Consider the following 115,343-nt stretch of genomic DNA (forward strand, 5'->3'; position numbering starts at 1 on the left):
TATGGGGGGCTTTAAAAATCGACCGAGTCCCTGCCTATTTGACCGTGACATTTTGTAACATGCTTGGATTTTATGGCATGTACTCATTTTTAGGGGCTTACCTGCAAAGTCTGTTTTCTGGGGGGCAATCAACAGCTGGACTTCTGATCATGGCTTATGGCGTTGGTTTTTCCATGAGTATATTTACCGGGAAATTAGCTGATTGGTTTGGCAAAACACGCTCACTTTTCTTTGTGCTGGGCGGCATTACGCTCGTTCTTGCCTTACTTCCTTATGCACCGTTCTCATGGACATTGCTCATTTTCACTTTATTGATTTGGGGTGCCATGCAAAGTTTATCCGTCACGCTTTTGAGCACCGTCCTGAGCGACTGCTCTCAAACCCACCGAGGCAAAGTGATGGCTTTTTACAGCCTTGCTTCCAATCTTGCCGTTATGCTTGGGTCCGCTCTGATGGGACCTGTTTATGTCCATTTCGGCTATCATACGGTAGGGCTTGTATGTGCACTCATTACGCTTTTTGGTTGTATCGTCAGTTTTGTCAGCTATAAACGTGAACGAGGTGCTTAGAGAAATGAAGGACTGTTGTTGTATAAAAGTAAAAAGACCTTTCTTTTCTGAAAGGCCCTCGTTCTCTATTTAAATGTCGTTTCCCAATTAAACCCGATCGTTTCGTCATTCCAGGCGATTCTCTTTTCATCTGGGTTTTTCGGGTCATACGATTCTGTTGTGAAATACACAATTTGCAGCGGCGTCTCACCTAGTACACGGTAGCCATGCGCGACACCCTTTGGGATGAGAAGCAGCATCGGATTGTCTTCCCCCATATAATACACATCGGTTTGCCCCTTTGTGGGAGAGTCCTCACGCAAATCGTATAACACGACCTGTGCATGACCTGCCGGGAAGAACCAAACGTCGTCTTGTTTTTCATGATAATGAAAGGCTTTGATCACGCCTGGAAAGCTTTTCGACCATGACGCCTGACCAAAGCGTTTCAGCATCGGCTCATCATCTCGAATGAGCTCTGCAAAAAAGCCGCGGTCATCACAATGTTTCATGAGTTTTTTTGTTTGAACACCATCAATCATGCTGTTGCCATCTCCCTTCTTTCTGCAAATATTCGTGAAGTGCATCCTTCCAATGCCTCGGCTGCCAGCCTGTGGCTTCAATGGCTTGAAGATCTAAGACAGAATAGGCTGGACGAGGCGTTTGGAAGCCATACTCTTCCGTGGAAATCGGCTCAATTGTGGCGGACAGGCCGCTTTTCATCACAATTTCTGACGCAAAATCAAACCAGGAACAGCTTTCTCGATTACTGACATGGTACACGCCTGCCTTCTGATTAAACAAATGAATCAAGGCCTCGGCTGCATCCTTTGTATAAGTAGGAGACCCTATTTGATCGTTCACAATGCGCAAATGATCCTTCGTTTCAGCGAGCCGAAGAATGGTATTCACAAAGTTATGCCCCTCATGTCCGTAGAGCCACGAGGTACGAATGATTTTCACTTCGTCTGACACAAGCTGAATCAATTCCTCACCAAGCTTCTTACTCTTTCCATAAATGGTTTGAGGATCTGCTTGTGCATCGACTTGGTAAGGGGTGTCCGCCTGCCCGTCAAACACATAATCTGTACTGACATGTAACACATCAGCGCCTGCGCGCTTTGCTTCCAGGGCTGTATAGTAGGCGCCAATGCCATTCACAAGATACGCCTTTTCGGTTTCTGTTTCACATTGATCAACAGATGTATAGGCTGCTGCACTGACAACAATATCAGGCTGATAGTGTCTCATCGCATGTCTAACTGCCTGCTGGTCTGTGATATTGAGCATGTTCCTCGTTAAGGCAATGACGGTCATGTCTTTTTTTTTGAGCTGTCTGCTCAATTCTTTCCCTAATTGGCCGCCTGCACCGGTGATTAAAACTTTCATCCGTCACCCTTCTTCGCTCTGATCGTATTTGGTTCGATACCAATTGATCGTTTTTTCGATACCTTCTTCAAATGACGTCTCCTGCGTCCAGCCGAGCTCGCCTTTTAGCTTACTGGCATCAATGGCATACCGTCTGTCATGTCCTTTTCGGTCTTGAATAAACGCAATTTGATCATGACTGATTCCGAGCTGCGATAGAATCGTTTTGGTTAAATCGAGATTTGTTTTCTCATTGCCGCCGCCAATATTGTATACCTGCCCGGCTGTGCCGTTTTCGAGCACCTTCTTCACAGCTCTCGCATGGTCCTCTACATACAGCCAATCGCGAATTTGCCGGCCGTCTCCATAAATCGGGATTTTCTCTCCATTGACTGCTTTTCTAATAATGGTCGGTATTAATTTTTCCTCATGCTGATACGGTCCGTAATTGTTACTGCATCGTGTAATCATTGCGGGTAATTGGTGAGTGTGGATATAGGATTTCACAAGCAGGTCTGAACTCGCCTTGCTTGCTGAATAAGGATTATTCGGTGAAAGTGGTGTTTGTTCTGTGAAAGCAGGGTCAGCTGGCTCCAAATCTCCATATACTTCATCTGTTGAAATATGAATGAGCTTTTTCGCCTTTCCTTTTAAGACCGCTTCAAGCATACGATACGTTCCGAGGACATTTGTTTGAATAAAAGGCTCTGCCGATTCAATGCTGCGATCAACATGCGATTCTGCCGCAAAATGAATGATTGCATCATAGACTTCGTCAAATGCTTGATCCAGCTCATGCTGAAGGGTAATATCCCCCTGAATAAACCGAAAATGAGACAACTTTAATAATTCATCCATCTCGTCTGGATGACTGGCATATGTTAATTTATCAAAAACGGTGAGCCTGATATTTGTATCCTGAAGCAGCAGCTTCACAAAATTCAGTCCGATAAAACCCGCTCCGCCTGTAATTAAATAAGACTTCGTCATTCGGATCCCTCTTTTTTCTTCATCGTTTCAAACATTTTCGCAGATGCTTCGTGGAGAGATTCATGTGTTCCTGCATCAATCCACCACCCTTTTAACATATCATAGGTCAGCTGGCTATTTGAGATATAGAGATTGTTCACGTCTGTAATCTCTAATTCGCCTCGATCTGACGGCGAGATTCTCTCAATATATTGAAAGACTTCTTGATCATAAAAATAGATGCCCGTGACGCAGTAAGATGAGCGCGGATACTCCGGCTTTTCTTCTATTGATAAAATCCGTTGGCGCGTGGCATCAATTTCTGCAATGCCAAACCGGTTTGGATCTGCCACTTCTTTCAACAAAACCTTGGCTCCTCTATCTTGCCGCTGAAAGGCTTCAACAAAAGGGTTTAGCGAATCCTCAAATACATTATCACCAAGCATAAGCACAAACTTCTCCCCTTTGACAAAGGGCTTTGCATAGGATAAGCCGTCTGATATCCCAGACGCTTCAGGCTGTACCTGATATACGATGTTCATCCCCAGTTCCTGATCGCTTTCAAGCAGCTTTTGAAACAGCGGGATTTGTTCTTCTTGTGATATGACCATCACATCTAAAATCCCTGCTTCCTTCATTTTGAACAATGACCAATAAATCATTGGATATGGACCAACCGGCAATAAATGTTTATTGAAGATCTTCGTTAAAGGCGCCAGTCGTGATCCCTTTCCTCCTGCTAAAATAACTCCCTTCACATCTACACATCCTTATGTTCTTTTTGGTGATGATTCATGAGGTGTATAAGAATGTTTTTCACTCGTTCAGTTCCTTTTCCATCGATGAGTGTCCGTCCATTGAGATGGATGCTCCTGCGGAGAAAATAGCTGCCGGACAGCCTTTCCACAGCACATCGTATATCTTTTTCATCCACAAGTTCACCTAATCCAAGATGACGGCAGGCTCCCTTTTGTGCAAAACGAGCGGCTGTCACTGCTTGGTGGTCGACTTGTGAAAGGACAATACTGGGCACTCCGATACAAACTGCCTCGTATAACGTCATCCCGCCAGCCACTATTGCCAGATCAGCTTCCGAAAGGCGCGCAGGTAATTGATCTGTATGACGAATGAATTGAATATGCTCAGCCTCTATTTGTTCTTCAATGCGGGAGGCTTTTCCTGTAACCGCTAAGATGTGTAAGTGATCAGCTTCGAGGAGTGCTGATACAGCCTTTGATAACAATCCGCGCGGGTCACTGCCCCCAAGGCTGATGACAACCTTTTTGCATTCTTTTCGAACCTCATATGTGTCTTTTAATCGGCTTATCTCTTGATCTAACAATAAATAAGGTGTTCCATAAAAATATTCTGTCCCATCTACTTGCATGTGCTTTTTGTCCAGACCGCCATAAATGCCGTTCACGACAGCATCGGCAAGCTGACAGGCTTCTGCTCTTATTTCTTCGAATAAAACCAGCCTTGCAGAGCCGGAGGACGCTTTGATCAATCGAAGAAATTGGAGGTCACAATCAAGTACATCAATCAGCAGAAGATCTGGATTCAGCTCTTTTATGTCCTGCTCCATCTGAAGGAATGCCTTCGACTCCTGCACCAAATGAACGTGCCAATCTGGACCTGAGAGCATTTCTACACAGATCTGTTCATTTGTATAGAAAGATATGTCGTTTCCTTCTTGAAGCAGTTGATTTGCCAGCCGTTTCATTCTGACGACATGCCCCATTCCTCTTAAAAACCCACCGTACACAACAATCATGATTTTCTTGTTCATTCAGCATCCTTCTGTTTCACAAATTGATTCAACCGAACAATATCAGGGTCTTGTTCGCAAATGGTGATGAGTTCAGCCGTAGGTACAGCAATGGAGCCGCCAGCTTTCTCTAGTAAACGGGTCGCAAACACATAATCTTCTTCTGTATCAATCGTGAATCGATAAGCAGGATATGCAAGTTCTTTGGGCGGTGTGAATAATTGCAGGTGAAATTGCTCAGGATGCTTTCTGATATAGAGCGTGACATGCTCACGCTCTGGCTGCGTAAGGGGAAAATTGTCGATTTCACTTAAAATCTGTGCGTCGATCATTTCCCCGGAAATACCGAGTGGCGTTCCAGCCGTATACGTGTAATCAGCCTTCTCTTGTCTATGTTTTTCAAGCATTTTCGACAAAAGGACTGGATCTATAAATGGGTTATCTCCTGTTAAACGCACAATGGTTTGCGGTTCAAAATGACGGACAATCTGCGCAAATCGCTGCAGTACATCCGTCTCACTGCCACGAAATACTTTATAGCCCTTGGAGAGACAATAATGAGCCAGCAGATCATCTTCTGCCTCAACTGTTGTGGCGATCATGAGATTCTGCGATTTGTGATTGTAATGATCTGATTGCTTTACTCGTTCAACAATCAGGTCGATCAGCGCCATACCGCCGATCGATTTCATTACCTTTTTTGGCAGCCTTGTTGAGCCCATTCTCGCCTGTATGACAAAAAGGACATCATTGATCATTTGGCGTCTCCTTCATGAGTACATCTTTCCACGAAACCCCTGTATGGGCCGGGATATCTCTGACAGCCTTTGCGCCAAGTAAAACCGCCATATACCTTGGATGCAGACCTTGGCTTTTTTGTCCTGGACGTAACACAGCTAGATTTTCTGCGGTCAATGTCTCGCCCTTCGCAATGCCTTTTGTCGTAAAAATGCCTCGATACGCAAATTCACGAATCTTGCCTTCAATAGCTGTTGTCGTTTTATAAGAACTGCCAAGGAGCTCTTCTGGCACTGAATGAATATCAGCTTCTTTTAAATTCCGCTGCTTTTCTGCCGCTCGAATATGCTGAACCATTTCCTTCAATTCTTCAGGATCAAGAGCAAAGGAATGATCAGCCCCAGGTAACGTTTTATCGACTGTAAAATGCTTTTCAATGATTGCTGCCCCAAGCTTCACAGCAGCTACAGGCGCTTCAGTTGGATGCTCACTATGATCAGAAAAGCCAATGACTGCGTCGGGAAATGCCGCAGCTAAAGTTTGAAGCACGCGCAGATTCGTGTAAGCTCTAGGTGCTGGATACTTTGCTACGCAATGCATGATAGCGACCTGCTGATTTTGCTCGCTTGTAATCGCCTCGTATGCTTCATGGACATCCGAAATGGTTGCCCCGGCTGTTGAGAATATGATGGGCTTTTGAAAAGATGCCGTGTGACGCATAAGAGGCAGATGATTGATTTCATAGGATGCCAGCTTGAAAGCCGGCGGATCGGTTTGATTCAATAGATCCGCAGATTCTTCGTCACACACTGTGCTTAAAAATACCAGCCCTTTTTCCGCGCAACGTGACAATAACACCGGGAGCCATTCTGGCGGCAGCTCCATTTGTTCCACTAAAGAAAAAATAGACACCTCTTCCCCCTTGGCTGTTTCGTACAAACCCGGTTCCTTTTGATACATCCGATCAGCTTGAAACATTTGAAACTTCACCGCATCTGCACCTGCTTCTTTTGCCACATCAATTAAAGCAAGCGCCTGATCCAGCTTTCCATCATGGTTAATGCCTGCCTCTGCAATGATAAAGACAGGCGCACCATCCCCTACTTTGCGATCTCCGATATAGAAATGCGCCATCTTACCTCTCTCCTTTTTTCGGCCACACATGATAATACAAGAAGGCATTTTTTGTTCTAAAGCCCAGCTTTTCGTACAGCTGAATCGCGGTTGTGTTATGCATCTGAGTTCCGGCAGACATAAACCGATGCCCTCTCTCATAAGAGGCTTTTATTATCGCCATCACGAGCTTTTTTCCGATCCCTTTCCCTTGTGCATCCGGTCTAATGGACAATAAATCAAGCACTAGTTCATCGCCCTTTGTCACCCCTTGAATCAAACCAATGACTTCATCGTTTACCTTTGCCGCGAGATTGATATCTGCACGTCCGAGTAAATTGTTTCTCATCCATTCCTGAAAGAAATGCTGGACGACATTCTGATCTAAAAAAGGATCAAGTGCGTACCGGCTTTTCCCAAACGCCTGATGAGCAAGTGAGACCGCCTCATCGTAATCTTTTTCATCCGGCAGACTAATAACCACATCTTCACCTGCTGATGGAAGCTCCATTTGAACAGGCGGGGCCTCAAGACGAGTGAGACCGCCCACATAGTACACATGTGACAGTCTTTGAACGATACGGTTTTTTACAAGATCAGACGCTTCAAGACGTAAAAAGAAAAAATCGCATTTTTCAGTTCTCATCCAATTGATGAAACGCTCCATCAATTCTTGAAAAGAAGACGCTGACTCCGCTTCCACAAACTTCACATGAAAAATATGCTGATCAAAAATGCCGCTTTCCCATTTTGACCATTCATATAACAGGACTGCTTTGAGCTGGGCGCCATTAACAAGAGCAAACTGCTTGAAGCCGTTCATTTGTTCCGCTTGTTGACCGTATTTCTCCAGCCAAGCAGCGAGCACCTGATCATCTACAGCATGAACGACCTTCATGATGATGCCCTCTGTTCTTTTAAAATAGACAACACCGCTGTGATAACATCCTGCACATCTTCATCTGTCATACTTGGATAGAGCGGCAGTGAGAGCGTCTGCTTGTAGTATGCGAGTGACTCAGGGAAATCCTCTGGTGAATAGTGATATGTTTCTTGATAGTATGGATGCAAGTGAACAGGGATAAAGTGAACACTCGTGCCGATTTTATATTCCTTTTGCAGCTGATCAATCAGTTCATCCCGCGTGATGAATGCTTCTTTTGGATTCACTTGCAGTACATACAAATGCCATGCATGTCTTCCTTCTTGATGCACAGGCGGCACGATCAAACCCGCTTCTTTTTGAAAAGCCTGATTGTATGCTTTTGCAATCTGTTCTCTCCGTGCCTGCATGTCATCTAGTCGGCTTAGCTGAACAAGCCCTAACGATGCCTGCACGTCAAACATGTTCATTTTATAGCCTGGTTCCTCGACCTCGTAATACCACGTTCCTTTTTCTCCATAACGATTCCACGCTCCCTTGCTCATCCCATGGAGCGCTAGTCTTCTAATCCGAGCAGCAAGCGCATCATCATTTGTTGTCAGCATGCCGCCTTCACCAGTCGCTAGGTTTTTCGTTGCATAAAAGCTAAAAGCGGTCGCATCACCAATGGAACCAACGGGCTGACCGTGGTACGTTGTGTAAAGAGCGTGGGCAGCATCTTCAAGTACAAATAGATCATACTTTTTGGCAATCGCTAAAATTCGGTCCATCTCGCACGATTGACCGGCAAAGTGAACAGGAACAATCGCTTTTGTATGTGGTGTAATGGCCGCTTCTATTTTCTCTGCATCCAGGTTGAGTGTCGCTGGATCAATATCGACAAATACAGGCGCTGCCCCCGTATGGATAATCGTATTGGCTGTTGCGCAGAATGTCAGAGGGGTTGTAATCACCTCATCCCCAGCCCCAATCCCTCTTGCCTTTAAGGCTAAAAATAAAGCAGCCGTACATGAATTGACAGCGATCGCATGTTTTGCACCGGTCAGCTGCTGAAATTCTTCTTCAAACTGTCTTACTTTTGGTCCAGTTGACAGCCAGCCGGACTTTAATGTTCCAATGACTTCATCAATTTCCTCCTGCTCAATGAAAGGCAGAGCATAAGGAAGAAATTGTGCTCTCTTTTTTTCCATATCGCTTGCACACCCCTATCTTCATCTCTGAAAATCCACACCAGTTTTTGTTTTGAGCAGAGAAAGCAGAACATCGATAGATCGCGCATGCGGATAATGTTGTTTAATGAACTGAGCTCCTTGCTGCTTTGCTAGTTTCATCTCTTGTTCATCCGACAAAATACGAATGGCTTTCTCAGCTAGTTCAACAGGGTTTTCCATATGATAGCTGCCAAGCGACTCGTAGTATGGGTATCTTCTGCCTTCTGTCATTTTCCCGATCAGCACACTCTTTTCAAAAAGCATTGCTTCAAGACCAACTGTGGATGTGAGCGTAATCACGATATCCACATATGGCAGCAGGTCATACAGGTCAATTTCTTTTTTAATCAATTTCACATGTTTTCCCACTCGTTCAATAGACACATACTCATTTAATCGATTTCGAGCAATTTCCCAAGGATGCGGCTTCATGATCAGCTGAATGTCTTTCCGTTTGGCAATCGTTTTAAGAACATCGCCATAGAAGGCTTCAGAAAATGGCTGCGTTGCCACAAGCACTGTCTTTTTAGCAGGACTGAAGTTCAATTTACGAAAAATGAGATCCTGTTGAAGCGGCGTTCGCTCCTTCACCAAATCAAACCTCGGATGACCTGTGATTTCCACTTGTTCCGGCTGACAGCCTTTGTCTACATACCAGTCGTTTTCATACTTTCCAAACACCCCATGGCAAGTCGTGAAAATCGGTAAAAAGGCTTCGTCTCCCATAAGCGCGCCGTGCTGAAGACAGATGCTCGTAAGCTGGCGTTTCACTGTTTGCAAAGCGAGTACGCGGCTGTAGACATCCTCTGTCGTTCCAACAATGACAGCTGCAATCGGCTGTATTTGAAATAGCATTTCTATCTGGTCAATGACATCAATAAATTGCACAATGTCCTTCCGCAGTTTTTCTCTAAAAAAGACATTGCCAAAGACAGGGTGGTGAGCGTAAGGTTTAAGGAGAGCATTTGCTTTTTCAATATATTCAGCGTGGGCTTCTTTATTAACCTCTCCGGCTAATTCCGGCTTACTGATCACAGGTAATCCGAAATAATCCGCCTTCTTCCAGCGAGCGAGCACCACCGTTTGGTTTGGATGGAACCGCGTGTAATTTTGTTCAGTAAAACGCAGGTGTTCAAAGTGCAGCAATACCTTTCCATTTGCCGGACGATAAGCGATACGCTTGATCTGCTGCTTATGCTGATCAAAAAATGGCTGAATCTCTTCCGGTAATGGACAAGCGGTTGTCAGTTCTTGACCGAATGCCTCATCTTCCATGCGTTCCCTCACTTCAGGACTGATATATTGATAAAAATTACTGATCAAGCCAAGAGGAATTTGCTTGTAGGACAAATCCTTCATCAGATTCACATACTCAAAGTACACCTGCCAATAATGATGAATATAGTGCGACACTTCAGGTCACCTCCCATGTCTTTGTTTTAATATACTGCGAAGCTCCCAGCAGGTGGACTGCTCGGGAAGTGCTTGAATAAAGGCACTTTTCTCTTCTTCTGCCAGCTGATAATGAATCGACTGTTCTGTGATGTAATTTGTATCTAATATTTCATCAAAGGGATAGAACGGATAAAAATGATTTAACCGGAAAAAGAAACGGGCATCCCCTATTCGATAAAAATGCGGACTCTCGTCCCAGCAGGACCCAAATTCAGCATGAATTTTTGATAAAATGGATGCACGATGCACGACCGAGCAATGATCTACGGCGCAGGGGGCATTCCATTGCACTGTTTGCGCCGGCCGAATCGTTTCCTTCACTGGCTCTTTTTTGCTATTTAAATAGATCACTTTAGAACTAGAATAGACAATATCTTTACCTGGATGGGCATCTAGATAATGAGTGAGCTTCTCTAAACGGTCCGGGGCGTAGACATTGTCATCTGTGGCATAGGAAATATACTCGCCCTTTGCCAGTTCTAATGCTTGATTAATCAGCACGGCGTAGCGGGTTTTCGCTGTTCTCTCTTCCAGCGTTTTCATACCGCTTTGGATGAAATGAACGCGGGGATCTTTGCGAAACGGTTCAATAGCAGCAAGGGTTTTTTCGTTTGATCCATCATCCATGATATAAAGTTCAAAGTCTGACAGCGTCTGCTGCAGGACCGCTTCAATCGATCTGCCGACGTAAGCCGCCTTGTTGTAGCTCGTCATAATGACAGTTACTTTTGTCAAAGTTTTCACCTCGGTCTCTTTCAAACTATGTTCATCATATGTGTCTCCTCTTAAAGAGACTGTAGAGTGACCTATTTTTGATAAAATTGTATTTTTTTATTGATCTATCTTTGAAAAACGCGAACATTTTGGTAATATAAGTAATCATTTGTGTGTATTAAAGGGGTAAAGAACATTGGAAGCTATGAAGAATGATCACTCCCAAGAAGAAGAAGTAAAAGGATTTTTTCGATTTTTTAAAATTTTCGTCGCGACAAAAACGATTATTCGCTCATATCGACATTCCAATATTCCCATTTGGCTGATGATGCTCCTTGCAAGTATCGCCGGTACGGGCTGGGTCTACGAAGGGTATTTTAGCGAGTATATGGGCAATCATATTCCATTCCCTTTTATTCTGTTACAAGGAGCGGGATATGGTATTTTGGCAGGCAATATGATTCTATTTTTCGGTGTCCTCATCATCAAGTGGTTAGGGCGACTCTTTTTCGGCTGTCAAACGGCGTATCGAGATATACTCAAAGCCTGCACACTGACGGTCATTTTCCCTTCTGCTTTATTTTCACTTACTTGGATTTCCACTGTTGGGATGCTTGGTCCGTATACGTTTGTTAAAATCTCACCATATTTAGATCAGCATTATGAAGTATGGTATTATCTCGATCTTTTGACTCTTACGGATGTATATGCAAAGACGTGGATATTGGGAATGGCTGTTTTAGGCATTGTCGCTGTGATGAAGCTCAGATTATGGCAAGCCTTCATCATTGTGATCACACCGCCCGCTGCGTTTTTTCTCATCATGACACTTTTATTTGGTATTCAGCACGCTATAAACTGGATCCTGTAAAAAAGACGAGTACCGATAGAATACGAGGGATTGTCTTCACGCTGAGGAATTGCATAGCAGTTCCTTTTTTTCGTTCAATGTACATATTCTCTCCTCCTGTCTCATAGTGTGAAAGAGAGAAAGAATGCTATGGAAACAACAGGTGCTTTAGCGCCTTCTGTTTAGAACACCATGAGGAAAGAGGAGGAACGTTATGAAATTGAAAAATCAATTTGGGCAAGGTTCGGGTTTCGAAGGTCAAGATTTCCGCCAGCAACAATATGGAGCAAATCCGTATCCTGCGCAGCAGATGGGTTATTCAGTCCCTCCCCAAACGCAGGGTCAAATGCAGCAGGGGTTTTCACCAATGCCGTCTACCGGCACTTCACAAGGAGGTCAAGGAACGCAGGGCGGCGGTCAGCCCTATCAAATTCCTTCTGGACCGGTTTATCAGCAGAATGTCACAGGGCAGCTGCCTATTGAGCAGTCCTATATTGAAAATATTTTACGATTGAACCGCGGCAAGGTAGCCACGATTTATATGACGTTTGAGGCGAGTAAGGAATGGAATTCGAAGATTTTTAGAGGCGTCATAGAAGCTGCAGGGCGTGACCATATTATCATTAGTGATAATAAAACAGGAACACGATACTTACTATTAACGATCTATCTTGATTACATTACGTTTGATGGAGAAATTCAATATGATTATCCTTATTCGATGTCAACATATTCTCCGAGATAACGTCAATTATGGCAAAAGCAAGGCTCAGGTGCCCTTGCTTTTTTCTTTTATCTAGGTTTTTGTCACACCTCTGGTGCGCTGCTCATAAGATGCCTAGTAGTTTTTATCAAAAGCCTAGAGGTGACATCAATGACTGTTGAGCTGGATTATACATCACCAAATGTCAAATTTTCATATGATCTGAATCAAAGCCCCCTTGTGAAATTCGATCAGCATAACCTGATTAATGTGTTAGGAAAAAAACAATTAAACTCGTTGGATCAAGTGTCCCTGCTGGATATATATTTAAGTAAAAGCAAAGTCGTAGAGCCTCATTATCATCAAAATGCCGCAGAGCTTGTTTATTGTATAGCCGGTTCTGCTGCCGTATCGATGCTGAATCCATTTACAAAAAAACTGCACACCTACACCATCACACCTGGACAGGTGGCAAACGTGCCTCAAGGCTGGTGGCACTATGAAGTCGCTCTCCAAGACAGAACTCATTTGTTGGCCATTTTTAACGCATCTACACCTGAAGTGATCCTAGGCTCAGACCTTCTCACCCTCACCCCTTCTCACATCATGGCCCATACTTATTGCATGAACGAAACACAGTGGAAGCAGGCGATAAAGCCTGTGAAACCAAGTGTGTTTATCGGACCATTTTGCCACCGGGAAGAAGAGTCTCAAACACATCCTATCCCCCCATCTCACTACGTCCCATATTATCAAACACCGCCCAACTATACCCCTTACTGGAGTTAAGAAAAAAACCGATGCCCCTATGAGAGCATTGGTTTATTGGCTTATAAATTTTTTGCTGCTGCAATGACAAGCATGATCCAAGAGGCGATAAATGCTACTCCGCCAATAGGGGTAATGGCACCTAGAATCTTCACCTGTGTCAATGCCAGCACATAAAGGCTTCCAGAGAAGAAAAGGATGCCTGCAAGCATCACCCAGCCAGCGGCAGGAACCAAGGAGACACCTGAGAGCTTATCTGCAAGAAAAGCGACAACAAATAAGCCAATGGCATGGAACATTTGATATTGAACACCTTTATTCCATATTTCTATATATTTTTCAGGGATTTTCCCTTCTAGACCGTGCGCACCGAAGGCTCCAAGTCCAACAGCAAGCATGGCATTAATGGCACCTAAAATGAAAAATAGTTTCATTCGTCATTCTCCTTATCTCGTCAATTATGTTTATCATAGCGCGGGTGAAGGGCGACATTCAACTTTCCCTTTACGTTGACACGAGATTGTCAGATTTCTTTTTCTTTCGTAACAAGACTTGGTCGACCACAATCGCAATAAGTGTGCCTAGAACAAGACCGTTGCTTAGTAATGAAATGAGCACAGGATGCATCCCTTTCAAGGCCCCCTGAGGCACAAACATCGTCCCTACGCCTGCTAAAACAGCAATCCCTAGGACAAAGCGAATGCGCGGAATTTCTTCTTTCTCATATTGATCAAACTCCGACATCGCAATTCCAATCATGGATGAGAAGACCACAAAGTTTACAGCAAGCCCCACAGGTGATGGCAATGCAGAGAAAAAGCTCATGAGCAGCGGAAACAAACTAATGAGAACAACAAGCAGACTTCCTATGAAAAAAGGCTTTCTCGAAGGAATTTTGGTTGTCTGGATAAATCCTGCTGCCCCCGAAATAGGTACAGGCGCAATCGCACCGATCAGCCCGCTTAGTAAATGACCAAATGCTGCAACAAAACCGGCAGGACGTGCTCTTTTCCGCTCACGCAGTTCACCAAATGCCTTCACTGAGCTTTCCACAATTCGAATACTTGCCAGCATGTTCACAATGAGTAAAATCGTTATAAAAAAGGACGTGACAAGCAATCCACTGTCAAAGACCGGCATACCGAATGGAAACAGCTTCGGAAACTCGATGATTTGTTCTGGAATTCGAACCGGCTTCGCCAATCCGAGTAGAGCGAATAACAGCCATCCGCCTGCAAGTGCGAATAACACAGAAAACTGCCTTAAATAATGCCATTTTGAGCGGCTGATCATGAATGTGAGGATAATAATCAAGATCGATAAGCAAAAGACAAGCCCGTCTACTTGATTTCCCCGATAGCCGATGCCCATCAGTCCTTTCATGATTGGCTGACTTAACTGCACAACAAGCAGCAGCAGGTAAATGCCTGTGACGACTGGCGTAAATAAAGACGCGAGCCAATTGATGATTTTAAATAGACTAAAAATAAAAAAGAAAACAGCACTAAAAATTAAAGCCCCTTGTAATGCTTGCAGGGTTTCAGAATACGTCGCAAAGATTGTTCCTGTCATGCCGGCATAAAGGGTATACACCCCCCACCAAAGCCCTGCTGGACTTTCATTGATCGGCAGCATATGGCCGCATAAACACTGCACCATCGCCACAAGACCAAGTGAAAAGAAAGTACTTTGAATCAGCTCCGCCGATTGCACTTGATTCAATTCAAATGCTTGTGCAATCGCAATTGGTACGGCAATAGAAGCTGCGATAAAAAATGCCATCCACTGAATGGCGCCCAAAAATAGTTTCAAATCAATCACCTTCCCTTTGTCGTGACAAGACCTTTAAAAATCAAAAATAGAGTCGCCGTTCCCGTCCTTCTCTTTTTGCCCCTCATCATTTTGCTGAAATTTCTTCACACCACTTGTGCCCATGAGTTTCTCCAGCATGGCTTGATCTGTAGACACAGATGGTGCTGATGGTGTATGTATCGAGGGAGGTGGTGAAATGACCGGCGACTGCGGCCTTTGCACCTGTGATGGTGCGTCAAGAATGACATCACATAATGAAGAGATGGCCGCCACTTGACGTTTCACCTCTTCATCATTTTCACTTTGTTTTGCTTTTTGAACCGCTTCCTCCATTTTTTGAAGCAGACTTGATATATGAATATTCAAGGGTAGACCCTCCAATCTAAAAAAATCTCTTTTCAACATTATTTTACCAAATGAACAAACCAAATGGGTTCATTTTTTCAAAGCAGTGCGCTCACGACTCTCTTATTTGACCCGTCATCTTCATTCACACATAATAAAAGAAACAACATCGTCTATGAAAGGATTGAATAATGGACAAGCTCACTGCTCTATTTCAGAAACAAAAAGTCTTTCAGAAGCCGGCGGTTCAAGAACGCATCCGCATTCTTCAAGACTTAAAAGCAGCAATCAAACAGCATGAAAAGGATATTTTACAGGCCTTAGCCCATGATTTACATAAATCCGAACAGGAAGCCTATACAACAGAGATTGGGATGGTGTATGAAGAAATCAATCATACCATCAAGCACCTTCACAAATGGGCGAAGCCAGCTCGCGTGAAAACACCGCTGACGCATATCGGATCAAAAAGCATGATCATCAAGGAACCTTATGGAAGTGTGCTCATCATGGCTCCTTGGAACTATCCTTTCCAATTGGCCCTTTCTCCATTAGTCGGCGCGATTTCTGCGGGAAATGCCGTGATTTTAAAGCCGTCTGAGCTGACGCCGGCAGTCTCACAAGTGATCAGCACTATCATCAAACGTGTATTTCAAGAAGACCATGCGGCTGTCGTAGAGGGCGGCGTTGATGTCAGTACAGAGCTGCTGAAACTGCCCTTTGATTATATCTTCTTTACTGGAAGTGTGGCAGTTGGCAAAGTCGTCATGGAAGCCGCCGCAAAGCATTTGACCCCTGTCACACTTGAGCTTGGCGGAAAAAGTCCCTGCATTGTCATGCCTGATGCCGACATCAAGCTGGCAGCGAAGCGGATCACCTTTGGAAAATTCACTAATGCAGGGCAAACCTGCATTGCACCAGACTATTTGCTCGTTCATGAATCCATCAAAGAGGAACTTTTGCGAGAAATGACAGCCTGTATCCGTGACTTTTATGGTGAACATCCCGAAACGCATCCGCACTTTGGAAAAAATGTCAGTCAGCGCCACTTTGACAGACTTACACAATTTCTCTCAAATGGAACGATCGTCACAGGTGGACAGCGCAATGAACAGGAGCTCAAAATCGCTCCGACCATTTTAGACCACATCACATGGGAAGATCCCGTCATGCAGGAGGAAATTTTCGGACCGATTCTGCCTGTCATGACCTTTGATTCTCTGCATGAGGCTGTTCATATGATCAAAGAAAGGCCAAAGCCGCTTGCGCTTTACTTATTTACAACAAATAAAGAAACAGAAACCTATATTCTAGACAACCTCTCATTTGGCGGAGGATGTATCAATGACACGCTTATGCATGTCGCTACACCTTACCTGCCATTCGGAGGCGTCGGCGAAAGCGGCATGGGGCGATATCACGGGAAGGACAGCTTCTTTACGTTTACGCATGAAAAAAGCGTCCTGCGGCAAACCAATCGCTTCGATTTTTCCTTCCGTTATCCAAATGCGAAAAACGGACTCGACTTGGTTCGTAAATTTTTAAAATAAACAGGACGAAGGGTCTCTCCCCTCGTCCTATTTTCATTCAATATCCTTGATACACCAATTGATTTCTTCAATCCCCATTTGCTTTAAATACGCGTTTACCTTTGAAAACGGCCGGCTGCCAAAAAAGCCGTTTCTTGCAGAAAAAGGACTTGGATGAGGTGACTCAATGATGAAATGCTTGTTTTGATCAATGCGTTCTTTCTTGTTTTGAGCATGTCTTCCCCATAACACAAAAACGACGGGCTGTTCACGCTGATTCAGCACATCAATCACGCGGTCTGTCACACGTTCCCAGCCCTTGCCTTTATGAGAATTTGCCTCGCCCTTTCTCACAGTCAGCACAGTGTTTAAAAGCAGCACACCCTGCTCTGCCCAGCTGACAAGTGAGCCGTGGTTTGGAACAGGACAGCCAAGATCATCCTGTAGCTCCTGAAAAATATTTCTCAAAGATGGCGGATGTTTGACGCCCGGCTGAACAGAAAAGCTTAATCCATGTGCCTGCCCTGGGCCATGATAAGGGTCTTGTCCTAAAATCACCACTTTGACCTTTTCATATGACGTCAAATGAAGAGCACGATACACGTCATCTGGTTTTGGAAAAACGATCTGCGTGCGATATTCTTCCTTCATCCATTCACGTAATTCCTGATAATACGGCTGTTCAAATTCACTTTTCATCACAGCCCACCAGCTATCATTTAAAAATGGCTTCATTGTGGTTTTCCTCCTTCTACTTGCTGCGCTAGTCTGGAGATCATTGGTTTTCCATCCCACACAATCTCACTCTCTGATTCTCTTTTTTTCATCGCTGGTTCTTCTAATAATATAGCAAAGTTCGCTGTCGGCAGATCGCCCAGTTCATGCTTTTCACTTAAATCATCTAAGTAGTTTTTCCTTGTTTCACCAAGATCACTGGACTGATTTCCACCGCCGTCAAAAAACGCATAGATCACGCTCGCAGCTGGCACCCGTTTCACTCGGGCATGCTGTGATACCCGCAAAAAGAAGTCCCAGTCCCAATAATGATGCATCGCTGGATCAAAATAGCCAATCTCATCGTGTATACAGCGTTTGTACATACTGCCGGAAGGAACATATGTAGAAAAGACGCGCATATCCTCAATATCCGCTGTATAAGCAAACAAACGTCTCGACAGCGGGAAACGGGTCGCACCTTTTTCTTCAAATGATACAATTTCTGCATCAGAAAAGACAAAATCGGCATCTTCCAGCGCCTTGCTCATGCGTTCGATATGACAAGGTGTGAAGTAATCATCGTCGTCACTCAGCATGATGACGTCGCCTGTCAGCTCCCGCACCCCCACATTTCTGGCATTCACATGCTGGACATTCTCATCTAAATGAATCAAGCGGATCGGAAGCTCAGGGTAAAGTTCCTGAATGATGTCAACTCGCTCTCCTGCATCATTGACGACAACAATTTCAAAAGGCTGTACGGTTTGTCTTGTAATGGATTCAAGCAGCTCACACAGTGCGCTGAGCCGGTTATGTGTCACAATTAATAAGGAAATCTTCATATGCAGCTTACTCCTTTAATAGATTCGTCTTTTTCCATTAAAACATAAATTGGCTTACTTCTCATGATATAAAAGGCGGTTTGATTTGATGGGAAAATGGGAATTTTTGATGAAAAGGAGTGATGATGATGGAATATATCACGGTGGAGAATAGTAAAGAAGCAAAACAGACCATTGACCACATTCATTCATCGGGATCATCAAAGGACGCTGTTTTTGTTTTTGCCTACGACCCAGAACGCTCTGATACCGTAACAGAGTATACAGACGCCAAAAGCATGACTGCGGTTGATCAAGGGATTTTGGATCAAGTCGCCAATGTCATTCGCACCCGGGATGATGAACTGATGGCCAAAATGATGTCAACTGGCGCCGATCAAGAGTTAGCCTTAACCCTTTTAGACGAACTGAAAAAAGGGAAATTGGTGATTTGTAAAAGGTAAGAAAGAGAGGCGTTCCAAAGAGAGGAACGCTTTTTTATGCCGTTTCATTGTGATAAACAGAAAAGCTGATTATAATAAAGGATAGAACAATAACTGCTACACATCACATTGGAGGTTCAGCAACTATGTCTATGAATAAAGCACTCACCATCGCAGGTTCGGATTCAAGCGGCGGTGCAGGTATCCAAGCAGATTTAAAAACGTTTCAAGAAAAAAACGTCTACGGGATGACAGCTTTAACCGTTGTCGTTGCAATGGACCCTCATAATCATTGGGATCATCAGGTGTTTCCAGTTGATACGGCGACGATTCGCGCGCAGCTCTCTACCATTGTAGAAGGCATTGGGGTAGATGCACTGAAAACGGGTATGCTCCCAACCGTCGACGTGATCGAACTTGCAGCTGACACCATCAAAACATACGGCCTAAAAAATGTCGTCATAGATCCTGTCATGGTTTGTAAGGGTGCGAATGAAGTCCTTTACCCAGAGCACGCGGAAGCATTGCGCGAAAAGCTCACGCCACTGGCAACCGTTATCACACCTAACCTTTTCGAAGCAGGTCAATTAAGCGGAATCGGTGAGATCAAAACGATCGAACAAATGGAAGAAGCAGCAAAACGCATTCACGAACTTGGTGCAAAGTATGTGGTTATCACTGGAGGCGGTAAGCTAAGTGAAGACAAAGCCATCGATTTGCTTTATGATGGACAAACCTTCGAACGCCTTGAAACAGACAAAATTGACACAGAATACACACACGGCGCAGGCTGCACATTCTCAGCAGCAGTCACAGCTGAACTAGCGAATGGATCAGACGTGAAAGAAGCCATTTATGCAGCAAAAGAATTCATCACGGCCGCCATTAAAGGCTCTTTCCAGCTAAACGAATACATCGGACCAACAAAGCATTCTGCTCATCGTTTTGACAAATAAAACAGAAAAAACCGATTCGCCTTGTTTGGAGGTGAATCGGTTTTTGTTTATCGAAAGCTTCGTCTCTGTGCAAACAGCCAATCTGTTAAGCCTGGCGTCTCATAAGCAGGCGTCCATGATGCATGGTCATATCCATACTTGCTGGCATACTCCGTATAAAGCGGCTGGCCGCCAGCTTTTTGAATAGCTTGAATTGTATTTCTTGCATAGCTGATAGGAATAATGGAATCATCTTCTGCATGAAATGCCCATATTGGCTTGTGTGCTAAAATTCCTGCCTTGCTTGGATCTGCACCACCCGCAATAGGAATCATCGCTGCAAACAAACGAGGATATGCGATGTTCAACTGGTACGTGCCAAATCCACCTTGTGATAAACCCGTCGCATAAATTCTTTTCTGATCAATCTGATAAGAAGTTAACACATGCTGAAGGACATCATAAGCTTTGTGTAAATCTGGTGAAAATTGAAACACGTTCGTCAGGTCGATTTCATTTTGCACATTTCTTGTTAAAGCAAAGCCTCCATCGACAGCATTTCGCGCCTGAGGTGCAAGTACGTACGAAGGATGTTTCTTTTGGACTTCAGGAGAAGCCCATAAAACTGCACCGTCATTCGCAAGTAACTGCTTTTGATTGTCTCTTCCCCTCTCCCCGCCTCCATGTAAGAATAGGACGAGAGGATAGGCTTTACCCTTCTTATGGTTTTTTGGAATATACAGCCGATAAGGCATTCCTTGGTATTCAAAAGATAAAAAAGATGATGCAATGTCCTCTCGTGTGACAAAGCGATAATTGTACGTAGAGGTGGAAAGGCGGCGGTTTTTCTTGTAAGCGCTTACTTTTAAAATCGTATCACTTTCGATATGAATGGGCTTTTTGTATAACTGACTTTGAGTTGTCGGCTGGCTGCCATCTGTTGTGTAATAAAGAGAAGCTTTTTGAACGTGAGAATGCAGAGCTACCTCTTGTGAACGATAATATTGACCAGACGGGACTGAAGCAGTTGATGCAGCATACGACGTATGATTTCGGGCAGAAGAAACGGAAGGAAAAAGAAAACTCATAGAAAATAGGGCAATGATAAAGGTGATCAAGCATTTCTTGGTTGTATGGTTCATATCGTTCCTCCTGTACATGCTCAGATGAATTTTTTATTTATTATTGATCATGACAATATAAATGTCAACGCTTTCATTTGAATTTCTGAATCATCTTATCGAAATAAAAAAGCGTACCCGTATCCGAGTACACTCTTTTATCACTGCATGAATGCCTATTTTTGCTGATCGGATTCTTTCGCCATTTTTCGAATAAAGGCTTCAATGGACTCAACAAATAAAGCATATTCTTTCATTTGTTTATACGTATCTGACAGCTTCTCTTTCACTTCTTCCTGCTCTAAAGAAGGTTCACCGAGAATAGATTGAACTTGAATGAGCAATTCTTTATATTCTTCACGTTTATCTTCAACATGATCTGCCATTGTCTCCAAGCGTTTTCTAGTCGTCGGCTGCTGTTTTGAATTCAAGTAAACAACCCCTTTTTTTGTCCTACCGCATTTGGATAAACGTCAGCCTCAGCTGTATATATTTTAAAATGATACCATAATTCCACCTGTTATCATATATGTAAAACGTCATCAAACCGCTTTAGGCCAACCTTGTATATACATGCTATAGGCTCTAAGATTTAGGCTGATCTCACTAGAAAAAAGCAGATCATTGATCTGCTTCAGATTGTAGAGAAAGCCATGTTTTTCTAAAATTTTTTGCGTAAGTATGATGAAGTGCTTTAATGAAAAAAAGCCTCCCTTACACCGAACATTTTTTCACAAGCAACATTTATTTTTTGCAAAAAAAGAACGACGGTTCCGATTGAGTTTATCCTCTTTCTATTCCTGAACCATCATTTTGTACCTGGCATCAATCAAGCTAAAGTATATTAAGACATTTTGGTCTTCTTCCATATTTTTGCGGGCTATTACAATCTCTTTTCTTTTACTTTCTGCATTTAGTATGTCCTGTTTTTTTATAAAGCCGTACCAATCACCGATCATCTTAGCAACAAGTGGGCTTGCTACTTTTTCTGCCAAACAAACCTCCCCCTATCATTTTCCCTTTATTTTCATTATTACAGGTTGTATAGTAAATTTTTAGAAAATATGTAAAGAATAATTAATATAAATGTTAAAATAAATAAAGCTCATGTTCGTGAACACAAGCTTTGACTGGTTACTATGCTCTTTTATAGCGATAATACACGTCTCGAATAATTTTTGTAATTACAGTGGTACACATGCATAAAAAAGTCACAACCCCTACCCAATACATATTTGACATGTCAAAACCAGTATAGGCAAATATGAAAATGGTTGATGTGATAAATGTGATAATCAGAACCACATGAACCTTCTTAAAGATTAAATAGCCAATAATCCCCCAAGCCAAGTATAGTAATGGCAATGTGAATAACACAAGCCTCATGGGTTCGAGAAGATAATATAAGTTAATTTACTCCACGCTCCTCGTCAGTTATTTTACAACTTCCAAGCTCGTCATTTCCCAGTCTCTATCAGATTTTAGAGATATCTCTTTAGAGTCTTTGCTTTCAATATTATATTCAATAATTCTGCCAATAACTCCATCCTTATCTCTATCAAACATTCTTACCAATGCATAAATCTTGCCGTCTAAAATCTTGACCTCTTCTAAACGTTCGTCATCTGATTTAAAATTAAGTGGAATTTTTTCAGAAGATATCTCTTTGAGGTCTTTGTTGAATGTCTTGACTTCTCCTTCATAGGAAACTATCGTGACTCCATCCTTGTCTACATTAGTCTTGTAGATGGTGAAGCCTTCATCCATGACAATCTTTCTTTTCGTATCGAGAGTTTTCTTGTCGAGTATAACCAACATAGAATTTTTCTTACTATCAACGTCATCGTTTACGGCAACCAACAACTCTTTATTGTTTAATGACTTCAAAGATTCATTGTTGTCAGGGAAGAAGACCGAATCCATGTCTATCTCTTTTCGTTTTTCTTTATGATTTTTTGGGTCTATGGAAGATACTATGACACTATCGTTATTATTATTAATAACGGCATATATTTTCCCATCTTCAAACACTGCCGAAGTCAACGACCCTTCAAGTTCAACCTGTTTCTTATCGTCGTCATCCTCTTTCCAGTAGACTAATTCTCCTACTAAGCCATCCTCTGTAAAGCCAACGTTAATGTCGTGTAAAACATAACCATTAGAGTAGTTAATAAAGAATGCACCCTCGTCATCTGTAGACTTTGAAAGTGATTTTGTATTCAAAGGCTCTACTTTCCCAGTCTTCTTATTTAGAGATACATGATAATTAGACCTATTAGATGAAAAGTACATATTATTATCGCTCTGAGTAGATGAGGTAAATCCCACACAGTCTTTCATTGTAATACTCGACAATTTCTTTCCTTCATTGTTATAGTTGACCACCTCGCATCCTCTATCCATTACCTGCGAATAAATGATAGCAAATTTACTGTCTTTCATATTGCTCAATTCTCTCTTAGGTGAGTCAACAGCAGCCTCCTCTTTCTTTGAGCATGCTGTACATATTAATGCAATGGCGCAAGCTGAAATAAGTAGTTTTAAGTATTTCATTCAATCATCTCCTTTCAATTTTAAACAAGTAAAGCAATCGAGGGAGTCCCCCGACTGCTTATTGACTTACTTTTTATGATAAAAGACCTTCGTGTTGTTAGAGTTGACTAATTCCATTGGCGACACAACCGAATCAATTTTTATATTGTCAATGTCGTGCCCTTGATTCTTCCAAGCTCTCCAAGCCAATTGAGAACAATAGAATTACTTTGTAGTTTTCTTGTCAAAGAAGTTCAAATTGTATGGCTTCTTTTGATTAGCTTGTTTTTCGGCATACTTAGCCGCATTTACATATTTGGTATTATTATACTTCTTCACCCACAGCCCATATACCTTCTTTCTATTTCCCCAAGAATTATTATAGAATCTAACTCCATGCTGTTTTTTTGGACTCCAATTCTTATGCCAAGACTCTATGGTATTTGTCTTCGTTCTCGAAACAATCGCCGCATGTCCGAAACCAATTGCAGAACTGCCTGAATTTAATTCATAACTAACCAACACATCTCCCTTAGTTCCTAATGCCTTGGACTTTGCATTAACATTCATTTTATCTTTCTCTTCATTGTACTTAGGTAGATACTCGTCGATCACTCCATCTTTAATGTATTGATCGATATCTTTCTGCGACTCTTCGAATATAGCTTCTGCTTTTGCTTCCGTAGATACAGAGTCATATTCCTTTTTGCTCATCTCGTAAAGCTCATTAATCTGTTCAGAGGTCATACCCTCTGCTTTCATTTCTTCTATTTCTTGCTTGGCTCTTTCAGTGTTCATAGAAGGGTATACATCTGTCGCTTGCGCATTTCCCTCCAATCCAAACCCAGTGAATAACACGGATGCTGACAACAAGGATGTGACAATAACATTACGTTTTTTCATATTATTACCTCCAGTTCCTTTTTTAATGTGGTCCACATTCACCATAGCAATAGTAAATATGGATCATGTAAACATTTATAGAATATTAAGGATATTTTAATATATGATGAATTGACATCTGAAATTTGAGTAAATTTTTAAATTAAAAAGAGACTACTCGTAATAGTCTCTCTTTCATATAGGTACATCTTCTTTATTTTTGTCTACTCGATCCAACATCTTGAGGACTCGCTTGTAATAGCAGCCTGTTTCTTCTAGTTCTTCTCTTAAACTTCAATGACTAGGAATGGTTTCTTTTTGTCTTTAGAATTAACCAAGGCGTAGAAGACGTAGATGTTTTCTCTATTTGTTTAGCAGATCAAAGACCTGCTTCTCTTTGTAAATGCCATGTCTTCAGTTTCAGCTTTGTTTCATTTCTGCCACTGATGGAGATCGATTTATTTCCCGGGGAAGGAAAGTAACGTGCAGTAAAAACTTCTCGGCCTCCGTTTACAAAAATCTCAATTGACGATGAGTCGATAAAGATATGAAGGTCGTGTAATTCCTCTATGACTGCTTCACGAACTTCCTTTGATCGATCTTCAAATCGATCCCGCTCTAATGTCAGCTTCCCTTCCTCTTTATCATAGATGATGCGTGCAGCTGCACGGATACAGCATTCAAACCCTTTTTGTGTGTCAATTTGATCAATGAATATCTCTGCGCTCGTAATATCCTCTACAGGGATGGAATGAACAGAACGTTTAATATGAAAAACATGCTCTTGTTCATTGGTCCGCATGGATTGAAGTTCACTTACTGGTTTTTGAATCAGATGTCCGTCCTTATCTAAACGGAGTTCTCTCGGGATCGTGAGGCAGTGTATCCATTGATAAGAAATCGTCGGATGATGCTCTTCTCCTTGATCAGGCACCCCCATCCACCCGATTAAAAGTCGTCTGCCTGATTCGTCTAGAAAGGTTTGCTGCGCATAGAAGTCAAAACCGCGGTCCAGCTCCTCAAACGCTCCGTGTGTATATTGATAGGAGTGATCATCCAATGTGCCAACAAAATAGCCTGATTGATGTGTGTTGTGATATTTTAAGCCATCCGGCTCTAGTCCTTGCGGTGACACAATTAATACATCCCGGCCGTCTAATTCGAACAGATCTGGACATTCCCACATATAGCCGAAATTGTCTAAACCATTCTGTCCGCTGCCTGCAATCGTGCCTTGAAATGTCCAATTTTCTAACGTATCAGAGGTAAATAAGACAAGTTGTCCCTTCAGGTCTAAGCTTTGTGCACCAAGTACCATGTACCACTGGCCATTTCGCTTCCATACCTTCGGATCTCGAAAATGGGCAGTGAACCCTTCAGGGAGCGTTGCCACGACACCTTTTTTCTGAAAGTGAATACCATCCTTTGAAACAGCTAAACATTGATACGTCTCACGGTTCCCTTGTTCATCCCGAACGTTTCCAGTGTACATCACATGCATCTGCCCATCGTCAATAAATGCACTGCCAGAATAACAGCCGTTTTGATCAAACCAATCACTTGGGGCAAGAGCGGCTTCTTCGTGCTGCCAATTGACTAGATCAGTCGATGTATAATGCCCCCAGAATTTTGCACCATGCCCCGTTTTGAATGGCTGCCACTGATAAAAGACGTGGTAAATTCCTTTCCACTGAATCAATCCATTCGGATCATTTAAAAGACCGACTGGCGGCATCAAATGAAAATGCTGCCGGTACACATCCTTTTTGACCAAATGCTCATAGTTTCGAATACGTTCTGCTATTTTTTGACGAAGGGCTGCGTCAGTTGTTGTCATGACTGTGACCACTCCTTGATTATTTTTCGACTTCTTTTACTTTAAAAATGATAGTGAGAATAAATGAAACAGCAACAGCGATTAACATACCAATCACATAATTGACCACATTCTGAACCCCGAATGGTGCTGCAACCGCAATCATCGGAATGCCTGTTAAGCCATAAGCATTGGCTGCTACCTTCGTAAAAACGACAAATGCTCCGCCCAATGCCCCTCCAATCATTGCCGCAATAAATGGTTGACGATAGCGGAGGTTTACACCGAATATAACAGGCTCAGTAATTCCTAAAAAAGCAGAGAAGGCGGCAGGAAGGGCAATTTCTTTTGTTTTTGCACGCTTGGCTAAGAAAAAGACTGCCAATCCTGCCCCGCCTTGCGCGACATTAGACATTGCCCAGATTGGAAGCAAATAGTTACGTCCAATATCATTCAGCAATCCTGCCTCAATCGCATGAAAGCTATGATGAACCCCTGTGAGTACAATCAAAGAGTAAGCACCGCCGAAAATGAGACCTGCTAAGAACCCTGCATGATCATAAATCAATGTCAGTGCATTCGAAATTCCTGTACCAAGCATTCTTCCAAGCGGTCCAACTGCAATAAACGTCACAAATCCAGTGACAATCACCGTCACAAATGGGGTCACAAGTAAATCAATACTGTTCGGAACGAGTTTTCTTAAATTCTTCTCAACAAGGCACATGATATATACGGTCAATAACACTGGAATGACCGTCCCTTGGTAACCAAGAAGAGCAATATCAACATTGAAAAAATGCATATACTCTGGTTTTGCTTCCGTCAATCCCCACGGATTAAGCAGATTCGGGTGAATCATAATTCCCCCAATGACAGCCCCTAAATACGGATTTCCACCAAACTCTTTCGCTGCACTAACCCCAATTAAAATCGGCAAAATGATAAAGGCTGCACTTGAGAACATATCAAGCATTTGGAAGACCGCAGAGCTTGGATCAGCCCATTTGAAGGCTTTCATCATGCCTAAGAGACCCATTAACAAACCGCTTGCCACAATTGCTGGAATGATCGGTACGAAGATATTCGATAACGTCTTTGCAAAACGTGCAAGTGGATTCATTTTTTGTTTCACTGCTTCATCATGGCTGACAGGCTTTTGTTTCTCGTCGCCAGTCTCAAGACCAATCTCACGAGCAAATGGTTCATATACTTTGTTGACAGATCCCGTTCCAAAAATGACTTGAAATTGCCCTGAACTTGAGAAAGCCCCTTTCACACCTTCAAGTTCTTCAATGGCCTCTTTGTCAATCAAATCTTCATTTTTCACCACCAATCTGAGTCTTGTTGCACAATGCGTAGCACTGATGACATTTTCCTTGCCGCCTAGCAGTCTTGTTAATTCTTTAGCTGTTTTTTGATAATCCATGATGTCTCCTCCTTTTTTAAAGCAAAAAAGACCTAAAATTCACCAACGAGTAAAGGACATACACGTCCCCTCGTTACGCAAATTTTAGGTCTTGCCTGCCTGACAGTCACAATCCCGCGATATCAATTTTTGATGACGCTTTCATCATAGTATAAGACTGTGACATGCGTCAACCTCTTTTTTCAAATCCAATGACCCATATACACTAATAAGAGTAGTGTGCATAAAAAAAATCCTCCATGCAGGCACGATCATTTTAAACCAATTCGGCTTCCTGCAGACGCTGGACATGCAGCGTGATGTAGCCGATCTCCGATTCAGGGAGATGAAGTCCATATTCATCTTTTAGCAAATCAGCGAGTCCAAGTGCACACCGGTACGCTGTATCATACTTTTTTTGGATAAAAATCAGCATGTCATCGTCCATGATTTGAAATGCCTCATTCGATTCCAACCTGCCTAATGCATACCTCAAATGTGTCACAAGCCGCTGATAGGAAATACTATCTTCATCAATTGAATGCTGAAAATAGCTTTCAATATGCTCGATCATTTCTTTAATCATCGTTGTATATTTCACGGTCTTTTTCATGGACTCCGTATTCATTTTGGCCGTATGAATATGAAGTGCCACATATCCTGCCTCATCGTCCGGCAGTTCAACCCCAAGCCGCTCCTTTACATAACGAATGGCATACTTTCCAATCTCATATTCCTGCTTATATAAGACTTTGATCTCACCAAGCAATTTATTATATAGCACAATGCCTTTTTGAAGGCGTTCAATGGCGAAGGACAAATGATCAGTCAGTGATATGTGGATGTGATCACTGAGCGGCATCATGAGTTTCCCCTCTGCATAACTGATAATATGCTCTGCCACCTCAATATGCGCTTCTGGCAATGTGGCAAGAATTTGTTTGAATTTCTCATTTTCTTCACGCACAACAAAGATTTTCTCTATTTTTTGAAGAGGAACGACGTCATTTTTCCCCTTCTGAAAAGCAATTCCGGGTCCCATCACAATTTTCTCCTGATCGCCCTCCTTCACAACCACTGCGTTGTTATTCAATATTTTATATATCTTCAAGGGGTATCCTCTCCCAGCAGATAACATTTCTTATGTGGGATTTTACCCTGTTTCACTTTTTCTGTAAAGGTAAGAGCGGACCAGCCCGCGCCTCTCGCATCGTCTTTTCTTCAAGCATCATCAGACTTTGAGTAAACCGCTTCTCTATCCTGCGTTTCTTCTTATGTTCTTCTGCCAGCTTTTCCAGCCCTCTCTCTTTCACTACTTCAAAGAATCCGGCATCCGCCGCGGCCGTCTGAAACCCTTGATTCTTCATCATCACACCTGGGTTCACAAACACATTCATCATGAAACCAAACCATACGCTCAACCAGCTTTTTAATTTCTTCACTGAACATCCCTCCGCTTTTCTTAGAATCTAGCAGCTCTAGCAAAACAACTGCTCCTATCATATCCCGAGAAAAAAGAGAGGTTTGTCACAATCTGGGTGAAAAAACAAACTAGTTTTCAGAAGTTTTGTTGAAAAGTGCAGAAGATCATCATGTGCCTGGATGGTTCATTGAAAATTTTATACACACGCTATCCCAAAGATAAGCACACCTTATCAACAGGATTTATCCACATATCAACACCCTCTTACTAGATTTTGTGTATGTAAATTTTTTATTTTCCATATATGTATCTGAATAATCGAGTTATCAACAGACATTTGTGAATAAGTGCGACTTTATAAACAAAATAGTTCTTTATAACTATGTAAAATAAGACCATTTTAGTAAAGGAATTGTTTTCAACGTATTGAATACTTAATAACGGGCAGTGAATCTTTCCTATTTATCCACAAAAAGAAAGGCTATCTCCCTAAAAACACAGCTAGAAAGGGGAAAATTAATGAAAAAGGTCATATCTCGTTCTTCTGTTCTATTGTTCTCCACTATTTTTATTTTATCCACATTCTTTACCGGTCAACAGGCGGCTGCTGCTCCCTCTAACAAAAAGATGGAACTAGAAAAAGCAGAAATCTTCGGTGAAATCAATGTCAACTCGAGAAAACAAACCACTGTCATTGTTGAATTAAAGGAAAAATCCTTAGTTGAAGCCAAGCAAGAAGGCGAATCACAAACAAAAGCCTCCCTCAAAAAATCTCGAACAAAAGTAAAGAACGCAGCACTCAAAGAGGTAGATAAAGCGAGTGTTCGTCAAGAATATGAAAAAGTCTTCTCTGGTTTCTCTATGAAACTTCCTGCAAACGAAATCCCGAAGCTGCTCGCAGTGGATGGAGTAAAAGCCGTTTATCCGGATGTTACATATAAAACCGATGAAGTAAAAAAGGAAAGCATCCAGCTACCAAACGAAGATGTCTCCCCGCTTATGGATAAGAGCGCTCCATTTATCGGTGCACCAAAAGCATGGGATGCCGGCTATTCTGGAAAAGGGGTCAAAGTCGCAGTCATTGATACTGGAGTAGACTATACCCACCCTGACTTAAAAGGAAACTTCGGTTTATACAAAGGCTATGATTTTGTTGATAATGATTATTCTCCGCAAGAGACACCTAAAGGAGATCCTAGAGGCGAATCCACAGATCACGGCACACACGTTGCAGGAACGATTGCGGCAAATGGACAAATTAAAGGGGTCGCAAAGGATGCCACGCTTCTTGCATACCGTGTACTTGGACCAGGTGGATCTGGAACAACTGAGAACGTTCTTGCAGGCATCGACCGGGCTGTTACTGACGGAGCAGATGTCATGAACCTCTCTCTTGGAAACAGTGTCAATAACCCTGATTATGCAACGAGCATTGCACTCGATTGGGCCATGTCTGAAGGCGTTGTGGCTGTTACTTCGAATGGAAACAGCGGTCCTAACAACTGGACTGTCGGTTCTCCCGGCACGTCAAGAGAGGCCATTTCTGTCGGAGCAACTCAGCTTCCGTACAGCCTTTACAATGTGAAATTCCCGAATTATTCTACTGCAAAAGTCATGGGATACTACCAAGAGAGTGATTTAAAAGCGCTTGACCAAAAACAAGTCACACTCGTCCAAGCAGGAATCGGTGACGAAAAGGCATTTGAAGACATCGATGTTAAAGGAAAAGTGGCCGTAATTGAACGTGGTGCCATTGCTTTTGTGGATAAAGTCGACAATGCAAAAGCCGCTGGTGCCATCGGCGTTGTGATGTATAACAATACCGATGGAGAGATTCCAGTCGATGTACCAGGTCTCGCACTTCCTACAATTAAACTGTCAAAAGCTGAAGGAACAGCGCTTATCAAAGCCATTGAGGCTGGAAACGATACAACGGCTTTCTCCATTCAATTTGTCAAAGAACTTAGTGAGCAAGTCGCTGACTTCTCATCCCGCGGACCGGTTGTGGATACGTGGATGATTAAGCCTGATTTATCAGCACCCGGTGTCAGCATAGTGAGTACGATCCCAACGCATGATCCTTCTCAGCCTTACGGATATGGTTCTAAGCAAGGAACAAGTATGGCATCTCCGCATGTGGCAGGAGTTGCAGCGATCATCAAACAAGCAAAACCATCGTACTCAACTGAACAAATCAAAGCATTGCTGATGAATACAGCAGAAAAACTGTTTGACGCAAATGGCAGCCCATTCCCTCATAACACACAAGGAACAGGCAGCGTTCGAATCATGGAATCACTTCAAGCGTCTTCTATCGTTTCTGATGCGAGCTATTCATACGGCACTTTCTTAAAGGAAAAAGGCGTTCAAATCAAAACGAAGAAATTTAAGGTAGAAAACCTTTCAAAAGCACCGAAAACGTATACCATTGATTACAAATTCAATGGCAGCGGCATTAGTACAAACGGAACGAAAAAAATCACCGTCAAAGGGAATTCCACTGGATCCTTTACTTCCGCAGTACAGGTGAATTACGGAAAAACCAAAAAAGGGACGTACCAAGGCAGCATCACCATTCGCGAAAATGGTAGAAAGATCACGGAAATCCCTACTTTATTGATTGTGAAAGAGCCTGATTATCCGCGCGTCACTTCTGTTTCCGTAGAACCGGACAATCGTGCTGGAAGCTATGTCATTAGCAGCTACCTGCCTGGCGGTGCTGAGAACCTTGCATTCCTTGTCTACTCCACCGATGGAGAGTATTTAGGTGAAGCTGGTGTTTATCAACATGTTGATAAAGGAGAGCACCGCGTAAAATGGGACGGCACAATCAATCAAGGCCAGAAGCTTGAAGCTGGTGAGTATACAATGCTTGCGTATGCAAGTTTGAAAGGAAAATCAGATACCGTACAAACGAAGGAACCTTTCGAAATTTACCCTGAATAAATGTGAATCACAAGAAAAGCCTTGTATGAGCGGATAAGCTCATCAAGGCTTTTCGATCATATATGGAGGAAAGAGAAACTCATGTTGATATGGCTATGGATCGTTTCTTTTTTTACTGCTTTTTTTCTGACGATCACATTGGTTTATTTTCTAACCTTTTTACATACGAAGCAGCCTCGTCCTTTTCATCAAGCATGCGAGCTGACTGTTTATGCTTCCTGTATCTATCCGCTCAGCCTGCTGGTGTCAGCCGCCTTCTTCCTCACCATGATGCTCCTTTTCCCCTTGTACTGGCTCCGCAGGCGATAAATATACATACGTTATGCATCAAAGGCTTCTTTTAATAAACGATACGATGTGAGCCTGTCTTGCATGTGATGTGTGATGGTCACAGCGATCAATTCATCTGTCCGATAAGCCTTCGCGAGTGTGGTCAGCTGCTTTTTCACAGATGCTGGTGTTCCAATGACCATCCTTTGACGATTGGCAGCCACTCGTTTTTGTTCATAAGGACTGTAGGAATACGACTGTGCCTCTTCATATGAAGGAAAGCCTTCCAGATTCAGCCCTTGTTCATTGGCAAGTAAAGATAAATCTAAGCTGACAGCCAGTTTTTCTGCCTGCTCCTCTGTTTCGGCACATAAAACAAAGACTGCCAGACTGACACGCGGCTGATCACCGAATACTGAAGGTTCAAATCGGTTGATATATTGCTCCACAGAGTCTTCTCCGCCTTCACCATTAATAAAAAGCGCAAACGTGTAGCCTGCACCTGCTTTCGCCGCAAGCCTTGCACTCCCTCCAGAAGAACCAAGCATCCATACTTCTGGCGCGGTCTCTACCTTCGGAGAAGCAGTCAAATGAGGCAGCGGGTAAAATTCATCCGCTAGATCATGTAAATACACCTTCAATTCTTCTACCTGCTCAGGATATTGGTCGCCTAGACGCTTTCGCTCACCATGATGAAGGGCAATGGAGGAAATAGGCATACCACCAGGGGCACGTCCAATCCCAAGATCGATTCTGCCAGGAGCCAGCGCTTCGAGAACCCTGAAGTTCTCTGCTACTTTATAGGCACTGTAGTGCGGGAGCATAACGCCGCCAGAGCCAATGCGGATGTGCGATGTAACGGCTGATAAATGGCCGAGAAGCACCTCTGGACTCGATCCTGCAAGGCGGTTTGAAAAATGATGCTCTGATACCCAAAAACGGTGATAACCCCACTTTTCCGCCTGCTTCGCCAGTTCAACTGTCTGCTTCAGTGCTTCAGCAGGCGTAGCGCCTCCTATCAAAGGAGATTGATCCAGTATACTTAATTTCATTATGCTGCACCTCTTACAGACATCCCCCTCTCTTAATGGAAAGGGGGATGTCTTATTTATTTTCGATTAAAGCCCTTCTCTTTCACAAATTCCCCAAGGAAGGCACGCTTTGGCTGACTAAAGCCCCGCAGCATCTGCTCAGACCAAGTATCTTTTCTCTCGCCGTAAGTTCGTGCTTCATAATAAGCGGAAATACGATCGTCGTATTCTTTTAAATAACGATCCACATGCGCTTCATCTTGCTGATATGAATTTTCATGATATATGAGTTCAACTGGCAGCCGTTCCTTTTGCGACGACTGATTAGCTGGATGGCCAACAGCCAGACCGAATAACGGCAGCACATAAGATGGCGTTTCAAGCACTTCAGAGACTTCTCTCAACTGATTACGCAGTCCGCCAATATAGCAGATCCCAAGTCCCATTGATTCTGCAGCAACACTCACATTTTGTGCAGCCAATGCCGCATCGATGACGCTAATGAGAAAGGCTTCCGTATTCTCAAGCGCCTCCTGATGATTCTTCCCTGCTTTTTTTGCAATATGATCATGGCGTTTCAAGTCTGCACAGAAGACAAAGAAATGCCCGTTCTTCTCAACGTATGGCTGATTCCCAGCCAGTTCAGCAAGCTTGGCCTTCTTCTCCTGATCTGTCACCCCAATAATACTATACGCCTGTACATAGCTTGATGTCGAAGCAGCCTGTGCACTTTTGATCAGTGTCAGCACCTCTTCTTCTGTCAAACGCTCGTCTGTAAACGAACGAATGGATCGATGATTTAATATGGTTTCTATCGTTTTGTTCAATTCGAAGACCTCCTTCACTTCTTCTATCATAAGGCAAAGACATAAGGCTTTTCAAAAATTAAAACTCGCATAAAAAAAGACAGCCTATACTTAGACTGCCCTTACCCGTTTTATTTAAATAAATAACTTTGATATTTCGTTAATTGAACGCTTGCGTTATAGGCGATCCCGAATCCAATGAGAACGGACAAGACAGAGCTCCCTCCAAAACTGATAAATAAGAGTGGAATCCCTGTGACAGGCATCACGCCTATGTTCATCCCAATGTTCTGGAACGTATGGATTACAATCAATGCTGTATATCCTACGCAGAAGAATGACGCAAATCGGCTATAAGGATGTATTCGGTCAATCAGTACGACAAGCCGGTAAATCAAGAAGAAGAACATGATCACAACAAACGCACAGCCGATAAAACCAAAGGCTTCACCTATAATGGAGAAAATCATATCCGTTTGTGCTTCTGGGACATAGACCTTTAAGTTTTTAATGCCATTCCCAAAAATCTGCCCTGCACCAATGGCCATAATGGCCTGCTCTACTTGATATTTATCAGATCCAGATGCATCCTGCGTCTGTGCTTGGTTGGCTGCCGAAGAACTATCAGGCAGCCAAGCGGTAATCCGGTTAATTTGGTACTGTTGAATGCCGATTGTTTTCGCAAAATCAGGGAATAAGATGATCACAGCTAAAACAGAAGCAACTAAAAGCACAACCACTGAGCCGATGAGAGAGATCAGTTTCCAATTGATCCCTGATAAAAACACCATCACCACAACAATAAACATACAAACAGCCGCAGTCCCTGCATCCTGCAAGAAGATCAGTCCAACTGGTACAGCTGACACGCCGGCAATTTTTAATAGAAGGAAAATATCATCCTCTAATGTCCGCTTTCCTCTAGGTGAAGACTTTCCAATAACAGATGCGAGCATCATAATCAAACCAATTTTCATGAACTCTGAGGGCTGAAGTGTTCCAACCCCTGGTATCACAAACCAGCTTTTTGCACCATTTTTAATTGGAGCAAAATCATGACTTCCAATTTTTGCAGGAGCAACTTTCAGAAAAAGTAACAACAGTATGCCACCTATAAAAATATAGAGACTTAGCTTCTCTAATTGCTCTAAGTCAAAATAATTAATAGCAACAATACATATAACTCCGACCATATAGTATATGATCTGTCTGGTCCATGCATTAGATCCGTACTGACCAAATTGACCCGCAGCATAAATTGCAATGACACTGATGGCAAAGAAGGCTAAAAATATAAAAATCAAATCTCCTTGATAGTAAGGAGATGTATTCTGCTTGTTCATGAACTAACCACCCTTATTACAAAACATAAAAGCCCTTATTTATATTAGATTGAAATTTTCACAAAATCAACTCATCTTAAATATGACGGAAGATACATCCGAAAGGTTCCATTCAATTTTCAAAAAATGAAATACTTTTCATCCTAACAATAGGAAAAAATCCCTCTATACACTTTTCATTCAATCGATCTCAAGTCCTTTAAAAAGTTTATTTTACAGATTTTAAGGGGAAAATTCAATGACCTATGTGGCAATATAACAAGTAAACATCAGACGAGCATGAGCTGCAATGAGGAATAAAACCATTTTGTATGGAATAAGGCCCATTTTCCAATTATTACGTTTACTTCAAAGTCAATTGTGGTATAATACTTGTAACAAAATGTTCACAATATCTCCTAAAAACAGACACAATTGCATCCTGACCTCTTATTTGATTTAAACATCAACTTACAAAGGAGTTGGATACGATGGATATGTTCTTTGCGTACCTATGTATTGCAACGGCTACACCCCTGTTTTTATGGCTGGAAAACAGAAAAATTGCATTAGCATCTATTCCACCCATTATGATTATGTGGATTTTCTTCGGTCTTTACATGACAAGCAGTTTATCTCCAGCAGGACATACCTTCATGATCGCATTCTTTGCCATTAACGTGATTTTGGCTCACATTGCAGCGTTCCTCATCTACGGACTTCCATTCATTCGCAAAAGATTCAGCAGCAGATAGATATCGCCCAGCTATTGGAAGCGTTATCACTATCATGATAAAAACCACTCACCTTCAAGAGATGAGTGGTTTTTTATTATTTCTCTGAATGCTCAGACTGCTTTGGCGCAGACGGTGAATAACCGTCTTTACTATTCTCTCCGTGGCTGTAGTGAGCCGCAAAGATCCAAACAGATCCGATGACGAAGATAATCGCACAGAACAGACCAAACAAAGTATTTCCGACTTGAACAGTTCCATTCTCGCTCTCTGTCATGTGCATAAACATGAACAGCTGCAAGAATGCTTGAATGAACGCAAAACCAAAGATAATCCATAGTTTTGCGGAACTGCCAATTTCAGCTCCAATCGCAATCCAAAATGCTAAGATTGTCAGCACAATGGATAGGATAAAGCCAACTACGTGTTTCCAAGGGAAGTGTTCGTGCTCTGCTGAGGAATGTGTTTTTCCAGCCATATCACAAAAGCCCCCCTAATCCGATCAAGTAAACAGCTGTGAAGATGAAAATCCATACAACATCAAGGAAATGCCAGTATAGACTTGAGATGAAAATCTTCGCTGCTGTTTGTGGAGTTAATCCACGCTTTTTAATTTGGAACAAGATCCCGGTAATCCAGAAAATACCGATCGATACGTGTAGTCCGTGAGTTCCTAAGAGTACAAAGAATGCAGACCAATACGCACTTGTATGGATGCTCGCACCTTCATGTACATAATGGAAGAACTCGAAAAGCTCAAATCCAACGAAACCTGCACCTAGAAGCAGTGTGAGAATCGTCCAAATGACAACCCCTTTTGTACTTCCCCGGCGCATTTCATGAACGGCAATCCCGCATGTAAATGAACTAACCAATAGCAGGAATGTCATGATCAATACAAGCTTCATATCAAACAGCTCAGCTGGTAAAACGCCGCCAGCTGTTCTGCCATGTAGAACAAAGTAGGTCGCAAAAAGTGTTGAGAACAACACGATTTCCGCGCCAAGGAATATCCAGAAACCAAGGATGTTTAAACGTCCGGTTTCAGACTGATATTCAAGCGGTGCATTTGCATAGCTGCTATCATTATGTCCCATTACTTCTGCGCCTCCTTATTCTTTTTCTCTGTTTCAATGACTTCTTCAACAGGAATATAGTAGCCGTCGTCATATTCAAATGAACGTAAAATCATCGTTGCGAATACACCGATTAAGCCAATAACGCCAATCCAGTACCATTCAAATACAAGACCGAATGCACCAAGTCCAAAGAATGCAGACATGATCAGCGGTCTGCCTGAATTATGCGGCATGTGAATTTTCTTGAATTCTTTTTCAGGATGAACGTCCACATTGTTTTGCTTCCAATGATGGAATGCATCTGGTGTTGTCACTTCTGGAAGTGCTGCAAAGTTATATTGCGGCGGAATTGCAGAAGATGTCGCCCAGTCAAGTGTACGTCCTTCTCCCCAGCTGTCTCCAGACACTTCACGTTTTGAGTGTCTCCAGCTGTAGTAAATGTTGTAGCAAAGGATGATGAATCCGATACCCATCATAAATGCACCAATTGTTGAAATAAAGTTTAGTGCAGTCCAGCCATCTTCTGCTCCATACGTATAAATACGTCTTGGCATTCCTTGCAGTCCTAGGAAGTACTGCGGGAAGAAACAGATGTTAAATCCAATCATGAATACCCAGAAGAACCATTTGCCGATTCTTTCGTTTAACTTGTAACCAAACATTTTTGGATACCAGAAAACAAGACCAGCAAAACAAGCAAATACAGTACCTGCGATTAATACATAGTGGAAGTGGGATACAAGGAAGTACGTGTTATGGTACTGGTAATCCGCAGCTGCCATCGCAAGCATAACCCCAGTTACACCACCGATTACGAAGTTCGGGATGAAACCAAGTGCCCAAAGCATTGGTGATGTAAAGCTGATACGGCCTCGATACATCGTAAAGAGCCAGTTGAAGATTTTTACACCTGTTGGTACAGAAATCGCCATTGTTGTAATCGAGAAGAATGAGTTAACCGCTGCACTGTTCCCCATTGTAAAGAAGTGGTGAACCCACACAAGGAAACTAAGAACAGAGATTGCCACAATCGATACAACCATCGCTTTGTAACCAAACAACTGCTTTCTTGAGAACGTCGCAAAGATTTCTGAGAAAATACCGAAAGCCGGCAGGATAACAATATATACCTCAGGATGTCCCCAAATCCAGAAAAGGTTCGCCCAAAGCATCGGCATACCGCCTGCTTCGAGTGTAAAGAATGCAGAACCGAATAAACGATCAAATGTCATAAGTGCTAAAGCAACTGTTAGTACAGGGAATGCAAACACGATGATGATAGACGTAATCAATGTTGTCCATGTAAACATTGGCATACGCATAAGTGTCATACCTTTTGTACGCATTTTTAAGATGGTCACCATGAAGTTAATACCTGTCATAAGTGTACCAATACCTGCAATTTGGAGCCCGAGCAAGTAGTAGTTTTGTCCAGGTCCAGGTGAGAAATCATTTCCTGCGAGCGGCATGTAACTCGTCCAGCCTGCACTTGGTGATCCTCCAATAACGAAGGAAATGTTGAACAGCATTGCTCCGACCATAAATGTCCAGAAGCTAAGGTTGTTCAAATAAGGGAATGCAACGTCACGTGCACCAATTTGAAGAGGAACAACGACGTTGATTAAACCAATTAAAAATGGCATCGCCATGAATAGAATCATGATCGTACCATGCGTTGTAAAGATTTCATTATAGTGGTTTGAATCTAGAAACGTATTATTAGGAAGCGCCAGCTGCGTGCGCATCATCAGTCCGTCTACTCCACCGCGGAAGAGCATAACCACAGCAGCAAGGATATACATGATTCCAAGCTTTTTATGATCAACTGATGTCAACCATTCTTTCCAGAGCCATTTCCATTTTTTAAAGTAGGTTAAAACAAACACAATGGCAATGACGGTAAGAGCGATAGAAATTTGCGCACCAAGAATTAATGGGTCTCCAGTTACAAAAAACTCATCCCATTTTAAATGCATAACGGCCTCCTCCTTTCCTTAGTCAGTTTATTCATTTTCTAGTTTTCTTTTATAGTTCTTCACATTCTCGAAAGGATCTGTCTTGGAATGCGGAGAAACTGCTTGATAACCTAAACGTTTGCGTGCTTGGAGTGCATATTCAGAATCCTCTCCATGCTTCGCAAAGGATAAATGTGTTGATGAGAATGTCTGCACATCTGCAGCATCAGGAAGCATCAAGTAATCATACGTTTTCTTCGTTAACTTTGGTGCTTCTTTCTTCGTTTTGTTTACCCATTTATCATAGTCAGACTTCGTCATCGCATTGACTTTGAATTTTTGCTGAGCAAAGCCCTCGCCTGTGAAGTTGGCGTTTCTTCCTTGGTATGTGCCTACTTCATCAGCTTGAAGATATTGTTCCATTTCCATTCCAGCCATCGCATACTTCTCCCCGCCTAGCTGAGGAATCCATAGTGATGCCATTGTATCAGCGGAAGTGATTTTGAATAAAACCGGCTGATCTTTTGGAATGTTTAAGTAGTTCACTGTCTCAATATTTTCCTCTGGATAACTAAAGATCCATTTCCAATCAACAGCTGTCGCATAAACGACAAGTGGATCTTTATGGCTTGTTGCTTGAGGTGCCTCTTCCAAAGAGTAAATTGTTTTTACAGTTGGAATCGAAAGAGCAGCAACGATTAATATTGGGATCACTGTCCAGACAACTTCTAGAAGCGTATTCCCGTGTATTTCTGGGTTATAAGAGGCGTTTCCAACGTCCTTACGCTCACGGTATTTAACCAAAATGATGGTAAACAGTACAAATACCGCACCAACGATAAAGAGCATGAATCCGATAGATAAAAGGATTAAGTCTTTTTGTTGTGCTGCGACTGGTCCTTTAGGATCTAAAACAGCGATATTGCTGCAACCTCCTAATACAAAAACACTCACGAGCATCGCTAATAAAAGCATAGGTTTAATGGCTCTGAACAAGAAGATCACCATCCTTCCTTAAATAATGTATAAATTGCTGAATAATTGTGAAAAGCCATCTGCCTTCGAAAACTTTTCTTCCCTTTGTAATGCTATCAAAATCTGTTAGAGTTAGCTTCCCTTTTTTCAAAAGTTCATTTATTTTTCAACAGATTTCTCTCAAAATGTCATAAATTCGACATAAATTTATATTATTGCATACACAATAAATTTCTAGGATTTTGAAAAGTTGAGAGTTGAAGGCAAAGGACAAACAATCAAGAACTTTGTCAAATTTAGGTTTACCACAATAAAAAAGTTTGGTCAAATTTCAATTTAACTTAATGAAATTTTATCTAGGTAAACAATTTCAAAATAGGTATCCCCACATTTAACAAAAACCTTACTTATTTTAACGCAAGTTGACAAGAAAAGAAAGTATCGATCCTCTGACTATGCGCTGTAAGAATTGGCAATCATGATGAATATGTGGAATCCCGCTAAATGACTTCCAGCAAAAAACCGGCTCAGCGCCGGCATTTTATTCTTCTCTCACTAAAATATCAGGGCGTCTATAGATGTCCCCTTCATGCTCAACTTCAATGTATGTCCACTTGCCTGTATAGGTTAAAAAGCGGTTCCCCTCTTTCTCTACGACCATCGTATCCTCTGACTTCAATCCAGGCAATGAAGGATTCCAAGTAAATACTTGATGCAGCTGAATTTCTTCCTTCGATGAGGGAACTGCAATGATTTCTCTAGATACAAAGCCCGTTTTCCCCCCTTGATGAAGCTTTTTCCAGCTATCAGGGAAGCCCTCTTTTTCATACTGAGCAATTCCTGCTTTCAATACATCTCCCAATGTCTTGTCTGGGCGCGTGGCGGTATTCATGACCGTGTCAATTCGTGCAAGCCGCTCTTTGTTCTCTTCAAGCTCTTTTGGAAGCTGACCGAAGTAAACCGACCTTGTGACATTCGCCACGAGTCCATGCCGTTCAGCGCAAAGAACAACAAGCGCATGCTTTTGAAGTTTTTTATCTGTCGGAATTGGATGACGGTATTGATGAATCCGGTCATCTGTTGCCACAAGCAGCACTTCTATCGTCATTCCCTGCGCGATTGCTTTTTGAGCCGCAAGCGAAGCAATTTCGTGCTCCGTCTGTCCTGGAACGATTTCTTTACAGACACTCTCTACAATGACCGCTGTTTCATGACAAAGCGTTTCATATTGGCGGAGCTGTGATGCGTTAAGAATGGATCGAACTTGCGACAAATCCGGCTCGATCCATTCGAATCCATCCATTTGAATGTCTGACCCGATCCGTTTGTCTTTTGTGAGTGTTTGAATGTGTGCCGTATCATCCTCAAACCAATCCATCGTTACCACTTGAAAGGGGTGATCAATGTACGCCATCTCTTCTTCAATGATCCGCTTTTCTTCCATTTGATTCACAATGAGGACGATATCGTCTTTTAACACAAGCAGCTTGCACACGCCCTCTGGTGTATTTAACACGATGTGATTTCTTCTTCCTCCTGTCAGCCAGGAGAAGTTATTACGCTTTTGAATCAAGACACCGTCGAGCTGTTTTTCTTCCATTAATGTTCTTACTTGTTCAATCATCTAATCACCTGCCTATATGAGTGTATGAATGAAACGTTTAAAAGCTGTTTTCCCTTGCTCGGTTCTTTTAAACACACCCGCCTGTGAGAGAATACGAGAAAAAATCATGCCGACTTCTTTTTGTAAAATGGCTTCTGTATTGTCCTCTGTAAAGGTGTTCTCTTCAAGCAGACGCTTTGCCCATGTTTCGTGTTTCGTGATAGCAGGGCGGGCTTTGATTTCTTCAAGGGGGTTTTTGGATAAGAGCGCTTCTTTTAATTGACTTAATTCCTCTGCTAATCTACCAGGAAGAACTGCAAGACCCATCACTTCAATTAATCCGATATTCTCTTTTTTAATATGATGGACTTCTTCGTGCGGGTGGAAAATTCCGTCCGGGTGCTGCTTGTTTGTACGATTATTGCGCAGTACTAGATCTAATTCATAGTCATTTCCATGGCGGCGTGCAATGGGTGTAATGGTATTATGCGGCGTCTCTCCTGTATGAGCTAGCAGCTCCACTTCTTCATCTGAGTACATTTTCCACTTGGTTAAGATAAAGTCTGCGGCGTCTGCAAGCGTCTGCCGGCCGCTGCTTCGAAGCCGGATCACAGACATCGGCCATTTCACAATGCCAGCCCTCACATTCGGAAAGGCACTCATGGAAAAGACATCTTCCACCTCCGCTTTCGCCATCGGAAATTCATGCGCACCGCCCTGAAAATGGTCATGACTTAATATACTGCCCCCGACAATCGGAAGGTCGGCGTTCGATCCGATGAAATAGTGCGGGTATAAATATATGAAAGAAAGCAATCGTTCAAAGGTCTTTTTGGTGATGCTCATCGGCTCATGTTCGCCTTTGAACACAATGCAGTGTTCGTTGTAATACACATAAGGTGAAAATTGTAGAAACCAAGATTCATCTGTGAGTGTCACAGGAATAATCCGGTGATTCTGTCTCGCTGGATGGTTGATCCGTCCCCCAAACCCAACGTTTTCTTTACAAAGGAGACAAAGAGGATATTGCTTTTGACTAAGCTTTTTGGCTTCAGCGATTGCTTTTGGGTCCTTTTCCGGCTTCGATAGATTAATTGTGATCTCCAGCACACCATCATCTGTTGGTGTAAACCACTGCACATTTTTGGCGATTCTGCCTGTATGAATATAGTGTGCGTGCTGCTGCATTTCATAGAACCATCTTGTAGCCGCCTCTGGTCCTTCATGCTGGCGTTTCTCTTCAAACTTCGCATAAATGACACTTGGAGGCGCCACCAAGCATCCCATAATTTTCGCATCTAGTAAATCGCGATACGTATCCGTCCCTTCAGGGATAAGGCCAGTCTCTACTGCCCAATCCAGCATCGGCATTAAGATGTCTTCAAGCTCCGCATCCCCTGAGACTGTTCTTGCCTCAGCTTCATCCAGCCCAAGCACCTCAAGCAGCCGATTTCTCGTATAATCGATATCTAGTGGTGTGATCAGCTCTTGACTGATTCCGTATTGAATCAGCTGTTCCAGTTTATCAAAAATATCAACCGCCATTCTCTCTGTCCCCTCTCTTGCCTGCCTGTTATGCGTTATTTACTTTGGTAGCCGTCTGGATGTTTCTGAAACCAATCCCACGCACTTTGAATGATGGTGTGAAGGTCAGCATATTGAGGTGTCCACCCTAATTCTTGCAGCGCTTTTTCAGAAGAAGCAATCAGCTTTGCTGGATCTCCTGCGCGTCTGTCAGCCACCTGTGCTGGGATCGCATGCCCTGTGACGTTTCTAACAGCATCTACTACCTGCTTCACGGAGAAACCTGTGCCATTCCCTAAGTTGTATGTTGCACTTCCTTTTCCAGCGCGCAGACGATCAACAGCTAAGATGTGCGCCTCTACTAAATCCATCACATGTATGTAATCCCTAATACACGTGCCGTCCTCTGTCTCATAATCATCACCGTAAATCATGATCTGATCTCGTTTTCCTAAAGCCACTTGCAGAATGATCGGAATGAGGTGTGTCTCAGGCTGATGATCCTCTCCGACAAGTCCTTCTGTATGAGCGCCAGCTACATTAAAGTAGCGAAGCACGACGTATTTCATTCCATATGCCTGCTCAGACCACTTCAGCATTTTTTCAATGGCTAGTTTCGTTTCTCCATAAGGATTGGTTGGATTCGTCTCATCCGTTTCAACGATCGGCACTCGCTTTGGTTCACCATATGTGGCAGCGGTTGAAGAGAAAACGATGTGTTTCACATCAAATTCATTCATCACCTGAAGTAAGGCTGTCGCTCCTCCAACGTTGTTGTCATAGTACTTTAGCGGGTCTGTTACACTCTCACCGACAAGTGAATCTGCGGCAAAGTGCATCACCGCTTCTATTTGATGTGTTTTGAAAACCTGTCTTAAAAAATCTTGATCTCGTAAATCTCCCTCTTCTAAAACAGCTCCCTTCAAAACAGCTTCTTTGTGGCCTGTCTGCAAATTATCCACTACCACCACTTGTTCACCTTTCGCTAAAAGAGCCGCTACGGCATGACTGCCGATGTACCCTGCTCCCCCGCACACTAAAATTGTCATTACACTTCCTCCTTCGTGAGTTCTCTTGCGCCGCCTCCAATTCCAGCTGTGTAAAAAGAGGCTTGAATGCCCGTCTTCTCTTGATAAATCGCACCCGTTTCTTCTATAAATGATGCCAGCTGATTTTCTTTCACAATACTGATCGTACAGCCGCCAAAACCCGCACCCGTCATACGAGAGCCAATCGTACCAGGATGGAGCCAAGCGGCTTCTGCCAGTGTATCTAGTTCAAATCCAGTCACTTCATAATCATTCTTTAAAGAGAGATGAGAAGCCTTCATGAGGGCGCCTAGCTTTTCAATTTTATCATCTTTCAAAAAATTTATCGCTCTCATCGTCCGCTCGTTTTCTGTCACCACGTGTCTTGCACGTTTGCGGCATGTTTCATCCTGAATCAAGTGGGCACGCTCGGCAAATTCATCTGCCGTGAGCTCACATAAGTGGGCAAGATCGATTTCTTTTCGTAAATCGTTTAAAGCTGATTGACACTCTGACCGGCGTTCATTGTATTTGGAGTCTGCCAGTGTCCGCTTTTTGTTTGTATTGGCAATGACAAGCGCCAGTCCCTCTTGCCGAAACGGACTGTATTGAAAATCAAGGGTATCGCAATTGAGCAAGATGACGTGATCTTCTTTTCCAAGAGCAATTGAAAACTGATCCATGATGCCGCAATTGACGCCAATAAATTCATTTTCTGCACGCTGCGAAAGGAGGGCAAGACGGGCATTTGAAACGCCGAATGAATGCCATTCATTGATGCAGACGGCGGTGACAAGCTCAATCGAAGCAGAGGAAGACAGACCTGCACCATTGGGAATATTGCCGCCGTATACAATGTCAAAGCCTTCTTCGATCTTCATCCCTGCTTCGATAAACTGATGGAACACACCTTTCGGATAATTCGCCCAGCCATCCGACTCTAAGTAAGCGATTTCAGAAAGGTCGAATTCTTTCACACCATCGCCATCAAAGTTCAAGGAATACATTCTCACGCGGCCATCTGACCGCTTTGCACATGCTGCATATGTACCAAGAGTGAGCGCACAAGGGAATACATGACCTCCATTGTAATCTGTATGTTCACCAATCAAGTTCACTCTTCCCGGGGCAAAAAAATAGCGAAGTTCTTCTCTATCCCCAAATTGCTGGTGAAATGCCGTGCGTAACATATCGATCATATCCATTCCCCTTTTCTCTTCTGATACTCTTATTTTAGTTGCCTGAACTGCGTAAGTTCAATGGTAAAAAAATCGTTAAAAAATACCCTTTTTTTGCTGTGAATGGTACGATGTGATATGAGGTGTACCATGATTCAAAATAGAAAAAGGTTGTTTTTTGCTGTGAAGGAGGTTTTCCAATTTGAAGAAGGAAGCATTTGCATTTCGTTTTCACCATTCTGATGTTACATTGCCGGCACAAATATGGTCTGTTGGCTGGGAGGTTCAATCATCTTCGTTATACAGCTGGAATGGCGTGGAGCGGAAGGATCAGGGCAAGTGCATCTTTCAGCTCACACTGTCTGGACATGGCATGATTGAAATCGGACAGAAGCGGTTTAAAGTCTTGCCGGGGCAGGCCTTTCTTGTGAAAAGTCCAAGTGCCTATCAATATTATTTTCCAGAAGACAGTGAGCATTGGGAATTTCTCTATTTGACGCTTTATGGGGAAGCCTGCGATCTTTGCTTTGACCAATTTATTGATCAAGGAAAGCAGGTCATGCGTTTTCATCCTCATTCCAAACCGATCCGCCTGCTGAAGAAAATTTATGATGAAGCCAGTGAAAGACGGATTACCAATCCATTTGAGGGGTCTAGCCTTGCTTATCAATTTGTCATGGAACTGTATTCATATTTGCCAAAGCTTGAGGGACAAATGGAGAAATGGCCTGAGCCCATCGTCCAAGCGGCCTTGTTTGCCAGCCATCATTTTCACGAGGAAATTGGCCCAGACGATATGGCAGCTGCGGCACGTTTATCCAAAAGTCATTTTACGAGGGAATTCAAAAAGGCCACTGGCTTCACACCTATTCACTATTTAACCAATATCCGGTTAGAAAAGGCGGAAACATTATTAAAAACAACGAAATACTCGATTGAAGAAATCGCCATACAGTGCGGCTACCGAAATGCGAATTACTTGAATAAAGTCTTTCGAAAGAAAATCGGCATGTCTCCAAAGCAACTGCGGGAAACAAGCGATGCATAATAAAAAGCAGCCGCTGCATCATTGGCTGCTTCTTTTACGCTTTTGACAGGTCAACATGAATTCTCCCTTGTCTTAAAACAATGGTCATTTGCGTATCAGGGGTCATTAAATTTTCTAAAATGTCCGTTGCTGTTTGAAGCGCAATGTCCATTCGGTTGATCTTTTCCTTTTCTTGTTCCGAAAACGCTTCTGGATGTGCGGTCATTTCCTTGACTAGCCTCAGCACTTGTTCATGCTGCTTTTCTGTTTGTTGATATATGGCATCATATAAGTCGTCTGGCCTGCTGCTCATTTCACATCACCTATCTTTTTTTATGTGTTAAATCGCATCTTCTTTTGTTTTCTTGAAGACGAACCACTTACTGGCGACATAATTGACCACCACAATCACAAAGTTGACGAGAATTTTTGCGACGGTTTCATTGAGCGCCATTTGGCTCACAAATAAAATCATCAGCCCCAGATCTACACCTAGAGACATGAGACGGACACTAAAAAATGAAGAAAGTTCACGCATGAGGCTTTTTCTGTCACGAGCCTTTTGCTTGAAGACATACTTCTTATTGGTGATATAAGCAAAGAGAACAGCAAATACCCATGAAACAACCGTAGCTGTTTTGTAATCCATGGAAAACATCTCAACGAATAAATAGAAGCTGACGATATTGACAATGGTTGTACACACACCCATCACAAGATACATGACAACTTCTTGGTACTTTTGAAAAAGGCTATACATGTCTTTCTTCATTCCTTCTTGGTGGTTTCTGTTTCTTTTAGAATACCATCTTGAGAAGAACTTCCCAAACGAACAATATGTACGTCCTGCAAAGATGAAATTTGTTCTACTCGATGGCAAATGTCATCACAAATGGTTTATATGAGTCAAATGTTTTAGGTCTTTATCATTATTTTAATTTATAATCTTTTAACTGACTTTACAATTGTTTATTATTAGAAGTAAGATTTCAATATTTATGGGTTTTTTAGTCATTTTTTTAGGGACGTGGTAGGTGATAGATTTTACAAAATAGGTTAAATGTCATCATTTTTCGACAAAAATTTATTTTGCGCTGTTTTCAACCACACGTACAGTTACTAGACGGTTTGTTCAAGTCATTGGTTGCAGTGAATATGTCTTATTGAACTGGAGGATATTATGGATACGCAAGTGAAAAGAAGAGTTGACGAAGAGTGGGTTTATTTGATTCAGGAAGCGAAAAAAATTGGACTAGGCATCGAAGAAATACAAGCTTTTTTAACATCCAACGGTGATCAGAAGATGATAAACAAACCGTAAATCAACGCCGTTATCCTTTGTCTTTCAGACTGCTTTGGCTATAAGTTCTGACCTGTCAATTGACCTTTTGAAAATCCTTTCATGACGATACGCTACAATAATTGAACACCTCTCCATACCAATCCCTTCACTCAATGGGGTTCTGTCTTTCTATATTAGGAGGACAGTCCATTTCCTGTTCTTTATATGATACCTTTTTAGCTGCCATTCATGAAAATTGTCCTTCTCTCGTTATAAAACCAAGCTGCCCACCCATATATTAAGCATGAAAACAACGAGAAAGCAGAAAGGTGGGTAGAGCGTGAGTTCAGATTCCCTTTCGTATTATCACCAAAAAAAGGATCAGTATTATCATGGGGTAAACCCGGTCATCGTCAGCCGTATTCGCGCCGAATGGACGTCTTTATTGGATATCGGATGCGGCACAGGCAAGCTTGGAAAAGTCCTGAAACAAAAGAGCAGAACCATTTATGGCATTGAGTCATTTGAAGATGCAGCAAAAGAGGCTGAGCAAGAGCTGGATCATGTTCTCTGCGGAAATATTGAACAAATGCCTCTCCCTTATCAACATGAACAATTTGACTGCATTATTTTCGGAGACGTCCTCGAGCATTTATTGGACCCTTGGGCCGTTTTAAAAAAGGTGAAACCCTTCCTTAAAAAAGAGGGTGTCATTCTGTCATCTATTCCAAATGTCGGCCATATTTCAACGGTTTTAGAATTACTAGCCGGCAGATTTACTTATACAGATGCAGGGTTAATGGATCAAACACATTTACGTTTCTTTACCCTTCACGAAATACATGCACTCTTTCATTCAGCAGGTTTTCGCATTCGCGAATTCGAGGCCATTCGCGTACAGCATCCTTCCTATGCAGGCGTGTTGAATGATCTACATGAATTACTCATGAAACACGGCATTCGTTCTGATTTTCACGAGACCGCTACAGCCTATCAATATGTGGTCGAGGCGGTGCCATTTCATGAGTAATCCGACGATCCTGTTTGTTTTATGTGTGAATGATGAATCGATGTTTCAAACTTGCTTCCGGCAGCTCGCTTCACTTCCGGCCCCTCATGGATACCATGTGGAGGTCTTACCAATCAGACAGGCATCAAGTATGACCTCTGCATACAATGAAGCCATCACTCATCCAGCTCAGTTTAAAATTTATCTTCATCAGGATACCTTGATTGTTAAACAGCAGATGCTGCTTGAACTCATCCCGCTTTTTTTACAACATCCATCACTTGGCATGGTTGGCGTGATTGGTGCTGAAAACGTGCCTGATAATGGAATTTGGTGGGAGAGTTCTGATTGCAGGGGAAAAGTCATTGAATATCGTCACGACACCTATCAGCTGCTTTCGTTTGAAAGAGACCGTCAGCAGCCCGAAGCGCAAGATTATATCCAAGCTGCAGCCATTGATGGTCTCTTCATGGCAACACAATACGATGTGAAGTGGCGTGAGGACCTCTTTGACGGCTTTCATTTTTATGATATCTCGCAGTCCTTTGAATTCACTCAGAAGGGCTATGAAGTCGGGATTGCAAAACAAGAAGAGCCTTGGTGTATTCATAAATGCGGAGATCATTTTGACGCAGAAGCATATGAAAAAGCGAGAGAACAATTTCTTGCAAATTATCGATAGAAAGCACCCTTTTCGGGTGCCTTTTTTATGATATACTGTCATAAACAGCCAGATCGTCTCATATGCATTGGAGTACCTTGTCCCTAATTCGTACAAAGGAGGAAACAATGGCAGACAAAAAAGTTCATTATAAGAAGGTTGCCGCTTCAGAGGATTTTCGAAAACTTCTTGAGGAAAAACGCAGATTTATCGTACCGATGACGATTTTCTTTTTTCTTTTTTACTTTTCACTTCCGGTTGCTACATCCTACTTCACCTTTTTGAACACGCCGGCAATTGGCGCAATCTCATGGGCTTGGTTATTCGCCCTCACTCAATTTGTCATGACCTGGGTTTTATGTGGACTTTATGCGAAAAAAGCAGCTAAGTTCGACAATTATGTAAGCGCTTTAAAAACTGAATTAAGAGGTGATGACGAATGAGCATGACCGCTTTTATTTTGTTCGTAGCGATCGTAGGTCTCACATTGGTCATCACATATTTTGCTGCGAAAAAAACAAGCAATGCGAGTGATTTTTACACAGCAGGCGGAGGTCTGACTGGGTTTCAAAACGGCCTTGCCATTGCTGGAGACTATATGTCTGCTGCATCATTTTTAGGGATTGCTGGAATGATCGCGTTAAACGGATTTGACGGCTTTTTCTATAGCATTGGTTTCCTAGTAGCGTATCTTGTCGTTCTTTACGTTGTGGCTGAACCGCTTCGAAATCTGGGGAAATATACGATGGCCGATATGATCGCTGCACGTTTTAAGCGTCCTGCTATTCGAGGAGTTGCTGCCTTTAATACCATTACAGTCTCTACTTTTTATATGATTGCACAGCTCGTTGGAGCAGGTGCATTAATCAAGCTGCTTCTTGGCATTGATTACTGGATCGCGGTGCTGATCGTGGGTATCCTGATGACCATTTATGTCGTGTTTGGCGGCATGATTGCGACCAGCTGGGTACAGATCACAAAGGCTGTGCTTCTCATGCTTGGGACGTTAATTATTTCTCTTCTTGTGTTTGCAAAATTTGATTTTAGTCTGCTGAAGATGTTTGAACAGATGAAAACTGCAACCCCGCTCGGCGAATCGTTTCTTCACCCGGGAAATAAATATGATGTGCCTTTAGAAACCCTGTCTCTTAACCTCGCCTTAGTGCTTGGGACAGCAGGCTTGCCACATATTTTGATCCGTTTTTATACAGTAAAAGATGCCATTTCTGCGCGAAAATCGGTTCTTTCTGCTACTTGGATCATCGGGATTTTTTATTTAATGACGGTTTTCCTTGGCTTCGGTGCAGCTGCCTTTGTTGGAACAGAAGCGATCACAGCAGCAGATGCAGCCGGAAATATGGCCGCACCTCTTCTGGCACAAGCCCTTGGAGGAGATTTATTATTTGCCTTTGTTTCCGCTATCGCCTTTGCGACCATATTGGCAGTGGTGACTGGTCTTGTTTTATCCGCCGCGTCTGCTTTTGCCCATGACTTTTATAGTCAGATTATCCGCAAAGGAAAAGCGAGTGAGCGGGAGCAGGTGAAGGCGGCACGCTTTGCTTCAATCGGCGTGGCGATTCTCTCTATCATTCTTGCATTATTTGCCCAGTCCTTAAACGTCGCTTTTCTTGTGTCTCTTGCCTTCGCAGTGGCGGCGAGCGCAAATTTACCTTTAATTATCTTCACTGTTTTTTGGAAACGATTTAACTCTACGGGTGCCATCGCAGGAAGCTTAACAGGCCTTCTGAGCGCACTGATCATCGTCTCGCTCAGCCCAAGCGTCTGGGACCCATCAGGAGCAGCCATCTTCACAGGAGAGCCGCTTATCCCGCTGTCGAACCCTGGGATTATCTCGATTCCACTTGGGTTCCTTGCCGCCTACTTAGGCACGATATTCTCTTCTGAAAAAGCAGATGAAGACACCTTTACGGAAATTCAAGTAAAGGCACATACAGGCATGCATATGGATACTGATTCATAAGGAAAAGCCGGCTGCTCAGCCGGCTTTATTTGTGTTCTTCTGTTCAAATCTCAGTAAGGTATAAATTGGCTTTTTAATTTATTTTTATACTTCTCTAATCTGGCAATTCTTCTAAACGTGATTAGAGAGCAGCATGTAATGAGGATTAACAGAATTTCATGAACTTCCCCTCTGTTATCAACCACACTCTTCATTCCTATCCCTCCCTGTAATGAATCTATTTATAGTTATGTATTCCCTGCAAGATGTCATTCTTATGTTATCATGTTATACACATACTGGAAATTATTTAAAACGACACGAAAGAAGTAGGATGACATATGCAAAGCATGTATTCTGCAAAATTATTATTCGAATCTATCTCATCACCAAGCAGTATACCTGATAAAATCTTTGAAGAACGAATTGTCTTGTTAAAAGCTAAAAACCAACGTCAAGTGAAGGAAATAATCAATCAAGGCTTCCCAGAAGAAACCTATGATAATGCAGAAGGTGGACAAACTAACATAAGATTAGCAGCCATCCTAGATATCTTTGAGCTTGTAGATCACTTAGAGCAAGAATCACTGCACTTGAGTGAAGTGTACAGCCGACACCTTATTTTTGATAAAGAAACATCTGTTCAAGAAGCCATTGAGGCATATCCTCTAGACAAATAAAAAACCGGCTGCTCAGCCGGCTTTTTAATAGCGCTGGATTAACCATGGGGTTTTCAGAACATTTTTTAAATAAACGACCTTCCCTTGGTCGTTCAGCTCTGCGATATTAATTCCTTCTGCTGTATAGACACGGTCATCCGAAAGCTTTCCGCAAACGGCCCAGTTTGTTTCATACTTTCATCTTCTCTTTTCATCCACCCGTCCCACATATGCTTAATGTCATCATGTACGTGGAAAAATGTGTTCAAAAATTGTGTGAACGCTTGGATACCAGGCTTTTGAGCGCCATTTAAGACAATCATGACATCGTCTGAAAACAATGCCAGCCATTTGCTCCTGCCCTCTCCCTGCTTCATCCCTTTTATTTACCTGTTATTTTGAAAATAATCGAACATATCATTGCACACACTTGTTTCTCTCCTGTCTATTTTCCCCGGCATAAGAAAAGACATGAATTGATTCAATCCATATCTTCTTCAGATTAAAGAGATGCTTTTTCTGCTTCAACAAGTGATTTCAGCTCATCTGCTGCTTTTTTTGGATCGGCGCTCTGGCTAATAGCACTAATGATGCTCACACCATCTGCGCCAGCTTGTATCACTGGTGCAGCGTTATCGTATGTGATCCCTCCAATTCCTACAATCGGAATTTGAAGGCCATGACGGCGGACTTCAGTGATCAAAGACACACCCTGAACACTGCGTGTATCCTTTTTCGTTTCCGTTGGATAGACTGGGCCCATCCCGACATAATCTGCTCCGTCCTTCATGGCTTGTTTTACTTCATCTAGGTTATGCGTCGACACGCCTAATATTTTATTCCCGATCCTTTGTCTGACGTCTTTTGCGTTTGTGTCTTCCTGTCCAACATGAACGCCATCTGCATCAAGATCAATCGCTAGCTGTACATCATCATTCACAATAAAAGGAACATTTGCTTCTTGGCAAAGCGCTTGAATTTGACGAGCCAATTGTTTCTTCTCATCACCCTGCAAAGCTTTTTCACCCTTTTCACGAAATTGAAACATGGTGATTCCACCTTGAATGGCCTCTTTCACAACATCAAGCGGATGCCTCGGTGTATTCGCTGTTCCCATAATAAAATAAACCGATAATTGCTGTTTGATTTGCTGTTGATCAGCCTTTGTCATGTGAAACTCCCCCTATGTTCCCTAACGTCAGCACATCATCTCCGGTTGTGTGTGATAGTGCGTTTAACAATTCAATTTGAAAAGTTCCCGGTCCTTTATCCTTTGCGCTCAGAGCTGCCCTTTCAGCGGCGACTCCATAAAACAGCAATGCAGCGGCCGACGCATGAAGCGGCTGTTCACCTGCTGCACAAAAAGCCCCGATGACAGACGTCAGCAAACAGCCGGTTCCCGTCACCTTGGTGAGCCATTCATGTCCATTATGAATGGACAGCACCTCATCTCCATCTGACACCACATCGACTTTTCCTGTGATTACCACTATTGTCTGAAGTGCAATGGACGCTTGTTTGGCTAATACCGATACATCTCCACCCGCCGCTTTCGCATCAACGCCTTTTGACTCCCAGCCATCCACTCCAAGTAAATGAGCCACTTCAGCAGCATTTCCTCTGACAACGGTCATTTTCACTTGCTCTAACAGCTGTTTAACGGCATTCGCTCGAAACGTTGTCGCACCAACGCCGACAGGATCTAACAAAACAGGTACACCTTTTTCATTGGCAGCTTGTCCAGCAAGTATCATAGCTTCCACCGTCTCTCTGGTCAGTGTGCCAATATTAAGCACAAGTGCATCCGCTAATCGCGCCATTTCAGCCACTTCTTCTTTGGCGTTTGCCATGACTGGCGAAGCACCTAAAGCAAGCAGTCCATTCGCTGTAAAATTCGTCACAACTTGATTGGTGATATTATGAACAAGTGGATTTTTTTCTCGAACCTTCTCCAATAAATGAGACGCGCAGCTTGTTTTCACCCGTATCGTCCTCCCTTTTACTCTGCATCCCACACGTAGGATTTCGTATGCTTTAACCATTCTCTTGCCGCAAACGACAAATAACGGTCTTTTCGCCAAATGACACCTAAATGCCACGGAATCAACGGGTTTAGGGAAATGACCTTTACCTTTTCAGGATCAAGATCACGGCAGATTCGTTCCGGCAGAAGGCCAATCCCTAAGTTTTCAGCTACCATTTCTCTAATGAAATCCCACTGAGACGTTTCATAAATGACATTTGGCCGAAATCCCGCATTCATACATTCATTCAAAATCCGGCTGTGCAGAACAAAATCTTCTCTAAAGAAAATAAAAGACTCTTTCCTTAAATCAGCTAAATGTACCTCCTCACGATCAGCCATCGGATGGGATGGATGCGTCACGAGCTTCATGTTCTCTTTAATAATGGTGTACGTATAAAAGATTTTATCATTTACAGGCAGAACAATGACACCAATATCAAGCGATCCATCCTCGACTCCTTCCTCTACTTTAATGGAGCCGTGCTCGACCAATTGAAATGTGACATCTGGGTATTGCTGGCGGAATTCTCCCATGACATTCGGGAAGAAACTTGACCCAATCATCGGCGGCAGTCCGATTCGAATATGCCCTTTTTTTACATTCATTAAATCATTTAATTCGCTCGTTAAATTCTGAAATGACTGTGTAATTTCACTCGCCTGTGTATACATGGTTTGGCCAGCATCTGTCATTTCAACTTGCCGGCCATTGCGGTAAAACAACTGCACCCCCAGCTCATCCTCCAGGTTTTTGACCATCTTGGAAATGGTCGGCTGCGATACGTAAAGGGACTGTGATGCTTTCGTGAAGCTCTTTAACCTTGCCACTTCTAAGAAATATGTTAAATGTCTGATGTCCACATGCTTCACCCTTCCTATAGACAAAAGGAATAATCACTATTCGATATATGTATTTTACCTATAACTGAACGTGCTGTACACTTTAAAGTAAGCTGATCACTTGGAACGTTGTCATGTTTTTGTGAAACACTGAACAATTTATATAGAAAAAGGAGTGAACAGAAAGTGAAAGTGCTCAAAACGCCGCTGATTGCTGCCCTTCAGATTATGGTCTTGTTTATTTTTGCGAAATTCATGAATGTGCTGGCGGCCTTTTTGCATTTAAGAATTCCGGGCACGATCTTAGGCATTCTTGTCATTTTCTTATTACTTCATTTTAAGATCATTCAATTAAAATGGATAGAACTTGGCGCCGTATGGCTGCTCGGAGAACTGCTGCTTTTCTTTATTCCATCAGCAGTTGGTGTCATTGATTATGGAAAACTGCTTTCTCAATCTGGCACAAGTATTGTCCTTGTCGTCTTAATTAGTACGTTTGTGGTCATGCTCTCAACTGGTATCATGACGCAAATGATTGCGAAACGAAAGGAGCGGAAAAAACTATGTTAGTTGGCGGACTATTTCTGATTTTAACAGTTCTTTTATATCTCGGATCAAAAGCGGTGTACAAACGACATCCGAAGGTCTATGTCTCCCCCTTACTTGTGACTCCGCTTGTCCTTGTCGCCTTGCTGTTAACCGTCGACATTCCTTACGATGCTTACAATGAGGGCGGGAAATGGCTCACAAATATGCTGCAGCCTGCGACTGTTGCTTTTGCCATTCCTTTATATAAGTATTTTCATATCCTGAAGAAGCATGCAGTAGAAATCATTTTGAATGTGGCTTGCGGCTCTGTCATTGCGATCTTGTCAACAGCATTTATTGCCAAGTTGTTTCATCTGGACACAGGCCTTATTGAGAGCCTTGTCCCAAGATCGGTCACAACACCTATAGCAATGAGTGTGTCAGAAATGATCGGCGGCATGCCGTCCGTTACGGCTGTGTTTGTCATTTTAACCGCACTGTTTGGATCGATTATCGGTCCAATGGTGATCCGTTACTTCCGCATCGATAATGACATTGCCATGGGCGTCCTGCTTGGAACGGGTGCACACGGTGCAGGAACATCGAAGGCCTTTGAAATGAGCTCCGTCTCAGGGACGATCTCAAGTGTATCGATGATTATTTCAGCCATTATTACATTATGTGCAGCGCCTATCCTTATGTCGTTTGCCTTATAAAAAAAGCCATTTTCCAATATGGGAAATGGCTTTTTCTTATGCTTGTATGAAGACAACCTTTAAATAGTTTCCTTCGGGATAATTCTTCGTTGTACGAAAATCCTCGGGAAGTGTATATTCTTCAAGTATCCGATAGCTTTGCCCTGATTCTTTAAAAGCCTGCGCAATAAACCCTTTAAATTTCTTCATGCCAAATGCACTGCTATTCGTTGATGCCACAATGACGCCGTTCTCAGCTGTGATTTGGATGGCTTCTTTTAATAGTTTCTTATAATCCTTCGCCGCACTGAATGTGTGCTTTTTCGTTCGTGCAAAGGAAGGCGGGTCTAAGATGACGAGATCATAGGTCCAGCCTTTTTTCGCTGCAAACGGAAAATATTTAAAGACATCCATGACTTTGATCTCCTGTCCGTCCACATCAATATCATTGACTTCAAACTGCTCAGATGTTTTTTTCAGGCTGCGGTTTGCAACATCCACACTTGTCGTATGGCTCGCTCCACCAAGCGCAGCTGCCACTGAGAAAGCGCCTGTGTAAGAAAACGTATTGAGCACAGTCTTTCCTTTTGCATAACGATCTCGGATCGCTTTTCTCACATGACGCTGATCAAGGAAAATACCCGTCATCGCGCCATCATTTAAGTAAACCGCCACGTTCATGCCGTTTTCTTTCACGATGAGAGGAAATTCACCTTTCTCTCCCTTCACAAAATCATCGTCTTCTATATACTGTCCAGACGTATCAAATCGTTTCTTTTCATAAATGCCTTTATAGTCTGGATATACGTGCTCAAGTGCAGCCAATACATCTTCCTTTAATGTATAGACTCCTTGACTATACCATTGGATGAGATAGAACCCGTCATAATGATCAATCGTGACGCCGCCAATTCCATCCCCTTCTCCGTTGAATACACGGAAAGCAGTCGTCTGTGCATCACGAAATAAATGCGTTCTGCTTTTCGCTGCCTGCTCAAGCCTAGAGACAAAGAAAGCTTGATCTATTTTTTCGTTCGCATCAAAGGTTAGTACCCAGCCGATTCCTTTATTTTGTACACCATAATACCCTTTTCCTAAAAAAGCGCCCCGCTCATCTACCCATTCAATGAGCTCGCCTTCCCGTACACCGTTCACATGCGATACTGCATCTTTGGAAATGAGCGGATATCCTTTTTTCACTTGTTCCGCAAATGTTTGTTTTAATGAGATTTTTTTCATTTGTGTCATCCTTATCCTAAATTGACTCTCTCTATCCTACCATATGAATGTATACGTTACTTCTATTATGATAAGATGAGGAGAAAAATATCAACTGACATAAGGAGGCACTTCGTTTGACGACATTACGCTTAGATCATACAGGTATTATGGTTTCGAATATCGATCAGTCGATTGATTTTTATGAAAAAGTGGTGGGCATGAAATTAAAGGACCGCATCACTCATACAAATGGAGTGATTGAGCTTGCATTTCTCGGGTTTAAAGATGAAACAGAAACGGAAATTGAGCTCATCCAAGGCTACAGCAGTGACCTGCCATCTGAAGGGAAGGTCCATCATCTCGCTTTCACAACAGACAATATTCATGCTGAATTCAATCGTATTCAAAAGCTGCAAATTGAATTAATTGATGAAGAAATCACGACATTACCAAATGGATATTGCTACTTCTTTTTCAGAGGCCCAGACCAAGAATGGATCGAATTCTTCCAGCGCTAATATTTCCTAGGAAATGGGGCCGCTAAATCCCTCCCGTTTATTCATAAAGAAAAAGAGTAAGAGCATATCCATGCCCTTACTCTTTTTTATAACACCTTACTAAGAAATGATTTTGTACGCTCATGCTGCGGGTTCCCAAAGAGAGCTTCCGGTTTGTCTTCCTCGACAATATATCCGCCATCCATAAAGATGACACGATCTCCTACTTCTCTTGCAAAGCCCATTTCATGTGTGACCACAATCATTGTCATGCCTTCGACAGCTAATTGTTTCATTACAGCTAATACATCCCCCACAACCTCAGGATCAAGAGCCGATGTTGGCTCATCGAATAATAGTACTTTCGGGTCCATTGCCAAGGCTCTTGCAATGGCGACACGCTGTTTTTGGCCACCAGATAATTGGTTAGGAAAGCTTTGAGCTTTGTCTTTTAAGCCGACTTTTTCAAGTAAGTCTAACGCTTTTTCGACTGCTGCCTTCTTCTCGATGCCTTTTACCTTGATCGGTGCAATCGTGATATTTTCTAAAACGGTTTTATGAGGGAATAAATTAAAGTGCTGAAACACCATGCCTACTTCTTGTCGTACTTTATTGATATTTACTTTTGGGTCTGTAATCGTGTGTCCGTGGACAACGACTTCTCCAGCCGTGATATCTTCTAATTTATTGAGGCATCTTAGAAACGTGCTTTTCCCTGATCCAGAAGGACCAATGACACACACTACTTCCTTTTCCTCGATGACTGCGTTAATATCCTTTAACACTTCGTGATCGCCAAAGGATTTCTTTAAGTTTTTCACCGTAATCATACTCATTTGATATCAAATCTCCTTTCTGCGTAGCTAGCCAGTAGAGAAAGTAAATAAATGATCACGAAATAAATGACACCGACAATCAGCCAGACATTCAAAGGATCAAATGTAGCCGATGCTTGAACTTGCCCTCGCTGCATAATATCGGCAATCCCGATAATAGATAAGAGAGATGTATCCTTCAAGCTGATGATGGCCTGGTTTGTAATCGCTGGGAGCATGCGGCGGAAGGCCTGCGGCAGGACGATAAAGCGCATGTTTTGCCCCCCTGTAAAGCCTAAAGAACGCGCAGCTTCTGTTTGTCCTTTATCAATAGACTGAATCCCTGCACGAATAATTTCTGAGAAATAAGCCCCTGCATTAATTGCTACTGTAATAATCCCTGCGGGCACTCGATTAAGCGAAATGAATTCAAGTGTATTCAAACCAAAATAAATGAAGAATAGCTGTACGATAAATGGTGTACCTCGAATGGCATTCACAAAAACGAGTGCGATGAAATTTAAAATTTTAAATGGTGACAGACGGAATAATGCCACAATTAACCCGATGATAAACCCTAAAATGATGGCAACAACAAAGATATATAAAGTGGTTTGCAAACCATCCATTAAATACGGAAATGCATTAATAATAGTATCCAAGTTTCTCCCTCCCTAATTCACATACGGCTCACACATAAAGAAAGCGCGCTCGGAGCGCGCCTCGCTTGTGTTATGACTTCAAATATTTATCAATAATTTTGTCATATTCACCGTTTTTCTTTAGGTTCTCAAGGCCTTTATTGATCTTCTTCAATAGGTCTTGGTTTTTCCCCTTCATAACAGAGATACCATACTGGTCTCCATTCAAGCGGTCTCCAACTGTTTTCAATTTTAAATCTTGTTGTGCGATCGCATATGTAATGACAGGATAATCCTCAATTAAGGCATCTGCATTTCCGTTTGATACTTCTTGGAACATAGATGGGCTGTCATTAAATTGAACGACTTCATACCCATATTTATCTGCGTTATCAGCTGCGAACTTGGCACCAGTCGTCCCGTTTTTAACAGCCAGCTTTTTCCCCTTTAAGTCATTAATCAATTTGATGCTGCTGTCCTTTTTCACAACAACTGTCAGCCCAGCGTCGAAGTAAGGATCTGAGAAATCTACTTTCTTCTTGCGCTCATCTGTAATGCTCATCCCGCCCATTCCAACATCAAGCTGTCCTGCCTGCATCGCTGGAATGATGCCTGAGAAGTCCATGGCTTCAAGCTCCACTTTGAAACCTTGGTCTTTCGCGATTGCATTAATTAAATCAACGTCTATTCCTTCATATTGACCACCCTTTTCAAATTCAAATGGCGGATAAGTTGTATCTATGCCAATTTTATATGTGCCTTTGCCTTCTCCCGAACCACTGCCTGATTTTGATCCACAGGCTGCCATGACAAGCACAACAATTAGTCCCATGATCAATAACATCGATTTCTTCATAAAACACGACCCCCATTGTCAGTTTTGTCTAAATATTCGCAATAACAATAATACTATACCACGCTAAATCTATAGTGTGTGATATTTTTTATCAATACCAAAGATCCATACAATTCTAGATCAATAGTCTCTTTAAATTTTACTTTTTTGCGAATAACTCATTTTATTCTAAAAGAAGAGTCATTCACAATTATGGTGTGAGATAATCTCACAAAAAACAAGGCAGTGCTTTGATAAATGATGTTTCTCTCTTGCATATGAAAGCAAACTCAACAACTTGCTTCCTCTCTATATTGATATTGTAATATATTTTTTTCAAAACCCTCTTTTTACCTAAAATTATGTAAGCGCATACAAAAAGAGCCGCGTCTCCCTATTTCTTTCACTACTGGTTGAATTTACATCAAAAAACATGTTTTACAAACTGCACGAGAGAGCTTAAAATATAAGAAGATACTGGAATATGGGAAGTTGATTCAGAAGAACGGATATTGATAGATGAAGAAAGGAGGATATGAATTGGCCGAAGCAGGTGTTTTGTCGTCCGTTGATGTAGCGAATATGCTCAATGATTGGTATGTCATGATGAAAAAAAGAGAGATCCAAGGTGCTATCCAGTTAAAAGAAGACATTCTTCAAGCGTTTGATCGAATGGAAGAAAATCAAGACGTCTTACTTTACTATCAACTGCTAGAGTACCGTTTTAAAGATCTAATAGAAGATACAGCTTCGTTAGATCATAGTCTTTTTGTTGATGAAAATGCCATCCGTACGGATGATATGCTAAGCTATTATTTCTATTTCTTTAAAGGGATGTATGAAATGCGCAGAGGCAATCAGGATACGGCATTTCACCATTTAAAATTGGCCGAGAATAAATTAGATCTCGTGCACGATGACATTGAAAAAGCCGAATTTCATTATAAAACAGGGTGTCTTTACTATAATATTAGGTCCACGCTTCTCTCCATCCGCCACTTAAAGATGGCTTCATCTATTTACGACGCAGATCCATGTTATGTCAAAAAATCAATCAGCTGTCAAATGATGCTTGCTTTGAATTATGCGGATCAGTCGAAATATGATGAGGCAGAATCGCTGTTCGAAGAAGTCATTCATTCACTAGAACAGTTGGAAGATCCAGATTTACTTGGACATGCCTATTGCAATGCAGCCTTTATTAAAAGTCTAAGAAATGAATACAGTGAAGCTGTGCCACTCCTAGAAAAGGCTTTAATGATAGAATCATTCGAAACTTCTTCTCCAGGCGGCTATTTACTTGCCATGTACGCCTACACAAAAGCACTATTTAAGCTGAAAAAGCCAGGTTTGTTCCACTATTATGTACAGCTTTCACTTCAAAAAGCAGAAAATTTAAAACAACGAAACATTTCACTTAAATTATCCATTTTAGAAACACTTATGATTCAGCCAGACAACATGATTGAGCAAATCAAGGCTTATTGCGATCAATTAGAATCAATGAATTTCCTTGTTGACCTTGAAGCTATTTGTCAGGATGCAGCAGCTTACTTGACGGATCTGGCGCTTCATGAAGAATCCTCTTATTTTAGAAACAAGGCGTTGTCCTTGAAAACTTGTTAAGAAAATGGAGTGATGTATGATGAAAAAATGGATCATCACAAGTGCGGTTTTAACCCTCTTGATAACAGGTGTTTCTGTTAGTACTTCCATTCAAAAAGACAGCCAATCTGCACAATCTCAAGATATTATTCAACAGAGAGACCGCGGAACCAACCCTTAATATGAAAAAAAGCAGCTGTGATCAAAACAGCTGCTTTTTGATGTGCTAATCAATTTCTCGTTTAATATTCTGCATTTTTTCATCTAAGTAATTGGCAATATCTGCGGCTTCCTTCAGTTCATCAGTCAGCTGATGAGGAACATCGTTTTGCAGTTTATAATAGATTTTATGCTCTAGACTCGCCCAAAAATCCATCGCAATGGTCCGTACCTGAATCTCAACTTTCACATGCTCCACACGATTTGTTAAGTAGACAGGTATCTCAACAATTAAATGAAGGCTTCTGTAGCCATTTGGTTTCGGATGTTGAATGTAGTCCTTCACTTCAAGGATCTTTAAATCCTCTCTTTGCCTCAATACATCCATAATATTATAGATATCTTGAATAAAAGAACAGATGATGCGGACACCTGCGATATCATGGATATGTTCCTTGGCACATTGTGTCGTGATGTCGCATCCTTTTCTTGCTAGTTTATTCACTATACTTTCAAAGGATTTAATTCGTGATTTTGTATGCTCTATTGGGTTGTGTCCATGGATTAAATTATACTCCTGGCTGATAATTGAAAACTTTGTATCCATTTCATCTAACGCAAATTTATATACTAGTAGTTCATTTTTCCAGTCTTCCATGACATTTTTCAAATCTTCTACATGAGTTGCTGACATATTCATTTTCTTTTTGTCATCTCCTTTTGGAAACGGCAGCTGCACCGCTTTCCGTTTACTAGACGGAGAGAGGACTCGAATGGTTTTAAAAAATACGCAGTTAGCCTCGTTGTTTGTAATATGTCAGCGCCAGCGCAAGAGCCAGCACAGAGCCTTTCACAATATCCATTGCATAATAAGGGACAGACATCATCACAAGCCCGTTTTGTAAAATACCGATGAGTACAGCCCCGATAAAAGTGCCAAATGCGTTTGGCTTACCTGCTCCCATGACGGAAAAGCCGATAAAAGCAGCCGCTACTCCATCCATTAAATATGGTGCACCCGCATTAATTTCTGCTGTCATGACCCTTGAAGCCAGTACGATACCGCCGATCGCTGCAAATAAAGCAGAAAGCAGATAGGCCGCAATTTTGTATTTGTTCACATGTATGCCAGACAATCGAGCGGCTTCCTTATTCCCACCGATGATGTACATGAATCGGCCGTGCTTTGTGTAGGTCATGAAAACATGCGCAAATAGTACAATGGCAGCCATAATCAGAATGATATATGGCACCTGTCCAATTTTGTTGAAAAAGGCAGGAATCGTCCCCGTTGAGAACGTGCCATCGGGAAGCACCATATTTTCAGAAATAGTCGCCCCTTTCGTATACGTTTGAGCCAGCCCTTGAATGATAAACATCATGGCTAATGTCATGAGCATATCTGGAATTTTCATTTTGACGATCATCCATGCATTTAGCAAACCAACAATGATTGAAGCCGCTAGTGCAGAGAGAATTGCAATCAGTGGGTTTTGCGAGAACCATACGAACATAGAAATGACAATCGCATTTGATAGCGTAGCGACTGATCCAACTGATAAATCAAAGCCGTTTACTGCCAATGAGATAGTTAAACCTACCGCAATGATGGTCACTATCGAGATAGACCGTAGAATATTGATGATATTTCCTGATTGCAAAAATGCTGGATTCGATGCCGCAAATACCACAATTAACACGACAATGGTTAAGATCGTGCCATATTGATAAAAGAAATCAAACAGATGAAAGGATGGCCGCTGTTTTTTGATTTGCTGCACAGGGGCTGGAATTTGTTGTTCGCTCATGATTGTCCTCCTGTTGAATGATATAAAAGCTCCTCTTCAGTCGTCGGTGCAGTCATTTCCCGGGCAATGCTGCCATCATATAACACGTATACTCGGTCAGCGATACCTGCAATCTCTGACAGCTCACTCGACGCATAAATGACAGATTTTCCGCGGGCGGCAAGCTCTGCAATCAAAGTGAAAATATCTTTTTTCGCTCCAACGTCTACACCTTTGGTTGGTTCGTCAAAGAGATACACATCTGCCTCAGCCAGCAGCCATTTTCCGATAGCAACCTTTTGCTGATTTCCACCAGATAGGTGCTTCACCTTTGCTTCAAGCGACGGCGTTTTGACACCAAGCCGTTTGACGATGTCACCTGCTTCCCGCTTTTCCTTCGAACGATATAAGAAGCTGAATATCTGTGAAAATGAATGAAGACTTGCAGCCGTTAAGTTCCACCCCACGCTCTCTTCGGTCAGAATCCCTTCTTTTCTCCGCTCTTCAGGCACAAGGGCCATTCCAGCTCTCACAGCTTGATGAGGCGATGTGATACGGATGGTTTGACCATGTAGCTGCACGGTCCCCGTCTTTTTTTCTGAGGCACCGAAAAGGGCTTTGCATAATTCTGTTTTTCCAGCACCGACAAGTCCTGCGATCCCGAGAATTTCTCCTTTTTTGACATAAAAATGAATGTTGTTTAATTTTTGTTGATCGTTTAGTTCTTTCACTTCAAGCACAATTGGTGCATCTTTCAGTGGGCTGCGAGACGGGAACTGCTCCTCTAATGGTGCACCTAACATTTCTTCAATGACCTGCTGCGGATTTGTGTCTTTGACAAGATGAGCTGCGACATCCGATCCATTTCGCATCACAGTCAGTTCATCACAGATGGTGAAAATTTCAGGCATGCGGTGAGAGATAAACACGATCCCCGTCCCATTCTGTTTCAATCGATCAATCATTGAGAATAATTTACTTGTTTCTGCATGACTAAGCGGAGCCGTTGGTTCATCTAAGATTAAAATGCTGCATTTAATGGAAACGGCCTTGGCAATGAGCAGCATCTGTTTTTCGGCAAGGGTCAGATCGCTGACAGGTCGTTTTGTGGAGATGTCGATGTCCATTTCTTTTAATAGCTGAGCCGCCTTGCGATGCAGTTCTTTCCAACTGACAAATGTTTTTTTCTCAATCTCATGCATCATCATATTCTCACCAACAGTTAAGTAGGGAACAAGCGCCGTATCCACTTCTTGGTGGACCGTCTGCACACCATATGAGGATGCATCCTTTGGAGTTTGAATGGTTGCCGCCTGGCCATTGATGTGGATGGTTCCGTCGAAGTGCGCATGAGCGCCAGAAAGAACTTTCATTAACGTTGACTTCCCAGCACCATTTGCTCCAATCAGTGCATGGACCGTCCCTTTTTTTAATGTGAAATTCACTTGATCTAACGCTTTAACCCCTGGGAATTCAATTGAAATATTCTTCATACAAACAAGCGGCGCTGTCATAGGTGTCCTCCTTCTCTTGATATCATCTGAAAAACGAAACACCCTCTATGAAAAGAGAGTGCACGTCACTTATTTTGTATAATGCTTCTTCAAGGTCTTCATCCAATCTTCCTCAAAAGCAGTCGATGAACCGAATCCCTTCACTTCGTCTGCAAGATTAACCATGTTAATGGCTTTTCCTGCTTGCTGAAGCTGCTTTTGAGAAATGAGAGAGGCCTCAAGGTCATAGGAAGATGGTGTTTTCTCACCAGCTATTTTCTTCGCAAGAATCCTCACGTCGACTGCACCGATGAGCTTCGGATCAACCGCTGCTGTGTACTTCCACGGACTGTCCTTCGCTGTCATTTCTTGAAGATCCGCATTTGACACATCAATCCCATAAATCTTCACTTCTGTTCTTCCTGCTTCCTTTAACGCTCTTGCTGCCCCAATGGCAAAGGCATCCCATGTGGCAAAAATAGCGTCCAGCTTGCCCTTTGGATACTTATTCAGCATGGCCGCTACTGCATTTTGCGTTTGAACAGACGTATCAGAGGAGGCAATACCAAAGCGGTCAAGCTCCTTGATCCCTGAATGTTGTTTAAGCGTTTCTTGATAGACCTTGTTTCGTCTCACCATTGGCGGGAATCCATCTACCCAGAGGTACGCAATATTTGCTTTTCCTTTAAAATCAGACACGAGCGCATCTAATGATTTTTTGGCTAATTGTTCGTCATCTTGAGACGTCACTGTGACCCCTTTGATGTCCTTCAGCTTAGGATTCGAATCAAATGCTACAACTGGAATGCCTTTCGCTGTGATCTTTTTCACATCAGCGACTGTCGCCTCGTCGTCCCCGTGAGAGATGATAAAGCCATCATAATTTTCTTCCAGCGTCTGAGAGATGGCATCATGGAATTTCGCTGTATCACCATTTGCGGTGTAGACATCTACCGTAAAGCCGAGTGCTTCACCTTCCGCCTTGGTCCCAGCTAAAAATTGAGCCGTATGATCGTCTCCTCCAATTTTGCGGATGACTTTAATTTTTGCTCCCTGACCCTTTGCAAATCGCTTCGGTACATTGTCAAAGGACACCTTTTCGTTCGTATTTGCCTTTGAGCCTGCACTTGATCCGGTGCCGCATCCAGTTAATAGGACGGTCAATGCCGTTAATAAGACAAGAAATGATGTAAAATGCTTACGTTTCATTGCTGTTCCTCCTCGAGTTGTTTTGATTTTTCACATCGGAAAACTAGGTAAAAAAGTGGAAATACGCCTGTAAAACAGGCATTTGATTCGAAAAAGAGACGAAGAAAAGCCTCTCTTGGAAAGAGAGGCTTGATCACCGCTGCATGAAACATGTATCGGGAAGTCTTCCTCTCTTATCTGTCAAAGCTGTAACAGCTTTGCAGGAATTAGCACCAATTTCTAAAATAGAAACGGTTGCTGGGCGTCATAGGGCCAGTCCCTCTGCCTCTCTTGATAAGAGATCCGTTATGAAATTTGTTTTCGTTGAAATGTCTTCTTTACTTTAATGTGATGTCACATCAATGTCAATGACTTTTTTGAAAATTTCTAAAATAACATCAGCTTCCGATGATTTTCTTCGCAGGTGATGATTTCTTCAGACGGAAATCATATTTTTTCTCATTCACAAATTGTGGGTTGAGATGTGCTGATCCTTTATCTTGACCGCTTTTAGAGAGATACGTTTTGTAGCCTTCCAACCATTTCCCGCGCCAAATCCACTGTGATGCTTTCGCACCTTTGCGGTCATCATAAACGTTCTTCTGGAAGGTATTCTTTTGGTTCACTTGATAAAGATTCACGACCAAGTAATGCGAGGCACTAGCTGACATGATATTATTCGTGATTCGATTGTTCACTGCTTGATACTGCATTAGCAATTGACCGCCTTCTAAGCCGGCTGTGTCATTTTTGTACAAAATATTATGTGAAATCGTCGTATTGGTTGTACCGCCCCGCTTCTTATCATAGCCGCCAATAGAAATGCCTGTATAACGGTTTAAATATACTTGATTGTGTTCGATGCGGATGCGGTCCGCCATTTTCCCTTTATGTTCGCTTGTGACTTCAATCCCCAGATCATTGTGATGTGAGATGTTATGATCGATCACAATGTCTTTTCCGCCATCAACATAAATTCCGCCAGCGGAGATGTCGCTGCCATAGGCTGGGTTCCCTGCACTCGTAATCTCATATACTTTGTTTTTAGAGACGACACCATTTCTCACTTGATCATACTTTTTAGAGGGTGCTACGTTCTCAAAACCAATTAAATCAATGCCAATATTATCAGTGTGCCGGATCGTGTTATGTGTCACACGGAACTTTTTGACGTTTCCATTTAGCACAAGCGCTTCACTGAAGCCCAGTTTTAGTTTTTCAACAGTATTTCCTTTGATTTCAATGTCTTCAATCGCTGCAGGAGCTTTTGTCCCATAGACAGCAATTCCATGTGCATTTCCATTTTTATGTTTCGTCTGAATGTCATACACTCGGTTATTAAGCAGTTTAACGCCTTTGCCGCTTCCTTTGATGAAAATACCAACTGGTGTCAAATCTTCTTTATTCGTCTTAAGATGTCCTACAGTCAAGCCTTTGAGGGTGATGTAGCTCTTTTGGTCGATCGTGACAAGACCTCCATCGGCTTGATTTCCTTTAAGGGAAGCCCCGCTAATCACAGGTTTTTCTTTTCCGTAAGCTTGAAAGACAACGGGTGCTTTCTTTGTTCCTGAATGGCGGACCATCAATTTTTCTTTGTATGTACCGCCTCTCATGTAAATGGTTGTCCCAGCCTTCGCCATACTTGCTGCTTTTTTCAGCGTGCGGAAAGGTTTTTGCTTTGTTCCCGGGTTTTTGTCGCTTCCGTTTACCGCTACGTAATAGGCTGTGCTTTGCTTAGCGCCAGCCTCATCTGTCATCGCCTGACAGCCGAAGCTGATCATGGTCATGAATAAAATGAGTAAAATACCTGGTATCGCTCGTTTCATCTTGTTGTTGCTCCTTTCTCTTCTCTTCTTCCTTTATCGGTTAAAAAAAAGAGGATTAAAATATGATGATGTCCCTTGCAATGTACTAGTCAAAAGGTGTATGGTTGAAAGAATATCTTACAGGAAAACCACACGTTTTTAAATTGTCAGATTAATCAGTTAATAATGCATTAGGATTTTATTTCTTTTTTAAAAAGGGGTGACAGGAGGGAAACTGACAGCAGAGAGTAGGAAAGCGCTTTAACAGATTTTTCTTGTCTGAATTCCAGAAAACCTATTGCTAATATTTTGTGAAGGTATAGAATAGAATCATAATTATTTCATATTATTAGAATTTTCAAATAATCAAACAGCAAGGAGATTTACAATGCCAAAACAACCCATCCGCGTTGAACTTAGTTCAACAAAAAAACCAAAACCTCAATCTGATCAACTTGAATTCGGAAAAATCTTCACAGATCACATGTTTGTGATGGATTATTCAGTTGATAAAGGCTGGTACGATCCAAGAATTATCCCTTATCAGGCCATTCCAATGGACCCAGCTTCGATGGTTTACCATTATGGTCAATCTGTTTTTGAAGGCTTGAAAGCTTATGTTTCTGAGGATCAAAAAATTCTCTTATTCCGTCCGGAAAAAAACATGGAGCGCTTAAACAGATCCAATGACCGCCTGTGTATTCCGCAAATTGATACAGAAACAGTATTAGAGGGCTTAAATGAACTCATTCGTATTGATAAGGATTGGGTACCTGATGCAGAGGGCACTTCCTTGTATATTCGTCCATTCATTATTTCCACTGAGCCGTATTTAGGCGTTGCACCGTCTAGTACGTATAAGCTGCTCATTATCTTATCTCCAGTGGGATCATACTATAAAGAAGGCATTCATCCGGTCAAAATTGCAGTTGAAAATGAGTTTGTCCGCGCCGTTAAGGGTGGAACAGGAAATGCCAAAACAGCTGGAAACTATGCCTCAAGCCTTAAAGCACAGCAAGTTGCTGAAACGAAAGGATTTTCACAAGTTCTTTGGCTTGATGGGATCGAGAAGAAATACATTGAAGAAGTCGGCAGCATGAATATCTTCTTTAAAATCAATGGAGAAATCGTGACGCCTGAATTGAACGGCAGCATTTTAGAAGGCATCACACGTAACTCGGTAATTGAGCTGTTAAAGCATTGGGGAATTCCAGTAACAGAGCGCAAAATTTCAATTAATGAGTTAATTGAAGCACATCAATCTGGCGAGCTCGAAGAAATTTTCGGGACCGGAACAGCGGCCGTGATCTCTCCTGTCGGGGAATTAATTTATCATGATCAGCCATATGTGATCCAAAATGGTCAAACAGGCGAAGTATCCAAGAAATTGTATGAAGCCATTACTGGCATCCAAAAAGGGACACAGCCAGACATCTTCGGCTGGACAGTTGAAGTTGGCTCAGTCGTCAAACAAGCATAAGCATGTAAAAGAACCTTTCAATCATGAAGGGTTCTTTTTTGTTTATTTACCTTTCCTTCATCCCTTATAATGGTAAATACACATGAATAAGGAGAGTGATGGTATGTTTTTTACTTATCTACTAGCATTCTTTGGGATCTGCATCGGACCCGATGATCGTCGCTACTGGTTTCGACGATTCACCGTTCCTCACCCGGTTTCTATTTAAGGCGCTTGAGCTTTCTATCCTTGCTCTTTCCATTACTTTTGTGAAGGTCAGACGAAAGAAGTTACAGAAACAAAAGGCGAAATAGACTTAGTTGACCTGCTTCCCATCAAATCGTGCACCAAAACAAGACCGACACCCCAACAATCGCCCCTGTGTATATCCACTGTTTCCATTTGATGCTCCGCTTTCTTTCGATCAGTAAAAAGATCTCTGGCAAAAAGATGATGATGATTTCTAAGATAAAGACAAGATAATAAACAAGCGGCATTGGCTGGAAATCAAATTTTCTTGCATCTCCTCCAATCGTTGCGAAATACATCAACAGGTTAGTGACTGGAATGGTAAAACAAACGAGCAGGCGGAGAACATAGATCCACACATATTCTTTATGCCGAATGAGGCCAACAAATGAAGCAATAAGACCATACAAAAACAAGATCACTGTACCATAACTCATGACAGGCTGTACGACAAACCCGTAAAACATTAAACCAATTGCAACCATATTCCAACAGTCCTTTCTTTGAAACCATACATGCTGTTTTTTCTAATCATACACTTCTTTCTCCAGTTTCCATATGGGGCAATCATAAAAAATGACCCCATTAAAGGGGCCATTATGTGTTAAGCTTTGACTGATTTGAAGAATTGCGGTAAATGCTCACGATGCGCTTCGAGCATTTCGTCTAAAATTTGCTTTGCAATGTCGTCAGATGGGACGAGCGGGTTGATGGTCATTGCCACAAGAGCTGTCTCGTAATCTCCAGTCACAGCCGCTTCTGCTGCCACACGCTCGAATGATTTGATTTGTTGAACGAGTCCTCTTACTGCTACAGGCAGATCACCTATCGCGATTGGTTTTGGTCCGTCCTTTGTAATGATACAGTTTACTTCAACCGCTGATTCAGCCGGAATGCTGGCAATCGCCCCTCTGTTCACTGTATTGACTGGTTGAATGTCGTGCTTATCATTATAGATGGAGCTGATTAAGTTACAAGCCGCATCGCTGTAATAGGCCCCGCCTCTTTTTTCGAGCTGCGGTGGTTTAATCGACAAATCAGGATCTTTATAAAGCTCAAATAACTCCTGCTCGACCTGCTGTACAACCTCTGCTCGTGTTCCTTTCTCTTGAGCCGCCTTTTGCTCTTCTTCCAGCATATCTTTCGTTTTATAGTAATAGCGGTGATACGGACATGGGATGACCCCTAATCCTTTCACAAAAGAAGGCTCCCAGTTTTTCGCTTCAATGTTTCTCATGGACCACTGGCTGTTCGGATTTCCTAGCTCATCAAGCACTTGATCCATAATGCTGACCCCGTCTAAATATACGTCTAATCCATAGACCATGTGATTGAGACCGGCAAACTGTACCTCGATGCGTTCAACGTCCACATCAAGCGCTTTGGCAATCCCCATTTTGATCCCAATCGGCACATTGCATAGGCCGACTACTTTTTTTAGATTCGTGTAGCGTAAAACAGCTTCTGTGACCATACCGGCTGGATTTGTAAAGTTCACAAGCCATGCGTCTGGACAAAGCTCTTCCATATCCTTCACAATGTCTAAAATGACCGGGATGGTCCGAAGGCCTTTAAATAAACCGCCTGGTCCGTTCGTTTCCTGACCGATGACGCCGTATTTAAGCGGTATTCTCTCATCCTTTGCCCGTGCTTCCAGCAGTCCTACACGAAATTGTGTCGTCACAAAATCTGCGTCCTTCAAGGCTTCCCGGCGGTCAAGAGTCAGGTGTACCTCAATCGGCAGACCCGCTTTTTCAACCATACGTTTCGCCAGAGCGCCTACGATGTTTAACTTTTCCTGACCCGCTTCAATATCCACAAGCCATAATTCTTTTACAGGCAATTCTTGATATCGTTTAATAAACCCTTCGACGAGCTCAGGCGTATAACTCGATCCACCGCCTATTGTGACAATTTTGATTCCTTCTTTCATGAATTGACACCTCCGAGTTGCTTCATTTTTTCATGGAGTTCGATGATTTCTGCTGCGAGCTCCTTGACGGTCATTGCGTTCATAAGATGATCCTGCGCATGAATCATTAAGAGGCTAATATCCGTCTTTTCGCCCCTGATTTCTCCTTGGATCAGCTCTGTCTGTGCGTGATGCGCCTCATTTAACGCGTCTTGTGCGTCCTGCAATTTTAGCTTCGCCTCATCAAAATTACCTTGTTTTGCACATGTAATGGCCTCCATCGCGGAGCTTCTGCCATTTCCGCCGTGCAGGATGAGTTGAAACACAATTTGTTCCATTTCCATCGGCCGCATCCCCCTTGTTCCCTCTATTACATGCTGACGACATTTTCATCAGTTGATGCTTTTGTTTCTAGCTCACTTTCTTCTTTCAATTTCTGCTTATCCCACATTCTAAAGAATGGGTAGTATAGAGCAAATGACAGCGCAAGGTTAATCAGCTGCATGACAGCACCAGAGATTTTACCTCCTGTGGCGAGATAGCCTGAAATGATTGGCGGCATGGTCCATGGGACAGCAATCCCGGCCGGTTTTGCCACAAGCCCTGTGCTCATTCCGATATATGTGGTGATGATCATCATGATTGGCGTAAGGATAAATGGAATGAGAAGCATTGGGTTCATGACAATCGGCATTCCAAAAATGATCGGTTCGTTGATGTTAAAGATGGCTGGCCCAATGGCAAGGCGGCCAAGCTGTTTCATTTGTTTACTTCTGGCACGTAAGATCATGCTCAGCACCAAAGCAAGCGTTGCGCCGCTTCCGCCGACGTTAATGAAGATTTCAAAGAACTGCGCTGTGAAAATATTCGGCAGCACTTCTCCTGCTTGGAATGCAAGACGGTTCTCATCCATTGCACCGAGCCAAATTGGCCCCATGACGCCGCCGACAATGGTTGCTCCGTGAATACCACATGCCCAGAGGAGCATTTGCACACCCATCGCGACGATACTGCCGCCTAAGCTGCCACCAAGAATTGATAGCGGTGTGCCAATTAAGACCGTGATGATATTATGAATACTCTCAAAAGGTGTCATCTCAATCACAAGTCTAGCGACCCAGATCAGTGTGATGACCACAAAACCTGGAATAAGTGCAATAAACGATTTACTGACTGCTGGCGGTACACCATCAGGCATTTTAATAACGATGTTCCGCTGTACAATGAAGCGGTAAATTTCGGTTGAAAGCATGGCAATAATCATGGCAACGAATAAACCTTTACTGCCCATCAGTGTGATAGGAATTCCCCCGCCTACTAGGATAGCTTCTGTTGAGCCTTCAGGTGTGAAAGGTACTTGATATGGTGTAGCCAAAAGGAAAGCCGCAACAGCGATCGCACCAGATGATAGTGCATCAACGGCATACTTTTCAGCAAGCCTGTAAGCAATCCCGAAGGTTGCAACAAGTGCCATAATGTCAAAGGTTGCATTCACAGGATAGGATAGTTTCGTGGCCCATTCTGCTCCGAAGATACTTGCCATAAAATCACTGTATCCTGGGATCGGAAGGTTGGCTAAAATGAGAAACAGTGAACCGACAATAATGAGAGGCATGGTTAAAACAATTCCGTCACGCAATGCTTGTAAATGTCTTTGAGCGGCAATCTTCCCTGCAAACGGCATGACCTTCTCTTCTAGAAATCGGTTGAATCCATTCTTCATCCCCTCCGCCCCCTTTATCCGTTCACTAACTGTTCAGCAGATTTTAAAACCTCAGCGCCATTACATACGCCATAATGCACAGTATTAATCACGTCTACTGGGATTCCTTTTTCTTCTCCGAGCTTTTTCATTTGTGGTAATAAATATCGAACCTGGGGTCCTAGTAAAAGCACATCGGCTTGATCAATATGATTTTTCGCAGAATCTCCTGATACTGCCCAAATACGATATTCTTTTCCTTGTTCTTGTGCGCTTTTCTCCATTTTTGTGACAAGTAAGCTTGTAGACATACCTGCTGCGCAAACCAATAAGATGTTCATGTGTAAACGCCCCCTTTTCAAAGTGTGAAGCTATTCTTTACACATTCATCATATTATGAAACCGCTTTCATAAACACCCATACTTTTTCCTTTAGGAAGCGGAAAAAGTTAATATCACACAGTTAGTTCTTGTACGAAGGAGCCTTTTTATACATGATTTCAAGCATGTCTTCAAATGTATCACAGGCGATCAGATACTGAATGAATTTCACATTATGCACAAGCTCCCCCAGCAGGCGGTACATGCCTTTTAAATCTTTGGCATTCTCTTTTTCGACACAAAGCAGACAGACAAATTGAACCTTTTTCTCTCCCCAAATGATTGGTTTTTCTAATGTACATATTGCCCAAAACGTCTCATCTGTCAGCGGCGTCATCGGGTGCGGAATCGCTGTATAATGTCCAAAAGAGGTAGGGGCGGCCTCTTCTCTTTCCATGACAGATGGTGTGAGCTCAGCTGGCGCTAAGCCCATATCGATGACTTTTTGCGTTAAAAAGGTGATGACCTCTTCCTTTGTGTGAAAAGCTCGTTTTGTAAAAACCAATTCCTTTTTCATATATTGAGAGGCCAATGTCACCCTTGTTTCACTCGTCAGGGCTTCTTCAATTTTTAAAAAATCACCGCCTCCCAAAATGGTGTTCACTTGAATGACTGGAACCGGTAAATTCATATGAATTGGGATCGTTGTAATAATCAAATCCAGGGCATGCAAAGAGACATGCGGAAGCGAATATAGCTCTGCTGTTCCTAAAATGGTCAGCTTTGACCCAAATTGTGACCGCAAACGATCCTGCAGCAGCCTTGCACTCCCTGCACCAGACGCACAGACAATGAGACACTGCTTCGGCGGGATCTCCATTTTCCTCCGCTCTAAAGCCGCACCAAAATGAAGCGCCATATATCCGATTTCATTCTCATGAATACTCAGCCCCTCCTCTTCTTCAAGGACCCTGCTGGCGATAATCCCCGCTTCAAAAGCAAGGGGATACCCCGCTTTTATTTCATCAAGCATCGGATTTCTTAAGTTCATTCCATATTTACATCGGTTGATGGCAGGCTTTAAGTGCAGACTCAATCCAATCATTAGTTCCGTATCACCGGCTAAATCAAGCTGCAGTTTTTGATCAATGGCCTTCAGCATAAGCTGTACAAGCCGGCTCGTGTCATCATCGACAATTTGTTTTTGACCGCTCGAGGAAAAGGAGTGTACCATTTTGGCTGTTCCTAGCAAATGAATGGTGATATAGACGATTTCCTCTTGTGGAAATGAGACATCCAGCAGCCCTTCAAGACGCTCCACCATTTTTTTAGCGACCTGATATTCCTTTGCCCGCGGAATTTCGCTGATTTCCTCTGGAAGAACAGAAACATAGTTTCCGTGTCTAATTCGTTTGCAGGCAATGGCGACATGAACGATTAAATTATTCATGCAAATGTCTGATAGATTCATACCTTCCTCATTGATATAATTGATCATTGTTTTCTGAATCAATTCGAGTTCATGCTTTGGTAAAATGGTAACAGCTGTGTTCAGCAAGGTTTGATAAGAACGACGTTCATTGAATAAATATTCTGACATACAATAACGGATTTTCATCTCTGATCCCTTGATTCGGCAGCCTTTGCCCGGCTTCGCTTCCAGCTTCAGATCAAAGGGCTCCAGCTTACGTTTGACCGATTTCACATCGTTGCTCATCGTTGATTTACTAATAAACAGCTGCTCCTGTAAATCCTCCAGCTTCACATAGGATTCTGCCAAAAGAAGCCTTTTTAAAATAAACCGAACACGCTCCTCTGGCAGCACAGCAAGCGGCTCTTCCTGCTCGACCTCCTCCTTCATAAAACGGCGAAAGGCATTCTCATCGTTGATCAACAGCTCATAACCAGCACCTCTAACAGCGGTTACTGCTGCTTGATAAGGGGCAAGACGGTCGTTCAATTCCTTTATGTCTGTACGAATGGTGCGGCTTGTCACTTGTAAACTGGCAGAAAGTGCAGCGCTTGTGAGCGGGGTCTCAGCTGCCATGAGCTGACTTAAGATGTGCGCCAGTCTTTTACTCAGCATCAGATCGGCCTCCTTATGTAGGGGTGGAGAATCTGCTTTGTCTGGACAGGTTGTAAGCGCTTGCAGTTCTCTTCATTACTCATATTCTACTGAAAAGAAATAAAAATTGCCAACTCATTTATATGACAAATGCCCCTATTTATACAACTACCATATCTAATGTCCTATGGATCATTCGATTCTATTATTTTTTCTTACAATACAGGATCTGGATGTTTGCATAAAAAAAGCCGGATTATCCGGCTGATACGTTACGACGTTTAGATGCTTTTCGCTCTTTATATATTTTTCTCACCACTGGATAAATCACAGGTGCCCATTTGACAATTTGTTTCAGCCATTTTTTCATTTCTCCCGCGCCTCCTTATTGTCATTCTTAAAGGACGATTCCCCATCTTGTCATGAAATAAACAGGTGCGGGAGAGCAGGAGTTAAATCACGCCTTGTGCGATCATGGCATCTGCCACCTTACGAAATCCTGCAATATTTGCTCCAACCATGATGTTTCCTGAGTGTCCATATTCATCTGCTGTCTCTATACACTGACGATAAATAGACTGCATCATTTGTTTCAGCTGAGCATCTACTTCTTCAAATGTCCAAGATATTCTTGCACTGTTTTGTGCCATTTCCAATGCTGATACACCTACTCCGCCAGCATTGGCCGCTTTTGCCGGCGCAAACAAAATACGATTCTCTTCAAATACTTTGACCGCCTTAAGAGTGGATGGCATATTGGCACCTTCTCCTACAGCGATGACACCATTTGCCACAAGCTGCTGTGCATGTGCCTCTGATATTTCATTTTGTGTTGCACATGGCAGCGCAATATCACAAGGAACGGACCAAATCTGTTCGCAATCTTCAATTAATTCAGCATGCGGGTGAATGTCTATGTATGCCCCAATCCGCTGATTCTCGACTTCCTTGAGCTGCTTGATCGTCTCAAGCGAAATCCCTTGAGGATCATAAATCGCTCCGCTTGAATCACTGCAAGCCACAACCTTACCGCCTAATTCGATTACCTTTTCCATTGCATAAATAGACACATTTCCTGAGCCCGACACAACAACGGAACGTCCTTCAAATTGAAGCCCATGTGCTTTCAGCATTTCCTCCATGAAGTACACCAGTCCGTAGCCTGTTGCCTCTTTTCTCGCTAAGCTGCCTCCGAATCCAGGGCTTTTCCCCGTGAGTACACCCGCTTCATAAGCACCGCGCATTTTCTTGTACTGTCCGAACATATAGCCAATTTCGCGTGCTCCTACACCAATATCACCTGCTGGCACATCTTGATCAGGTCCAATATACCGGCCGAGTTCACTCATAAAACTTTGAACGAAACGCATGATTTCTCCATCAGACTTCCCTTTAGGATCAAAATCCGATCCGCCTTTCCCTCCGCCAATCGGCATACCAGTCAGTGCATTTTTAAAGATTTGTTCAAACCCTAAAAATTTGATAATGCTTGCATTAACGGTTGGATGAAAGCGAATGCCTCCTTTATAAGGACCGATGGCACTATTGAATTGAACCCTAAATCCTCGATTGACTTGTACTTTGCCCTCATCGTCTACCCATGGCACTCGAAATACCACAAGCCGCTCGGGCTCAATGAGCCGTTCTAAAATGCCTTGTTTTTCATACTCTGGATGCTTTGCAAAAACTGGGACGAGTGATTCCAGAATTTCTTTTACGGCTTGCTGGAATTCCTCTTCTCCGGGATTTCGTTTTTCCACCTCTTCTAACACACGGTGGATGTAGCTTTGTGCTGTTTGTGCTGCTCGATCTAAGGTCAACATGTCGCATCTGCCTCCTTGTAGATATCTTCACACATTTAATTGTTAGATTTTCTAACGCATATTGAGACTAATTTAACACCAATTGTAAAATCTGATCAATATTGATAACAGATGAAAATGATGCCGAATTGAGATAGATCAAGCAGCCGCAGTGATTGTCATTAAAAATAAGCGCTCAAGGAATGACTAATGTGCTAGAAACGAACAAGCGAATGTTTCTCATCCCGTTTTCTTTGACAAATACATGAATCATGATGAATTTCTAGCTCGTTTCCCAACGAAAAAAGGGTCAAAAGTTTGATCGGATACGCTTAATCTTTTCGGGGCCTCCCGCCTCTTTTTCGATCAGGTAACACGACACAAAGCCAATATAAAATAGAAGACGATGGAAAGTTAATGAGACCGACAATTCCCCAGAACCACTTGTAACGCCCTCTTTTCTTTGCATCCATAAATAAAAGAAAGCCCTGTGCAAACAATAATGGCAAGACGCACAATAAGATGATCATTTCCGTCTGACTCATAAGGAAGACCCCCCTTTGATATGTTGATATTCCTTGCAGCCAACAATAAAGCAGATGGGGACGCTCACTATTTGGAGAACAATGAAGATGATAGGCAAATGGGTAATGGCAGCTGCAAACAGTGCCAAAATAGTCAAACTGATCAAAACGTATGCCAGCACTTCTTGTTTAAAACGCCTTTTCTCTTGTTCTTTCGCCTGTTTCAGCATCATCATGACAGCCTGCTCGCTTGGCTTTTCCACTTCAATTTGTTCGTCTAGCTGCTTGAGCTCTTCTTTTAAACGTTCGGTCAAACGATCTTCCTTCATAAATCCCACTCCTTTCGAATTTTCTTTAATCCATGATGCACCCTCGATTTCACAGTGCCTTCTCTCATTCCGAGCATTGAAGCCATTTCTGGGTAGGTAAAGCCATAATAATAGTGCAGAATAATCGGTGCTCTCTCCTGAGCCTTTAATTCATTTAAAGCATCCCACATGTCATGCCATGTGTTCCCCTTTTGCTGAACGTCCCATTTAAAGCGGCGTATGGCTTCCTGATTCGCTTTTCCTTCTCTCATTTGTTCACGATTTCTTTTCTTCTGGTGATCTAAAAATTGCCTAGATGCAATCGAAATGAGCCAGGTTGAAAATAAGGCATCTCCTCTAAATGAAGAAAGTTTCATATACGCTTTCAGCATCGTTTCTTGCATGATTTCCTCTGCCAGCTCTTGTTGAAGGGTCAGCTTCAACATATATCGATAAAGAAAGGAATAATGATGCCGATAAAGGGCTGTAAACGCGGCATCATCTCCCTGTTTTGCCCGCTGAATCAATAATGTCTCTTCTGTCTGCTCCAAACACGCCCCTCCTTCCTTTTCTTCTCTTACTCATGAGACGACACGGATGACAATATCGTTTAAAATAGACATTATTTTTTAGCCTATCTACTATGATTCTCGCTTTATATCCAATTTTTTCTTATGTAATGATTATGGCATTCCTTTTTCTCTAACAAAATGACGCGTTTATAATCATCTTGATTTTCTACCAAACGGAGAGCCTCCTCTCCATAATCAAGATGTCATCCTCATACCTATCGACAATGGTCCTTATCTCATGAAGATGATAATGAAATAATCATTGGCTTAGCTTCCTAGAAAATCATGGAATACGCTGCGCCTATCCTTAGCCGATGATACCTTTTTGCATGCTATGCTCATCCTACATTCCGAAAGAAGCGATGCTTGTGAAGGAAGGAGGATTGGTTGAATCACAGCTTATTTTGGAAACGTTTTCATTAAAATAAAATAGAATGGAGATGTTGAGTTTGAAGAGAAAAGTTCCAATGTTAGCCGGTGTATTAGCTGTTGGTCTCGTCACTTCATTATTTGCACCAAACGGGGAGGCAAAGGCAGCAGCCAAATATCCAGAAAGCCCTTCTATTATGGCCAACTTTAATCAACAAGGTTTCTCCACATTAAATGGCGGCACAACAGGCGGTGAAGGCGGTAAAACCGTCACAGTCAAAACTGGAAATGAACTATTGGCTGCCCTCAAAAATAAAGGAACAAACGAAAAATTAAAAATTGTTGTAGACGGGACGATTACCCCCTCTAATACATCAGCCAATAAAATCGATGTGAAAGATACAAATAATGTCTCGATCGTCGGTAAAGGGACGAATGGCGAATTGAATGGGATTGGCATTAAAGTATGGCGTGCCAATAACATCATCATCCGCAACTTGAAAATCCACCACAGCAAAATCGGTGACAAAGATGCCATCGGGATTGAAGGCGCTTCTAAAAACATATGGGTCGATCATAATGAACTGTACAACACATTGAATTCCGGGAAGGATGACTACGACGGTTTATTTGATGTAAAAAATGACTCTGACTACATTACCTTCTCGTGGAACTATGTACATGACAGCTGGAAAACAATGCTCATGGGCAGCTCCGATAACGACAACTACAACCGAAAAATCACATTCCACAACAACCGTTTTGAAAATCTGAACTCTCGTGTACCGTCTATGCGCTTCGGGGAAGGACATGTCTATAACAACTATTATAAAGGCATCCTGACAACTGCCATTAACTCACGTATGGGCGCGAAAATGAGAATTGAACACAACGTATTTGAAAACACCAAAAATGCGATCGGCAGCTGGGACAGCCGTCAAGTTGGCACATGGCATGTCATCAACAACTCGTATATTAACAGCACAGGCAGTCTGCCAACGTCTTCAACAGGTACGTATAACCCTCCTTATAACTACTCTTTGCTTAACGTGAACAATGTGAAATCAGAAGTGATATCAAATGCAGGTGTTGGGAAAGTAAACCCTTAAACCACAAAACGTTCGGGCAGAGATTTCCTGTCCGAACGTTCTTGTCATTTCATTCATTTATATTGTAGAAAATGGACGATCCATTTCATACAACTTTTGATAACGCGGGTTTTCTTTTAGTAAATCCTGATGCTGACCCTGCATCTCAATGCGCCCGTCTTCAATAAACATAATGCGGTCACACGCCTCACAGCCAGTCAGGTGATGGGTAATCCAAATAACTGTTTTCCCTTTTAACACACGGAAGATGGTTTTAAGCAATTCACGCTCTGTCCGCGGATCAAGTCCGACGGTCGGTTCATCTAATACAACTACCGGCGTGTCCTGAAGCAATATCCGAGCTAACGCTATGCGCTGTCTTTCTCCACCTGAAAATCGAACCCCTGTCTCCTGAACACCTGTGTGATAACCTTCTGGCAAAGACTCGATGTCATCATGCAGCTGCACTTGTCTAGCTGCTTCTTTCACCTGCTCTTCTGTCGCCTCTGGAGATCCTAAACGAATATTGTTTAAAACAGACGTATCAAATAAATAAGGCTGTTGATTGAGCACAGACACATAGGCAGACACCTTCTCTTGAATGCTTTGAACCGGCTTTCCTTGAATGCTGACCGCTCCTTGATTTGGAACGACTGCTCCTTCTAACAATTTTAAAATGGTCGATTTGCCTGCACCGCTTTTTCCTAAAAGCGCAAGTGATTCCCCTTGCTTCAGAGAAAAGGACAGGTCTTGAAGGACATATTGATGCGAGTCATACCGAAAGGACACTTGATCAAAACAGACAGCTTCATCTTGAGAAATGGCTGACTGATTCACTGCCTCGCTCTCAGTTTCTCCTTCATATGACTGCTTTTCATAATGATGTAATCTGCTGACAGCATGCTGATAGACGGGAATATCACCTGCCGCATCTGACAGCGGAAGAAAGGCTTCTGTTAATGGAAACAGCACAAGTACAAAGGCTGCAATCAGTGTGTGTGACATGGACCCTGACTGAACGGCCGAGCCGCTCCAATACACAACAAGCACGACAGCTCCTCCAATCAAGAGCTGTGCCAAAAATTGACGCACGCGGATAAATCGGTGTTTGGCTGCTTCAAGCACTAACAGCTGCGCTTCTTTCTGCTCATATCCATCCACAAAATCTTTCTGCCTGCCGCTGAACAGCCAGTCACTAACGCCCATGACTGCATCTGTTAAATGGCTGTACAGTTCATTTCTGCCTTTTTTCATTTGAATTTGTCTTGCCCGGTTCACAAGCACTGTGACGTATGGGAAAACGAATACGAGAAGTGCCATATAAAGCAGCATCAGTCCAGCAAAAGGCCATGAGAAAAGACCAAGTGCTCCAATGGATGCGGTATATAAAAGCAGTGCACCGATGGATGGGAAGATGGTTTTTAAATAGGCGTCCTGCAGTCTCTCCACATCATCTGACAAGAGACCAAGCATTTCACCTGTCCCAAGCTTTGTCTGTTTGGCACTTCGTTCAGCCATGTCATAGAGGCGTACACGCATTTTTTCAATCATTGTCAAAATGAGCTGATGGCTTGCCAGCCTTTCTGCATAGCGGGCAGCAGAGCGCGAAATACCAAAGGTACGTACAGCCACAATTGGGACGTAGACCATGAGTATATTCTCAGGTCTTGTCGCGGCTTTTGAAATGAGAAATCCCGACGTGTACATCAGCATAGAAACAGAGAATACCGCAATGGCCCCTAAAAATAAAACCAAGGCAAACAGCTTTTGATTCTCCTTGATATAAGGTATAAACCAGCCTTTACTGACCATGTGTGACCGCCCCCATCTGCTCCTGTACCAATTGATAATACACGCCTTTTCTTTGCATTAATGATTCATGAGTTCCCATTTCTGCGACGGTTCCTTGATCCATGACAATGATTTCATCCATGTCCGGCATCCAATGGAGCCTGTGTGTCGCTAAGAACACAAGTTTATGTTCAAACAATGGAAGCATTGTTTTCTTCAGTTCATACTCTGTTTCAATATCGAGATGCGCCGTTGGTTCATCTAACAGCATAATAGACCGCTGGCCCAGCACAGTTCGAGCAAGCGCAATTCTTTGCGCCTGTCCTCCGCTTAGCTCTCTTCCCTGTTCTCCAATGACCTCATCCAGGCCATTTGGCAGCTGCATGACCAGCTGAGATAAACCAGCCTCATGCACAGCTCTTTCCACTTCTTCGTCTGTTGCATTCGGTTCATAAAAACGAATGTTTTCTCTTAATGTCATGTGAAATAAATAGGGATGCTGCGGCATATAGACAACTTCCTTTTGCCATTCCTTCATCTGTAAATGAACAAGAGTCTGGCCGTTTAGCGTGATTTGACCCGAAGACGGTTCAACAAAACCGCCGAGGACATCGGTTAACGTCGATTTCCCTGAACCACTGGCACCAATGATGCCGATTTTTTTCTTCCCTTTGACAGTCAGATCCACATCCTGAATGGAATAAGGGGCATGTTCATCATGCTGGACACAAACATCCTGCAGCGTGAGCACGGATTGTGCATCCCACTTGTCCAGCTGCACAGATTGTGTCTCCTGCGTGCGAAAGCCCTTTTCTTCTAAAATGACCTGCATAGCTTCATTCGCTTCTTTTCCATTTAACGTCGCATGATAATCATTTCCTACTTCACGTACCGGCAGGAAATACTCTGGCGCCAGCATAAGCGCCGTCAAAGCCGGCAATAAGAGAAGCTCTCCTTCAATTAATCGCAAGCCAAGAAAAACAGCGACGGTTGCAATTGATAGCATGGAAAAGAAATCGAGTGCAAACGATGATAGAAAGGCGACCTTCAGTGTGCTCATGGTCGCTTTTCGATATCGCTTTGACACCTCCGCAATATTACGGGAGTGCTTTTTGCTGATACCTAAGTAACGAAGCGTCTCAAGGCCGCGGAGAGAGTCAGTAAAATGATTGGATAATTTCTCATACGATCTCCATTGTTTGGCCGCTTTACGCTGAGCAACAAGGCCTAGCAAAATCATAAAAATAATTAAAATAGGCAGCGTCACAATTAAAATGACGGCCGATGTTTCATCTAATGTCCACACATAGATAAGGACCATTGCCGGAATCACTGCCATGTTCACCATTTTCGGTAAAAACAGCTGTAAATACTGACGGTATTGAGCAATTCCTTCCATTGCTAATGTGACAAGCTTTCCTGTCCCTTTTTTCTTTGCGAAGGCAGGCCCTAATCGAAAAAGTTGGTCTAGCAGCTGCTTTCTGACGTCTGCTCCAATTCGGGAAGAGTACGTAAACATGACCTTCTCCCGAATCAAGGTGAGACCGTGCCGCACAAGAAAGGCAGCAAGAAATAGCAGGACATATGGCGTTGCCTGCGAGAGGCTTTTCCCGTCAAACAGCGTTGTAATGGCATGTGCCAGCCACTGTGCTTGGAAAATAATACTTGCTCCTTGGATGAGTGACACAATACCTAAGAGGGCAAGAAGCCCTCTCATTCCTTTTAGTTGAAGCAAACGTTTATCCATTAGTAGGTCATTGGCTCCTTACCGCTTACACGTTTACGGAAGACGTAATAGCTCCAAATTTGATACCCAAGCACAAAGGGCAGCAAAGAAATGGCCACAATCGTCATGACCGTCAGTGAATAAGATCCAGATGCAGCGTTTTGAATCGTGAGATCAAATGAATGGCTGATTGAACTAATCATGACGCGCGGGAACAATGCAGTGAACAGCATGGACACCGTCACCATGATGCCTGCGCCTGTGAATAAGAATGTCCAGCCATCACGTTCTTTTCTCATCAAAACAAGAGCAGCTATATAACAAGCCACAATCAGCACAGTTAACGGAATGGTGATGATCGGGCGTACGGTATAAATGTCTGTTTCTATGATGGACACACCGACAAAAATAACAAGAACAGGGAGTGCAATAAGCAGGACACGCTGGCCCAGTTTTCTTGCACGATCTCTTAATTCACCCTCTGTACGAAGTGTGACGAATATCAAGCCATGCAACAGGCAAAGAACTGTCACAGCTACCCCGCCGATCACTGAATAAAGATTCACAAAGTCCGTAAAACCAGCGTACATGTTCATGTCTTGATCAATTGGCATCCCGCGTAAAATACTCGTGAATAATACACCTAGTAAAAATGGCGGAAGCAGACTGCCAAAGAAGATGACCCAGTCCCACACCTTGATCCAAGAGGCTTTCTCAACCTTCCCTCGGAATTCAAAGGCGACCCCGCGCCCAATGAGCGCTAAGAGGAGAACCGCAAACGGAATATAGTATCCGCTGAACATCGTGGCATACCAGTGAGGAAATGCAGCGAAAATAGCGCCGCCAGCTGTAATCAGCCAGACCTCATTCGCATCCCAGAAAGGACCAATCGTATTGATTAAAATGCGGCGCTCGTGCGCGTCCTTTCCAAGCAGCTGCATGGACATCCCGACACCAAAATCAAATCCTTCTAAGAAGAAAAATCCAACAAACAATACTGCGACAAGAATAAACCAAATCTCGTTAAGATATGCCATGATATGCGCCTCCATCAAATGGATCTGTAGACAGGTCCGTTTCATCCTTTTGATCTGTATCTTCTTCAGAATGTGCACCTTTTTTAATTTCTCGAATGAATAAGTAAGCAAGCACAATAGCAAGAATCAGATACATCGCCGTAAAGCTAATGACTGAGAATAACAGCATGCCATACGATACGTTCGGTGAAATTGATTGAGCCGTCGTCATCATGCCAAAGACGGTCCACGGCTGACGCCCGATCTCAGTCATGATCCAGCCGGCTGAGTTCGCAATAAACGGGAACGCAATCATCCATACCATGAAGCGTAAATACCATTTGTTTGTTTCAAGTTTCTTTCTAAAGCTTAAGTACAAGCCAATCATACTAGCAAAAATCATCAGCATTCCTGCACCGACCATGATTCTAAAGCTCCAGAATGTTGTTTTCACTGGCGGAATGTAGTCTCCAGGGCCAAACTTGGCTTCATATTCTTTTTGAAGCGTCAGCATGCCTGGAACATCTCCACTGAACTTTTGATAAGCCAAATAACTTAAGGCAAACGGAATATTGATCTCCGCAGAGTTTTCTTTTTTATCTGTGTCAATGTTGGCAAATAGTGTCCAAGCCGCTGGATCTCCACTATCCTTCCAAAGGGCTTCACTTGCTGCCATCTTCATTGGCTGTGATTTCATTAAGTGCTTCGCCTGCTCATGTCCAGAGAACGCTACACCTAAGCCAGAAATTAAAGCGAGAACCATCGCAATCTGGAATGATTTTTTGAAAAAGGCGATTTCTTGTTTTTTGATCATTTTATAGGCACTAACTCCTGCAATAAAGAAAGCTCCTGTTGCCAGCGCACCAAACAGAACGTGCGGAAACTCAACCCAAAGCTGCGGGTTCGTCACAAGAGCGCCAAAATCATTCATTTCTGCACGGCCATTTTTAATGGCAAATCCAACTGGCTCCTGCATAAATGAGTTGGCGAGTAAAATCCAGAACGCCGAAAAGATCGTACCAAGAGAGACAAGCCAAATGCACAATAAATGAATCTTCTTCGGCAGACGATCCCAGCCGAATATCCAAAGTCCAATAAATGTAGATTCAAGGAAAAAGGCGAGCAGCGCTTCAATGGCAAGCGGTGCACCAAAGACATCACCGACAAACCTTGAATAATCTGACCAGTTCATCCCAAACTGGAATTCCTGCAGAATCCCTGTCACCACACCTACTGCAAAGTTCAGTAAGAACAGGTGACCCCAAAACTTCGCCATCTTTTTATAGATGTCTTTTTTCTTGACGACATAAAGGGTCTGCATCAATGCGACGATAAACACCAAACCTATTGACATAGGAACAAAAATAAAATGAAATAATGTCGTTGAAGCAAATTGAAATCTTGCTAAAAACAGCTCACTCACAGCCTTACATCCTCCCTTACTTTCACTTGCCGAACGATACATGCTCACCATTTCACAAAATGTTTACTATTTATTCAATGTTTCACAAATAAAAGTCCATTTGAAATGGTTCACTCGGTGAAATTTTACTCTTGATTTTCATTCGGTTAGTTATTTATACCTGTACTTTACACCCGTACGCTTCAAAAATAAAGTAAATTTTACCTAAAAATTGGATAGTATTGTGTCAGTTGTTTGAATACTTTGTCAAAAATATGTGACGGAAAATAAAAAAGCGCAAAAAAATAGCGCTGCATGCGGGCCGCAGCGCTCTATTTCTTTTTAGGCTTTTTTCTGTAAAGCAGGTCTTGTCACTTGGACTTCATAGTACGTAATTTTGTTTTTTAATAGGCCTTCAGGTTTCGCTTTTCCATGAGCGTGTGCATCACCAAATGCCTGAGATTTTGTCCAGTTCACAAAGTCTTCTTTTCGATTCCAGCGGGTATGGATGGTCACTTCATCGTAATCGGTTGTCTGCTGTGTGACCCAGACTTCCATGCCTAAAAATCCTTCCATGAATTCTACTTGTCCCTGCTTGTTAAAACGCTTGACGAGGTGGTCTGCACTGCCTTTTTCTACTCTAACCTGGTTGTTTACAATGATCATGTTTGGTTCATCTCCCTTTTGTTGTTGGATCGAAGCGATTGGGATAATAAGCGGATGCTCTCCATCTAGGTGAACCTCTGCCTGAATCCCAAATACCTCTTTGAAAAAGTTTTCTGTTAATACTTCCTTTGGTGTTCCTATTTGGTAAACCTGACCACGCTTCATCGCAATCAGGCGGTCACAATATTTTGCTGCCTGCTGCAGGTCATGAAGAACCATTAAAATGGTGATCCCATGCGTTTCATTCAGCTGTTTGAGCAGCTCCAGTAAATCAAGCTGATGCGCAATATCTAAGTAAGTGGTAGGCTCATCCAGAATAATCGTCTCTGTCTTCTGAGCCAGTGCCATTGCAATATACGCCTTTTGCCTTTCTCCGCCTGACAATGTATGCAACATCCTGTTTTCATTCACGCGGCTATTAGTCACATCAAGCGCCCACTCTATCGCTTCCTGATCTATCTTCGAGCTCTTTTTCCAGATCGAACGATGCGGACTGCGTCCAAGTGCAATCAGCTCACGTACTGTCATCGATGGGATGGCCGTTCTCGTCTGCATCAAAACGGCGATTTCCTGTGCAATCTCCTGTGCTGTCATTTCTTTTTGCGGGATATCGTGAATATAAATCATGCCGCTTTCAATCGACGTAAGGCGTGCGGCCGCTTTAATAAACGTCGACTTCCCTGACCCATTTGGTCCAATAATGCCTGTTACACTTCCTTTAGGCACAGCTGCTGAAATAGACGACAATCGAAAGCCTCCTTGACTGAGACTCACGTCATCCATCGCAATCACATCCAACTTAACCCCTCCCTTTCTTTTTTAATAAATAGAGGAAGAAAGGTGCACCGATACAGGCAAGCAGAATACCAACAGGCAGTTCAACCGGTGTAAACCATACCCGTGCTGCTGTATCAGCAAAGACCACAAGTACGCCGCCGCCAAGCATTGAGATCGGCAGCAGGTACCGGTAGTCATCTCCAATTAAAAGGCGGATAAAATGAGGGACGACAAGACCGACAAATCCAATTAAACCGCTCACGCTTACAGCTGCACCCGCCAAAAGCGCCGCCAGTGCAATTAAGAAAAATCGGGTTCGCTCGACTCTAAGGCCGAGCAGCTGTGCTGAATCATCACCAAGCAAAAGAAGATTTGCCGGCTTGACCGCAAAAAAACAAAGACACAATCCAGCAATCGCATAAGGTGACACAAAGCTCAGATGATGCCAGCTCCGTCCATTTAATCCTCCTGATAAAAAAGGCAGAACGGCCTGCACACGCTCACTATAAAGCACCATAAAACCATTCATGACTGCACCAAGCAGGGCATTGACTGCCACACCCGCCAGAATCAATTTCAGTGGCGAAACTCCTTGATCGAACGACAAAATATACACAACAAGTGCCGCGAATAGAGCGCCAAGGAAAGCAGCTGCTGGAAGCAGATATGTGAATTGCGGAAACACAATCATGCTGAGTACAGCCGCTAACCCACCGCCGGCGGTCACACCGATGATCCCGGGGTCAGCAAGTGGATTTCGGACGACTCCTTGTAAAATGGCCCCTGATGCTGCAAGACAGGCCCCGACGATGAAACCTATGAGAACGCGCGGCAGGCGTAAATCCATGACGATTTTTTCGTGGACAGGCTGGCCAGAACCCGTCAAAGCAGCGATCAAATCTGGCAGCGATAATTGAACAGAACCTAATGCAAGCCCTAGACACATGCCCACACCTAGCGAAAGAAGCAGTCCTGGTATCAGCCACCTTCGTCTCGACTGTCTTTTTTGAAAATCTAACTCTGCCTTCACATTCATGATGACAATCGCTTCAATCTCTTCTCTAGTTCATCAATCGCCTTTATGACGTCTGCGCCTGGGTTTGTCCCGAATAAATCACTAGGCAGAATCTCCACGCGGCCATTCTTGACAGCTGATACGTCGTGCCATGCTGCATTCTGTTTCATTTCACTCATAAAGCCCGCTTTCACATCGTCAGGATTGCTGTGTGTCATGAGCAGAATGAGATCGGGATCGGCTTCGATCATCTTTTCTGCATTGATTTGGGCGTATTGAGGAAATTTTTCGAGTGCCGGTTCATTCTCAGCAATGTTTGCACCCCCAGCGATGTGCAGCAAATCCCCGCTTAAGGATTGAGGAAGCGCCGCCATATATGTGCCGGGTGCACCGTACACAACGAGTGTTTTCACTTTTTTCTTAGGCTGCTTGACCTGCTTTTTCCGCTCATCAATTTGCTCATTGAGTGCTTTAGCCTTTTGCTGCTTCCCGAGTAAATCCCCAAATAACGAGATTTGGCGCTGGATGTCCTTCACTGAATTGGCGCTTGTCAAAAGAAGCTGTGATCCAATTCCTTCTATTGTAGAGATGTCCTTGCTGTTTAATTGTTCATTTCCAAGCACCACATCAGGCTTTAAGCTTGTGATCAGCTCTACATCAAATTGATGCGTTGTGCCAATCGTTTGTACGGACTTTGCCTTTTTTAAGCTGTCTGGTAACTCAGCAGTTGGCCGGCCGACCGCCTCACCGCCTAAAGCATACAAAATACTCATGTCCCCGGTCGACAAAGCGACAATACGCTGAGGGGATTCATCAAACGCCAGCGTTCTTCCGGTAAAATCCTTTATCTTCAGCGCTCCTTGCCCGCTTCCTTTCTCTACAGGTGCTGCCTGACTGCATCCGCCGAGGAGAAGCATCAAGACGAGTCCCGCTAAGATCACATGTGAAAATTTCAACCGTCTGTCTCTCCTTTTCTAGTAAACTTTCTTTAGCTTTGCCTGTACCACGAGACGCCCGCTTTTAGGTGCAAGCACATGATCACAGGTCGATAAGGTGAGGATGAGGTCATCTGTGGACACGTCTGTCTTCGTTTGATAGATTGATTTCTTCCGCACAGCTTGCAAGTAGTGCGCATATTCGCCAAGATCTTGAAAATCGGTTTGAATATAGTCGAAGTCAACCGTCGTTTCATACACAGCAAAAATCTCCGCTTCATAGCTTTGATACAGCGTATCGTACTGAAATGTCCGATGCTCTTGGAAGAAATCTTTTTTTAGATAGTTTGTGAGTCCAGCAAACATGGATCCATCCCTCATCCGATGGCCGTACACCACTGTATTGGGGCTTTCATGCAGGACATCATTACGATAATCCATAAAGATACTGCCTGCCCGGGTGTCGTTTTTTAAATAATTGCGCGTTAAGTAGAACGCATTATCGCGAGATTGAACAATCGGATACTGAATCATCGTGTCTTTCATATTGATCCAGCCGACAATGTCCTCATTCACCTTCCGCAGCTCATCAAACGACGAACGGATCTTTCCCGGCTCCCGTTTTTCAGTCATTTCTTCTTCATGTCCATACATCGTCTGAGCCTTTGCAAGCACCTGGCGATTTTGATAATAACCGAAAAGTTCGAAGCCGATGGCTGTCCCGCTATAAATCAATACGCCTAAACAAACGATCGTCAGCATCCGCTGCCAAAGCCGTTTTCCTCGTTTCACACTGTCTCACCTGCTTTTTGCCCAGCTTATATACCAACAGGCACGATGTACATCCCTGTTTCTGCATCCTGCCTAATCGTGACGGACACATCATAAATGTGCCGCACGTTTTCCTCTGTTAACACATCATTTGGCTGTCCTTCACTGATAATCTGTCCATCCTTCATCGCTATGATGATATCGCTGTAGCGGACAGCCTGATTCATATCGTGCAGCACCATGACAATCGTTAATCCATGCGCGGCATTCAGTTCACGAATCAGCTCAAGAATGTCAATTTGATAGTAAATATCCAAATAAGTTGTCGGTTCATCTAAGAAAAGGATCGGTGTTTTTTGCGCAAGTGCCATCGCAATCCATACACGCTGCCGCTCTCCACCTGACAGTGAGGCAAGCGGCACCTTTCGTTTTTCCGTTAGCTTTGTACTGGACAGCGCCCACTCTATCACTCTCTCATCCTCTTCCTTGTCTCCTCCGCGCATCGTCTGGTACGGCGTTCTGCCGAATGCCACGATCCGTTCGATCGTTAAATCAAGCGGCGCTTCATTTTGCTGATGGACGACAGCGAGCCTTTTTGCCAGCTCCTTTGGCTTGAATGCATTCAGCGTTTGCCCGTCTAAGTGAATTTGCCCTTTATTTGGACAATGATTATTCGCCATTAAGGAAAGCAGTGTGGATTTCCCCGAGCCATTTGGACCGATAATGGTTGTGATTTTCCCCTTTTCAATCTGTGTTGTGACCGATTGAACGATGTCCTTCTGCTGGTCATATGAGAATGACACCTCACGAATGTCCATGGAGACGGTCCCCCCTTCTTAATAAAAAGATCAGAAACGGCCCGCCAATCACGGCCATGATCGTAGAAGCAGGAATCTCATTTGGCGCCACAAGCGTCCTGCCAAGCGTATCAGCCGTCAAAATAAGCAAAGCCCCGCTTAACGCAGAAAATGGAATCAATATCCGGTGATCCGAGCCGACAAGCCTTCTTGAAATGTGCGGAATGAGCAAGCCGACAAAGGCTATCACGCCCGCTACTGCAGCTGTCACCGCCGCAAGTAAAACCGCTGTGATGGAAATCAAAAGGCGCATTCTGGTCACACGCAATCCTAAATTTTTCGCTGTCTTGTCCTGAAGAGCCAGGAGGTTGCACCATCTGCTGAAGAAGAGTGCAACGACAAGGCCGGCGACACCATAGACACCGATTAAGCGGACATCTCCCCACGTTTTCATCGTGAGATTCGACTGTCCCGACTGATTAATCGTGATATTGAAATAGCTGCAAATGGTCACAAATGCTTCAGCCATCCCAGTAAACATGGCATTGATGGCGATCCCAACCAAGATCATGCGGATCGGGCTTAAACCACCTTTCCAAGACAGAACGTACACGAGGAAACACGCAATAGCCCCGCCTAATACCGAAAATAAAGGAGAGTAGAAATAAAATTGAGGAAGCGCTGTAATCGCCATTAATGAAAAGAAGCTGGCTCCTGATGAAATGCCAATGACGCCGGCATCAGCTAACGGATTCCTCATGACCGACTGCAGCAGTACACCGGAGACAGATAAGGCGGCCCCTGTAAACATCGCGATAAGCATGCGGGGAATTCTCAAGTCTTTAATGATTTCTACCTGTGCATGTTGACCGGTGATGAGCCCTTCTAACAATTCAATTGGGGTGACATGAATGCTCCCAGTAATGGCTGAATAAATAAACACGCAGACCAGTAAGAGACTGACTATCAGAAATAAAATCCCTGTTTTTTTCATCTTGAACGTCCTTTTATCATTAAGATTCGCCGCTTATGACGGATACAACATACGAGTCAATTCATCTAATGCTTCTGATGCCTTTAAATTGCCTGTTGTCCCGAATAAGCTTTCTTCGAGGTCATACACCCGGTCTTGTTTGACCGCATTGAAATGTTTCCAGATGTCATTTGTTTTGAATTCTTCATCAAACATTTGGACGACTTCGTCTGGCATCCCATGTGCGGCCCGGAGAATGATATCTGGATTGGCTTTTTGTAAATATTCCGTATTGGATGCCAAATACTCCATTTTCTCGCCTTCCACAATGTTCTTTCCTCCTGCGATACGCACAAGATCACCAATATATGAATTCTCTGTCGCCACCAAATAACTGCCTGGCACACCAAGCAAAATCAGAACGGACGGCTTGCGTTTCCCTTTCGTCCTCTCTTGAATGTCTTTCTTTTTTTGCTCAAACTCAGACACAATGCGTTCAGCCTGCTTCTTTCTGTCATACTGATCTCCAAGCTTCGTGATGGCCTTCTCCATGCTGGACATGCTCTCAAGATTTAAGTATGTGGCAGGGACGCCTGCTTGCTGAAAGGGTGTCTCTAAATCATATTGAAGGGTTGTGACAGACAGGACATCTGTTGGTTGAAGTGATTGGATGATTTCCATGTCCGGGCTCATTGGATTGCCGACTTCCGGCAGTCCTTTGTAACGAGCTGGCAAGGTTTTTTGACTTGTTGGCACCCCGACAAGATCCACCTCTAAAGCATCCATGATCTCCGCAGCAGCTACAGTCGTTGCTACAATGCGCTCACTTGATTCAGCGCTTTTTTTGCCTTTTGCCGAGCTTTCAGCTGACTGTGAGCAGCCCGATAAGATCATGCACACACTGAAGGCAGCGATCAAGGTACATAACATTCGATGCTTCAAAAACAGAAGCCTCCTTTCGAAAAAAGAGAGTGGATGCGCCGGCATAAATGGCGCATCTCACTTAACAGTCTATCTTGTCCGTGTTTGATATTTTCTGATGAGGACGAATAACGAACCGCCGAATAAAAGAATATACACCCAAAGAAGAGAGGTATCTCCCGTTTTCGGATTCAGCTGTCCAGACTCAGATTTGGTTTGATCATCTGACGGCGTAAATGTCATCTGCTCCGCACCCGTTTCCTCTGGTGCTGCATTCTCAAGTTGATTTGTTTGAGAATCGTGATCATTTGGATTTTTGACAAAGCCGATACTCTCATCGTCTCCAAGGACCGTTGCAATTCCGCTTCCCTCACCAGGAGCGATTCCTTTTGTGTCATAGACAAGTTTGACATCGTACTGCTCATGGTAGTTCGCAGCTGGAATATCAATTTTTACGCGTGCAGCCTGAGCTCCACTTAAACTTTTTGCTTCATATTGAATAACGCGTGTATCTGCTTTTTGATCTGTCTTCGCGACAAGTGTCTCTTCAAACTTTCCGCCTTTTCCAACTTGGAATGACGTGATGGCTGAGCTGTTCTTCACTGTATATGAAACGAAATGGCGGCCATTTTTTACAACCAGTGTCGCAGGACTCACAACGTAATCGTTCATACGAGAAAGCTCATCCTTGTCTGCTTTCTTCATTGAGAAAGGAAGCTTGTATACACCATCTTTTAGTCGAGCCGTCTCTTGATCTGCTCCGCCGTTATTTGTTTCTGTTGTAGGTGTGTTTGGTTTTGGTGTTTCTGGTGCAGCTGGTTTTTCTCCCTCTACCACTTGCCCGTCCTTCACTGGAGCGATACTCTTTGAATCAAATTGAAAACGAATATCGTAGGTTTGGTCATAGTTAGCGGCCGCTACTACAATGTGTACTTTTCCTTTGACCGCTTTTTTCAAATCACCTGCATCAAATGAGACCACTCTTGTGTTCTTTGCTTCATCCTTGCTGACTGTTTTGGCTTCTTGATAAGAACCGTTTTTCTCTGTTTTTAAAGAAGCGACAGACTTATGGTCCTTCACCGTAAAGGAAATGGTTTGTTTTCCATTTTTGACAGTTAAGGATGCAGGGCGTGAGAAGTAATCACTCATCCGGGATGCCTCATCCGAATCCCCTTTTAGCACACTGTAATTGATACGATATACGCCATCTTTTAATTGATTTTGCGCGGAATCATCTGGTTTTGTGCCATTGTTATTACCCGGTGTTGTCGGTTGATCGTCTGGTTTTGTTCCGTTTTGATCATCCGGTTTTGTTCCGTTTTGATTATCCGGTTTTGTTTCGTTATCGTCTGGTTTTGTTCCGTTTTGGTCATCTGGCTTTGTTTCATTATCGTCTGGTTTTGCAGGCGTAACGAGTGTTAGGCTGCTTTGATCAAATGCAAGCTGTACGTCATATGCTTCGTCATAAATTAAGCCGCCTAAATCCCAGTAAATTTTCACCCAGCCCTTTAATTTCGCTGATAAGTCGTCGACATCAAATTTGATCACACGTGTATTGGCCGTTTCGTCCTTACTGACCATTTCAGTGGTAACGAGGGCACCATTTTGTTCAACCTTGAAATCTGTTATTTCTTTGCTTTGCTTCAATGTGACATAAGCTGTTTTCTTGCCATTTTCCACAATCAGCTTAGCTGGCTTTTCTGTATAGGTATCCATCATGGACGCTTCTGTGCTGCCATTTTTTAAAATGGTGAATCCGACTGTGTATTCACCATCAACGAATGATGCCGCTTGAGCTGTTCCTTGGGGAATCTGAAACGCAGTCAACAAACTGAATAAAACGAGCAGAATGGCTGCATTTAGATGAAAAAGACGTTTCAAATGGTGACACTTCCTTCCGTTAATGCTTGATGATCCACTTTCTTGCTAAAAACCCGCCTGAACATAAGACAAGCACAAGGAGCCACCCTGTCTGGCTTGTATCACCAGTTTGAGGATTTTCTTCTTGTTTCGTTGTGGATGAATCAGCTTTGTTCGTTGATTCTTTTGATGGCTGCTGACTTTCTGCTGCACCCGCTGATTGATTTGCACTGTTAGACGAAAGTGACTTGATGCTGCTTTCATCAAATTTCAGCTGAATGGTGTAATCATGATCATAGTCAGCAGATTTCACAGTGACATGAATTTTTGACTTGATTGGTTTAGACAAGCTTTGAGCCTGGAACTGAACAAGCCTTGTATTGGCTTTTTTATTTGTTGAGAGAACGGTTGTATCGACATAGCCGCCATTTCCCGGTACTTTAAATTCCGTTACCCAGCTGCTATTTTTAATCGTCATTTGCACTGTCAGGTTCCCATTTTTCACTATCACTTTTGCTGGCTTCAGCCAGTAATCATTTGCCATTGAGACCGCATTTCCTTCAGCTTTTAACACTGTATAATTGATGGAGTATGTACCATCCTTTAATGCGGCAGCCTGTGCGTTCGAAAAAGGCAGCATAAGTGCCAGTAAAAAAACCGCCATGAAGACTGACAGCCTCATTCTTTTTTTCATCAAGTGAATTTCCTCCCTTTCTATTGAACAGGTGCCGCATTAAACTTGAGACGAATGTCGTAATTGCCTGTATATCCGATAGCCGGTACAGTCACACTCACTTTTGCTGGTACGGCCTCAGTCAGGCTGTTCACATTGAATTCTACTGTTCTCTTATTCGCAGCTGTATTTGTACGAATCACCTTCGCATCTTTGTAGACACCTTGATCGAGCGTTTTAAAGCTTGTGATCCAAGAGCTGTTCGTTAACGTGACTTGCGCTTTGATTTTTCCATCCTTTACGACAAGCTTGGCTGGTTTTTCGAAATACGTATTCGCTGTTGAAGTCGAATCGCTATCGGCTTTCCATACCACATATTGCGCTGAATATTGACCATCTGCTAAGCCAGCTGCTGAGGCTGAGCTAACAGGAGCTAGAGCAAATAATAGAACAAAACTAAGGAATAATAATACGGGTGATGTTGAACGAATGACTTTCATATGAGCCCTCCTAAATGATATTGATAATTATTCTCAATAGACAATAAAAAAAATAACCTTCATAAGTGCTGGAACACACTTATAGATGATTATGATAATCATTATCAATTGAGTTGAAAAAATAAATCTTTGCTTCCTAAAGTCAAAGATGTCTGCTTCTAAATGATGGATTGATAAGAGTTTTAGGCAATCTGTCCCATTCATAATACCATGGCATAACCTCCATTCCATTACAGGGAAAAGAACCCTCTTCTCCTTGATATTATATAATGGGTGAAATAATTGTCAATATCATTTTTCATACTATTGTCTTAGTTTTCTGGAAAATCACACAAAAAAATTTCGATCAGACACACTGATCGAAATGGATTAAGAAGGAACATGTTCCTCCATTTTGCTGTTTTTACGCTCTAAAGACCAAGCATACATTTCACGAATAATCGGTTCAATTTTCTTCCCTTGCACCGTTAATTCGTATTCAATCCGCACTGGAATGTCGGGGTATACTTTTTTCTCAACAAGTCCCTCAGCTTCTAAATCCTTCAGCCTTTCTGATAGTAATCTTCCGCTGATGTTCATTTCATTTTCAAGCTGACAAAAACGCTTAGGCCCTGTCAGAAGCTGATTGATGATGAGAATGACCCACTTCTTGCCTAGAATCTCCATGGCATCTGTAATTGGGCAGCCATCTACTTGTGCCATATCTTACTCCCTCCTGCTTTTTTCGTTTTTTTTATTATAACATAATTAATTACTTGAAATAAGTCACTAACTATTATATAGTTTAGTTACTAAAAGTAACAAGGTATTCATTTTTTATAGATTTTCAAAAACATTTGAACATGCCGATGCATATATCATGAAGGAGATGACCGAGCTTGAAGACAATTGAGCAGCTAAGGTTGGGTGTGACAGAATTACATGTGTCCAGCTTTGATCGTTCTTTACCTTTTTATACAGACATTTTAGGATTTTCTATATTAGAAAAAACAGATTCCACGGTGACACTTGGCAGCAATGCGAAGGAACCGATTCTTTTGTTAAAAGAAGATGCACAGCTCAAAGAAAAGCCTGATCATGAGCCAGGACTTTATCATTTTGCTGTTTTATTACCTACCAGAAAAAACCTGGGCACATGGCTGGCACATGTGATCAAAAAAGGCTATCCTTTAATTGGAGCAAGCGATCACTTTTTCAGTGAAGCCATTTATTTAAGCGATCCTGACGGCATTGGCGTAGAAATTTATGCGGACCGTCCTCAGGACATTTGGGTAGGTGAGCATGGAGAACTGAAAGGTGGCGGAAATGCACCGCTTGATGGAGATGGACTCCTGCAGGAAGCCGCTGATACCACATGGGAAGGACTCCCTGCGGGCACAGTGATGGGACACTTGCATTTCCATCTCAACCCAGAAGAAGCAGATCCCTTTTATGTCAATACGCTCGGTTTTCATATCCGAATGGCTCCACCAGCAAGCCTATTTATCGCCGCTGGTTTGTACCACCACCACCTTGCCTTTAATGCATGGGGACGCGGACGAAAAGGAGCCATTGATCCACGTTTTTCAGGAATTAGAAGCTATACACTGGTTTTCCCAGAAGAAGCAGACAGACAATCCGTCATCGAACGCCTGACAAAAGCAGGCACTCAAGTCAAAACGACAGGAAAAAGCAGCGAATTTGTTGATCCATTTGGCGTTCTCGTTCGTTTACAGATTGAAGAAACAGACTAAAAAGAAGGTGCAGAATATGGACAAACACACAGAGCTTAAAACAGCCATATTAAAAGATAAAATCAAACGAGTACAGCAAGAAGACGGGTATATATATATCACTGGACCCATTAAACTCCCAGTGAATTTAGACGGCAGAACCGTCATGTTTAACTGGTATTCATGGTTAAAAGATGATGGAAAAGAGCCATTGTCGGATGAAGCTTTAATTGAAAGCCTCTCGTCCCGCCAGCTTGCTGATCATCAGCAGTCAAGCGTTCTTGTATATGGGGATTTTGAGCATGCTGACGAAGCTCTTATCCGCATGCATTCCATTTGCCACACTGGCGATATTTTCGGAAGCAAGCGCTGCGACTGCGGATTCCAATTGAAGCAGTCTATGCGAATGATTGAGGACAATGGAGCAGGAGCCCTGTTTTACTTAGCCAATCATGAAGGCCGCGGCATTGGTCTTTTCAGTAAAGCCATGGCTTATATTCTTCAAGAAAACGGCTATGATACAGTAGAAGCGAACGAAGCACTTGGTTTTGAAGATGACACACGTCAATACGAAGAAGCCATTGCCGTTCTTCAAACACTTCGTACAAAGCCGGTCAGACTCATTACCAATAACCCGAAAAAGACAGATGCGATCAGCCATGCAGGTTTATCTCTTTCTGGACGCATTCCGCTTTGGGGAGATGTCTCTGAATTTAACGAAAAATACTTGCAGACAAAAATCAACCGCTCAGGTCACATGAAGGCGGAGCAAGAGGTGCGTACGATTGCCACATCATGAGCGATATATGAAGCTAGCCCTTGATAATGCACGGGCAATGAAAGGTCAGACATCTCCGAATCCGCTCGTCGGGGCTGTGATTGTGCGAGAGAATGAAATTGTTGGAGTCGGTGCTCATATGAAAGCCGGTGAACCGCATGCTGAAATTCATGCACTTAACATGGCCGGAGACAAGGCAAAAGGAGCCACGATTTATGTGACCCTAGAGCCTTGCTCCCACCATGGACGTACAGGCCCTTGCGCGGAAGCACTTGTAAAAGCCGGCGTCGAAACTGTTGTCGTGGCAGCACTTGATCCGAATCCGCTTGTTGCTGGCCGCGGAATTGCCATTTTACAAGACGCAGGCATACAAGTCATCACGGGCGTACTTGAACAGGAATCCATTCTGATGAATGAAGTATTTAATCACTTTATTACGAAAAAAACACCTTTTGTGACGCTCAAAGCAGGCATTACCTTAGATGGAAAAATCGCCTCTTCCACGTCTGACAGCAAGTGGATTACATCTGAGACTTCCCGTTATGACGCTCACCATATCCGCAGTATCAATGATGCGATTTTGGTCGGTGCTCAAACCGTCATTCACGATGACCCTTCATTAACTGCGCGGATTCCAAATGGGAACAATCCGATTCGAATTGTCTTAGACTCTAAGCTGTCAACACCACTGACAGCAAAGATCGTCACCGACCAGATGGCACCTACATGGATTTTCACAACAAAGCAAGCCGATGAGGAAAAACGAGCGGCTTTAGAGGAAGCTGGCGTTCGTGTCTTTATGACAGACAGTGACACGCGGGTGCCCCTGCAAGAAGTGCTTCAAGTGCTGGGAGAAAAAAATATCTCCTCTCTCATGATTGAAGGCGGCGGCCAGATTAACGCCTCGTTCTTAGAACAGCAGCTTGTAGATAAATTGGTCATCTATATGGCGCCTAAGCTCATTGGCGGACGACTTTCCCCTTCCTTTTTCGGAGGCGAGGGCATACGGCTCATGAGTGATGCCATTGAACTGGATCAACTCACCGTGGAACCGCTTGGAAAAGATATCAAAATGACGGGCTATCCCGTTTATCAATAACAAATAGGCTGTCGAGATTTCCTCGACAGCCTTCTCTATTCTCTCCTCTCTAAAAACTCAATTCGATTTCCAAAAGGATCATCTACATAAAATCGATTGGCTCCCTCCAATGGCTCATCTTCTCTTATACGAATGTGATGCTTCAATAATGCCTCTTTTAATTCCGATAGACTCTTTACAAGAAAAGCCGGATGAGCTTTCTTTGCAGCTTGAAAATGTTCCTGTATGCCAATGTGAAGCTGATGATGACCGCATTGGAACCAGACACCTCCACGTTTAGCTAAATTACTAGGCTTAGGTATTTCTTTCATCCCTAAAATTTCGCCAAAAAACAAACGAGCTTTCTCTTCACTGCCTTGTGGGGCAGCTAGTTGAACATGGTCGATTCCAAAAAAGTTTGACATATTCCCCTCTCCCTTTCTTTTCTTAATTGGTTTTACTATGTAGTGTTTCTTACGATGTAGGGTTTGAATGACAATTTTAAAAAACAGAACTCCCCTGATAATGAAAGTTCTGTCCATCTAAGTGTCTCTTGTGATGACATTTGAAACCAAGATATATCATGATTCATTTTGGTGAAACTTGTCGTAAAATGTTTCATGTGAAACATTGATCGTTACTTCCCTTCGACCAGCCTGCCAAAGCTTTCTGGTGAAAGTCCCGGTGAAATGCGGACGCGGTGCAAGGACATCATGCCTTGTTCCTTCTTCGCATGTCCTGGTTCAGTGGTGACAGCCATTTGATATCCAGCTTCCTTCGCCAGCTTCAATGTCTCTTCATTATAGCGCCCGACAGGATAACTGACCATTCTCGTTCGCTGAGAAAATCGCTGATCGAAGAATATCTTTGATCTTTTTAACTCCTCTTCCTGCTGCTGCTTTGATAATCGATTGAGCTCTAAATGATGAATCGTATGACTCTCAATCGATATCCCATGTGCCATCATCTCATCCATTTGCTCATCTGTTAAGTGATTTGGACGGCCAATGGATTGCTCAATCATGAAAATCGTTGCTTTCATTCCATACTGCTTTAAAATCGGAAATGCCTTTGTATAGTTATCCGTATATCCATCATCAAATGTAATGAGGACACTCTTCTTACTTGGCATCGAGTTCGTTGTGAAAACGCGGTACGCCTCTTCTGGCGACAGTGTGACATAGTCGTTATCCTTCAGCCATTGCATATGAGATGCAAATTCGCTCTTCGGCACACGTAACGAGTTGCCGCTTGAGATACTATGATACATCAAAATCGGAAGCTCGACCGGCTCCTTTTGTTTCATCCAGGTTTTTGTCTCTATCACTTCCGTTTCTTTTTTCTGCTGAATCTCTTTTGTTTGTAATGAACCCTTTTCCTCTTTGACGACTTGCTGGCTTCCTTCCGCCTGCTCCTTCATTCCCATACAGCCCGAAATGAGCAGCAGCATAAGACCAATCGTCATCAGCATACATGTTTTCTTCATTCACCAATCCTGCTTTCTCTTTATCTACCGAATGATTATAACAGAAATTGGTTATTCATTGACAACTATTTTGACAGGTTATTCATTTTTTTACACATTTCTATCATTTCGATGGCGAGCAGATGAATGGTCTCTGTTGTGAGCATTTGATCTTCTGCGTGTATCAGCAGTAAAGAAAACGGAAGCTGTTCACCTGCCGCTTCTTTTTGAATCAGCGACAAGTGCAGGTTGTGGATGCTTCGAAACGCTTCCTCCCCTTTTTCGATCAACTGCTGCGCTTTTTCAAAATCATCAGCTCTTGCTAGACGAATCGCTTCTACATAATGACTTCTTGCCTCGCCTGCATGGGCAATGATTTGAAAGGCTGCTCCCTGCATTTCCTCTAATACCGTCATCTGCTTCTCCTCCAATTATTCAAGATTCATTTGCTAGTTTCAGTGCATGCTCTAGAATTTTTTCTCCGTTTGCTGTTCCGTATAATCTCACATTGACGACATCGACAGGGATTTGATAAGGTGCCGCTGTTTTTTCTGCTGCTTTTTTCATAAAACTAACTTGCGGTCCAAGTAAAATCGCCTGTACATCCTCTCCATGCTCTTCTAGTTCATCCGCAATGGCTCCTTCAGGTATAGCATAAATATAGTAATCCAGCCCTTTAGCTTCTGCGGCAGCCTTCATTTTGGACACCACAATGGACGTTGACATTCCTGCTGCACAAGCGAGAATGATTCGTTTCATTTCTCATCACTCCTATTGATAAATGACTTCTGTTTCAACTGTCAGTTCCCTAGTTTTGATTAATGTCTGATACCAATACGCAGATGCTTTCAGCTGACGATTTCGTTCATTCTCCAGCTGGATTTCGACTAATCCGTAGCGGTTTTTAAAGGCATTCATCGGTGAGACATTGTCTGTAAATGCCCAAAGCATATAGCCTGTGCAATTTGATCCTTCTGCTTTCGCTTGAAGTGCCCGCTTCAAATGCTGGCTGATAAATGAAATGCGATACTGATCATCAATGATACCGTCTTCTGTTTTAAACCGTTCTTCCTTTTCGACACCCATGCCATTTTCGGCCACAAACCACTCAATATTTCCGTATTCTTCTTTTATTCTCATCCCCATATCATAGACAATCTTCGGGTAGATTTCCCAGCCTCTGAAAGGATTCATTTTTCTCCCTGGAAGCTCAAACATATCGTAATAATAGGATGGATGAAAAGGTGTTCCTTCGTTCCAAGCCTTACTCGGTGCCTTGACACGATGCGGATAGTACAAGTTAAGCCCAACGACATCCACCGTATGATTCTTGATGATCTGAAGCTCTTCCTCTGTCGACTCGAAAAGAATATCATGCTTTTTCAACACATCGATCAGTTCCTCTGGATACTCCCCTTTGATGGAAGGATCTAAGAACACTCGATTAAAAAACAAGTCATACATACGTGCCGCTTCTTCGTCATGCGGGGCAGACGATCTTGCATACGTCACTTCTGGATTGAGAATCACGCCGATTTTGGCTCCTGCCGATTCCTTCAACCCCATCTCCTGAAACAGCTTCACCACTTTTGCTGTTGCCAGAGCTTTATGATAGTTCCACTGCATCCATTTCTTCGTATTTTGCTCAAACGGATATCGGATGGCATCTAGATAAACACGTGTCTGAACAACAATCGGTTCATTAAAACTAAACCAATGCTTGACCCGGTCTCCGTAGCGCTCAAACACCTTTTCTGCATAAAGAACAAACAGCTCGACGACATGCTTTGATGACCATCCGCCGTACTTCTCAAGCAAAACGGCAGGAAGCTCATAGTGCTCTAAGCAAAACATTGGTTCTACACCTGCTGCGATTAATTCATTGATCAGATCATCAATGTAACGAGCATAGGCCTCATCCACTATCCCATTCTCGTAATCTATGAGAAACCTGGACCAATTGATCGATGTCCTGTAATGTGTCAGCCCAATCTCTTTCATTAAGGCTGCATCTTCAGGGTAGCGCTCGTAAAAGTTTGTCGCACCAGCAGGACCATAGCCTTCGTGCCACACGTGATATCCTTCCTTATACCATAAGTCGATGTACGAGTCCTGATGCGCCCGCTTTCCCTTCCATCCCTCGGTCTGCCAAGCAGAAGCCGCAGCGCCTAGGATAAAATCACTTGGAATCTCAATTCTGTTCATGTCGCCGCCTCCCTTTTCTTCGTCTGAATGTTTATTCTGAATCTGGTGCTGCTTCTGGCTTGCGATTAGACAAGAGAACAAACGGTAAATAGATGAAAACAGCAACCACAATACAGATAAGCTGTGTGATGACAGCGCCCATGCTGCCAGCGGTGGACAGCCATGCATTTACAAGCGGCGGTGTCGTCCATGGCACCATCACGACCGCTTTTCCAGCGAATCCTGCAGCCGTCGCAATATACCCAATCGTACCTGTCACAAGCGGTGTGACGATAAATGGAATCGCCATCACAGGGTTTAGCATCACAGGTAATCCAAAAATAACGGGTTCATTGATGTTGAACAGTCCGGGTCCTGATGAGAGCTTGGCAATGCTTCGCATCTCTTCCCTTCTCCCAGCAATAAAAATCGCAATCAAAAGGCCAATGGTCACACCTGAACCACCGATGCTCATATACACATCCCAAAACGGCATCGTGATGATATTCGGGATTTCTTTTCCCTCTTGAAATGCTGTCATATTCACTGCAATCGATCCTAATAAGAGCGGCTCCCGGATCGGCTTAATCATCTGGTTGCCATGGATGCCGATCACCCAGAAAAATTGCGCCACAAACATCAACGTTAAAATTCCAGGCAGCCCCTGTACAACACTTTCTAACGGACGCTGCACCACGTTATACACTGCTTCATGCAAATAAATGCCTGTCACACGATGAAATGCAAAGCCGAATGAACTAATGATTGTAATTGTAATGATCGATGGGAAAAGGGACGAGAAAGACGTTGCCACATTCGACGGAACCGAATCCGGCATCTTGATTTGCAGCCATTTCACCTTGGTCAGCTTACAAAAAATCTCCACAGATACGATCGCAATGATCATCCCTAAAAATAAGCTTTTTGGATCAGAAAATTGTCTTGCCAACACGTCCACAACCTCACGCATCGATCCATCGACTTCAAGAAGAAGTGTCGTTGGAATAACAGATATAAATGAAATCAATGCCATCAATCCTGGGAACAGAGACTTGTGACCGTTGATTTTCCCAAGCTCAATCCCAATGAGGAACACAGCCCCAATGGTTAAAAAATTCAGCGTGGCATAATTGATTGCCTTCATAATAGGCTGAAGCTCTGCTAAAAACCTGAATATCTCAAAATGAGCAAGCCCTGTCTCCGGGCTCATGATCATATTCGCCACCAATACAGCAAAAGCTCCTGTAATGATGATCGGCATCAGTGTGACAAATGCCTGTTTAATCGCCATAATATATTTCTGGTTGGTGATGCGATAAGCCACATGCCCCATAACATCTGCTGCTTTCTCCTTGAAGCTCATGATCCGTCTCCCCCTTTGCAAAAACTCGTGATCATCCTCCTTTTTGATGTTATTTTATAAGCGCTTTCATTAACATCTAATCTTTTTCCTCACAGATGCGGAAATGAATGTCGTGTTTTATCATTTGGCTGCTCCAATACTTGAAACGCAGCTGTCAGCTCTTCAAATGAAGCGGCTTTGATGAGTTGTTCCACCACTTCCTTCCGTTCTGTCAGCCGCACAAGAAATTGATAAAGCGACTGTAATTCTTTTTGATACGTCTTCTGGATGCTTAACAAACATACGACTTGTACTCGATCTTCTCCCCACAGTACCGGCTTTTTCAACGTACAGATCGCACAAAATGTGTCATCTGTTGCCGGTTTAATTGGATGAGGAATCGCCACCAAATGACCGAAAGATGTGGGCGATACTTGCTCTCTTTCTAGCAATAATTGTTCAAACTCGTCTGGGATTCGATGCTGCTCCTTTAGCACGTTCACAAAAAATTGAAGAATCTCTTCCCTTGATTGGAGATCTTGCTGAAAAAATGTCAGCGCCGGACTCACATACCGCAAAACTCCTGTATCCTGTGAATTCTGCACAAATCGTTTCAGCCGCACAATATCATCGTCACTTAGAATCGTATGTACATCAATTACTGGCACCGGCAATGTATTCTGAAGCGGAATGGTACTAATAATAAAATCAATGCTTCTTAAATCATACAAAGGAAGTTCCCCGACACTTGCAGTTCCAGCGATCTCCAGCCTTCCGTTAAAAGCTGCCGTGAGTTTATGAAGAAGAAGCTGGCTGCTGGCGACACCCGTCGCACACACAATAAGACATGTCTTTCTTACATGCTGTGATTTTGTCCGCTCGATTGCAGCCCCAATATGAAGCGCCAAATATCCGATTTCATCCTCAGGAATCTCAACACCCTCTTTTTCCTTCAGCCATCTGCCCATATAAACACCCGCCTCAAACGCAATGGGATAATGCCTTTTAATGTCTGGTAAATAAGGATTTCGGATGTTCATATCGTATCTAAAACGATGAATGGCAGAACGCAAATGAAGACTTAAACCAACGATCAGCTCTTTATCAAACTGAATATCAAGTGACATGTGCTCCTCTACATAAGCAAGCAATTGGTGAGTGAAACGAAAATGGTCTTCATCCAGCAGATGAAATAGCGTATGGCCAGCCTCTCCATATGCCATCATCTTTGCTCCCATTAAGTGAATCGCAATGTACGCCATTTCAGATAACGGAAAATCAATCGCTAATACGCGGCGAATATCTTCTGCCATTTGTTGAGCTACCTGAAAAACTGGCTGCACTTGAATTTCTTTCAATTCCGCTTCTGGCATCTTGACCAGCTTTTTTTCTTCAATTCGTTTGCATGCGATGGCAATGTGGGTCACTAAATTACTTAAACCGATTTCTGATAGATGAAGTCCGGTAGCTTTTGTACGTGAACGCACGATGTCCTGAATCAATTGATACGTTTCTTCAGGTAACAGTGCAGCATTCGCATGCTCCTGCTGAAACACATGCTCTGCCATACAATATCTTAACTTCATTTCATCGCCTGTCAGACGAAGGCCATATTTAGGCCGGTGCGATATAGAAAGTCCATGCAATGAAAACAAGTGCCTGACAGCTTTCAAATCATTTTTCACTGTAGATTCACTCACAAATAATTCCTCTGCCAATCCCTCTAATTTGATATAGTCTTCTGACAGAAGCAGTCTTTTCAATAGATAAGCGACGCGATCCTCAGGCTGACTGGGAATGAACGGTTCCTTTTTCTCATTCCTTTCTCTCAGTGAGGTTTTCAAAAATGTACGAAATGCTCCATAATCTTCAACGCTCAATGTATACCCTGCCCCGCGTTTAATATGCAGTGCGGCACCATGTTCTTCTAAGATCATTTTAAGCGCTTTCATATCTGTGCGGATGGTTCGTGATGTGACGCCGATCACACGGGCAATTTCTTCACTTGTCAGTTCCTGCTCCGCTTGCATCAATCGTTTCAGAAGCTCCTCCTGACGTAGAGATAGCATGGACTCTCCTCCCTTGGCATTTACTTTTGCCTATCATCATAAACGAAAATAGAACTCTTTGCCCAGTATTTCTTTCAAATCGGGAACCTTGATATGGCTCATTCGTATGAATATGAAACGAGAGGAGGGATGCATCATGGGTACTTTTATGTTTGTTATCATATTCGTTTTTTTAGGAGCCATCATTGCCAACCAGTTCACATCAAAGGATAAACGTGCATCTGCTAAACGTTCTGCACATCATAGCTCAACGACAAGCACTTGTTCTGATTCGTATACCCATCACGCTTCTGATGCCTTCTGTGGGAGTGATTCAGGTGACAGCGGCGGTGGTGGATGTGACTAAACAAAAAAACAGCCGCCCTTTTAAGAGACGGCTGTTTCGTTTATGGTTTTAAAGAGCTTTCCAGCCCCGTTCAATCAAATGTTTAACATCCTTTGCAAAATCCTCGCCCTTCTCCATCACGTCCTGAGCTCTTCCTGCAAAATTACTGGCAACAGCCAGCTCCATTTTTTTCAATTCAAAGTGTAAGATTTTTTGATCAATCTCTGTTATATATTTTTCATATTCATTGTTGACGATGTCGTGCATCACGCTGTAAGCGTCTTTCCGGTGGCGATGAAAGTCGGTTCCTCTCTCGCCTTTCCATGACGAATCTAGTGCAGGCTTCTTGATTTCTTTGATATCTGACTGGGCAAGATCTTGTTCTGTTCGAATATTACTTTTGGCTGTCTTTAACCGAGAGATCATTTCGTCAAATTCTGCACGTTTGTTCTCAATTCCCATATGCAGATGGTGCAGCATCTCGGATAAACTCATGTCATCCACCTCTATCTGACCTCATACGAAAGCACGGCGTGAGCGCCTTTGGAAACCATTGACTCACTTGATTTTTCCAATCCTGACATTTCTATCGTTCTGCTTTCATTAAGTATAGTATAAGGCGAAAAGCCTCAGGCTTAAATAGGGAAAAGGTGTCCTTTTAGCGACACGTTTGGAAGAAAAACGGAATAATACAAGGTCTTACACCCCTAATTTTATATGAGTCTTTAAGACTATAATCATATTGTGTCAATGGTACCCATCAATAAAAGCGATTGTGCTGATTATTTTGCAGCAATCGCTTCGTCTTGTTCTTTTAATGTTTTCACGTTAGAGCGTGTATCCTGAACATTTTTCATTAAGGCTTCTTTAAAGTTTGAGACCATTTCGCTCACTTCTGCTTCACGTGCCGTCCACTTGGTTACAAATTCAAGACTGTTTTCACCCGCTTTATCTGCTGCTTTTTTCATCGCTAAAGCTTCGACTGCTTGGGAGACTTCATCTAGTTTACCCATGACTGTTTGGTAGTTTAACTTAATTTGTCCCATTGTGATATCCTCCAGATTTGTTCAGCATGACGCTCTCTTACAAGCTGCTCCATGCTTTTGAGATCAAGCGTTTTGCGTCCTCTACTGCGTCTTCTCCTTTTTCAGCAAGACGTGCGGCGTCTCCAGCTAAGGAACTGGCAAAGGATAACGCAGCTTGTTCTGCTTCTAATGTACTGATTTTGAATTCGATACGGCTCACGTAGCGTGGGTATTGATCGTTCACGATCGTTTGCAGCGCATCATGTGCTTCATTTCGGTCTGATTTGAAATCCTGGCTTCGCTCACCTTTCCAAGAGGTCCCAAGCTTTGGCTGCTTGATTTGCTTTAAATCTGTTTCTGCCGCATCTTGTTCACGTTCAACCTTGCTTTTCGCCTTTTTGAGCCGAGCGATTTTCTCTTCAATTTCTGCTTTTTTATTTGAAATGCCACCGTTAAGGGCAGACAGCATATCCGATAAGCTCATATGGGTTCCTCCTCCTGTCAAAAAATAAAAACGCTGCTTAGAGTCCCTCTAAACGAGCGTAAGGTGAATAGCACTTTTTCCAATATTGTTATTATAAGGTTCAAAGACTCATGTTTAAATAGGGATTTGTGCCCTTTTTATGGGATAAATATGCTTTTATTCTGCTTTACACCACCTCTTTCGACCTCTTTTATAGGAGGTCTAAATTCCTGTTCGTTTGCTGTATGTCACATATAGTCTCACGGTCCTAGGACAAACAAAGCCGCCCCGTTCAGGAGCGGCTTTTGCAAACGGCTTATGAGGCCGATTCTTCTCTTTCTTGTTGATCTTTCACATACCAAATGAATTTACCTGTATAACCGTAAATGATCGCAAGACCAATGGCGACAAAGCTCAACCACATAAATGGTAAATAAGAGAATGTCGAGACGCCAAGAATTCCTGCCATGTAAATACCGTTATCTGACCATGGAACCATACCAGACGTAAGCGTACCACCGACCTCAGAGTTTCTAGATAAAACTCGTCTATCTAACTTTAATTTATCGTAGCTCTTTTCCATAATTTTCGGTGTAAGGATTAACGACACATACATCGCACAGCCAAAGATATTGGCGAAGAACGCAACAACGAGTGTAGACAGCGTTACATTCCCTGCATTATGTAATTTTTTCTCAAATGTCGAGACGATGACTTTTAATACGCCTAAATATTCTAGTACTCCACCGAAACCAAGTCCCAGGATAATCACCACTAGAGACCCTAACATATTAACGATACCACCGCGGTTTAACAAAGTATTTAAGAATTCTACATCTGAATTAATAGAGAAACCATTATAAGCTGTGCCAAGTGCATCGGCTGGATTCATTCCTTGGAATGCCATTGCCCAAACTGCGCCAAGAAGCGCACCAATCGCAATAACAGGCATTGAAGGTTTTTTCAAGACAAGTAATAGCACAACAATAAGAGCCGGAATGATCATCCAAATATTAATCGTAAATGTATCTTGCAGTGCTTGTTTCAAAAACTCTACTTTTCCTTGATCAATATTTTTTCCGCCATACATAAACCCGGTAATTGTAAACATAATGGCAGTTATGACAAAGGCAGGTATGGATAAGACCATCATCGCTCTAACATGTGCGAGCACGTCCACTTTTGAAAGTGAGGAAGCAAGAACAGTACTATCAGATAAAGGAGATAACTTATCACCAAAATAGGCTCCAGATAAAACAGCACCAGCCACGATAGGTAATGGAATTCCCAAACCTTCACCAATCGCAATCATAGCAATACCTGCGGTTCCAACTGTCCCCCATGATGTTCCTGTAGCAACAGACATAATGGAACAGATAATCAGTGTAGCTAGTAAGAAAATATTAGGGTGAATAAATTCCAGTCCATAATAAATTAATGTGGGTACCACTCCGCCGGCAATCCATGTTCCAACAAGTGCACCTACAGCAATTAAAATCAAAACAGCCTCTAAACCATTCGATATCCCTTTTGTAATGGCGTTTTGAAGATCTTTGTATGAATGCCCTAATCGAATACCTAAAGCAATTACCATAAACCATGAGATAAACAATGCTAGCTGAATATCTAATTTGAAGTAAAGAGTAAATGATAAAACAATCGCTAAAAACAAGCCAAGTACTGCTACGACTTCTAAAATAGATGGTAGACGTGGTGATTTCATTGTGTTTCCTCCCTTTGTGCGTGCGTTAAGCGTTTTCAAAATATTGTGAAAAAAGTGTGTCAATTCGAAAGAAAGTGAATTGCCTGTTTTTCTCTTTTTCACAGGCAATTCCACATATTAATAAAATAAAATTTTTGATATTATTATCGCTCTAGGAGCTCTGCACCCGCAATGCCCGGCTTTGTCATCTCGTATGGATTTAAGATAATATCAAGTTCTTCTTCCGTTAAAACATCGTACTGCAAGCAAAGATCTCTGATCGATTGTCCTGTTAAAATGGCTTCTCTTGCAATTCTAGCGGCTGCTTCATAGCCTAAGTGAGGGTTCACGGCAGTGATCACGCCTGCACTTTTTTCTACATATTCTTTCAAACGTATTTCATTTGCTTCAATGTCCGCTAAGCAATGATCTGTGAATGAGCGGAATCCGTTATTCATTATACTAATAGATTGAAGCAAGTTAAAGACCAGAACAGGTTCCATCACATTTAACTCAAGCTGGCCTGCTTCAGAAGCAAGACAGATCGTGTGGTCGTTCCCAATGACTTGGAATGCGATTTGGTTAATGAGCTCTGCCATGACTGGATTGACTTTCCCAGGCATGATGGATGATCCAGGCTGGCGGGCCGGCAATGCGATTTCAGCAAGACCTGCGCGCGGACCAGATGCCATTAAGCGAAGGTCATTGGCAATCTTAGACATGTTCATCATACATACTTTTAAAGCGGCGGATACTTCTGTGTAAGCATCTGTATTTTGCGTTGCATCTACGAGATGCTCTGCGCCTACAAGAGGAAGACCAGATATATCAGCGAGCTTCTTCACCACGATCTCAATATAACGAGGATCTGCGTTTAAGCCTGTCCCAACAGCTGTTGCACCCATATTGACTTCATATAAATGCTGTTTTGATTGGTTGATCCGCTTAATATCACGGCTCAGCACACGGCTGTAAGCTTCAAATTCCTGTCCCAAACGGATTGGAACAGCATCTTGAAGGTGCGTACGTCCCATTTTGATCACATGATCGAATTCTTTCGCTTTCTTTTGAAAGACGTCCTGCATGACTTGCATCGTTTCAAGCAGAATGTCTAACTGCTTGAGCACAGCAATGTGGATCGCCGTTGGGAATGAATCATTCGTTGATTGCGACATGTTCACATGTGTGTTTGGGCTTAAATGGATGTATTCACCCTTTTGATGTCCCATGATTTCTAGCGCTCTGTTTCCAATCACTTCATTGGCATTCATATTCATGGACGTTCCTGCGCCGCCTTGAATTGGATCGACAATAAAGTACTCGTGCAGCTTGCCTTCAATGACTTCGTCAGACGCTTGAACGATGGCATTTCCAATTCCCTCATATAAACGTCCAACTTCCATATTGGCTTGAGCTGCTGCTTTTTTCACGATGGCAAAGGCTCTAATTAGTTCCTCGTGCATCCGATATCCTGTAATCGGGAAATTCTCTTTTGCACGGAGGGTTTGAACCCCATAATACACGTCTGCTGGAATTTCTTTTTCACCAAGAAAATCCTTCTCATAGCGATAAGTTGCTTGAACCATCTCTTATGACCTGCTTTCTATAGAATAGTTAAATCACTAAATCTTCTGCGATTGGCGTTTCCATAATCTTTTTGACTTCTCTTGGATCTGTTGTTTTGCCTAGTGCCCACATCAGTTTCGGCACGATAGCTTCTGTATTCATATTTCTTGAACGTGCCACCAATTCTTGATTGATCTTGCGTCCTACCTCATACACACTCATGTCTTCTCCTTCTTCCAGACACTGAGTGGTGATGACAACAGAAATGCCTTCTTCCAGCAATTCGTTGATCTTTTCTAAAAGGTTTCTTCCTTCGAAAGGAATTCCGCCGCTGCCGTAGCTTTCAATGACAACGCCTTTGTACATGCTTTTGACTGCATCTAAAAACTCAGGCTTCAGGCCTGGGTGCAATTTTAACAGACACACATCTGTATTCAAGGATGCATCTAATTTAAGCGGTTTCATTGGTGTTCTTTTTACTTTGCTATTGTATTCAATTTGATGGTTTTCAATTGATGCAATATATGGGTAGTTAATGCTTTCAAATGCATCGTAGCTTTTCGTTCTTAGTTTGATCGCACGTGTTCCTTGGATGACCCTGCCATCAAACACGACATACACCCCGCCAACGCCGTCACATGCAAAGCGAATCGCATCTGTGATGTTTTTCTTCGCATCTGTTTTCTTAAAAGTAATCGGAATTTGTGAACCTGTAATCACGATCGGCTTATCAGGATTTTGCAGCATATAAGACAGCGCTGCTGATGTATAGGCCATTGTATCGGTTCCGTGAGTCACGACAAACCCGTCATACTGATCATAATTCTCATAAATGGCTGTTGCGATATCAACCCAGTATTCAGGCTGCATATTTGTACTATCTATACTCATTAGGGACTTTGTGTCCATTGTATATTCTGCATTAATTTCGTTTAAATAGCTCAAAAGATCCTCAGCTTTAACACCTGGAGCTAAACCATTTTCACTCTCTACAGATGCAATCGTCCCACCAGTCGTTAAAAGCAATAATTTCTTCAACAGGTCCACCTCTTTCGTAAAATTACTTCGTTTGTCACACATATTATAAGCTAGCTTGTGCTATTCTATAATATACGCTTTACGCGTACCTTCATTGCCATTATAGTCACATAACGCGAATTAATCAAGAAATTGTTACGCATAACGCGTACATTCTATGTCAAAATATGATATACTGTTGTTGTAAATAAAGGAGCGTTCATGTATGATACTCGATCGTTTAACCACCCTTAGAAAAAAGAAAAAATGGTCTCTCCAGCATACGGCAGATCGCCTAGGTATCGCCAAAAGCACCTATGCCGGTTACGAATCTGGGTACCGACGACCTTCGCTTGAAGCAGTGAAGCTGCTGGCTGATTTGTATGATACGTCCATTGATTTTTTACTTGGTAGAACGGACGAGCCAGAGATACAACGCAAAATCTCTGATATCAAAATTGAACTGACGGAAGCAAAAGAAGGAACCATTTATGTAGACGGCGTTCCCCTAAATGATGAAGAAATCAAACAGCTTGTTGCCTTTATTCGGGCGAAAAACACTCTAAAAGTATAAACACAGAAAAGAGAGGCACCTTATAAACAGGTGCCTCTCTTTCCTTTTCCAATCTCAATATGGAGAAGAGAGCTGGCTTAATTCCTCTAGCCGCCGCTTCGCTTCTTCTTTATTAAACGAACTATAATAGCGATAATTCTCCTCATCTAAGATGCGGTAATGCTGACTAAGTACATTTTGCTGAAGGCGAAACGTGCCTTTTTTGACAGACGTCCTCCACCAAACCTTTCCGCCAATCGTACGCTCTACTGATAGATGTAATTCATCATGTGCCACAACTTCCAAAATCTCTAGCGGGTCATCCCCTAGAGTCCCTTTCAAAATGTCACTATCTCTGAATAATGCACATACGGCCGCGGATTGCGTCCAGTTGAGACGCAGCCTGTTTTTTTCAACCTGCTGTAGATGCCGTTTCGATAGACCGAGTACCTCCGCCATACGATCCTGCGTATAATCCTTTTCTTTTCGAATCCGTGCCATTTGTTCTGTGACGAGGTCGATTACCATCTCTTTATCCATCTCTCATCACCTCTTTCGAGTGTTCAGTCTTTACTGACATCATACACGATTTCTTCGAAAAAGTGGCGCCTCATCCTATAGAATTCTGACAAAAACAGCTTAGTCGGTCTTCTCTTCTCCTTGGCCATGCTGCTGTCTCCAATTTTCTTGGGCTGTCTGATGTAAATATGGATAGATCTCCTGTTTGACGGTCTGCTCAAATACTTCTTCATCTAAAATACTGTACGCCGGAATTTTGATCAATTTCCCATCCATTTTCCGAATGAGCACATCCATGAAAAGAAATCCTCTTATACTGTAACGATGCCTGCGCATGTCAATTGATTGAATTTCTTGAAAAGGAATCATTCGCTCCCGATGCAGCACAGCGCCATTCGCTCCGCGCTGAATGCGAAAAATCACATTTCCCCTCTTTGTAAAAGCAGGAAAGATCATCAAAAAGGAGATCCAGCCATAGACAATACCTAATAGTCCGCCTAAAAATAAAAACAATGTATAGTTCGATTCAAATGTAAGAGCTTCTGAAAATAACCAAATACCGATAATACCGAAGCCGCCCGTTGCTAAGAATGCCCATACTCTTAAAAAAGGTCTGCTCCTTACTTCTATTACTTCACTTGGATTCAAGCGTCATTCTCCTTTTCTCCATTAGAATATAGAACGTAATCCGTCTTGATGAGCCGTCTCAATGCGAAATTGATTTTCTTTTATTCCTGATACAAGCCACGATTGGTTCTCACCTGGAATCACAAATATCATGGCCTCCACATCAGGCGTATTATTTTTGTCATAGACGACTTTCATGAGAGAGTCCATCTTTCCTTTTCTCTTCTGTACATCAGAAACAAATGCCTTCACGAGCTCTTGATTCTCTGCTTTATTCAGGAAGGACGGCCACTCATTTTTCGCTTCGCTTGCCTGTTCTAACAGCATTTCAAATTCCTCTGCCTGCAGGCTGATGACAGGTTCAGGGTGATCATTCATCTGTAGGTTGAAAAAGGCTGTCACTTGATCCTCTGCCTGCTGATCGCCGTCCAGTTTGCGAATCTGATGCACTTGTTGATCATAAAGCGTATGATGCGCATATACACCCGCCTGTGTTGTGTGAAAAGAGGTGCTGACTTCTTCATCTGTGTCTCCAAATTTAGATGCCTTGATCGTGTGAGAGGCATCATTCATCGCCTGGATGAAATGACGGTATTCCGCTTTATAACGGTATTGTCTGTTTCGAAATTCCAGTACACCTTTTGCAAGCAAAGAGCGGCACGCAATTT

General features: G+C 42.8%; 121 protein-coding genes and 1 riboswitch (2 of these 122 cut by a window edge). Of the genes, 28 read left to right on the forward strand and 93 right to left on the reverse strand.

What is annotated here, in order from left to right:
• Positions 1-569 carry the end of an MFS transporter gene (locus M1D81_RS17805; protein ID WP_456266166.1) on the forward strand. 634 nt of this gene lie to the left of the window's left edge, so only the last 569 of its 1,203 coding nucleotides appear in the window; its start codon lies beyond the left edge, outside the window; the stop codon is at positions 567-569.
• Positions 570-634: 65 nt separating this feature from the next.
• Here the strand turns inward: M1D81_RS17805 and M1D81_RS17810 are convergent, their stop codons facing one another.
• The 11 genes from M1D81_RS17810 to M1D81_RS17860 are packed head-to-tail and all read right to left on the reverse strand — an operon-like array spanning position 635 to position 10,788.
• On the reverse strand, positions 635-1,090 hold the full coding sequence (locus tag M1D81_RS17810) for a dTDP-4-dehydrorhamnose 3,5-epimerase family protein (RefSeq protein ID WP_024423802.1): 456 nt from the start codon (positions 1,088-1,090) through the stop codon (positions 635-637).
• The gene (gene rfbD / locus M1D81_RS17815) at positions 1,083-1,937 is read right to left on the reverse strand and encodes a dTDP-4-dehydrorhamnose reductase (protein ID WP_456266165.1); all 855 of its coding nucleotides are present in this window, start codon (positions 1,935-1,937) and stop codon (positions 1,083-1,085) included. Before rfbD ends, M1D81_RS17810 begins: the two co-directional genes overlap by 8 nt.
• Positions 1,938-1,940: 3 nt before the next feature.
• Positions 1,941-2,906, reverse strand: a complete 966-nt coding sequence (rfbB, locus tag M1D81_RS17820) for a dTDP-glucose 4,6-dehydratase (protein WP_456266164.1) — start codon at positions 2,904-2,906, stop codon at positions 1,941-1,943.
• A complete protein-coding gene (locus M1D81_RS17825; RefSeq protein WP_456266163.1) occupies positions 2,903-3,643 on the reverse strand; it encodes a sugar phosphate nucleotidyltransferase in 741 nt (246 codons plus the stop codon). Before M1D81_RS17825 ends, rfbB begins: the two co-directional genes overlap by 4 nt.
• Before the next feature lie 2 nt (positions 3,644-3,645).
• Entirely contained in the window at positions 3,646-4,674 is a 1,029-nt protein-coding gene (locus M1D81_RS17830) for a PseG/SpsG family protein (protein ID WP_257802360.1), read from the reverse strand.
• Complete coding sequence (locus tag M1D81_RS17835) at positions 4,671-5,411, reverse strand: cytidylyltransferase domain-containing protein (protein WP_456266162.1); 741 nt, start codon at positions 5,409-5,411, stop codon at positions 4,671-4,673. Before M1D81_RS17835 ends, M1D81_RS17830 begins: the two co-directional genes overlap by 4 nt.
• Complete coding sequence (locus tag M1D81_RS17840) at positions 5,401-6,525, reverse strand: N-acetylneuraminate synthase family protein (protein WP_456266161.1); 1,125 nt, start codon at positions 6,523-6,525, stop codon at positions 5,401-5,403. The genes M1D81_RS17835 and M1D81_RS17840 overlap by 11 nt, the downstream gene beginning before the upstream one ends.
• A gap of 1 nt (position 6,526) precedes the next feature.
• Positions 6,527-7,402, reverse strand: a complete 876-nt coding sequence (locus M1D81_RS17845) for a GNAT family N-acetyltransferase (protein WP_268479413.1) — start codon at positions 7,400-7,402, stop codon at positions 6,527-6,529.
• Positions 7,399-8,577 carry a DegT/DnrJ/EryC1/StrS family aminotransferase gene (locus M1D81_RS17850; RefSeq protein WP_456266160.1) on the reverse strand — a complete coding sequence of 393 codons (1,179 nt, stop codon included), beginning with the start codon at positions 8,575-8,577 and terminating at the stop codon, positions 7,399-7,401. The genes M1D81_RS17845 and M1D81_RS17850 overlap by 4 nt, the downstream gene beginning before the upstream one ends.
• Positions 8,578-8,598: 21 nt before the next feature.
• On the reverse strand, positions 8,599-10,011 hold the full coding sequence (locus tag M1D81_RS17855) for a capsular polysaccharide export protein, LipB/KpsS family (protein WP_456266159.1): 1,413 nt from the start codon (positions 10,009-10,011) through the stop codon (positions 8,599-8,601).
• A 6-nt stretch (positions 10,012-10,017) separates the two neighbouring features.
• Entirely contained in the window at positions 10,018-10,788 is a 771-nt protein-coding gene (locus M1D81_RS17860; protein ID WP_456267087.1) for a glycosyltransferase family 2 protein, read from the reverse strand.
• Positions 10,789-10,972: 184 nt separating this feature from the next.
• Between M1D81_RS17860 and M1D81_RS17865 the strand changes: the two genes are divergently transcribed.
• The 3 genes from M1D81_RS17865 to M1D81_RS17875 all read left to right on the forward strand — a co-directional run bounded on the left by M1D81_RS17865 (position 10,973) and on the right by M1D81_RS17875 (position 13,109).
• Positions 10,973-11,638, forward strand: coding sequence for a YIP1 family protein (locus M1D81_RS17865; protein ID WP_456267086.1), 666 nt, complete (start codon positions 10,973-10,975; stop codon positions 11,636-11,638).
• A 193-nt stretch (positions 11,639-11,831) separates the two neighbouring features.
• A complete protein-coding gene (gerQ, locus tag M1D81_RS17870; RefSeq protein WP_024426405.1) occupies positions 11,832-12,362 on the forward strand; it encodes a spore coat protein GerQ in 531 nt (176 codons plus the stop codon).
• Positions 12,363-12,491: 129 nt separating this feature from the next.
• Complete coding sequence (locus M1D81_RS17875) at positions 12,492-13,109, forward strand: cupin domain-containing protein (protein WP_456266158.1); 618 nt, start codon at positions 12,492-12,494, stop codon at positions 13,107-13,109.
• A 41-nt stretch (positions 13,110-13,150) separates the two neighbouring features.
• Here M1D81_RS17875 and M1D81_RS17880 read toward each other — a convergent pair whose 3' ends face one another.
• The 3 genes from M1D81_RS17880 to M1D81_RS17890 all read right to left on the reverse strand — a co-directional run bounded on the left by M1D81_RS17880 (position 13,151) and on the right by M1D81_RS17890 (position 15,266).
• Positions 13,151-13,522, reverse strand: coding sequence for a DUF423 domain-containing protein (locus M1D81_RS17880; RefSeq protein ID WP_025093833.1), 372 nt, complete (start codon positions 13,520-13,522; stop codon positions 13,151-13,153).
• A 70-nt stretch (positions 13,523-13,592) separates the two neighbouring features.
• Complete coding sequence (locus M1D81_RS17885) at positions 13,593-14,900, reverse strand: purine/pyrimidine permease (RefSeq protein ID WP_456266157.1); 1,308 nt, start codon at positions 14,898-14,900, stop codon at positions 13,593-13,595.
• Positions 14,901-14,933: 33 nt separating this feature from the next.
• Entirely contained in the window at positions 14,934-15,266 is a 333-nt protein-coding gene (locus tag M1D81_RS17890) for a YwdI family protein (protein ID WP_456266156.1), read from the reverse strand.
• Between the two features lie 170 nt (positions 15,267-15,436).
• Between M1D81_RS17890 and M1D81_RS17895 the strand changes: the two genes are divergently transcribed.
• The gene (locus tag M1D81_RS17895) at positions 15,437-16,795 is read left to right on the forward strand and encodes an aldehyde dehydrogenase (RefSeq protein WP_456266155.1); all 1,359 of its coding nucleotides are present in this window, start codon (positions 15,437-15,439) and stop codon (positions 16,793-16,795) included.
• A gap of 33 nt (positions 16,796-16,828) precedes the next feature.
• Here the strand turns inward: M1D81_RS17895 and M1D81_RS17900 are convergent, their stop codons facing one another.
• On the reverse strand, positions 16,829-17,509 hold the full coding sequence (locus tag M1D81_RS17900) for a uracil-DNA glycosylase (RefSeq protein ID WP_456266154.1): 681 nt from the start codon (positions 17,507-17,509) through the stop codon (positions 16,829-16,831).
• Positions 17,506-18,333 (reverse strand): glycosyltransferase family 2 protein, encoded by an 828-nt coding sequence (locus tag M1D81_RS17905; RefSeq protein WP_024423819.1) that lies wholly within the window; start codon positions 18,331-18,333, stop codon positions 17,506-17,508. Before M1D81_RS17905 ends, M1D81_RS17900 begins: the two co-directional genes overlap by 4 nt.
• A gap of 128 nt (positions 18,334-18,461) precedes the next feature.
• Between M1D81_RS17905 and M1D81_RS17910 the strand changes: the two genes are divergently transcribed.
• Both M1D81_RS17910 and M1D81_RS17915 read left to right on the forward strand, forming a co-directional pair.
• A complete protein-coding gene (locus M1D81_RS17910) occupies positions 18,462-18,776 on the forward strand; it encodes a general stress protein (RefSeq protein WP_024426410.1) in 315 nt (104 codons plus the stop codon).
• 125 nt (positions 18,777-18,901) lie between these two features.
• Positions 18,902-19,711: a bifunctional hydroxymethylpyrimidine kinase/phosphomethylpyrimidine kinase gene (locus M1D81_RS17915; RefSeq protein WP_456266153.1), complete on the forward strand. Its 810-nt coding sequence runs from the start codon at positions 18,902-18,904 to the stop codon at positions 19,709-19,711.
• Between the two features lie 47 nt (positions 19,712-19,758).
• Here M1D81_RS17915 and M1D81_RS17920 read toward each other — a convergent pair whose 3' ends face one another.
• From M1D81_RS17920 to M1D81_RS17960, 9 genes are all read right to left on the reverse strand, one after another.
• Positions 19,759-20,832, reverse strand: coding sequence for a chitobiase/beta-hexosaminidase C-terminal domain-containing protein (locus M1D81_RS17920; RefSeq protein ID WP_456266152.1), 1,074 nt, complete (start codon positions 20,830-20,832; stop codon positions 19,759-19,761).
• 155 nt (positions 20,833-20,987) lie between these two features.
• Complete coding sequence (locus M1D81_RS17925) at positions 20,988-21,242, reverse strand: hypothetical protein (protein ID WP_024423823.1); 255 nt, start codon at positions 21,240-21,242, stop codon at positions 20,988-20,990.
• A gap of 363 nt (positions 21,243-21,605) precedes the next feature.
• Positions 21,606-21,806, reverse strand: a complete 201-nt coding sequence (locus M1D81_RS17930) for a response regulator aspartate phosphatase (RefSeq protein ID WP_456266151.1) — start codon at positions 21,804-21,806, stop codon at positions 21,606-21,608.
• Positions 21,807-22,245: 439 nt separating this feature from the next.
• Positions 22,246-23,364: a hypothetical protein gene (locus M1D81_RS17935; RefSeq protein ID WP_456266150.1), complete on the reverse strand. Its 1,119-nt coding sequence runs from the start codon at positions 23,362-23,364 to the stop codon at positions 22,246-22,248.
• A 204-nt stretch (positions 23,365-23,568) separates the two neighbouring features.
• Positions 23,569-24,246, reverse strand: coding sequence for a septation ring formation regulator EzrA (locus M1D81_RS17940; protein WP_456266149.1), 678 nt, complete (start codon positions 24,244-24,246; stop codon positions 23,569-23,571).
• 358 nt (positions 24,247-24,604) lie between these two features.
• On the reverse strand, positions 24,605-26,062 hold the full coding sequence (locus M1D81_RS17945) for a glycoside hydrolase family 32 protein (RefSeq protein WP_456266148.1): 1,458 nt from the start codon (positions 26,060-26,062) through the stop codon (positions 24,605-24,607).
• A gap of 19 nt (positions 26,063-26,081) precedes the next feature.
• Positions 26,082-27,470: a sucrose-specific PTS transporter subunit IIBC gene (locus M1D81_RS17950; protein ID WP_456266147.1), complete on the reverse strand. Its 1,389-nt coding sequence runs from the start codon at positions 27,468-27,470 to the stop codon at positions 26,082-26,084.
• A gap of 256 nt (positions 27,471-27,726) precedes the next feature.
• Positions 27,727-28,560, reverse strand: coding sequence for a PRD domain-containing protein (locus M1D81_RS17955; protein WP_456266146.1), 834 nt, complete (start codon positions 28,558-28,560; stop codon positions 27,727-27,729).
• 52 nt (positions 28,561-28,612) lie between these two features.
• Positions 28,613-28,891 (reverse strand): hypothetical protein, encoded by a 279-nt coding sequence (locus tag M1D81_RS17960; RefSeq protein WP_456266145.1) that lies wholly within the window; start codon positions 28,889-28,891, stop codon positions 28,613-28,615.
• Between the two features lie 500 nt (positions 28,892-29,391).
• On the opposite strand from M1D81_RS17960, the gene M1D81_RS17965 reads away from it, so the two are divergent.
• On the forward strand, positions 29,392-31,818 hold the full coding sequence (locus tag M1D81_RS17965; RefSeq protein ID WP_456266144.1) for a S8 family peptidase: 2,427 nt from the start codon (positions 29,392-29,394) through the stop codon (positions 31,816-31,818).
• Between the two features lie 320 nt (positions 31,819-32,138).
• Here the strand turns inward: M1D81_RS17965 and M1D81_RS17970 are convergent, their stop codons facing one another.
• The 3 genes from M1D81_RS17970 to M1D81_RS17980 all read right to left on the reverse strand — a co-directional run bounded on the left by M1D81_RS17970 (position 32,139) and on the right by M1D81_RS17980 (position 35,268).
• Positions 32,139-33,140 (reverse strand): LLM class flavin-dependent oxidoreductase, encoded by a 1,002-nt coding sequence (locus M1D81_RS17970; RefSeq protein ID WP_172880414.1) that lies wholly within the window; start codon positions 33,138-33,140, stop codon positions 32,139-32,141.
• A 56-nt stretch (positions 33,141-33,196) separates the two neighbouring features.
• Positions 33,197-33,946, reverse strand: coding sequence for an oxygen-insensitive NADPH nitroreductase (gene nfsA, locus M1D81_RS17975; RefSeq protein ID WP_456266143.1), 750 nt, complete (start codon positions 33,944-33,946; stop codon positions 33,197-33,199).
• A gap of 110 nt (positions 33,947-34,056) precedes the next feature.
• Positions 34,057-35,268: an FtsW/RodA/SpoVE family cell cycle protein gene (locus M1D81_RS17980; protein WP_456266142.1), complete on the reverse strand. Its 1,212-nt coding sequence runs from the start codon at positions 35,266-35,268 to the stop codon at positions 34,057-34,059.
• A gap of 470 nt (positions 35,269-35,738) precedes the next feature.
• Here M1D81_RS17980 and M1D81_RS17985 point away from each other — a divergent pair, with 470 nt between their 5' ends.
• On the forward strand, positions 35,739-36,002 hold the full coding sequence (locus tag M1D81_RS17985) for a spore morphogenesis/germination protein YwcE (protein ID WP_008345491.1): 264 nt from the start codon (positions 35,739-35,741) through the stop codon (positions 36,000-36,002).
• Positions 36,003-36,078: 76 nt separating this feature from the next.
• Here M1D81_RS17985 and qoxD read toward each other — a convergent pair whose 3' ends face one another.
• The 8 genes from qoxD to M1D81_RS18025 all read right to left on the reverse strand — a co-directional run bounded on the left by qoxD (position 36,079) and on the right by M1D81_RS18025 (position 45,344).
• Positions 36,079-36,459: a cytochrome aa3 quinol oxidase subunit IV gene (gene qoxD, locus M1D81_RS17990; RefSeq protein ID WP_007497818.1), complete on the reverse strand. Its 381-nt coding sequence runs from the start codon at positions 36,457-36,459 to the stop codon at positions 36,079-36,081.
• A 1-nt stretch (position 36,460) separates the two neighbouring features.
• A complete protein-coding gene (qoxC, locus tag M1D81_RS17995; protein WP_024423834.1) occupies positions 36,461-37,078 on the reverse strand; it encodes a cytochrome aa3 quinol oxidase subunit III in 618 nt (205 codons plus the stop codon).
• A complete protein-coding gene (gene qoxB / locus M1D81_RS18000) occupies positions 37,078-39,036 on the reverse strand; it encodes a cytochrome aa3 quinol oxidase subunit I (protein ID WP_456266141.1) in 1,959 nt (652 codons plus the stop codon). Before qoxB ends, qoxC begins: the two co-directional genes overlap by 1 nt.
• Before the next feature lie 27 nt (positions 39,037-39,063).
• Positions 39,064-40,020 (reverse strand): cytochrome aa3 quinol oxidase subunit II, encoded by a 957-nt coding sequence (qoxA, locus tag M1D81_RS18005; protein ID WP_456267085.1) that lies wholly within the window; start codon positions 40,018-40,020, stop codon positions 39,064-39,066.
• A gap of 511 nt (positions 40,021-40,531) precedes the next feature.
• Entirely contained in the window at positions 40,532-41,614 is a 1,083-nt protein-coding gene (locus M1D81_RS18010; protein WP_456266140.1) for a M24 family metallopeptidase, read from the reverse strand.
• 12 nt (positions 41,615-41,626) lie between these two features.
• On the reverse strand, positions 41,627-43,138 hold the full coding sequence (gene galT, locus M1D81_RS18015; protein WP_456266139.1) for a UDP-glucose--hexose-1-phosphate uridylyltransferase: 1,512 nt from the start codon (positions 43,136-43,138) through the stop codon (positions 41,627-41,629).
• Positions 43,139-43,173: 35 nt separating this feature from the next.
• Positions 43,174-44,166, reverse strand: coding sequence for a UDP-glucose 4-epimerase GalE (galE, locus tag M1D81_RS18020; protein WP_456266138.1), 993 nt, complete (start codon positions 44,164-44,166; stop codon positions 43,174-43,176).
• Entirely contained in the window at positions 44,166-45,344 is a 1,179-nt protein-coding gene (locus M1D81_RS18025; protein ID WP_456266137.1) for a galactokinase, read from the reverse strand. Before M1D81_RS18025 ends, galE begins: the two co-directional genes overlap by 1 nt.
• A gap of 181 nt (positions 45,345-45,525) precedes the next feature.
• Between M1D81_RS18025 and M1D81_RS18030 the strand changes: the two genes are divergently transcribed.
• Positions 45,526-46,371 (forward strand): AraC family transcriptional regulator, encoded by an 846-nt coding sequence (locus tag M1D81_RS18030; RefSeq protein ID WP_024423841.1) that lies wholly within the window; start codon positions 45,526-45,528, stop codon positions 46,369-46,371.
• A gap of 34 nt (positions 46,372-46,405) precedes the next feature.
• On the opposite strand, the gene M1D81_RS18035 is transcribed toward M1D81_RS18030, so the two are convergent.
• Both M1D81_RS18035 and M1D81_RS18040 read right to left on the reverse strand, forming a co-directional pair.
• Positions 46,406-46,663 (reverse strand): hypothetical protein, encoded by a 258-nt coding sequence (locus tag M1D81_RS18035; RefSeq protein WP_024423842.1) that lies wholly within the window; start codon positions 46,661-46,663, stop codon positions 46,406-46,408.
• A gap of 27 nt (positions 46,664-46,690) precedes the next feature.
• Complete coding sequence (locus tag M1D81_RS18040; protein ID WP_456266136.1) at positions 46,691-47,122, reverse strand: GtrA family protein; 432 nt, start codon at positions 47,120-47,122, stop codon at positions 46,691-46,693.
• 408 nt (positions 47,123-47,530) lie between these two features.
• On the opposite strand from M1D81_RS18040, the gene M1D81_RS18045 reads away from it, so the two are divergent.
• The 6 genes from M1D81_RS18045 (at position 47,531) to M1D81_RS18070 (ending at position 51,942) form a co-directional block, all read left to right on the forward strand.
• Positions 47,531-47,671, forward strand: coding sequence for an anti-repressor SinI family protein (locus M1D81_RS18045; protein WP_008345506.1), 141 nt, complete (start codon positions 47,531-47,533; stop codon positions 47,669-47,671).
• 301 nt (positions 47,672-47,972) lie between these two features.
• Positions 47,973-48,662, forward strand: coding sequence for a class I SAM-dependent methyltransferase (locus M1D81_RS18050; RefSeq protein ID WP_456266135.1), 690 nt, complete (start codon positions 47,973-47,975; stop codon positions 48,660-48,662).
• Positions 48,655-49,323, forward strand: a complete 669-nt coding sequence (locus tag M1D81_RS18055) for a glycosyltransferase family protein (protein ID WP_456266134.1) — start codon at positions 48,655-48,657, stop codon at positions 49,321-49,323. The genes M1D81_RS18050 and M1D81_RS18055 overlap by 8 nt, the downstream gene beginning before the upstream one ends.
• 107 nt (positions 49,324-49,430) lie before the next feature.
• On the forward strand, positions 49,431-49,745 hold the full coding sequence (locus M1D81_RS18060; RefSeq protein WP_024426432.1) for a DUF485 domain-containing protein: 315 nt from the start codon (positions 49,431-49,433) through the stop codon (positions 49,743-49,745).
• Positions 49,742-51,283 (forward strand): solute symporter family protein, encoded by a 1,542-nt coding sequence (locus tag M1D81_RS18065; protein WP_456266133.1) that lies wholly within the window; start codon positions 49,742-49,744, stop codon positions 51,281-51,283. The genes M1D81_RS18060 and M1D81_RS18065 overlap by 4 nt, the downstream gene beginning before the upstream one ends.
• Before the next feature lie 320 nt (positions 51,284-51,603).
• Positions 51,604-51,942, forward strand: a complete 339-nt coding sequence (locus tag M1D81_RS18070) for a DUF4288 domain-containing protein (protein WP_456270886.1) — start codon at positions 51,604-51,606, stop codon at positions 51,940-51,942.
• Positions 51,943-52,034: 92 nt separating this feature from the next.
• Here M1D81_RS18070 and M1D81_RS18075 read toward each other — a convergent pair whose 3' ends face one another.
• The 4 genes from M1D81_RS18075 to cidR all read right to left on the reverse strand — a co-directional run bounded on the left by M1D81_RS18075 (position 52,035) and on the right by cidR (position 54,808).
• Entirely contained in the window at positions 52,035-52,298 is a 264-nt protein-coding gene (locus M1D81_RS18075; RefSeq protein WP_456266131.1) for a hypothetical protein, read from the reverse strand.
• 125 nt (positions 52,299-52,423) lie between these two features.
• Positions 52,424-53,092, reverse strand: a complete 669-nt coding sequence (thiE, locus tag M1D81_RS18080) for a thiamine phosphate synthase (RefSeq protein WP_456266130.1) — start codon at positions 53,090-53,092, stop codon at positions 52,424-52,426.
• The gene (gene thiM / locus M1D81_RS18085) at positions 53,079-53,903 is read right to left on the reverse strand and encodes a hydroxyethylthiazole kinase (RefSeq protein ID WP_456266129.1); all 825 of its coding nucleotides are present in this window, start codon (positions 53,901-53,903) and stop codon (positions 53,079-53,081) included. Before thiM ends, thiE begins: the two co-directional genes overlap by 14 nt.
• Positions 53,904-53,920: 17 nt before the next feature.
• Positions 53,921-54,808 (reverse strand): cidABC operon transcriptional activator CidR, encoded by an 888-nt coding sequence (gene cidR, locus M1D81_RS18090; protein ID WP_456266128.1) that lies wholly within the window; start codon positions 54,806-54,808, stop codon positions 53,921-53,923.
• A gap of 165 nt (positions 54,809-54,973) precedes the next feature.
• Between cidR and M1D81_RS18095 the strand changes: the two genes are divergently transcribed.
• Entirely contained in the window at positions 54,974-55,357 is a 384-nt protein-coding gene (locus M1D81_RS18095) for a CidA/LrgA family holin-like protein (protein ID WP_087977835.1), read from the forward strand.
• Complete coding sequence (locus M1D81_RS18100) at positions 55,351-56,031, forward strand: CidB/LrgB family autolysis modulator (protein WP_456266127.1); 681 nt, start codon at positions 55,351-55,353, stop codon at positions 56,029-56,031. Before M1D81_RS18095 ends, M1D81_RS18100 begins: the two co-directional genes overlap by 7 nt.
• 36 nt (positions 56,032-56,067) lie before the next feature.
• Here the strand turns inward: M1D81_RS18100 and M1D81_RS18105 are convergent, their stop codons facing one another.
• Positions 56,068-57,249 carry a class I SAM-dependent rRNA methyltransferase gene (locus M1D81_RS18105; protein WP_456266126.1) on the reverse strand — a complete coding sequence of 394 codons (1,182 nt, stop codon included), beginning with the start codon at positions 57,247-57,249 and terminating at the stop codon, positions 56,068-56,070.
• Positions 57,250-57,365: 116 nt separating this feature from the next.
• Here M1D81_RS18105 and M1D81_RS18110 point away from each other — a divergent pair, with 116 nt between their 5' ends.
• Positions 57,366-57,749, forward strand: coding sequence for a VOC family protein (locus M1D81_RS18110; protein ID WP_024423854.1), 384 nt, complete (start codon positions 57,366-57,368; stop codon positions 57,747-57,749).
• A gap of 86 nt (positions 57,750-57,835) precedes the next feature.
• On the opposite strand, the gene M1D81_RS18115 is transcribed toward M1D81_RS18110, so the two are convergent.
• The 3 genes from M1D81_RS18115 to M1D81_RS18125 form a co-directional block, all read right to left on the reverse strand.
• On the reverse strand, positions 57,836-58,564 hold the full coding sequence (locus M1D81_RS18115) for an amino acid ABC transporter ATP-binding protein (protein WP_024423855.1): 729 nt from the start codon (positions 58,562-58,564) through the stop codon (positions 57,836-57,838).
• Positions 58,561-59,205 (reverse strand): amino acid ABC transporter permease, encoded by a 645-nt coding sequence (locus M1D81_RS18120; RefSeq protein ID WP_456266125.1) that lies wholly within the window; start codon positions 59,203-59,205, stop codon positions 58,561-58,563. The genes M1D81_RS18115 and M1D81_RS18120 overlap by 4 nt, the downstream gene beginning before the upstream one ends.
• A gap of 70 nt (positions 59,206-59,275) precedes the next feature.
• The gene (locus M1D81_RS18125; protein WP_456266124.1) at positions 59,276-60,040 is read right to left on the reverse strand and encodes a transporter substrate-binding domain-containing protein; all 765 of its coding nucleotides are present in this window, start codon (positions 60,038-60,040) and stop codon (positions 59,276-59,278) included.
• Between the two features lie 519 nt (positions 60,041-60,559).
• Between M1D81_RS18125 and M1D81_RS18130 the strand changes: the two genes are divergently transcribed.
• Positions 60,560-61,645, forward strand: a complete 1,086-nt coding sequence (locus tag M1D81_RS18130) for a Rap family tetratricopeptide repeat protein (RefSeq protein ID WP_456266123.1) — start codon at positions 60,560-60,562, stop codon at positions 61,643-61,645.
• Between the two features lie 19 nt (positions 61,646-61,664).
• Positions 61,665-61,805: a hypothetical protein gene (locus M1D81_RS18135; protein WP_456266122.1), complete on the forward strand. Its 141-nt coding sequence runs from the start codon at positions 61,665-61,667 to the stop codon at positions 61,803-61,805.
• A gap of 45 nt (positions 61,806-61,850) precedes the next feature.
• Here the strand turns inward: M1D81_RS18135 and M1D81_RS18140 are convergent, their stop codons facing one another.
• The 5 genes from M1D81_RS18140 to M1D81_RS18160 form a co-directional block, all read right to left on the reverse strand.
• The gene (locus M1D81_RS18140; protein ID WP_456266121.1) at positions 61,851-62,483 is read right to left on the reverse strand and encodes a GTP pyrophosphokinase; all 633 of its coding nucleotides are present in this window, start codon (positions 62,481-62,483) and stop codon (positions 61,851-61,853) included.
• 94 nt (positions 62,484-62,577) lie between these two features.
• Positions 62,578-63,591: an ABC transporter permease gene (locus M1D81_RS18145; protein WP_456266120.1), complete on the reverse strand. Its 1,014-nt coding sequence runs from the start codon at positions 63,589-63,591 to the stop codon at positions 62,578-62,580.
• Positions 63,588-65,084 carry a sugar ABC transporter ATP-binding protein gene (locus tag M1D81_RS18150; protein ID WP_456266119.1) on the reverse strand — a complete coding sequence of 499 codons (1,497 nt, stop codon included), beginning with the start codon at positions 65,082-65,084 and terminating at the stop codon, positions 63,588-63,590. The genes M1D81_RS18145 and M1D81_RS18150 overlap by 4 nt, the downstream gene beginning before the upstream one ends.
• A 69-nt stretch (positions 65,085-65,153) precedes the next feature.
• Positions 65,154-66,272: a sugar ABC transporter substrate-binding protein gene (locus M1D81_RS18155; protein WP_456266118.1), complete on the reverse strand. Its 1,119-nt coding sequence runs from the start codon at positions 66,270-66,272 to the stop codon at positions 65,154-65,156.
• A 170-nt stretch (positions 66,273-66,442) separates the two neighbouring features.
• A riboswitch (SAM riboswitch) is annotated at positions 66,443-66,552 on the reverse strand.
• Between the two features lie 97 nt (positions 66,553-66,649).
• Entirely contained in the window at positions 66,650-68,077 is a 1,428-nt protein-coding gene (locus M1D81_RS18160) for a right-handed parallel beta-helix repeat-containing protein (RefSeq protein ID WP_456266117.1), read from the reverse strand.
• Between the two features lie 367 nt (positions 68,078-68,444).
• On the opposite strand from M1D81_RS18160, the gene M1D81_RS18165 reads away from it, so the two are divergent.
• The gene (locus M1D81_RS18165; protein ID WP_456266116.1) at positions 68,445-69,536 is read left to right on the forward strand and encodes a branched-chain amino acid aminotransferase; all 1,092 of its coding nucleotides are present in this window, start codon (positions 68,445-68,447) and stop codon (positions 69,534-69,536) included.
• Positions 69,537-69,850: 314 nt separating this feature from the next.
• Here the strand turns inward: M1D81_RS18165 and M1D81_RS18170 are convergent, their stop codons facing one another.
• The 11 genes from M1D81_RS18170 to sigY all read right to left on the reverse strand — a co-directional run bounded on the left by M1D81_RS18170 (position 69,851) and on the right by sigY (position 78,949).
• Positions 69,851-70,249, reverse strand: coding sequence for a hypothetical protein (locus M1D81_RS18170; RefSeq protein WP_456266115.1), 399 nt, complete (start codon positions 70,247-70,249; stop codon positions 69,851-69,853).
• A gap of 119 nt (positions 70,250-70,368) precedes the next feature.
• Positions 70,369-71,697, reverse strand: coding sequence for a 6-phospho-beta-glucosidase (locus M1D81_RS18175; protein ID WP_456266114.1), 1,329 nt, complete (start codon positions 71,695-71,697; stop codon positions 70,369-70,371).
• On the reverse strand, positions 71,694-72,020 hold the full coding sequence (locus M1D81_RS18180; RefSeq protein WP_456266113.1) for a PTS lactose/cellobiose transporter subunit IIA: 327 nt from the start codon (positions 72,018-72,020) through the stop codon (positions 71,694-71,696). The genes M1D81_RS18175 and M1D81_RS18180 overlap by 4 nt, the downstream gene beginning before the upstream one ends.
• Before the next feature lie 26 nt (positions 72,021-72,046).
• Positions 72,047-73,399 carry a PTS cellobiose transporter subunit IIC gene (gene celB / locus M1D81_RS18185; protein ID WP_456266112.1) on the reverse strand — a complete coding sequence of 451 codons (1,353 nt, stop codon included), beginning with the start codon at positions 73,397-73,399 and terminating at the stop codon, positions 72,047-72,049.
• A 14-nt stretch (positions 73,400-73,413) separates the two neighbouring features.
• Positions 73,414-73,719, reverse strand: coding sequence for a PTS sugar transporter subunit IIB (locus M1D81_RS18190; RefSeq protein ID WP_024423869.1), 306 nt, complete (start codon positions 73,717-73,719; stop codon positions 73,414-73,416).
• Positions 73,720-73,841: 122 nt separating this feature from the next.
• On the reverse strand, positions 73,842-75,785 hold the full coding sequence (locus M1D81_RS18195) for a BglG family transcription antiterminator (protein WP_456266111.1): 1,944 nt from the start codon (positions 75,783-75,785) through the stop codon (positions 73,842-73,844).
• Positions 75,786-76,020: 235 nt separating this feature from the next.
• Positions 76,021-76,134, reverse strand: coding sequence for a hypothetical protein (locus tag M1D81_RS18200; RefSeq protein WP_223250414.1), 114 nt, complete (start codon positions 76,132-76,134; stop codon positions 76,021-76,023).
• A gap of 82 nt (positions 76,135-76,216) precedes the next feature.
• Positions 76,217-77,587, reverse strand: coding sequence for an NADP-specific glutamate dehydrogenase (gdhA, locus tag M1D81_RS18205; RefSeq protein WP_456266110.1), 1,371 nt, complete (start codon positions 77,585-77,587; stop codon positions 76,217-76,219).
• A gap of 311 nt (positions 77,588-77,898) precedes the next feature.
• Positions 77,899-78,111: a transcriptional regulator gene (locus M1D81_RS18210; RefSeq protein ID WP_456266109.1), complete on the reverse strand. Its 213-nt coding sequence runs from the start codon at positions 78,109-78,111 to the stop codon at positions 77,899-77,901.
• Complete coding sequence (locus M1D81_RS18215; protein WP_456266108.1) at positions 78,108-78,419, reverse strand: YxlC family protein; 312 nt, start codon at positions 78,417-78,419, stop codon at positions 78,108-78,110. Before M1D81_RS18215 ends, M1D81_RS18210 begins: the two co-directional genes overlap by 4 nt.
• Positions 78,416-78,949, reverse strand: coding sequence for an RNA polymerase sigma factor SigY (sigY, locus tag M1D81_RS18220; protein WP_456266107.1), 534 nt, complete (start codon positions 78,947-78,949; stop codon positions 78,416-78,418). Before sigY ends, M1D81_RS18215 begins: the two co-directional genes overlap by 4 nt.
• A gap of 461 nt (positions 78,950-79,410) precedes the next feature.
• Between sigY and M1D81_RS18225 the strand changes: the two genes are divergently transcribed.
• Positions 79,411-80,448: a pectate lyase family protein gene (locus M1D81_RS18225; protein ID WP_456270887.1), complete on the forward strand. Its 1,038-nt coding sequence runs from the start codon at positions 79,411-79,413 to the stop codon at positions 80,446-80,448.
• Between the two features lie 57 nt (positions 80,449-80,505).
• Here M1D81_RS18225 and cydC read toward each other — a convergent pair whose 3' ends face one another.
• The 15 genes from cydC to M1D81_RS18300 form a co-directional block, all read right to left on the reverse strand.
• Positions 80,506-82,239, reverse strand: a complete 1,734-nt coding sequence (gene cydC, locus M1D81_RS18230) for a thiol reductant ABC exporter subunit CydC (protein WP_456266106.1) — start codon at positions 82,237-82,239, stop codon at positions 80,506-80,508.
• On the reverse strand, positions 82,229-83,965 hold the full coding sequence (gene cydD, locus M1D81_RS18235) for a thiol reductant ABC exporter subunit CydD (protein ID WP_456266105.1): 1,737 nt from the start codon (positions 83,963-83,965) through the stop codon (positions 82,229-82,231). The genes cydC and cydD overlap by 11 nt, the downstream gene beginning before the upstream one ends.
• Positions 83,965-84,981: a cytochrome d ubiquinol oxidase subunit II gene (gene cydB / locus M1D81_RS18240; protein WP_039182483.1), complete on the reverse strand. Its 1,017-nt coding sequence runs from the start codon at positions 84,979-84,981 to the stop codon at positions 83,965-83,967. The genes cydD and cydB overlap by 1 nt, the downstream gene beginning before the upstream one ends.
• Positions 84,968-86,383 (reverse strand): cytochrome ubiquinol oxidase subunit I, encoded by a 1,416-nt coding sequence (locus M1D81_RS18245; RefSeq protein WP_456266104.1) that lies wholly within the window; start codon positions 86,381-86,383, stop codon positions 84,968-84,970. Before M1D81_RS18245 ends, cydB begins: the two co-directional genes overlap by 14 nt.
• 321 nt (positions 86,384-86,704) lie before the next feature.
• Entirely contained in the window at positions 86,705-87,826 is a 1,122-nt protein-coding gene (gene isdG, locus M1D81_RS18250) for a heme oxygenase (RefSeq protein ID WP_456266103.1), read from the reverse strand.
• A gap of 1 nt (position 87,827) precedes the next feature.
• Positions 87,828-88,841 (reverse strand): FecCD family ABC transporter permease, encoded by a 1,014-nt coding sequence (locus M1D81_RS18255; protein ID WP_456266102.1) that lies wholly within the window; start codon positions 88,839-88,841, stop codon positions 87,828-87,830.
• Positions 88,838-89,776, reverse strand: a complete 939-nt coding sequence (locus tag M1D81_RS18260) for an ABC transporter substrate-binding protein (protein WP_456266101.1) — start codon at positions 89,774-89,776, stop codon at positions 88,838-88,840. Before M1D81_RS18260 ends, M1D81_RS18255 begins: the two co-directional genes overlap by 4 nt.
• 18 nt (positions 89,777-89,794) lie before the next feature.
• On the reverse strand, positions 89,795-90,547 hold the full coding sequence (gene srtB / locus M1D81_RS18265) for a class B sortase (protein WP_456266100.1): 753 nt from the start codon (positions 90,545-90,547) through the stop codon (positions 89,795-89,797).
• Positions 90,548-90,573: 26 nt separating this feature from the next.
• Positions 90,574-91,344, reverse strand: coding sequence for an ABC transporter ATP-binding protein (locus M1D81_RS18270; protein WP_456266099.1), 771 nt, complete (start codon positions 91,342-91,344; stop codon positions 90,574-90,576).
• The gene (locus tag M1D81_RS18275; protein WP_456266098.1) at positions 91,331-92,317 is read right to left on the reverse strand and encodes a FecCD family ABC transporter permease; all 987 of its coding nucleotides are present in this window, start codon (positions 92,315-92,317) and stop codon (positions 91,331-91,333) included. Before M1D81_RS18275 ends, M1D81_RS18270 begins: the two co-directional genes overlap by 14 nt.
• A 33-nt stretch (positions 92,318-92,350) precedes the next feature.
• Complete coding sequence (gene isdE / locus M1D81_RS18280) at positions 92,351-93,190, reverse strand: heme ABC transporter substrate-binding protein IsdE (protein WP_456267083.1); 840 nt, start codon at positions 93,188-93,190, stop codon at positions 92,351-92,353.
• A 117-nt stretch (positions 93,191-93,307) separates the two neighbouring features.
• The gene (locus tag M1D81_RS18285) at positions 93,308-95,098 is read right to left on the reverse strand and encodes an NEAT domain-containing protein (protein WP_456266097.1); all 1,791 of its coding nucleotides are present in this window, start codon (positions 95,096-95,098) and stop codon (positions 93,308-93,310) included.
• A 19-nt stretch (positions 95,099-95,117) separates the two neighbouring features.
• A complete protein-coding gene (gene isdC / locus M1D81_RS18290) occupies positions 95,118-95,771 on the reverse strand; it encodes a heme uptake protein IsdC (protein WP_456266096.1) in 654 nt (217 codons plus the stop codon).
• 20 nt (positions 95,772-95,791) lie between these two features.
• A complete protein-coding gene (locus tag M1D81_RS18295; protein ID WP_456266095.1) occupies positions 95,792-96,250 on the reverse strand; it encodes an NEAT domain-containing protein in 459 nt (152 codons plus the stop codon).
• A 369-nt stretch (positions 96,251-96,619) separates the two neighbouring features.
• A complete protein-coding gene (locus M1D81_RS18300; protein ID WP_025093788.1) occupies positions 96,620-96,952 on the reverse strand; it encodes a winged helix-turn-helix transcriptional regulator in 333 nt (110 codons plus the stop codon).
• Between the two features lie 176 nt (positions 96,953-97,128).
• Here M1D81_RS18300 and M1D81_RS18305 point away from each other — a divergent pair, with 176 nt between their 5' ends.
• Genes M1D81_RS18305 through ribD form a run of 3 tightly spaced genes read left to right on the forward strand, consistent with a single transcriptional unit; the run spans position 97,129 to position 99,839 of the window.
• Complete coding sequence (locus M1D81_RS18305) at positions 97,129-97,983, forward strand: VOC family protein (RefSeq protein ID WP_456266094.1); 855 nt, start codon at positions 97,129-97,131, stop codon at positions 97,981-97,983.
• A gap of 16 nt (positions 97,984-97,999) precedes the next feature.
• Entirely contained in the window at positions 98,000-98,761 is a 762-nt protein-coding gene (locus M1D81_RS18310; RefSeq protein WP_024427515.1) for a GTP cyclohydrolase II, read from the forward strand.
• Complete coding sequence (gene ribD / locus M1D81_RS18315) at positions 98,748-99,839, forward strand: bifunctional diaminohydroxyphosphoribosylaminopyrimidine deaminase/5-amino-6-(5-phosphoribosylamino)uracil reductase RibD (protein ID WP_125586888.1); 1,092 nt, start codon at positions 98,748-98,750, stop codon at positions 99,837-99,839. Before M1D81_RS18310 ends, ribD begins: the two co-directional genes overlap by 14 nt.
• Positions 99,840-99,874: 35 nt before the next feature.
• Here the strand turns inward: ribD and M1D81_RS18320 are convergent, their stop codons facing one another.
• The 7 genes from M1D81_RS18320 to M1D81_RS18350 form a co-directional block, all read right to left on the reverse strand.
• Positions 99,875-100,243, reverse strand: a complete 369-nt coding sequence (locus M1D81_RS18320) for a VOC family protein (RefSeq protein ID WP_456266093.1) — start codon at positions 100,241-100,243, stop codon at positions 99,875-99,877.
• A 212-nt stretch (positions 100,244-100,455) separates the two neighbouring features.
• Complete coding sequence (locus tag M1D81_RS18325) at positions 100,456-101,304, reverse strand: polysaccharide deacetylase family protein (protein WP_456266092.1); 849 nt, start codon at positions 101,302-101,304, stop codon at positions 100,456-100,458.
• 65 nt (positions 101,305-101,369) lie between these two features.
• Positions 101,370-101,699 (reverse strand): PTS lactose/cellobiose transporter subunit IIA, encoded by a 330-nt coding sequence (locus M1D81_RS18330; protein WP_251219822.1) that lies wholly within the window; start codon positions 101,697-101,699, stop codon positions 101,370-101,372.
• 19 nt (positions 101,700-101,718) lie between these two features.
• The gene (locus tag M1D81_RS18335; protein WP_024423899.1) at positions 101,719-102,042 is read right to left on the reverse strand and encodes a PTS sugar transporter subunit IIB; all 324 of its coding nucleotides are present in this window, start codon (positions 102,040-102,042) and stop codon (positions 101,719-101,721) included.
• Between the two features lie 12 nt (positions 102,043-102,054).
• Positions 102,055-103,488, reverse strand: a complete 1,434-nt coding sequence (locus M1D81_RS18340; protein WP_456266091.1) for a glycoside hydrolase family 1 protein — start codon at positions 103,486-103,488, stop codon at positions 102,055-102,057.
• A gap of 31 nt (positions 103,489-103,519) precedes the next feature.
• The gene (locus M1D81_RS18345) at positions 103,520-104,830 is read right to left on the reverse strand and encodes a PTS sugar transporter subunit IIC (RefSeq protein WP_456266090.1); all 1,311 of its coding nucleotides are present in this window, start codon (positions 104,828-104,830) and stop codon (positions 103,520-103,522) included.
• 89 nt (positions 104,831-104,919) lie between these two features.
• On the reverse strand, positions 104,920-106,878 hold the full coding sequence (locus M1D81_RS18350) for a BglG family transcription antiterminator (RefSeq protein ID WP_456266089.1): 1,959 nt from the start codon (positions 106,876-106,878) through the stop codon (positions 104,920-104,922).
• A 136-nt stretch (positions 106,879-107,014) separates the two neighbouring features.
• On the opposite strand from M1D81_RS18350, the gene M1D81_RS18355 reads away from it, so the two are divergent.
• Positions 107,015-107,224 (forward strand): hypothetical protein, encoded by a 210-nt coding sequence (locus tag M1D81_RS18355; protein ID WP_456266088.1) that lies wholly within the window; start codon positions 107,015-107,017, stop codon positions 107,222-107,224.
• 48 nt (positions 107,225-107,272) lie between these two features.
• Here M1D81_RS18355 and M1D81_RS18360 read toward each other — a convergent pair whose 3' ends face one another.
• The 6 genes from M1D81_RS18360 to M1D81_RS18385 form a co-directional block, all read right to left on the reverse strand.
• Positions 107,273-107,698 carry a YwqH-like family protein gene (locus M1D81_RS18360; RefSeq protein ID WP_041087582.1) on the reverse strand — a complete coding sequence of 142 codons (426 nt, stop codon included), beginning with the start codon at positions 107,696-107,698 and terminating at the stop codon, positions 107,273-107,275.
• Positions 107,699-107,985: 287 nt separating this feature from the next.
• Positions 107,986-108,249 carry a YwqI/YxiC family protein gene (locus M1D81_RS18365; RefSeq protein ID WP_456266087.1) on the reverse strand — a complete coding sequence of 88 codons (264 nt, stop codon included), beginning with the start codon at positions 108,247-108,249 and terminating at the stop codon, positions 107,986-107,988.
• 37 nt (positions 108,250-108,286) lie between these two features.
• Positions 108,287-108,712, reverse strand: coding sequence for a YwqH-like family protein (locus M1D81_RS18370; protein WP_456266086.1), 426 nt, complete (start codon positions 108,710-108,712; stop codon positions 108,287-108,289).
• Positions 108,713-109,007: 295 nt separating this feature from the next.
• Complete coding sequence (nhaC, locus tag M1D81_RS18375) at positions 109,008-110,414, reverse strand: Na+/H+ antiporter NhaC (protein WP_456266085.1); 1,407 nt, start codon at positions 110,412-110,414, stop codon at positions 109,008-109,010.
• Positions 110,415-110,557: 143 nt separating this feature from the next.
• The gene (aspA, locus tag M1D81_RS18380) at positions 110,558-111,979 is read right to left on the reverse strand and encodes an aspartate ammonia-lyase (RefSeq protein WP_034624136.1); all 1,422 of its coding nucleotides are present in this window, start codon (positions 111,977-111,979) and stop codon (positions 110,558-110,560) included.
• A 28-nt stretch (positions 111,980-112,007) separates the two neighbouring features.
• The gene (locus tag M1D81_RS18385; RefSeq protein ID WP_024427527.1) at positions 112,008-112,997 is read right to left on the reverse strand and encodes an asparaginase; all 990 of its coding nucleotides are present in this window, start codon (positions 112,995-112,997) and stop codon (positions 112,008-112,010) included.
• Positions 112,998-113,202: 205 nt separating this feature from the next.
• On the opposite strand from M1D81_RS18385, the gene M1D81_RS18390 reads away from it, so the two are divergent.
• Positions 113,203-113,550 carry a helix-turn-helix domain-containing protein gene (locus tag M1D81_RS18390; RefSeq protein ID WP_024427528.1) on the forward strand — a complete coding sequence of 116 codons (348 nt, stop codon included), beginning with the start codon at positions 113,203-113,205 and terminating at the stop codon, positions 113,548-113,550.
• A 54-nt stretch (positions 113,551-113,604) separates the two neighbouring features.
• Here M1D81_RS18390 and M1D81_RS18395 read toward each other — a convergent pair whose 3' ends face one another.
• From M1D81_RS18395 to M1D81_RS18405, 3 genes are all read right to left on the reverse strand, one after another.
• On the reverse strand, positions 113,605-114,069 hold the full coding sequence (locus tag M1D81_RS18395) for a helix-turn-helix domain-containing protein (protein ID WP_024423909.1): 465 nt from the start codon (positions 114,067-114,069) through the stop codon (positions 113,605-113,607).
• 99 nt (positions 114,070-114,168) lie between these two features.
• Complete coding sequence (locus M1D81_RS18400; protein WP_456266084.1) at positions 114,169-114,696, reverse strand: YfjD family protein; 528 nt, start codon at positions 114,694-114,696, stop codon at positions 114,169-114,171.
• A gap of 21 nt (positions 114,697-114,717) precedes the next feature.
• Positions 114,718-115,343 carry the 3' portion of a hypothetical protein gene (locus M1D81_RS18405; RefSeq protein WP_456266083.1) on the reverse strand. It continues 133 nt past the right edge of the window, so the window shows 626 of its 759 coding nt (coding positions 134-759); the start codon falls outside the window, past its right edge; the stop codon is at positions 114,718-114,720.

It is taken from the genome of Bacillus sp. JZ105 (assembly GCF_053903125.1).

Bases quoted from the DNA above. Each gene is read 5' to 3' on its own strand.
- M1D81_RS18295 (WP_456266095.1), bottom strand. From the start codon at position 96,250: ATGAAAGTCATTCGTTCAACATCACCCGTATTATTATTCCTTAGTTTT.
- M1D81_RS17830 (WP_257802360.1), bottom strand. From the start codon at position 4,674: ATGAACAAGAAAATCATGATTGTTGTGTACGGTGGGTTTTTAAGAGGA.
- M1D81_RS18025 (WP_456266137.1), bottom strand. From the start codon at position 45,344: ATGATCGATATGTTACGCACGGCATTTCACCAGCAATTTGGGGATAGA.
- cydC (WP_456266106.1), bottom strand. From the start codon at position 82,239: ATGGTCAGTAAAGGCTGGTTTATACCTTATATCAAGGAGAATCAAAAG.
- M1D81_RS18330 (WP_251219822.1), bottom strand. From the start codon at position 101,699: ATGACGGTATTAGAGGAAATGCAGGGAGCAGCCTTTCAAATCATTGCC.
- M1D81_RS18325 (WP_456266092.1), bottom strand. From the start codon at position 101,304: ATGAAGAAAACATGTATGCTGATGACGATTGGTCTTATGCTGCTGCTC.
- thiE (WP_456266130.1), bottom strand. From the start codon at position 53,092: ATGACAAAGGCTGATCAACAGCAAATCAAACAGCAATTATCGGTTTAT.
- M1D81_RS17910 (WP_024426410.1), top strand. From the start codon at position 18,462: ATGGAATATATCACGGTGGAGAATAGTAAAGAAGCAAAACAGACCATT.
- isdE (WP_456267083.1), bottom strand. From the start codon at position 93,190: ATGATCTTATCGGGCTGCTCACAGTCAGCTGAAAGCTCGGCAAAAGGC.
- M1D81_RS18365 (WP_456266087.1), bottom strand. From the start codon at position 108,249: ATGGGACAAATTAAGTTAAACTACCAAACAGTCATGGGTAAACTAGAT.
- isdC (WP_456266096.1), bottom strand. From the start codon at position 95,771: ATGAAAAAAAGAATGAGGCTGTCAGTCTTCATGGCGGTTTTTTTACTG.
- M1D81_RS17985 (WP_008345491.1), top strand. From the start codon at position 35,739: ATGGATATGTTCTTTGCGTACCTATGTATTGCAACGGCTACACCCCTG.
- M1D81_RS18040 (WP_456266136.1), bottom strand. From the start codon at position 47,122: ATGAAGAAAGACATGTATAGCCTTTTTCAAAAGTACCAAGAAGTTGTC.
- M1D81_RS18215 (WP_456266108.1), bottom strand. From the start codon at position 78,419: ATGAAGGAAGATCGTTTGACCGAACGTTTAAAAGAAGAGCTCAAGCAG.
- M1D81_RS18045 (WP_008345506.1), top strand. From the start codon at position 47,531: ATGGATACGCAAGTGAAAAGAAGAGTTGACGAAGAGTGGGTTTATTTG.
- M1D81_RS17980 (WP_456266142.1), bottom strand. From the start codon at position 35,268: ATGAACAAGCAGAATACATCTCCTTACTATCAAGGAGATTTGATTTTT.
- galT (WP_456266139.1), bottom strand. From the start codon at position 43,138: ATGGCGGTTGATATTTTTGATAAACTGGAACAGCTGATTCAATACGGA.
- M1D81_RS17940 (WP_456266149.1), bottom strand. From the start codon at position 24,246: ATGAAAAAACGTAATGTTATTGTCACATCCTTGTTGTCAGCATCCGTG.
- qoxB (WP_456266141.1), bottom strand. From the start codon at position 39,036: ATGCATTTAAAATGGGATGAGTTTTTTGTAACTGGAGACCCATTAATT.
- M1D81_RS18370 (WP_456266086.1), bottom strand. From the start codon at position 108,712: ATGAGCTTATCGGATATGCTGTCTGCCCTTAACGGTGGCATTTCAAAT.
- M1D81_RS18355 (WP_456266088.1), top strand. From the start codon at position 107,015: ATGGGTACTTTTATGTTTGTTATCATATTCGTTTTTTTAGGAGCCATC.
- M1D81_RS17880 (WP_025093833.1), bottom strand. From the start codon at position 13,522: ATGAAACTATTTTTCATTTTAGGTGCCATTAATGCCATGCTTGCTGTT.
- M1D81_RS17895 (WP_456266155.1), top strand. From the start codon at position 15,437: ATGGACAAGCTCACTGCTCTATTTCAGAAACAAAAAGTCTTTCAGAAG.
- M1D81_RS17835 (WP_456266162.1), bottom strand. From the start codon at position 5,411: ATGATCAATGATGTCCTTTTTGTCATACAGGCGAGAATGGGCTCAACA.
- M1D81_RS17965 (WP_456266144.1), top strand. From the start codon at position 29,392: ATGAAAAAGGTCATATCTCGTTCTTCTGTTCTATTGTTCTCCACTATT.
- M1D81_RS18350 (WP_456266089.1), bottom strand. From the start codon at position 106,878: ATGCTATCTCTACGTCAGGAGGAGCTTCTGAAACGATTGATGCAAGCG.
- M1D81_RS18225 (WP_456270887.1), top strand. From the start codon at position 79,411: ATGTTGAGTTTGAAGAGAAAAGTTCCAATGTTAGCCGGTGTATTAGCT.
- M1D81_RS17865 (WP_456267086.1), top strand. From the start codon at position 10,973: ATGAAGAATGATCACTCCCAAGAAGAAGAAGTAAAAGGATTTTTTCGA.
- M1D81_RS18060 (WP_024426432.1), top strand. From the start codon at position 49,431: ATGGCAGACAAAAAAGTTCATTATAAGAAGGTTGCCGCTTCAGAGGAT.
- gerQ (WP_024426405.1), top strand. From the start codon at position 11,832: ATGAAATTGAAAAATCAATTTGGGCAAGGTTCGGGTTTCGAAGGTCAA.
- M1D81_RS18270 (WP_456266099.1), bottom strand. From the start codon at position 91,344: ATGGACATTCGTGAGGTGTCATTCTCATATGACCAGCAGAAGGACATC.
- M1D81_RS18310 (WP_024427515.1), top strand. From the start codon at position 98,000: ATGGACAAACACACAGAGCTTAAAACAGCCATATTAAAAGATAAAATC.
- M1D81_RS18255 (WP_456266102.1), bottom strand. From the start codon at position 88,841: ATGAATGTGAAGGCAGAGTTAGATTTTCAAAAAAGACAGTCGAGACGA.
- M1D81_RS17900 (WP_456266154.1), bottom strand. From the start codon at position 17,509: ATGAAGCCATTTTTAAATGATAGCTGGTGGGCTGTGATGAAAAGTGAA.
- M1D81_RS18070 (WP_456270886.1), top strand. From the start codon at position 51,604: ATGCAAAGCATGTATTCTGCAAAATTATTATTCGAATCTATCTCATCA.
- M1D81_RS18170 (WP_456266115.1), bottom strand. From the start codon at position 70,249: ATGGTTGCAATTGGTTTAATGTTTTACGGGTTTGTCGTACAGCCTGTC.
- M1D81_RS18395 (WP_024423909.1), bottom strand. From the start codon at position 114,069: ATGGATAAAGAGATGGTAATCGACCTCGTCACAGAACAAATGGCACGG.
- M1D81_RS17840 (WP_456266161.1), bottom strand. From the start codon at position 6,525: ATGGCGCATTTCTATATCGGAGATCGCAAAGTAGGGGATGGTGCGCCT.
- M1D81_RS17950 (WP_456266147.1), bottom strand. From the start codon at position 27,470: ATGGATTATCAAAAAACAGCTAAAGAATTAACAAGACTGCTAGGCGGC.
- M1D81_RS18360 (WP_041087582.1), bottom strand. From the start codon at position 107,698: ATGAGTTTATCCGAGATGCTGCACCATCTGCATATGGGAATTGAGAAC.
- nhaC (WP_456266085.1), bottom strand. From the start codon at position 110,414: ATGAAATCACCACGTCTACCATCTATTTTAGAAGTCGTAGCAGTACTT.
- M1D81_RS17945 (WP_456266148.1), bottom strand. From the start codon at position 26,062: ATGACAACAACTGACGCAGCCCTTCGTCAAAAAATAGCAGAACGTATT.
- aspA (WP_034624136.1), bottom strand. From the start codon at position 111,979: ATGGTTCAAGCAACTTATCGCTATGAGAAGGATTTTCTTGGTGAAAAA.
- galE (WP_456266138.1), bottom strand. From the start codon at position 44,166: ATGACAATTTTAGTGTGCGGGGGAGCAGGGTACATCGGCAGTCATGCC.
- M1D81_RS18180 (WP_456266113.1), bottom strand. From the start codon at position 72,020: ATGGAAATGGAACAAATTGTGTTTCAACTCATCCTGCACGGCGGAAAT.
- M1D81_RS17850 (WP_456266160.1), bottom strand. From the start codon at position 8,577: ATGGAAAAAAAGAGAGCACAATTTCTTCCTTATGCTCTGCCTTTCATT.
- M1D81_RS18150 (WP_456266119.1), bottom strand. From the start codon at position 65,084: ATGACAGCGCCGCTTGTTTGTATGAAGAATATTTCAATTGAATTCCCA.
- M1D81_RS18155 (WP_456266118.1), bottom strand. From the start codon at position 66,272: ATGAAACGTAAGCATTTTACATCATTTCTTGTCTTATTAACGGCATTG.
- M1D81_RS18275 (WP_456266098.1), bottom strand. From the start codon at position 92,317: ATGAAAAAAACAGGGATTTTATTTCTGATAGTCAGTCTCTTACTGGTC.
- M1D81_RS18160 (WP_456266117.1), bottom strand. From the start codon at position 68,077: ATGAAACGAGCGATACCAGGTATTTTACTCATTTTATTCATGACCATG.
- M1D81_RS18065 (WP_456266133.1), top strand. From the start codon at position 49,742: ATGAGCATGACCGCTTTTATTTTGTTCGTAGCGATCGTAGGTCTCACA.
- M1D81_RS18300 (WP_025093788.1), bottom strand. From the start codon at position 96,952: ATGGCACAAGTAGATGGCTGCCCAATTACAGATGCCATGGAGATTCTA.
- gdhA (WP_456266110.1), bottom strand. From the start codon at position 77,587: ATGTTGACCTTAGATCGAGCAGCACAAACAGCACAAAGCTACATCCAC.
- celB (WP_456266112.1), bottom strand. From the start codon at position 73,399: ATGAAGAATGGATTCAACCGATTTCTAGAAGAGAAGGTCATGCCGTTT.
- M1D81_RS18210 (WP_456266109.1), bottom strand. From the start codon at position 78,111: ATGAGTCAGACGGAAATGATCATCTTATTGTGCGTCTTGCCATTATTG.
- M1D81_RS17875 (WP_456266158.1), top strand. From the start codon at position 12,492: ATGACTGTTGAGCTGGATTATACATCACCAAATGTCAAATTTTCATAT.
- M1D81_RS17905 (WP_024423819.1), bottom strand. From the start codon at position 18,333: ATGAAGATTTCCTTATTAATTGTGACACATAACCGGCTCAGCGCACTG.
- M1D81_RS17915 (WP_456266153.1), top strand. From the start codon at position 18,902: ATGTCTATGAATAAAGCACTCACCATCGCAGGTTCGGATTCAAGCGGC.
- M1D81_RS18135 (WP_456266122.1), top strand. From the start codon at position 61,665: ATGAAAAAATGGATCATCACAAGTGCGGTTTTAACCCTCTTGATAACA.
- M1D81_RS18125 (WP_456266124.1), bottom strand. From the start codon at position 60,040: ATGAAGAAATCGATGTTATTGATCATGGGACTAATTGTTGTGCTTGTC.
- M1D81_RS18340 (WP_456266091.1), bottom strand. From the start codon at position 103,488: ATGAACAGAATTGAGATTCCAAGTGATTTTATCCTAGGCGCTGCGGCT.
- qoxD (WP_007497818.1), bottom strand. From the start codon at position 36,459: ATGGCTGGAAAAACACATTCCTCAGCAGAGCACGAACACTTCCCTTGG.
- M1D81_RS18320 (WP_456266093.1), bottom strand. From the start codon at position 100,243: ATGTCAAACTTTTTTGGAATCGACCATGTTCAACTAGCTGCCCCACAA.
- M1D81_RS18010 (WP_456266140.1), bottom strand. From the start codon at position 41,614: ATGATTGAACAAGTAAGAACATTAATGGAAGAAAAACAGCTCGACGGT.
- M1D81_RS18140 (WP_456266121.1), bottom strand. From the start codon at position 62,483: ATGAATATGTCAGCAACTCATGTAGAAGATTTGAAAAATGTCATGGAA.
- M1D81_RS18190 (WP_024423869.1), bottom strand. From the start codon at position 73,719: ATGAACATCTTATTGGTTTGCGCAGCAGGTATGTCTACAAGCTTACTT.
- M1D81_RS18195 (WP_456266111.1), bottom strand. From the start codon at position 75,785: ATGCTGAGTAAAAGACTGGCGCACATCTTAAGTCAGCTCATGGCAGCT.
- rfbD (WP_456266165.1), bottom strand. From the start codon at position 1,937: ATGAAAGTTTTAATCACCGGTGCAGGCGGCCAATTAGGGAAAGAATTG.
- M1D81_RS18075 (WP_456266131.1), bottom strand. From the start codon at position 52,298: ATGAAGCAGGGAGAGGGCAGGAGCAAATGGCTGGCATTGTTTTCAGAC.
- M1D81_RS17935 (WP_456266150.1), bottom strand. From the start codon at position 23,364: ATGAAATACTTAAAACTACTTATTTCAGCTTGCGCCATTGCATTAATA.
- M1D81_RS18165 (WP_456266116.1), top strand. From the start codon at position 68,445: ATGCCAAAACAACCCATCCGCGTTGAACTTAGTTCAACAAAAAAACCA.
- cydD (WP_456266105.1), bottom strand. From the start codon at position 83,965: ATGGATAAACGTTTGCTTCAACTAAAAGGAATGAGAGGGCTTCTTGCC.
- cydB (WP_039182483.1), bottom strand. From the start codon at position 84,981: ATGGCATATCTTAACGAGATTTGGTTTATTCTTGTCGCAGTATTGTTT.
- M1D81_RS17970 (WP_172880414.1), bottom strand. From the start codon at position 33,140: ATGAAATTAAGTATACTGGATCAATCTCCTTTGATAGGAGGCGCTACG.
- M1D81_RS18100 (WP_456266127.1), top strand. From the start codon at position 55,351: ATGTTAGTTGGCGGACTATTTCTGATTTTAACAGTTCTTTTATATCTC.
- qoxC (WP_024423834.1), bottom strand. From the start codon at position 37,078: ATGGGACATAATGATAGCAGCTATGCAAATGCACCGCTTGAATATCAG.
- M1D81_RS18145 (WP_456266120.1), bottom strand. From the start codon at position 63,591: ATGAGCGAACAACAAATTCCAGCCCCTGTGCAGCAAATCAAAAAACAG.
- M1D81_RS18115 (WP_024423855.1), bottom strand. From the start codon at position 58,564: ATGAGTATGATTACGGTGAAAAACTTAAAGAAATCCTTTGGCGATCAC.
- rfbB (WP_456266164.1), bottom strand. From the start codon at position 2,906: ATGACGAAGTCTTATTTAATTACAGGCGGAGCGGGTTTTATCGGACTG.
- M1D81_RS18345 (WP_456266090.1), bottom strand. From the start codon at position 104,830: ATGAGCTTCAAGGAGAAAGCAGCAGATGTTATGGGGCATGTGGCTTAT.
- M1D81_RS17920 (WP_456266152.1), bottom strand. From the start codon at position 20,832: ATGAACCATACAACCAAGAAATGCTTGATCACCTTTATCATTGCCCTA.
- M1D81_RS18105 (WP_456266126.1), bottom strand. From the start codon at position 57,249: ATGAAAAAAATCTCATTAAAACAAACATTTGCGGAACAAGTGAAAAAA.
- M1D81_RS18055 (WP_456266134.1), top strand. From the start codon at position 48,655: ATGAGTAATCCGACGATCCTGTTTGTTTTATGTGTGAATGATGAATCG.
- M1D81_RS18390 (WP_024427528.1), top strand. From the start codon at position 113,203: ATGATACTCGATCGTTTAACCACCCTTAGAAAAAAGAAAAAATGGTCT.
- M1D81_RS18335 (WP_024423899.1), bottom strand. From the start codon at position 102,042: ATGAAACGAATCATTCTCGCTTGTGCAGCAGGAATGTCAACGTCCATT.
- M1D81_RS18200 (WP_223250414.1), bottom strand. From the start codon at position 76,134: ATGAAAAAATGGCTGAAACAAATTGTCAAATGGGCACCTGTGATTTAT.
- M1D81_RS17810 (WP_024423802.1), bottom strand. From the start codon at position 1,090: ATGATTGATGGTGTTCAAACAAAAAAACTCATGAAACATTGTGATGAC.
- M1D81_RS17845 (WP_268479413.1), bottom strand. From the start codon at position 7,402: ATGAAGGTCGTTCATGCTGTAGATGATCAGGTGCTCGCTGCTTGGCTG.
- M1D81_RS18175 (WP_456266114.1), bottom strand. From the start codon at position 71,697: ATGAAAGAAGGAATCAAAATTGTCACAATAGGCGGTGGATCGAGTTAT.
- M1D81_RS18035 (WP_024423842.1), bottom strand. From the start codon at position 46,663: ATGAGCAGCAGGCCAGACGACTTATATGATGCCATATATCAACAAACA.